Genomic DNA, 95138 nt, shown 5'->3' on the forward strand with positions numbered 1-95138 from the left:
ATCTGAGCCATGATCAAACTCTTCAGTTAAAAAGTTCGACAGTCATAAATGACCATCTAAATCTTGCTCAAGAAAAACATTACGCTAAATGAATTCACATATAGGTTGCTTGTCTTGTTAAGCTTTTGTGCTCAACCTCAACAAGCGCCCACACGCATTACCTGATTAATTGTTAAAGAGCGTGCCACCGATCTCTTGGTGGCTGCTTGAGTACTCGTCTCAAGCGAGGTGCGTATCTTACCGATATTAGACTTAGGGTCAACGCCTATTTTGTTTTTTTTTCACTTTTTTTAAAAAAAGATTAAAACTGATCATTAACTGTACAAAAGCCCCTATTTTTTGCTCATTTTTTACCCAAATTATCGCTAGTATTCAGGGATAAGCACTTTTGGACTCTTTATGTATCAGTTACCTCAGTACTCCCACATTACTTCCTTTTCTAAAGTTGCCATCTTAACCAGTGGCGGAGATTCACCTGGAATGAATCCTGCTATTCGGGCATTGGTTAGAACGGCGACCTCTTTTGGTATTGAGGTGATCGGTATTCATCGTGGATATGCAGGATTGCTGAATGAGGAGTTCGAAACACTTAATTCCAAAAGTGTCAGTGGACTCTGTCATAGAGGGGGAACCTATCTAAAGAGTGCTCGCTGTCTTGAGTTTCATGAACCGGCCACACGACAACGCGCTTTCGATATTCTCTCGAAGCACGGCATCGAAGCATTAATTGTCATTGGGGGTGACGGCTCACTTTCAGGTGCCCATGCACTCTATCAAGAGTTCTCCATTCCCGTTATTGGTCTACCAGGCACCATTGATAATGATATCTATGGTACTGATGACAGTATTGGGTTTGATACCGCTGTAACGACCGCCGTCGAAGGCATCGATAAAATCAGTGATACTGCCTATTCACATGATCGTCACTTCTTAGTTGAGGTAATGGGGCGTAACTACGGCCTGCTTGCCTGTCATGTTGCCATTGCCGCCGGCGCGGAAATGGTCATTGTTCCCGAACACCAGTCTGATATTACCGATATCAGCCAACAGCTGGCACAGCGACGCAAAGAGGGCATTGGCTCCAGTGGCATTATTGTCGTCGCTGAAGCTGGAAAGAGTGGCTGGTCTAATCAACTCTCTGAAGAGATGAGACAGCTAGGTGAAGACCCTAGAGTCTGTGTTTTAGGTCATCTGCAGCGTGGTGGAAAGCCAACAGCGCATGACCGCCTGCTTGCTGCTACGCTGGGTAACTGCGCCATTCATACACTGCTTGAAGGGAAAACGGATGTGATGGTGGGGGTAACAAAAGGTGCAGTGAGCACCACACCCCTAGAAGCCGTCATTACCCAGAAGAAGGGGTTGCCCGTTGAAGTGATGGACCTCATCAACGAGCTACAACACTAAGAATCACTAGCCCCAGCGATCGGCCACAAAGGGGTTGGTGAGTCGCTCATCACCAAAGGTCGATTCAGGACCGTGCCCTGGTATAAAGCGAATATCATCGCCAAGTGGAAACAGCTTCTCCTTGATCGAGCTGATTAACGTAGCATGATCGCCTTGCGGGAAGTCGGTACGACCAATCGAACCCTTAAACAGGACATCGCCCACTTGAGCAATTTTTGCCTTACGATCAACAAACACCACATGCCCTGGGGTATGACCCGGACAGTGAATGACATCCAGTGTGATATTACCAACCATAACGGTGTCACCATCATTGAGCCACTGATCCGGCACAAAGCCCTGCACCTGCTGAAAACCAAACATCTGACTCTGCTGCTCTAACCCTTCGATCCAGAACAGATCAGCTTGCTGGGGGCCAATGATCTTAACATCCATCGATTTTGCTAGGGTGGCCGATGCACCGGCATGATCAATATGGCCGTGAGTCAGTAGAATCTTCGTCAGCGTCACGCCCTCTTCTTCGATTGCAGCCATGATTTTTTGCAGATCACCACCTGGGTCCACAACGGCCGCCTCTTTAGTCTCTGTACACCAGAAGAGAGTGCAGTTCTGTTCAAAAGGGGTGACGGGAATGACACGATAAGCCATAGCTACCTCTGGGATCAGCGCGATGCTGTCATCAATGATTTTAATTTCTGATCTCGGTAATTCGCAGCACCTCTTGGTACCTTGCCGCTGCTACCCTTTTCAAGCCAACGTTTGATGCGTTGCGCATCGGCTAGGTGGGTGCGTTTACCGTAGGAGTCCAATAGGACAATGCCTAGATTACGACCTTTGATGCGTGTTTTAAGAACCAAACACCGGCCTGCATCATCGGTATAACCGGTTTTACTGATCTGAATGGACCAACTCTTTTTATTAACCAAGGTATTGGTATTAAAAAACGCCATGGCCGTGCGTGGCCGTTTAAAGATCACATCACGTTTAGAAGAGGTCGTTACTTTGGAGAGAGTTGGATAGAGACTCACCGCCTCCAGCAGACGCATCAGATCACTTGCAGTAGAGACGTTCTTTTCGGAGAGTCCGGTAGGCTCCTGGAATCTCGTGTTGGTCATACTCAAGCCCTGTGCCGTCCAGTTCATATTATCGATGAACTGCTTAGCACCGCCAGGGTAAGCGTGAGCCAAAGTGGCCGCTGCGCGGTTTTCCGATGACATCAAAGCGATGTGTAGTACATCTGCTCGCGGAAGATTACTTCCAACACGAATGCGAGAGTGAACATTGCGCATCTCCGGTATCTGATTCACTTCAATCGTGATCCGCTCCTTCATCGGAAGGCGGCCATCTAAAGTTACTAATCCTGTCATCAACTTCGTCAACGACGCGATCGGTTGAACGCGATCGGCGTTGCGCTCATAGAGCACCTCTTGCGTGTCTAGGTCTTTGATCATAACACTGACAGAGGCAAGGTCTAGTTTAGCGGGGTCAGGGGCTGCCACAGCCGTCGCGCTAAATAGAACAAAAAATAGGGTAAAAATAGATCGCATGAACCAACAAATCCTAATATCTGTTATTAGGATACCGAAGCTACTGCAAGATTTGTATGCCTTGATATACTATCTCGCAACACTCTATAGAAATGGATCCTAGCGTGAACTCAGCTAACCTTCTTAAACAGATCAGCGATGCCAAAGCCAAGCTGCGTAAATCAGAACAGAAAGTGGCTGATTACGTTCTAGCACAGCCGAATGACATCATTCATATGCGTATTGTTGATCTGGCATCAGAAGCGATGGTCTCTGAGCCAACGGTGGTTCGTTTCTGTCGAGCGCTTCAATACGATGGGTTCCAAGATTTTAAGCTGACCTTAGCGCAAGCGCTGGCCAGTAACTCAACCTTCGAACAGTTCTCAATGAACCATGACGACACCGTTCTAGAGTTTAAGCAGAAGATCTTTGACTCAATGATGGGTAATCTGGTCGAAGCACGAGAGCAGTTAGATGACCGAGCGCTAGAGGAGGCCATTCAGGCGATCGCTTCAGCGCGTCGAGTGGAGTTCTATGGCCTGGGTGCATCTGCGCCGGTCTGTGCCGATGCACAACACAAACTCTACCGCCTTAAGATCTCTGCAGCCGCCTATTCAGATCCTCACATGCAGACCATCTCAGCCGTCACACTTGGCGAAGGGGATGTGGTGGTTGCCATCTCACAAACGGGTACCACCAAGGACCTTCTACACAGTGTCAAGCTTGTTAGAGATACTGGCGCAACCGTTATCACGCTCTGCCCAGCCAACACCCCACTAGCTGAACTGGCAACCATACCGATCTTTATCGACGTAGAAGAGGACAAAGACCTAAGTACTCTGATGTCATCTCGCGTGGTCCACCTTGTTGTCATCGACGTAATAGCTGTTGGAGTTGCGATGCGGTTGGGACCTAATGCCGTCGAGCATCTTAAGACGATCAAACGCAGTCTTAGAAGTCTTCGTCAAAACGATCGTCGCCTGATGATGCGCCGACCTGACTAACGCATTTTACGTTTCACTTTTTCGTAATACTTTTTTACGACAATCGTCGCGGTTGCATTACTGAGACGCTTTCAGTAAAAAGAGATTAGAACAGTGTAGCCATGAGCGATCCGTTCATGGACGTTTGCTTAGGAGGTTGACCTATGCTGATTCGTGAAGAAGAACTAGATCCAGTAAAAACTCAAATTTTTGATCTGCTTGTGGGCTTCGAAGAGGAGAAGACGCAAGAGGAGCAAAAGTGTCAATCACAGCGACTGCTTAATGCTCGCAGAGCCATAGAGCAGCGTCGCGAAGAGCAAGAGCTCTCGACCTATTTCAATGAAGAGAGTTGGTTCGACGAAAAATAGTCGCAACCGCTCACAATAAAAAGAGAGATCGAGGCAGAGCCTATTGGAAATTTGATCTCTCTTTTACGCTTTTTCACCCAGTTCAATCATGCGGTGCACACCCGTTCTTGCCTCTCTTGGCGTCAATCCAAACTGCTTTTTGTAACAACGTGAAAAATAGCTAGTGGATGTAAATCCCGCTTTTTTCGCAACCGTTTGAATCGGAAGACGAGTCGCCTTCAACTGCTGACGTGCAAACTCAAGACGCAAACTCATGTAGTAGTTTGTCGGTGATGAGTTCAGGTGCTGTCTAAACAGTCGCTCCAACTGTCTGGTTGAGAGCCCAACTCGATCGGAGATCTGCTCACAACTTAGAACCGGTTGAATGTGCTCACGCATCAACTCCAGCGCTTGTGTCAGGCGAGGGTGACTGCCGTGTTGGCGAAGCTGCAGCTTCATACGCTGCTTATCATGAGCAGGACGGATGTTGGGGTGAATACAGTGCTCAGCGACTTGGTGGGCTAAAGATTCACCATGGCGAATCGTAATCAGCTGAAGAATCATATCCAAACCCGACAAACCACCAGAACAAGTCATCAGGTTGCCATCAATCTCATAAAGCTCTTCACTGACGTTAAGATCTGGGTAGAGCTCCGTCAGCTGATCACGCTCCTCCCAGTGGACCGTACAGGTTTTACCCTCTAACACACCGGCTTCAGCCAATAACAGAGAGCCCGTCGAGGTTGCACCTAAACTGATACCATTGCGAACCAAATTCTGTAGCCAATCGTTCAAGTAGGTTTCGGACTCTTGTTGAGCACCGATACCGCCAACCACCAACATACGATCAATCGATTCTGTATCGTTCATGCGACGTGTCGGTTGGAAACGCATACCTGTCGAGCAGGTAACGGTCTGATCGGCTGGACCATAAAAGTGCCACTCATAAAGAGTTTGACCACTTAACTGGTTCGCAAGACGCAGCGGATCAATCGTCGCCGCAAAGGAGATGATCGAGAAACCGGGCATTAGGAAAAAGCCGAAGTGTTCTGGTTTCTGCTGCACAATTGACCTACAAGTAATAAAAGTTATTACCCTAGTCTACGCTAGTTGAGAAAAGATAGGTCACAAAAATGAAAATGGGGCCGGACTAGAAGCCCAACCCCACTCATAGTAGTGCTATGAATCAGTGCTTACGAGCCGTTCGCTCGGGGATTAATCCCTCTGGGGCATATCGTAATGCAATCAGAAGCACGATACCGACCGTCATCAGACGCATGTGAGCGGCACTGTCCATCAAGTGCAGACGTAGCCAGTGAGTTGGCTCCATGAAAGAGGTTAGGGTATCCACTAACCAAAGACCAATCGGCTCCGCTTCGATCCAGAAGAACCAGATGAAGAAACCGCCCAAGACTGCACCCCAGTTATTGCCCGAGCCACCAATGATCACCATGACCCAAATGAGGAAGGTGAAACGCAATGGCTGGTAACCAACCGGTGTAAACTGACCATCCAGAGTCGTTAGCATTGCACCAGCAAGGCCAATAACCGCTGAGCCAATCACAAAGATCGTCAGGTGACGTTTAACAACATCCTTACCCATTGCGGCAGCGGCTACTTCGTTGTCACGAATAGCGCGCATCATACGACCCCAAGGTGACTTAAGTGCCGTCTGAGATAAGTACATCAAGATCGCAATGACAACGATAAACAGCCCTGCGTAACATACTTTAACGAATAGAGACGAGGCCTCTGCCACTTCCATACCCCAGTCTGCAGCAAATTGCTGGAACCAAGTTGCCTGTTGTAGATCCACCTCATAAGGAACCGGACGAGGTAGACCGTTGACGTTTTTAACACCGCGTGTCAGCCACTCTTCATTCTTAATGAAGTAGAGAACGATCTCAGAAATACCCAGCGTTGCAATCGCTAGGTAGTCAGAGCGAAGCCCCAAAGCAACTTTACCAATGACGTAAGCCGCACCGGCCGCAAACACCATACCCACAGGCCAAGAGAGGATGATTGGCAGACCTAAGCCACCAAGATATCCAGTCACTGAGGGGTTAACCGCTTCGATTGCTTCAACGGAAGGGAGGAAAAATAGACGCATCAGGGCATAACCCACAGCTATGATGACAAACAGCATCCAATAGCCAGTCTTCTTACTCTTAGCCCCAAACTGTTTCCACGCCAGGATCGACACGAAAATGGTCGCAATTAGAATCAACAGGCCGACTAAAATGCCCTGACCACCCGCAGCACGCGCCTCTTCAACCGGTGGCATAGAGACCAGAACCGCGGCCAAACCACCCAGTGCTGCAAAGCCCATCACACCAACGTTAAAGAGACCGGCATAACCCCACTGCATGTTGACACCCAGTGACATGATGGCACTGATCAAACAGAGGTTAAGAATGGTAAAGGCGACAGACCACCCCTGACCCACACCGACGATGACAAGCAGAAGCGCCATCACCGAGTAGAGAATCGGAGTGCGATATTGATTAAAAAATGTCTGATTCATTACAAGGTCTTCCCACTAAAAATACCGGTAGGTCGCACAATCAGTACGATAACCAAGATGATGAATGAAACCGCAATCTTGTAATCGGTGCCCAACAGCTGAACCAACGAATCAGGTTGGAAACTATCAGGCCCCAAGTAGGTTACGACTTTCTTGTAGGCGAAGGTGACGGCAATCTCTGAGAAGGCGATCACGTAACCACCCGCAATGGCACCCAATGGGTTACCAACCCCACCGACAATCGCTGCGGCAAAGATTGGTAAGAGCAGCTGCATAAAGCTGAATGGTTTAAAGCTCTTATCCAATCCGTATAGAGTACCGGCAATGGTCGCTAGCGCACCCACAAGGATCCAGGTAATCATCACGACACGATCTGGGTTGATACCCGACAGCAGTGCTAGATTTTCGTTGTCTGAAAAAGCACGCATCGATTTGCCGGTACGTGTTTTGTTCAGGAACCAGAACATGGCAGCTACCACAATAATCGCAGTAATAATGGTCACCGCTTGAGTCATCTTAAGAGCCAACCCTTCATCAAGGCCCGTCGCACGTTTGAAATCACGCGCCGAGAAGATGAAACGAGTTCCGTCAAAGAAGATCTGATCGCCAGGACCGATAATGAATCGCACCAGACCACCGATAAAGAACATCAAACCGATTGAGACAATCAGGAAGATCACCGGACTCGCCTTGCGCTGGCGGTGATATTTGTAAACGGTTTTATCAAGGATCAACGAGAGTGCGACAGCACCGGCAATACCCAAAGGTAGCGCCAGCAGGGCTGTTGGCAGCGGTGCAATAGAGACACCCAGCGCCTGTAAACCCCAGGTACCAAAGATGGTGATCATGGTACCAAAAGCCATCATTTCACCGTGTGCGAAGTTGGAGAAACGCAACACACCGTAGACCAGAGTGACACCCAGTGCACCGAGCGCCAACTGACTGCCGTAAGTCAGTGCAGGAACAAGAATAAAGTTAGCCAGAACAATTAGGGCATTAATAAAGTCAGTCATCGATTAACCCCCCAAGAACGAGCGACGAACATCAGGGTTAGCCAACAACGCTTCGCCTGTATCTGTGAATCGGTTAGAGCCTTGCACCAGCACGTAGCCTTTATCGGCAATCTCTAGCGCCTGTTTCGCATTCTGCTCAACCATCAAAATCGCTACACCTGTGCGAGCAATCTCTATGATGCGATCAAATAGCTCATCCATCACAATGGGTGATACACCGGCTGTGGGCTCATCCAGAAGCAGAACCTTAGGTTGCGTCATCATGGCACGACCCACCGCGACTTGCTGGCGCTGACCGCCTGAAAGCTCACCGGCTGGTTGGCGACGCTTCTCTTTCAAAATGGGGAAGAGTTCATAAACCTGTTCAATCGAATCGGAGATATCATCTTCACGTATGAAGGCGCCCATCTCAAGATTCTCTTCAACCGTCATCGAGGTGAATACGTTGTGGGTTTGAGGCACAAACCCCATCCCTTTAACCACACGCTCTTCAGGTTTAAGGTGGGTAATGTCCTCACCATCAAACATCACCTGGCCTTCTCGCAGCGGCAACATGCCAAAGGTAGCCTTCATTGCCGTCGACTTGCCAGCACCGTTAGGGCCAACGATAACCGCGATCTCACCTCGATCCACACCAATGGTGCACTCTTTGAGGATATCCGCAGCACCGTAGCCGCCGGTCATACTCTGACCTATTAAAAAACTCATGTACGCTTACCGCTTATGTTTCAAACCGGTACCGAGGTAAGCCTCGATCACCTGCTCATTGTTCTTAACTTCATCAACCGTACCCTCGGCTAAAACAGTACCTTCCGCCATACAGATAACCGGGTCACAAAGACGCGCTATGAAGTCCATATCATGCTCAATCAGGCAGAATGTGTAACCGCGCTCCTGATTCAGCTTTTTAATCGCATCGCCAATCTTGTAGAGCAGCGTACGGTTTACACCGGCACCGACCTCATCCAAGAAGACAATTTTAGGATCCACCATCATGGTGCGACCCAGTTCCAGAAGCTTCTTCTGGCCACCTGACAGGTTGCCAGCCAGTTCATCTGCAACGTGACCAATCTCTAGAAAATCGATCACCTCGTCCGCTTTCTCACGCACACGCTGCTCGTCAGCACGCACTAGATCTTTGCGGAACCAGGTATTCATTAAGCTTTCGCCAGCTTGATTAGGTGGTACCATCATCAAGTTTTCGCGAACCGTTAATGAAGAGAATTCGTGAGCCAACTGGAAGGTGCGCAATAGACCCTTACCAAACAGCTCATGTGGCTTAAGTCCGGTAATGTCTTCACCATCAAGGGTGATGCGACCTGAAGTGGGCGAGTGGTGGCCTGCGATCACGTTAAACAGCGTCGTTTTACCTGCACCGTTTGGACCGATTAGACCGGTAATTGAGCCCTTCTTAATGTGAAGGGACGCGTCATTCACGGCATGAACACCGCCAAAGCGCTTATGGAGATTTTCTACAACAATCATAATGCTCAAATGTAAAAACGGCTCGAGATTCAGTGAACCCCGAGCCTGTTTTATGCGCTATCGCTTAGCGGTAACGAACAGTTGTGTTCTGCTGGTCTTTAACCAGAATCTCACGGTAGCTACCTGCTGACTCACCGCCGCCGATCAACTCAACCGCAGTCGCACCAACGTAGTCAATCTGACCGCCGTTAGCTAGGATCTCAAGACCTTTCGCTAGCTCACCTGGGTAGATTTTCTCGCCTGGAGCGTTTGCGATTTCAAAGACGTGATCTTTAACGACTTTAGAATCTTTAGTGCCTGCTGCCTGCATCGCTAGAAGCGTCATAGCCGCTGCATCGTAAGAGTAGTCAGAGTATGGGCCAGGTGCCGCACCGGTAGCCGCAGTGAACATCTCTTTGTAAGAGTCTGATCCAGGGCTGTCAGTACCTGGAACCGTACCGATTGAACCGTTTAGATCCGGACCGATTGCAGCTGTTAGGCTGTCACCGATCATCGCATCAGGTAGGAAGAAGTGATCAAATGCACCCGCATCTAGAGATGACTGAATGATGCCTTTACCACCTTGGTCAAGGTAACCAGCAACCACTAGGATGTCACCACCTGCCTGAGCAAGAGCACCCACTTCCGCACCGTAATCGCCTTTGCCATCTTCGTGTGGAGTGTTGATAGTCACTTTACCGCCAGCCGCTTCGAAGTTTGACTGAATGCTGTCCGCTAGGCCTTTACCGTAATCGTTGTTGGTGTAAGTCATTGCGATCGACTTGTAACCTTTCTCCTGAAGCATTTCAGCAATTACTTGACCCTGACGAGCATCAGATGGTGATGCACGGAAGAAGTAACCGTTATCTTCAAGAGTTGAAAGCGCTGGTGAAGTCGCTGAAGGAGAGAACAGAAGAACACCGTTTGGCATCGCTACGTTCTGTAGGATTGAGATCGTTGCACCAGAACAAAGAGCACCCACAATCGCATCCACTTTCTCAGCTGAGATTAGACGCTCAGCGGCTGCAGCGGCAGCAGAAGCATCAACACAGGTTGAGTCAGCACGAACTGGAGTAACCTTAGCACCACCAAGAAGCTTGCCGCTATCAGCAACTTCTTTCATAGCCATCTCTGCACCTGCAGCCATATCAGCAGCAAGTGATTCAGCAGGACCTGTAAAGCCTAGAGCAACACCAAGACGAACTTCGCTTGGCATGTGGCTGCCAGCTTGCGCCGCACCCGCGATCATTGAAGCTGCAGCTACAGCCAATGCTAATTTTTTCATTCTCTTCTCCTTATAATGAAACATCACACCACTTTATCGATTAAGTAGTAGCGATCAGTGTCTGCAGTTTTTCAACTGGCAACGCATTAACACTATCGAATGTTGACCATTCAGACAACAGATTTCAGTTACGTATTGGTCAGACCATCTGATCAATTGATGGTTAATCAATTATAGAACAGACCTGATGGGTGATTTTGCCTATTTATTGAACAGAAACTGGAAAATATTCTTTTTATTCATATTATAAAAATCAATTTTCCTAGAAATTAGAGAAATTTAGGTGATTTGCTAACCATCAAAGACTTGGCCATGCTCTTTAACAGCCTCCATACAGACAAAGGTAGAGGTACTAGAGACATAGGGTAGCTCTGAAATAGTTTCACCCAGAACCTCTCGATAGCTCGCGATATCGCGTGTACGCACTTTAAGGATGTAATCAAAGTCTGCAGCCATCATATGGCACTCCTCTATTTCAGACACAGCGCCAACTGCATCATTAAATGAAGCAAGAGCAGCAGCCCTGGTGTCACTGAGCTTAACCTGCACAAAGGCAATATGATTAGTATCGAGCAGTCCGTAATCCATGATTACGGTATAGCCACGTATCACTCCATTGCTTTCTAGCCGCTTCATTCGAATTTGGCAGGGGGTTTTAGATAATCCCACTCTATCAGCCAACTCAGTGACCGTTATCCGCCCGTTTTGCTCTAAGGTTTTTAATATCGCCAAATCATAATTATCTAAAGACACATTAGTCATATCGCCTACCAATAAAATTATTTAACTATTAGTTATCTAAATTAAAGCAAATAATAAGTTTTAAAGTCTATATATACCTATAAAAATAGACAGAAGCCCTATAAGTCTAAATCTATAATTGCATTATCAATTTAGAGGGGCTAAACATGAACGCTCAAAACACACACATCCAGATACCCTATTGCGACCAATCAGAATTAGATCAACTGCAACAGCTCATCGAGAAAGAGCAACTTCTGCAGTGGGTCACGCCTGACCTCCAGACAGTGGCGAGCAACCTAGTCACTGCGATTCGTAACAATTTTAAGCCGTCTATCCTTGAGCAATTCCTTCGTGCTTATCCTTTAGACACGCAAGAGGGACTATCGTTGATGACTTTGGCTGAGGCCTACCAACGCGTACCGGACAAACAGACGGCTAACGAACTGATTATTGATAAGCTCGCTAACCGCGACTGGTCCGTTAAAACGGCGCAGACCAGTGCACTTGTTCGCGGCGCCAGCATGGGACTGCAACTGGGCAGCGCTAGCCTCAAGATGAAACCCCTTCGCAGCGCAATACTCGCCGCGATGCGAATCGGAGTGGGTGCAGGTATGCGGCTGATGGGTCGTGCCTTCGTCCTAGGTGAAAGCATTAAAAGCGCCCAAGAGCGCGCCGGCAAACTTGAGTTCCAAGGTTACACTTTCTCTTACGATATGCTGGGTGAGGCGGCTTATACTCAGGCCGACGCCGATCGCTATTTCAATTCATACCGCAACGCCCTGCTAGCACTGATCGAGCAGTCGAAATCAACCCAGATCGAAAAGAATCCAGGCATCTCAGTAAAGTTGTCGGCGCTGCATCCGCGTTACGAGCTATTCAATGAGGACGAGGCAGTTACCCAATTAAGTGAGCGCATGCTGTCACTCTGCTCACTTGCTAAGGAGCACAATATTGGCCTCAATATTGATGCTGAAGAGTGCGCACGCCTTGAGATATCGCTCGATATCATTCGCAACCTGATTGAAGCGCCTGAGCTTTCCGGTTGGGATGGTCTGGGTATTGTTGTGCAAGCTTACAACCGCAAAGCTTATTCGGTACTGGATCAACTCTACGCTTGGGCAGATCAGAGCAATCGCAAACTGATGGTGCGTTTGGTTAAAGGTGCCTACTGGGATACCGAAATCAAACTTGCGCAGGAGCAAGGGCTGGACCATTTCCCGGTGTTCACCGCAAAGCATCACACCGATGTCAGCTACCTCGCCTGTGCGCGCAAACTGGTGCGTTACGGCGACCGCATCTACCCACAATTTGCTACTCACAATGCCCAGACAGCAGCCTGTGTACTCAACTGGGCCAAAGAGGCCGGCATTGCATTCGAAATGCAACGTCTTCATGGCATGGGAGAGGCGCTGCATCAAGAGCTCTTGGAGAAGCACCAGACAGGTTGTCGTATCTATGCGCCCGTTGGAACGCATAAAGATCTACTCGCCTACCTCGTGCGTCGTCTGCTTGAAAATGGAGCCAACTCCTCATTTGTTAGCCAGCTTGCTGACGAGGCTATCCCGCCACAGCAGGTCGTTGCGAGTCCGGTGCATCAGAAACTCATCGAGCAAGCGGTAACACCCGGCAGCGCAATATTCACTGATAGGAGTAACTCTCGCGGTTTTGACCTTGGCGAACAGGCAGAAGTCGATGCGCTTTTAGCAAGCCGCTCACTCTTTATGCAGACAATTTGGGGCGAGACAGGTGACGTCCCTGTTGTAGAGCCTTACTCGCAAGAGCTATTGGGGCACTATCAAACGACTGATCTGAGCTCAGTCGATCAGCTGTTCAATCAGGCCAAGGTTGCCCAAACGGCTTGGGCAGACAAGCCACTCAAAGGAAAACTCTTGCGACAGATCGCAGATCTTTATGAACGCGACACTCCTGAGTTACTCGCTCTACTGGCCAGAGAAGCAGGAAAGACTCTTGCTGATGCAATCAATGAAATTCGTGAAGCGGTCGACTTTCTGCGTTATTACGCCGATGAGAGCGACGGACTTGATCAACAAACTGAGGCACGAGGTGTGGCTGTCTGCATCTCACCTTGGAACTTCCCGCTGGCGATCTTTACCGGTCAAATTGCGGCTTCTGTTGGTGCCGGCAATGCGGTGTTGGCTAAACCGGCCGAACAGACCAGTTTAGTCGCTCGCAAAGCGATAGAACTCTGGAAAGAAGCGGGCATGCCAACTGACCTAGTACAACTTGTGTTCGGCACAGGCGCACAACAGGGTAATGCACTGGTCTCACACCCAGACGTGAACGCAGTGATCTTTACCGGCTCGACAGCCACAGCGAAACGTATTGAGAAGGCACTTGCGCATAACGCTGCGCCAGATACTCTGCTGGTCGCTGAAACTGGCGGCCTGAATGCGATGATTGCCGATGCATCTGCGCTACCAGAACAAGTGGTTAAAGCGGTTATGGCATCAGCCTTCCAGAGCGCCGGCCAGCGATGTTCTGCGTTGCGTATGCTCTATGTCCAGCGAGAGGTTTACTCGCAGATCCTCGAGATGATCACCGGCGCTATGGCACTGTTAAAAGTGGGCAATCCAAGCGAACTTAAGTGCGATGTGGGTCCTGTTATTGATGCTGCAGCTGCGCAAGCGTTGAATACTTACATTGAAGAACAACGCTCAAGAATTGTGTATCAAACAAAAACTCCAGAGCTCGAAGGTCATTTTGTGACACCAACCTTGCTTGAAGTTGATGGTATCAATGATTTGGACTTCGAGCGCTTTGGCCCGATTTTACATATTGCTCCATACGATGCGGATCAACTTGATAATGTGGTCAAGGATATTAACGCGCGTGGATATGGCCTAACCTTCGCAGTGCATTCACGCATACAGAGCAGAACTGAGCGGCTATGTGCTGAGCTAAACGTGGGGAACTGCTACATCAACCGCAACCAGATTGGGGCTATAGTCGAGTCTCAGCCTTTTGGCGGGGAAGGTATGTCAGGGACCGGACCTAAAGCGGGTGGGCCAAACTATCTGGTCAATCTGACACAACCGGAGAAAATTGAGAGTCAGTATCAACCTAACCCCTTAGACCTGCTACCAGCAGAACAGGTGAAATCATCATGGCAGACTCTGCGATCTCAATTTAAACCTCTTGCTCGTGAACTTCTAACACAATGCCCTAGTGTTACGGGTGAAGATAATCAGCTATTCACATCAGCTAGAGGTTATTGGTTAGTCGCTGGCGACGAGCAAGCTTGGCAGCAAGCCATTGCAAGTGCATCAACCGGCAACCCAACGCTACTGCTAACCAAAAAGATTCCTGACAGTGACATCATGAAAGATCTACCCATTATCTGTTTGGCCGGCGATCTGGTTCCAGGACTGTTAACTGAGCTTGCAGACTTGGCAGGCGTATCTGTTAGCGCTCACGAAGAGTTTTGTAAGCAGATTCGTATTACTCTCAGTCAAAGGGAGGGGGCGATCATTCCACTTCTCAAATCTAAAGGGCACTCGGTTTACCACCGTAAAGAGCAACATGTTTGCGAAGACACCACCGCTTCAGGGGGAAATGCAGCACTGCTAATGAGTTAATAGTATCGTTAATTCAAGACAGGCAAGGGGGTGATTTGCTATAACTCTTCAGTAGATTATCCCCTAGGTATCAAAGCCCATCATGCAACCATCAACCATCGGTATTCTGTTCTGTTTAGCGTCCATGTTGTCGTTTGCTATTCAGGACATCATCACTAAACACCTGCTAGTAGGGGGTTTGCCCCTAAGTCAGTTGTTACTGGTGCGATACCTGTTTTTTACCCTGTTTGCCGTCATGCTTGCCGGAGGGTTGCGGCAATCTGTTGTGGGACTTAAATCGGCACAGCCGATGCTGCAGCTGGGTCGTGCGGCGCTGTCGATTACCGAGATAATCTTTATTAACCTGTCATTCACGCTGATGTTGGTGGCAAAGGTACACGCGATCGTCGCGCTTTTTCCCCTGATTACGTTGGTTATGGCGCGATTTATCCTGAAAGAGGAACTGACGAGAAGAAGGGTGATAGCGGTTTTGATCGGTCTTACCGGTGCGATGATTATCATTCAGCCGAGCAGTGCCGGTATCTCGATCGAGTTACTGATGCCGCTGAGTGGCGCCATTGCATTAGCCAGTTTCTCGATTCTAACCAAATACCTGAGTGGCAGAGATGGATTCAAAACACACACCCTCTACATGGGGCTAGTAGGTTTGGTGCTGGCGCTGCCATTTGGCCTGTTTCAGTGGATTCAGCCATCGACAGAGCAGAGTGCACTGCTAATCGCATTATCCATTATGAATATTGGCTCCCAGCTTTTTTACATTAAAGCGATGGACTATGCAGATGCGAGCACCCTGCAGCCGTTTAACTACACGCTGCTACTCTTTGCCACTCTGGCTGCATTAATTCTACTGGGCGAGGTACCCACACTGATGACGCTACTTGGCGGCGCCATCATCGTTGTAGGTGGTTTAATCGCCATGGGGCGGTTAGCCCCAAGGTAGTTTGCTACTCTACGGTGACTGATTTCGCTAAGTTGCGGGGTTGGTCGACATCGGTGCCTTTTAGAACAGCTACATGATAAGAGAGTAGCTGAAGAGGAATGGTGTAAACCAGCGGTTCTAACCAGAAATCGACAACGGGCAGTTCAATGACATGAATACCCTCTTCCTCTTGGATAGTACCTTCTTCCGCGAAGACAAATAGCTCACCGCCACGCGCTCGAACTTCTTGAAGATTCGCTTTCAGCTTATCCAGCATGTCGTTACGCGGGGCAACGGCAATGACCGGCATCTCTTTGTCGACCAGAGCCAGTGGACCATGCTTTAGCTCACCGGCAGGGTAGGCTTCAGCATGAATGTAGGAGATCTCTTTGAGCTTAAGTGCGCCTTCCATTGCAACTGGATAGAGCGCGCCTCGACCTAGGAAGAGCGAGTGGTGCTTCTCAGCAAACGCTTCTGACATCTTCTGAATCTGATCATCCAAGCCAATCACTTGCTCAAGTAAACCAGGTAGTTGGCGCAGTGAGTGGATGATGTAGGCCTCTTTCTCATCGGTCAGCCCCTGTCGGCGGGCCAGCGCGACCGTTGTCAGCATCAGAGCAACAAGCTGTGACGTGAACGCTTTAGTAGACGCTACGCCAATCTCTGGACCTGCCTGTGTCATCAGAGAAAGTTGTGATTCACGGACCAGCGAGCTACCAGGAACGTTACAGATAGCTAATGAACCCGCCACTCGAGATTGAATATCACGCAGTGCGGCCAAGGTGTCAGCGGTCTCACCCGATTGAGAAATCGTCAGCAATAGAGTGCCTTCGGGTACAACGGCTTTGCGGTAACGAAACTCAGATGCCACCTCTACCGAACATGGCAAATTAGCTAATTCTTCGATCCAGTAACGCGCCACCATACCGGCATGATAGCTAGTACCACAGGCAAGAATTAAAACCTGCTTAGTGTTATCAAACAGTTCTGCAGCCTCTGCACCAAAGCACTGCTCAAGAAGACGATCTCCGGTTAAACGACCTTCAAGCACATCCGCCATTACAGTCGGCTGCTCATAGATCTCTTTCATCATAAAGTGCTTAAATTCGCCTTTTTCAGCTGCACTTGCTGAGTGCTCGTAACGCGACACTGCTCTCTCAACCGATTGACCTGTCGCATCCCAAACACGAATCTCATCACGAGTCAGGCAGCCAATATCGCCATCTTCAAGAAACATGAAACGGTCTGTAACAGGAAGCAGTGCAAGCTGATCGGATGCGATAAAGTTTTCGCCAATGCCAACACCAACAACCAGCGGACTGCCTTTGCGTGCGGTATAGAGCTGGTCTGGTAGATCCTTGTGTACCACGCCCAAGGCGAATGCACCCTCAAGACGGGCGATGACTTTTGGCAAGGCTGCAAGAAGTGAATCTTCTGATTTAAGAAGCTTAGCAAGTAAGTGAGCGATTACTTCTGTATCAGTCTCAGATGAGAATTGAAAACCATCAGCAAGCAATTCAGCTTTTAGCTCTTCGAAATTTTCGATGATACCGTTATGAACAACAGCAACACTATCTCCTGACATGTGCGGGTGAGCGTTGTGCTCTGCAGGCACACCATGAGTGGCCCAACGCGTATGCGCAATGCCAAGTGTACCTGTGATCGGTGACGCTTCTTGAGCATCCTTAAGAGCCTGTACTTTGCCAATACGGCGTAGACGATTCACAGATTGACCATCATGAATGGCCATGCCCGCTGAGTCATAGCCGCGATACTCCAATCGACTAAGACCCTCTAATAGAATACCGCTGACCTGGCGTTCAGAGACTGCACCTACAATACCGCACATAACGATTAACCTTTCTTTATTGGGCGTTTCCAGCCCGAAATATTTATCTGCTTACCACGTGCAACGGAGAGCTGATCCTCTTCCACTTTACTGGTAATGGTGGAGCCTGCACCGATGGTTGCTCCTGCTCCCACTTGCACGGGTGCGACCAATGAACTGTTTGAACCAATAAATGCACGATCGCCAATCTCGGTCAGGGATTTGTTCACACCGTCGTAATTACAGGTAATGGTGCCAGCACCAACATTTACCTCTTCACCAATCTGTGCATCGCCAATGTAAGAGAGATGGTTCAATTTAGACCCTTGACCAACCAGAGCTTTCTTCGTCTCAACAAAGTTGCCGACTTTCACTCCAGCCGCCAGTTGTGAGCCAGGACGGATACGAGCAAAGGGGCCCAACTGACAAGCATCGGCAATGACAGCACCATCAATGTGGGTGTTCGCAAGAATCTCTACACCATCGCCAATGATCGAATTTTTAACGCTGCAATTAGGCCCAATCACAACGTTTGAGCCAATGCGTACCTCGCCTTCTGCAACAAAGTTAACGTCAATCTGGCTATCTTGCCCTACCGTCAGTTGCCCGCGCACATCGAAGCGTGCAGGATCAGCCAAGGTCACACCAGCATCCATCGCAGCATTGGCCTGCTGCAGTTGATACCAACGCTCTAATTCAGCGAGTTGTCGACGATTATTCACGCCCTGAACTTCGAACTCAGATGTAGGATGAAGTGCCTGAACCGTTACACCCGACTCCGCCGCCATTGCGATCAAATCGGTTAGGTAGTACTCACCCTGTGCATTATCAGAAGAGAGTTGTGGCAGCCATTCGTTTAGATGGTCGGTCGGCATCGCCATAATGCCAGTATTTACCTCAGTGATCGCCAATTGATCTTCATTGGCATCCTTCTGTTCCACAATACCCACAACATCATTAACCGCACTTCGAATAATACGGCCGTATCCCGTCGGATCGTCTAGGTTAACGGTCAGAAGCGACACTTTACCCGTTTGAGCGACCTGTACCATCTGCTCTAACACACGCGCCGGCGTTAACGGCACATCGCCATAAAGCACTAAGGTAACACCGCCAGCACGAAGACCCTCTGAGGCCTGTGCAACAGCATGACCCGTGCCTAGCTGCTCAGCCTGTGTATAAAATTGGCAAGATAGATCGGACAACGCCTCTTTAACCTGATCCGCACCATGGCCAACCACAATATGCATCGCGCTGTTGTTTAACTGACTCGCTTGATCAATGACGTGCTTTACCAGCGATTTTCCTGCCAAAGGGTGAAGGACTTTAGGGAGTTTAGATTTCATACGGCTGCCTTGACCGGCCGCAAGAATGACTACATCTATCGACATTAACGGGTGTTTCCAAAAACAAAATTTATCCACTTGACGATACTTTAACCTAAGCGCACACTGCTGCAAGGTTAAATGTCATAAAAAAATTGACAAATATGGATAATTCGCTGTTTTTAGAGATCGGTCTTAGCGACCGTGACGTCTCAATCTACAAGGCCCTGCTAGCGCTTGGCCCCAGTTCGATTCGTACCATTGCTGAGCGTGCAGGGGTCAATCGCGGCACAACCTATGAAGCACTGAAGCAGATGCAGGCGTTAGGTGTGGTCAGCTATCTGCCAAAAGGTAAGCGCCGCATCTTCACAGCACGTGAGCCTGAAGTGTTGGTAGAACTGGCTGAAGAACGCCGTAAACGCTTAGATCTCGCTGTTGAAGAGTTAAAGCGTCGTATCATACCCGAGCTGCATCAACTCTCGCCTGATTTTAGCGCAGCCAATGTTCAGTGGTATGAGGGTGACGAGGGGATTGAGCAGGTACTCAGAGATATCCTTAACAGTGTTAGCTCAAACCCTGAACCGATCTACTCTGTCTTCTCATCAAAACCGATTCGAAAGCACCTCTACCGCCCTTTCCCAAACTTCACGGCGCAGCGTGTTGCTCGAAAGATCAAGGTACGGGTTATTGCGATTGGGGATGGGGGTGAAAGTGCTGATCTGTCAGAACGTAAATGGATCAAAACCGAGGGGCCAGTAGACGCCGCTTATATAGCGATCTATCCACCAAAAATTGCCATCATCTCTTTAGCGTCTGATAACTACCCAACTGCGGTGGTTATCGATTCAAGTGAAGTAGCAGCAGCACAGCAGATCATATTCGATACACTCTGGCGCCTGCTTTAACGTTTAGGCTTACTAACCATCTTGTACTGGCGAGAGCAGTAGCCGCGATCAATCCCTTCTGGACGCTTTTTAAGATGTTTAGTGTTGCGACCAGAGACCCGTTCACGCCACATACGAAACGAACTGGGCTTCATCTCACGCTGCATCAACTTGATCACTTGTGGCTCTGACAAGCTGTACAACCCCTCAATCGCTTCAAAGGGTGTGCGATCTTCCCAAGCCATCTCAATGACTCGCGAAATCGCCTCTTCTGACAGGCCGGCGTGTGCTAGCTTTTGTGACATCTAAACCTCTGAAAAATAAAGCAGGTGTCGTTGTGTACGCCAGCGTATGTGTTTTAGTTCAGATGAGAGGTAGCTTATGAGTGCAGATGACAGGCTGAATGCCTGTCACTGTGTACTAAACCAGCTACGGAGTGACCGTGACAGGCTTTCAGCCTGTCATCGGCTTTGTCAGCGTCTACCAGAGACTGTAGCGTAACTCCTGAGTCGTGTCAGACTAAAGGTCAGACACGGTGCTTTTTCAAAGCACAAAAAAAGGCAGCCGAAGCTGCCTTTTTTGATCGTGTAGATCTTATTTGCCGAGTTTGCGGCGAATTGCATCGAGGGTACGAAGCTGTGCAGCTGCTTCAGCAAGCTGAGTCGCAGCACGTGAGTATTCGAACTCACCCTGCTTGTCAGCCATTGCTTGTTCAGCATGCTTCTGTGCTTCTACAGCGGTTGCTTCATCAAGGTCACCCGCACGTAGTGCAGTATCAGCCAACACAGTAATCTTGTGTGGTTGAACCTCTAGGAAGCCGCCAGATACGTAGAAGATATCCTCTTCACCGCCCTGCTTGCGAAGCTCGACAGGGCCTGGTTTGATTTCCGACAAAAGCGGAGTGTGACCTGGGTAGATACCCAGCTCACCCAGGCTACCTCTCACAGAGACGAATTCGATAAGGCCAGAGAAGATCTCTTCCTCTGCACTTACGATGTCACAATGAACAGTCATAGCCATTTCAATTACCTCTTCAGGTTCCGCTTAAGGGATTACATGCCTTTGGCTTTTTCGACTGCTTCGTCGATGCCGCCAACCATGTAGAACGCCTGCTCTGGTAGAGAGTCGTATTCACCGTTCAGGATGCCTTTAAAGCCACTGATAGTGTCTTTAAGAGAGACATATTTACCTGGTGCACCAGTGAAGACTTCTGCTACGAAGAATGGCTGAGATAGGAAACGCTGGATCTTACGAGCGCGTGCTACCGTCTGCTTATCTTCTTCAGAAAGTTCGTCCATACCTAGGATCGCGATGATGTCTTTAAGCTCTTTGTAGCGCTGTAGGACACCCTGCACTTCACGTGCAGTCTCGTAGTGCTCAGAACCGATTACTAGCGGATCAAGCTGACGAGAAGTAGAGTCTAGTGGGTCTACCGCTGGGTAGATACCTAGCTCTGCGATCTGACGAGACAGTACGACTGTTGCGTCAAGGTGCGAGAAGGTTGTCGCTGGTGATGGGTCAGTCAAGTCATCCGCTGGTACGTATACCGCCTGGATAGAAGTGATCGAACCAGTCTTAGTCGACGTGATACGCTCCTGAAGTACACCCATCTCTTCTGCAAGAGTTGGCTGGTAACCTACCGCTGAAGGCATACGACCTAGCAGTGCTGATACCTCTGTACCCGCAAGTGTGTAACGGTAGATGTTGTCGACGAATAGAAGTACGTCACGACCTTCGTCACGGAACTTCTCAGCCATTGTAAGACCAGTCAACGCTACACGTAGACGGTTACCTGGTGGCTCGTTCATCTGACCGTAAACCATCGCTACTTTCGACTTGTCGAACTGCTCAACGTTTACTACGCCTGCTTCCTGCATTTCGTGGTAGAAGTCGTTACCCTCACGAGTACGCTCACCTACACCTGCGAATACAGATAGACCAGAGTGCTGAGTTGCGATGTTGTTGATCAACTCCATCATGTTTACGGTTTTACCTACACCGGCACCACCGAACAGACCGATTTTACCACCCTTAGCGAAAGGACAAACAAGGTCGATTACCTTGATGCCTGTCTCAAGCAGTTCGTTAGTCGCTGCTTGGTCTGCGTAAGAAGGTGCTTTACGGTGAATTGGGTAACGCTCCTCTTCACCGATCGGGCCACACTCATCGATTGGGTTACCTAGTACGTCCATGATACGACCTAGGGTCGCTGTACCTACAGGTACAGATACTGGAGCACCAGTGTTTACAACGTCCAGACCACGGCTTGCACCTTCAGTCTGACCCATTGCGATAGTACGTACGACACCGTCACCCAGCTGTTGCTGAACTTCTAGTGTCAGGTTGGTTTTAGTGACGTTTAGTGCGTCATAAACCTTCGGTACATCTTCACGTGGGAATTCCACGTCAACGACTGCACCGATAATCTGAACAATACGTCCGCTACTCATGTTCGGATCCTCTTAACTTATTAGCCTGTTAACTGCTTTAAACAGCAGCAGCACCACTTACGATTTCAGAAATTTCCTGTGTAATCGCTGCCTGACGCGCTTTGTTGTAGATCAACTGAAGCTCGTCGATTAGGTTGCCGGCGTTGTCGGTTGCATTCTTCATTGCCAACATACGCGCTGCCTGTTCACAGGCGTTATTCTCAACAACTGCTTGGTACACCATTGATTCAACGTAACGAGTCAAAAGACCTGTTAGTAGATCACGAGCATCTGGCTCGTAGATGTAATCCCAGTGGTGGTTGAGAGTGTCGTCGTCTTCTTCAGCCTGAAGGGGCAGAAGCTGTTCAATAGTCGGCTTTTGCGTCATGGTGTTAACGAACTCGTTCGATACCACGTATAGACGGTCAAGTTTGCCTTCGTTGAAGCTATCAAGCATCACTTTTACTGAACCGATTAGCGCTTCCAACTCTGGTGCATCGCCTAGGCCGCTTGTTGCTGCCTTAACGTTACCGCCGTAGTTACGGAAGAAGCTAACTGCTTTACCACCAATTGCACAGAAATCGATCTCGACATTCTGTGAATTGAACTCCTTCATTTTGCCAATAGCAGCCTTGAACAAGTTAACGTTCAGGCCACCACAGAGTCCGCGATCAGAACCGACAACAATGAAACCTACTCGTTTCAGGTCGTTGTTCTGCATGTAAAGGTGTTTGTATTCAGGGTTAGCTTTCGCTAAGTGCTGAATCACACCACGGATACTGCGTGCGTATGGACGAGAAGACTCCATGCGATCTTGGGCACGGCGCATCTTAGATGCAGCAACCATTTCCATGGCGCTGGTAATCTTACGTGTGCTACCGATACTCGCGATCTGCGTCTTAATCTCTTTTCCGACTGCCATAAATCCGCCTCTATTCCTTGACTTAGTATCGGCTGAACAGAGTCTGTTCAGCCGTTCTGCTCATAACTCGAGCGCTTACCAAGTCTGGGTAGATTTGAACTTCTCGATGCCAGCTTTGAATCCAGCAGCGATTTCGTCATTGTAATCGCCTGATTCATTCACTTTAGCCATCAGGTCAGCATGCTCCGAGTTGAAGTATGCAACCAATGCAGCTTCGAATGCACCGATTTTGTTCAATTCTACGTCGCTCAGGAAGCCTTCGTTCGCAGCGTACAAGCTCAAGCCCATCTCAGCGACAGACATTGGAGAGTACTGCTTCTGCTTCATCAGTTCTGTAACGCGCTGACCGTGCTCTAGTTGTGCACGAGTCGCTTCGTCAAGGTCTGAAGCAAACTGCGAGAACGCTGCCAATTCACGGTACTGTGCAAGTGCTAGACGTACACCGCCACCCAATTTCTTGATGACTTTAGTCTGAGCCGCACCACCTACACGTGATACTGACAGACCTGCGTTGATCGCAGGACGAATACCTGAGTTAAACATACCAGTTTCAAGGAAGATCTGACCGTCTGTGATCGAGATAACGTTGGTTGGTACGAACGCCGAAACGTCGCCACCCTGAGTCTCGATTACAGGTAGAGCAGTCAATGAACCTGTTTGTCCTTTAACTTCACCTTTAGTGAACTCTTCTACGTAGTCAGCGTTAACACGCGCTGCACGCTCTAGTAGGCGTGAGTGTAGGTAGAATACGTCACCTGGGTATGCTTCACGACCTGGTGGACGACGAAGAAGAAGTGAAATCTGACGGTAAGCCCAAGCTTGTTTAGTTAGGTCATCGTAGATAATCAGTGCGTCTTCACCGCGGTCACGGAAGTACTCACCCATTGCACAGCCTGCGTATGGAGCTAGGAACTGCATTGCTGCAGGATCTGCTGCACCCGCTGCTACAACGATCGTGTGATCCATTGCGCCGTGCTCTTCAAGCTTACGTACTACGTTAGCGATAGTAGACTGTTTCTGGCCCACTGCTACGTAGATACATTTGATACCAGTACCTTTCTGGTTGATGATCGCGTCGATCGCAATTGCCGACTTACCGATCTGACGGTCACCGATGATCAACTCACGCTGACCACGGCCGATTGGTACCATTGCATCGATCGCTTTCAGACCAGTCTGAACTGGCTGGTCAACAGACTGACGAGCGATAACGCCTGGCGCTACCTTCTCTACTGCGTCTGTGATTTTTGCGTCGATAGCACCTTTACCGTCGATTGGGTTACCTAGTGCGTCTACAACGCGACCAAGTAGCTCAGGACCTACTGGTACTTCAAGGATACGGCCAGTACATTTAGCCGTCATGCCTTCTTTAAGACCTTGGTAATCACCAAGAACTACGGCACCGACAGAGTCACGCTCAAGGTTAAGCGCCATACCGTAGACGCCACCAGGGAACTCGATCATTTCGCCGTACATTACGTCAGCTAGACCGTGGATCAGGATGATACCATCGGATACGCTAACGATTGTGCCCTCGTTACGGGCTTCTGAAGACACATCAAGTGACTCGATGCGCTTCTTGAGAATCTCGCTGATCTCAGATGGATTCAGTTGCTGCATTTCTATTCCTCATTCTCAGGAATTCATCGCTTCGGCCAGTTTCGCAAGTCGAGCACGAACCGAACCGTCGATCACAAGGTCGTCTGTACGAACAATTACACCGCCTAGGATAGACTTGTCTACCTGTGCAGTGACTGCTACTTCACGACCCAACTTGGTGCTAAGCGCCTTAGCCAATTTCTGCTGCTGTTCATCAGCAAGATCGAAGGCAGTTGTCAGATCCACTTCAATTGAAGCTTCCTGAGCTGACTTCAGCTTTTTGAACTGTGCAGCGATCTCTGGCAACAGAGCCAAGCGCTGATTTTCTGCCAATAGAGCCATAAAGTTTTGGCCCGCTTGGTCGATGTCGCCTTCTAAAAGGCCATTCAGCGTCCCAGCTTTCTGCTCAGACGTTAGGGCTGGGTTTGCCAGCACCTGGGCTACTGTCGCATCCGCTACACAAGAGGCAGCGATTGACAGCATGTTAGCCCACTGATCGAGGCTGCCCTTGCTAGCTGCATATTCAAATGCAGCTTTTGTGTAGGGCCGAGCGACTGTATTGAGTTCAGCCATCGTAAACCTCGCTTAAAGCTCCGCAGCTAGTTTTTCAACTAACTGTGCGTGTGCTTTCTCGTCAACAGAGGCTTCCAGAATTTTTTCAGCGCCAGCTAGTGCTAGTGCTGCAACCTGTGCACGAAGAGCTTCCTTCGCTTGGTTGATCTCTTGTTCGATTTCCGCTTCAGCAGCAGCTTTAACGCGATTAGCTTCTTCGCGCGCTTGCTCTTTAGCTTCGTCAACAATCTGGTTAGCCCGCTTGTTGGCCTGTTCAATGATGGCAGCTGCTTGCTCTTTAGATTCGCGCAGATTATCTGTCGCTTTCTCTTGAGCTAGCTTCAGATCGCGCTCAGCGCGTTCTGCCGCATCAAGACCATCTGCAATCTTCTTCTTACGTTCAGCCAGTGCACTTGTTAGTGGTGGCCATACGTATTTCATACAAAATACGACGAAGATGAAGAACGCGATAGCCTGACCAATGATGGTGAGATTGATATTCACGCCATTATCCTCGCGGTTGTCTGATTAAAAGTAGTGAAACCCATGGGGTATCTAGTTAAAAAACTACTTGTTAGCCAGCAACAGCGAACAGTACGTATAGACCAAGACCAACACCGATCATAGGAACAGCGTCGACAAGACCCATTACGATGAAGAACTGAGTACGTAGTAGTGGGATCAGTTCTGGCTGACGAGCAGCACCTTCAAGGAATTTGCCACCTAGAACGCCGATACCGACCGCAGCGCCTACAGCGCCTAGACCCATCATCAGTGCACCAGCAATGTACAGCAATGCCATTTCCATCGTTTTTCTCCGATTTAGTTAATTTAAGGTTATTACAGTTAGTAAACTCTTGTTATTCCGCTTAGTGATCTTCGTGGGCCATCGCCAAGTAGACGATTGTTAGGACCATGAAGATAAACGCCTGAAGCGTAATAACTAGAATGTGGAAAATTGCCCATGGAACCGACAGGATCCATTGAGCCCAGAACGGCAGCAGTGCAATCAGGATGAAGATCATCTCACCTGCGTACATGTTACCGAAAAGACGTAGTGCCAATGATACTGGCTTAGCCAGTAGACCAACCACTTCTAGGAAGAGGTTGAATGGCAGCAACCATTTGCCTAAAGGCTGGAAGCTAAGCTCTGCTAGGAACCCGCCAAGACCTTTCTGCTTGATGCTGTAGTAAAGAATAAGTGCAAAGACGCTCAACGCCATACCCGCGGTCGCGTTTACGTCAGTCGTTGGAACCACTTTCATGAAGTGGATACCCATCTCTGCTGCTAGGAATGGAATCCAGTCAACGGGAACCAAGTCCATGGTGTTCATTAGGAAGATCCATACAAAGATGGTCAACGCCAATGGAGCGATGAGTGCATTTTTGTAGTGGAAGATACTCTTCACGTTGTCATCGATGAACTCGATGATGGTTTCTACAAAGTTTTGAGCGCCGCCAGGTACATCACTTGTCGCACTTTTAGCCACCTTACGGAAGAACCACACGAACGCTAGACCAAGAGCAATCGACCAGAACATTGTGTCTACGTTGATCGCCCAGAAGCCCATCTCAGCAGCTTCTTGCGCACTGTGCGCAAAGCCAAGACCGTTAACAGGGTGGTTACCAAAGGTAAGGTTGGTTAAGTGGTGAGCAATATACTCTGAGGAGGTAACTGTTCCAGATGCCATTCTCAGTTTCTCTCTTTATCGAAGGTTAAGAATCCGTTTTAACGCCGAACTGCATGATCAGATTACTGACCTGAAGCAGAATCAACATCGCAAATAAGGAAAAAACACTGATGGGTTTTACCAGCACAAACGCCAGTGAAAAACTGATGGCCATCAATGCCATTTTCCATATTTGACTCGCATACAACTCTGCGAGTGTCCCTTGTGCAGACCCCTGTGTCTGCTTGTTAAAGTGCTTGTTTGCGAAATAGGCGTTAGGAATCAAGTAGATTAAACCACCTATAAGCATTGAGTACGCTGCTACAAAATCAATAAATACAGCGACTGCACTTAGCACTAACAGGATGCCTGACTGATATTTCAAAACGGTGAAATATCGAGCTTTCGCCCTATCAGAACGCTTACCAATGAGGTTTGGATTCATCATCTTTGCCCAAAAGTAGTGCGTTTATCCCAGCTAATGCGGGCGCAATTGTAGGTGAAAAGGGAATAAGCATCAAGTACAGAGTAGTCTAACTATGACTAAGGTCTTGTTCGCTTTAATCGCGAAGTTGTTTAACGATCGCTTTTAGCTCTTTAGCATCATTGTAGCTGATCACAATCTTACCCTGACCCTTTGCGTTTTCGCTCAGCGTCACTTTGGTAGATAGCAGTCGAGTCAGATCTTCAACGATACGCTCATGCTTGCTGGTAAGCTCTGGCTTCGCTTTAGGCTCCGTTGGATTTTGCAAAGTGCGCACCAATAACTCAGTCTGACGAACCGATAGGCCTTTAGCCACAACCTCTCGACCGGCATCGATCTGTAACGCTTCCGTGAGAGGCAGTAGAGCACGTGCATGACCCATCTCAAGGTCTCCATGCTCTAACATACGTTTGACTTCGTCGGTCAGGTTAAGAAGACGCAGAAGGTTGGCAACGGCGGTGCGCGATTTTCCAACGGCATCAGCCACCTCTTGCTGTGACAGTTCAAACTCCTGCTGAAGGCGCTGCAGGGCTATGGCCTCTTCGATCGGGTTTAGGTTTTCACGTTGAATGTTTTCGATGAGTGCCATCGCAATGGCCGCTTCATCAGGAACATCTCGAATGACAACAGGCACACGCTCTAAACCAGCCATCTGGGCTGCACGCCAGCGACGCTCACCCGCGATGATTTCAAAATTATCACCACCGATAGGTCGCACCACAATCGGCTGCATAATGCCTTGCGCTTTAATCGAAGCGGCTAGCTCTTCAAGCGCTTGAGGCTCCATATCACGGCGCGGTTGGTAACGACCACGACTTAGGCGCTCAACCGCCAGTTCAGTGAGTTGCGTAGAGTCACTCGATTGGTCGTTCGCGACAGTCGCTGCAGAACCGGAAAGTAGGGCGTCTAAACCACGACCCAATCCACGACGTTTAGTGCTCATTTCAACTCCTTAAGAAACCGCTTGGGTTTGCTCTTTATCGGTACGGCGAACCAGTTCACCCGCCAGTGCCAGGTATGCAATCGCACCTCGAGAATTTTTATCGTACATGATCGCCGGTAGACCGTGGCTGGGGGCCTCTGCTAAACGGACATTACGTGGAATGACTGTACGGTAAACCTGATCACCAAAATACTCTAGGAGATGATCAGAGACATCCTTGGTCAAACTCATGCGTGGATCGAACATGGTGCGCAAAATACCCTCAATCTTCAGGCGAGGGTTTAGACGTTCATGGATCTTATCGATGGTGCCCACCAGTGCACTGATCCCTTCGAGAGCATAGTATTCACACTGCATAGGTATAATAACCCCGTCAGAGCTAGCCAGTGCATTCACCGTTAGCAAACTCAGCGAAGGTGGGTTATCGATCAGAATAAAATCGTATTGGTCAGCCACAGCATCGAGCGCCATCTTCAGACGAAACTCTCTACGTGTCATCTGCAGAAGTTCAACTTCTGCCGCCGTTAGGTCGCCATTGGCCCCTAAAACATCGTAGCCTACTTCTAAATTGGTGATGATCGACTCTTTGGCGCTCGCTTGATCGGTTAATAGCTCATAGACCGAGAGGGTAAGATCATGCTTATCAACACCAGAGCCCATCGTCGCATTACCCTGAGGATCCAGATCGATGAGCAGAACGCGCTTGTGCATAGCAGCCAGTGATGCCGCTAAGTTCACGCTGGTGGTGGTTTTACCAACCCCACCTTTCTGATTGGTGACCGTTAAAATCTTGGCCAACTTACACTCTCCCAATTTTCAACAGGTGTCGCTCTTCATCAAGACCGGGCACTTGAAGGGGGTAACTCTCGATTAAATGGTACTGATTTGGCAGATCTGCCAACTCCTGATCAGGATAACGGCCTTTCATCGCAAGAAACAGACCCTGATCGGCTAATAGCTCAGCGCTTAACGTTACCATATCTTCGATAGAAGCAAAGGCCCTAGAGGTAACTTGTTGGAAAGTACGACCGGCAAACGCCTCAACCCGACCATGAACCACCTCTAAATTCGATAGATTCAACTCAACTTTTACCTGATGCTGAAACCGAGTTTTTTTACCGTTGCTGTCCAGAGTAACAACTGGCATATCAGGATTAAGAATGGCCATAGGAATTCCAGGTAACCCAGCACCACTACCGACGTCGATAAGGTCGGTTTTTTCTACGTAGGGCGCAATCGCGACACTGTCCAAAATATGTTTTATCAGCATCTGTTTTGGATCGCGTATCGCCGTCAGATTGTAGGTTTTGTTCCATTTCTGTAACAAGGCTAAGTAGGCCAACAGCTGCTCAACCTGTAATTCAGATACAGACAGGTTTAACCGACTTAGACCTGACTCTAAATCGTTTTTTGGATTGTAATCCATTAACTGGCCGCCTTAGCTTGAAGCTGAAGTTTCTTCAAATGAACCAATAACAGCGAGATAGCCGCTGGCGTCATGCCCTGAATCCTTGAAGCCTGAGCAATAGTCACCGGGCGGACATGCTCTAGCTTAGATTTTAATTCGTTTGAGAGACCACCAACGGCATCATAATCGAAGTCCTCAGGCAAAGAGGTATTCTCTTGACGACGCATCTGATCAATCTCTTGCTTCTGACGATCAATATAACCGGCGTACTTGATCGAGATCTCAATCTGCTCTTCAGCCGCCGCCTCAATCTCAACCTCAGAAGGTTTAATGGATTTGATATCGGCATAGCTAAGTTCAGGACGCTTTACCAGATCAGCAAGGTTGTACTCACGTGCCAACGGTGAACTCAGCTTGGGTTCCAATGCAGCCGCTTCTGCTGACTTTGGTTGAATCCAAGTCGATGAGAGCCGTGCCATTTCACAATCAATCTGATCGCGTTTAGTCGAGAAGGCGGTCCAGCGATCATCACCAACGACACCCAGTTTGCGACCTATCTCGGTCAAACGAATATCCGCGTTATCTTCGCGCAACACCAAACGGTATTCAGCACGGGAGGTGAACATACGGTAAGGCTCTGATGTGCCGTGCGTAATCAAATCATCAACCAAGACACCGATGTAGGCTTCGTCACGACGCGGATACCACTGATCCTGATCCAGTGCACGAGCAGCGGCATTCATACCGGCCAACAACCCTTGTGCGCCCGCCTCTTCGTAGCCTGTTGTGCCATTGATTTGACCGGCAAAGTAGAGACCAGAGATCACTTTGGTCTCAAGTGTGTGTTTCAAATCCTGAGGATTGAAATAATCGTATTCGATGGCATAACCCGGACGTGTGATATGAGCGTTTTCAAAACCGCGCATTGAACGGATGACCTCAAGCTGCACATCAAATGGCAAACTGGTTGAGACACCATTTGGGTAGAGCTCGTGCGTGGTTAACCCTTCCGGCTCAACGAAAACCTGGTGGGAGTCTTTGTCCGCAAAGCGGTGAATCTTATCTTCAATGGAAGGGCAGTAACGCGGTCCTATCCCTTCAATAATCCCAGAGTACATCGGCGAGCGATCAAGGTTATTTCGAATAATCTCGTGTGTCCGCTCATTGGTATGCGTGATGTAACAACTGATCTGTTCTGGTTGGTCACTCGCCTGGCCCATAAACGACATGATAGGCGTTGGTGTATCACCAGGTTGTTCTTGCATCACTGAGAAATCGACACTGCGTGCGTCAATTCGTGGCGGTGTACCCGTTTTGAGACGGTCAACGCGAAGAGGATACTCACGTAAACGCTCTGCGAGTCGTAATGAAGGCGGATCACCGGCACGACCACCCTGATAATTTTGCATACCAATGTGAATCAAACCGCCAAGGAAGGTACCTGCTGTTAAGACAACGCTGTTTGCAAAGAAACGAATGCCAGCTTGGGTCACAGCACCGCGAACTTCATCATTTTCTACGATGAGATCATCGACCGCCTGCTGAAAGATATCGAGGTTAGGTTGGTTTTCAAGAATAGAACGGATGGCTGCTTTGTAAAGAATACGATCCGCTTGTGCACGTGTGGCACGCACAGCGGGACCTTTGCGTGCATTAAGCGTTCTAAACTGAATACCGCCCTTATCGGTAGCACGAGCCATCGCACCATCCAGTGCATCAATCTCTTTAACAAGATGACTCTTACCAATACCACCGATGGCCGGGTTACATGACATTTGACCCAGTGTCTCAATATTGTGAGTCAATAGCAGGGTTTTAGCCCCTTTACGTGCTGATGCTAATGCCGCTTCAGTGCCAGCGTGACCGCCACCAATAATCAACACGTCATAACGATCTGGATAATCCACTCTCTACCTCTTAGCTGCCTTTTCAAACCTAGACAGAAATATGGCGCGGATTATACCTAGGGATTGCCATTGAAGAAATGGTTAAAAAATAGCCAACCTGCTGTTTGTAGAGTGAGAGTAGATAAATAAAAAATAAAATAAATATATAAAGAGAGTTTATTATTTTTAATATTATTTAAGTAGGCTGATTTCTGTTATTAACTGATTAAAAATCAATAAAAACAGTAGTTTGTAGAAATTATAACCCGCTTATAAAGCGCGAATAGCTTGAACATTTGTTGTGTGTGAGTTGTGTATAAGTAGGCTAGTTATACACAATTTATTTTATTCACAGTTTAATCGTCCAATTACTCGGGGTTAGGCTGACAGTTTTTCCACAATCGAAGAATTATTACCGCGTTTTGTGAGCTATTCTTTGGATAACTATTGAATATATCCACAACAGATGCTCAGCATTCGCCTTTTATCTGTGAGTAACTCTATTTTTGGATTGTGGAAAACTATTTACCGATACAGAAAGAGCCGAAAATCTTTCCAAGCAGGTCATCCGCTGAAACTTTACCGGTTATTTCACCTAACACCTGCTGTGTCTGCCTCAGATCTTCCGCCAGAAGTTCACCAGCACCTTGGGTATCTAACTGCCAAAGACCGGTGTTTAATAGCTCCTGTGCTTGTTCTAGAGCCTCCATATGGCGTCTACGCGCCATAAAAGCGCCTTCAGCATTGCCTTGATAGCCCATAATGGACTTTAGATGCTCCCGAAGCAGATCAATGCCTTGCTCATCTTTGGCTGAGAGTCTAATCAGTGTGTTTTCACCCTGTTGTTCAAGACTAGTACTCTCGTCTGTTAGGTCGATTTTATTGCGAACTAAGGTGACATGGCTCAGATCACCGTTGAGTTTTTCGACCATCTCAGGCCACAGCGTTTGTGGATCCGTTGTCTCTGAGTGGCTAGCATCCACGAGCATTAAGATACGATCAGCCGTTTTGATCTCCTGCCAAGCGCGATCAATACCGATCTGTTCGACTCGATCAGGTGCATCACGTAAGCCAGCGGTGTCGATAATGTGCAGTGGCATGCCATCAATGTGTATCTGCTCTCTCAAGACATCTCGTGTTGTCCCCTCAATGTCGGTGACAATTGCTGAATCACGCCCCGATAGCGCATTGAGCAGACTCGATTTTCCGGCATTAGGACGGCCAGCAATCACGACAGTCATACCCTCTCTCATTAAACTGCCTTGCTGCGCTTGGCTCTGAACCTGATTGAGTTGCTCAATAATGTTGACCAGATCACCACGCACTTTGCCGTCGCTTAAAAAGTCGATCTCTTCATCAGGGAAGTCGATGGCTGCTTCTACATAGATGCGTAGGTTGGTTAGCTGATCGACCAATTGATCAACTTCACGCGAAAAAGCGCCTTGCAGTGATTTTAACGCACAGCGAGCTGCCTGTTCTGAAGAGCTTTCAATCAGATCAGCAATGGCTTCAGCTTGAGTGAGATCGAGCTTATCGTTTAAAAATGCTCGTTCTGAGAATTCACCTGGTCTAGCCATGCGAGCACCTAGCTCAATGGCGCGGCGAATGATGAGATCGATGACAACGGGACCACCATGACATTGAAGTTCGGCAACATCTTCACCGGTGAAGCTATTGGGTCCAGGAAAAAGCAGGGCGATGCCTTCGTCGATCTGTTGATCAGTTTCATGAAAAGGGGTGTAGTGAGCGTAACGGGGTTTGGCTTTAAACCCGATAAATGCCTCTAAAATTTCAGCAGACTTAGGCCCTGAAAGACGAACAATCCCGACGCCCCCTTGGCCAGTGGCGGTTGCTTGTGCAACGATCGTATCTTTACTGCTGCTGATCATCTGAAGTCTTTCTCCAATCAATAAAAAGGGCTCCGAAGAGCCCTAGTGTGTCGCGTGGGGATTTAAGCTGCAAGTTGCTTATTTAGAATCACCCGCTTCGATCTGTTTGTTGATTACATACTGCTGTGCAATTGATAGGACGTTGTTCACCAACCAGTATAGAACCAGACCCGCTGGGAACCATAGGAAGAAGAAGGTGAAGACGATTGGAAGCATCTTCATGATCTTCGCCTGCATTGGATCTGGAGGCGTTGGGTTCAACAGCTGCTGAATGAACATGGTCGCACCCATCAAGATAGGCATGATGAAGTAAGGGTCCATTTGCGACAGGTCTTGGATGTAACCAATGAATGGCGCGTGACGGATCTCAACCGCTTCCATCAATACCCAGTAAAGTGCGATGAAGATCGGCATCTGAGCAACGATAGGAAGACATCCACCGAGAGGGTTGATCTTCTCTTTCGAGTAGAGCTTCATCATCTCTTGAGACATCTTCTGGCGATCATCACCGTATAGCTCTTTAAGACGAGCCATCTCTGGACCGAACTTGCGCATTTTTGCCATCGATTTGAACGCTTTAGCATTCAAGTGGAATAGGGCAGCTTTCACCAAAATCGTGACACAGATGATGGCAAGACCGTAGTTACCGACGATCGAGTAGAGCCACTTAAGAACCATGTAGATTGGTGAAGCGATGAAGAAGAGAATACCGAAGTCGATCGTAAGATCTAGGTTCGGAGCGATCTTCTCCAGCTGATCAGTATCTTTAGGACCCGCATACAGCGTTGCCGAGATCTGGCCTGTCTGGCCTGGAGCAACAACAGCAGAGGGTGCTAAGAAACCAGCAATGTAGTTACCGTTAAGCTGACGGGCCTGGTAGGTGTACTCCTGACCTGGATTAGGGATCCAAGCACTCATGAAGTAGTGCTGAATCATAGCAACCCAACCGTCTTGGCTCTTCTCGCTGTAACGGCCATCGTCGTCTATATCATCGAAGCTAACTTTGTTGTAGTTGTTCTCTTGAGTTGAGAACACTGGGCCTAAGTAAGACTGCATACCCATATCAGTAGTTTCTGAAGGGTCAGCACTACGATCACGCTTAAGTTGACCGAATAGAGTCGCTTGCCAGTTTGAGTCACTGTTGTTAGCAATCAGGTAGTCCATCGCAATGGCGTTGCTACCGCGTGTGAAGGTGAATCGCTTAGTAATGGCTACGCCGTTATCGACTAGGTTCAGATCTACAGCCAGTGTGTCGGCACTGCCCATGTCGTAGCTAGCTTCAGCGACAGAGTAGAGTGGACGCCCCTCTTTAGACGCATCTGGGCCATTAGGGCCAACTAAGCCTGATTGAGCAACATAGGTACGGTTAGCGTTCTGCTCAAGCAGAACCAAGGGATCTTCGCCTTCCAACGTCGCTTTATGATCGAGCAGTTTGACTTCAATGATGTCACCGCCACGTGGATCGATCAGAATGCCGAACTTATCAGTGGTTACACTGACCAGATCACCTGTTGCTGCAGCCAGTGTGGACGTTGCTGCACCTGCGGTTGGTAGATCAGCTTCAGCTGCTGGCGCTGCGCTTGGCAGGTCGTTACCTGCGGCTGGCTGGTACGCTGAAACTGATTCAGTTTGAGTTTGTTGTGCTGCGACGGGAGTGTTGTAATCAGCATTCCACTGGAGAACCAGCATGTATGAGATTAGACCGAGTGCGCCGAGTAGAATGACTCGCTGTATATCCATGGCGAATTAACCATTACCTTTATTTGAGGTTTGGGCTTTTAAAGCCTGCTTGTTTAAACGTTTCCAACTTTTCGCTATGAGCGCATGTAATTGCTCGTTTTCCAGCTCATCAATACCACGTCGAGATAAAACAACAATGTCGACATTAGGGAGCTGATGCTGGTTAAAACGAAAAGACTCGCGAATGATACGACGAACGCGGTTTCGATTCACGGCTCTGCGAATATTTTTTTTGGAAAAAACGAATCCGATGCGGGGATGATCAGATTGGGAGTGGCGGGCAAGAATCAGTAGATGAGTATCACTGACCTTAAAATCGGCTTTGTCGAATACCCTTTTGAAATCACCGCCAGTTAAAAGTCTTAACTGGCGAGGGTATTCGAACTCAGCCATTTGGCATTCAGCAAGTCCGCTTAATTATGCAGACAAGCTAGCGCGGCCGCGTGAACGACGACGAGCAAGCACTTTACGACCGTTTTTAGTAGCCATACGAGCACGGAAACCGTGGTTGCGCTTACGCTTTAGTACGCTTGGTTGAAATGTTCTTTTCATTGCCTTGTCCTATTACAAGTCATTTATACGTCACAGATGTTGTATGGACATCTGCCTAAAAATCGAGACGCAAAATTCTATAGAAATCGCTAAGCAGTTGCAAACCTTTTGTTTGCTATCCATAAAAAAACCAGCCCGAGAGCTGGTTTTTTATCAGCTAAACGAGCTATTAGCGCATTTTACGCTGCATGTAGCCGTCTAGAGGACCTTCTGAAACAGACATCCACTGGTTCTGGTCTTTCTGGAACGCAGCCATGCTGTCGTAGATGCGTTTGAAGTCTGGGTGTTCAGCAGAAAGCTCTTTGTAAGTTTCCTGTGCAGCTTCCCAAGCAGCATCCATTACGTCTTTCGGGAAGACCTTCATCTTAGTACCACCCGCTAGGATAGTCTTAAGTGCTTCTGGGTTCTTCGCATCGTAGAAGGCAGTTGTCTTAACGTTTGCACGCTCAGCTGCTGCTGCAACAATGTTCTGGTACTCAACTGGTAGAGCGTCGAACTTCTCTTTGTTGATGTAGACAGAAAGGTTTGGAGCCGCTTCCCACCAACCTGGAGTGTAGTAGTACTTAGCAACCTTGTTGAAGCCCATCTTCATGTCATCGAATGGACCAACCCATTCAGCTGCATCGATAGTGCCTTTCTCTAGTGATGGGAAGATATCGCCACCCGGGATAGACTGAGGCACAACGCCTAGCTTCTCGATGATCTTACCGCCCATACCACCGATACGCATCTTTAGACCCTGAAGATCGTCTAGTGATTTAACTTCTTTGTTGTACCAACCACCCATCTGTACACCCGTGTTACCTGATGGGAATGGAACGATGTTCGATTTAGCGAAAAGCTCTTTGATCATTTCGCCGCCACCACCGAAGTTGTACCAAGCTTGGAACTGACGGTAGTTAAGGCCGAAAGGAACGGTTGTATCTAGAGCGAATGCTGGGTTTTTACCGAAGTAGTAGTATGACGCTGTGTGACCTGCTTCGATCGTACCGTCTGATACTGCGTCAAAGATCTGCATAGTGCCTACGATTTCGCCCGCAGGGAATACACGAATCTTGAATTTACCGTTGGTCATCTTCTCTACTTCTTCAGCGAAGTAGACACCGCCCATGTAGAAGCCGATACCTGGAGGTACAGCCGACTGTAGGCGCCAGTTAAGTTCTGGAAGCTCAGCAGCTGAAGCTGCAGTTGCTGCTGAAACGGCTGCTGCTAGTACAGCACCTTTAAACAGATCTCTACGTTTCATGATATTTCCTTGTGTTTGCCTTTTCGGCGTTTATTGTTAGTTAGGACACAGCTAATACTAGCTATAACCAGCCACCATGCAAGAGTATTAATTATTTGCCTGAATCAACCTGCTACTTTGGTCTAACTAATCAGGTGATCTGGTAGGACCAGTTAACCCTTAAATTTCTCTTTGATGGTTCAAACATGGCCATTTAATAGGCTTTTCGATCTGAAATTAAGACTTAAGTCTATATCTATCGTTTGTTCTGGTATGACCAGTTGCAACCTCTTCTTGTACCACACTTGAAAACCGGTCACACTGCGAGGCTATAACAAATAGATCAGAGAGCGTGTTTAAGGAATGAAAGCTTTACTGAAATTCTCAGCGGGCATTGATGCAATCAATGGCTGGGTTGGCAACTACATTAAATGGTTAATTCTTGCAGCGGTATTGGTCAGTGCAGGTAACGCAACAACTCGTTATCTGTTCAGTATCGCGTCTAATGCAATGCTGGAGTTGCAGTGGTACCTGTACGCTGCTGTGTTTACGGCGGCAGCGGGCTATGTGCTTAAACTAAATGAGCACGTACGCATCGATGTGGTGAGTCAGCGCATCTCACCAAGAGCCCGCAACTGGATTGACGTTATTGGTCTGCTCTTCTGTGTGATGCCGGTCAGCCTCTACATCTGCCTACAATCCATTCCCAATCTTTTAGAGACCTATGCTAACCAAGAGGTGAGTCAAAATGCGGGTGGCCTGCTGCGTTGGCCAGTGCGTGCAATGATTCCTCTCGGTTTTGGTTTGTTATTCATCCAAGCATTCAGCGAATTGATTAAGCGCTGGGCTTTTCTAAAAGGCTATATCGAAGATCCGCTGAGTAAAGGTGGTCACGTAAACATGGACGACGAGCAGGAGACGGCGTAAATGGAATTTCTAGCGGATAACATCGCGCCGATTATGTTCGGCACTCTGATCATCTTCCTTCTATCGGGCTTCCCAGTTGCGTTTAGTTTGGCAGCTAACGGCATTCTGTTTGCGATCATTGGTCATGAGCTTGGTCTATTGGATTGGGTGCTGCTTCAGGCAATACCTGAACGTATCTACGGCATTATGCAGAACGACACTTTGCTGGCGATTCCGTTCTTCACCTTCATGGGGATTATCCTGCAACGCTCAGGCATGGCAGAGGACTTGCTTGAATCGGCAGGGCAGTTGTTTGGGCGAGTACCGGGTGGTCTTGGTTATGCTGTCATTCTTGTCGGTGCGCTCCTCGCGGCAACGACGGGTGTTGTGGCAGCATCGGTGATTTCAATGGGCCTTATCTCCTTGCCGGTTATGATGCGATACCGTTATCACTACCCGACAGCGGCGGGTCTTCTGACCAGTGCCGGCTCGCTGGCACAGATCATCCCACCTTCACTGGTGTTGATCGTACTGGCCGATGTGCTTTCACTGTCAGTTAAAGATGCTTACATGGGTGCTATGCTACCGGCGGCAATGGTTGTGAGCTTCTTACTTCTATACATGTTCGCATTGTCGATCTTCAAACCGGCGATGGTTCCACCACTGCCAGCAGAGGCGCGTACTCTTCAGGGCACCAAGCTGATGGTGTCGGTTCTGACCGCGATGCTGCCACCGATCATTTTGATCTTCTTGGTATTGGGAACCATCTTCGTTGGTTGGGCAACACCGACCGAGGGTGGGGCAATGGGTGCTGTGGGGGCTCTATTGCTCTCGATCATCCGTCGTCGTCTGACGCTGGAGGTTATCAAAGGGGCTCTGGACTCAACGGCCAAACTGTCGACCTTCGTCATGTTTATTTTGGTTGGTTCATCTATCTTTGCTCTATCCTTCCGAGCAGTAAACGGTGACCTATGGATTGAGCACCTGTTTAGCTTTATCCCTGGTGGTGAGCTTGGCTTTGTTCTATTTGTCAGCTTATTGGTATTCGTACTCGGCTTCTTTATCGACTTCTTCGAGATAGCATTCATCTTGATGCCACTAATTGGCCCGGTTGCGGCAAACATGGACATCAACATGGTGTGGTTCCTCGTCGTGGTTGGATTGAACATGTCGATGTCGTTCTTAACACCTCCCTTTGGCTTTGCACTCTTCTACCTGCGAAGTGTGGCTCCAAAGAGCGATTACAAGGATGAGATTACCGGTCGTTTGGTACATGGCATGAAGACCATGGAGATCTACCGAGGGGCTATTCCATTCATCCTGATTATGCTGACATCACTGGCGTTGATCATCATCTTCCCAGAGATAGTGACCTACAATCTTGATGCACCTTTGGATGTTGATCTGGATACGATAGAGATCACTATCGATGGTATGGGTGGTGGTGACGACCCATGGGGCGCTGACGCGTCGGACCCATGGGCTGAGTAATACTATCTACGTTGAAAAGGCTGCTTCGGCAGCCTTTTTTGTGCCTGTTATTACGTTGATTGTCAGTTTTTTGTGAATAAGTCTGTTTATAACTTATGAAAAAGCTGTCATTTAGTTGTTAAGTTCTGGAAAAAGTCGGATATAGGTCAAAGGTTGTGAGGGCTTGTAACCTATTGATTTAAAAACCTTGCAGCTATTTATCTGAAAATTCTGTGGATAATTGCACCCATTGGGGATAAGATTCAACCATACTTCTAAAAACCCACTGGGACTCAACAAATGTTTCAAGATCTATGGCAACAATGCCTAGAAACGCTAAAAGATGAACTGCCGTCACAGCAGTACAACACTTGGGTTCGCCCATTGCGTTTGGATCTAGAGACCGAGTCGCACATTGTTCTACTGGCCCCAAACCGTTTCGTAAAGGATTGGGTCGCGGATAAGTTCGTTACCCGCTTTCAAGATGTCGTTGAACGCTTGAGTGGTGAATCTGCGCCACTTATCGAAATAAGCATAGCAGGGTCCGTTGCCTCACCCGTCACTCGTACTCGACCAGAAGTGGCTCGAGCAAAGCCAATGCGTGTTGAGGCTCAAGAGTCCCAAGCTGAATTCACGTCGACCTCTATTGTTGCCCCCTCTACTGATATTATTCAGCCTGAGCTTGAGGTTCAGCCAGAGGTGATGGAGCGAACGGTGCAGGTCGAGGGTGGTTTGCGCCATCAGACCAGTTTAAACCCCAGCTTTACGTTCGAATCCTTTGTTCAAGGTAAATCAAACCAGCTAGCCTCTGCTGCGGCTCAACAGGTGGCCGATAACCCGGGTGGTGGTTACAACCCACTCTTTATTTATGGTGGTGTCGGCTTAGGTAAAACTCACTTGATGCATGCTGTGGGTGCAGAAATGCTTAAGCGTAATCCCAACGCTAAGATTGTCTACCTGCACTCAGAGCGCTTCGTAGCCGATATGGTTAAAGCACTTCAGCTGAATGCGATTAATGACTTTAAGCGCTACTACCGCTCGGTCGATGCACTGTTGATCGATGACATTCAGTTCTTTGCCAACAAGGATCGCTCGCAAGAGGAGTTCTTCCACACCTTTAATGCGCTACTTGAAGGTGGCCAGCAGATGATCTTGACCAGTGATCGCTATCCTAAAGAGATCGGTGGCATGGAAGAGCGCTTGAAGTCTCGTTTTGGTTGGGGTCTAACCGTGGCTATTGAGCCGCCAGAACTTGAGACGCGCGTCGCTATTCTTATGAAAAAGGCGCACGAAGCGCGAATTAAGCTTCCAGATGATGCCGCCTTCTTCCTTGCACAGAAGATTCGTAGTAATGTCCGAGAGTTAGAAGGTGCTTTGAAGCGAGTTATAGCGAACGCTCACTTCACTGGTAGTCCGATCACCACGACCTTTGTCAAAGAGTCGCTGAAGGATCTACTGGCATTACAGGACAAACAGGTTAGTATTGATAACATTCAGCGAGTGGTGTCTGAGTACTATAAGATCCGTGTAGCCGATCTTCACTCAAAACGCCGCAGTCGCTCAGTCGCTCGTCCAAGACAAGTTGCTATGTCTTTGTCTAAGGAGCTTACTAACCACAGCCTACCAGAGATAGGCAACGCATTTGGCGGTCGAGATCACACCACGGTCTTGCACGCGACACGAAAAATTAAAGAGTTGCGTGACAGCAATGCTGAGATCGCAGAAGATTACAAAAACCTGCTTCGTCATTTGACGACCTAACTGACAGACTGAGATAGGAATACGCATGAGATTCGTCATCACTCGTGAGGCTTTGATTAAACCACTACAGCTTGTTGCCGGCGTGGTTGAACGCAGACAGACACTGCCTGTGCTCTCGAACATTCTGATGGTGGCTGAGGGTGATCAACTTTCACTAACCGGTACCGATCTCGAAGTCGAGTTGGTAGGGCGCGTGCAGCTTCAAGAGCCGGCACAACCAGGTTCAGTGACCGTTCCAGCACGCAAGCTGATGGATATCTGTAAATCGCTCTCTGATGACGCTCGTATCGAGATGGAGTTGAGCGGTCAGAAGATGATCATCAAGTCGGGTCGTTCTAAGTTCTCACTAACAACCTTGGCGGCGTCTGAATTCCCGAATGTTGAAGATAGCCCACAAGCCTTCGAGTTAAGCTTGCCACAGTCAGAACTGCGTCAGTTGATCGAAAAGACAGGCTTCTCTATGGCGCAACAGGATGTCCGTTATTACCTAAATGGCATGCTACTGGAAGTAAGTGAAGACTCACTTCGTTCGGTTGCGACCGATGGTCACCGTCTGGCTACTTCGGCTTCTGCAGCGGATGTGCCAGCGGGTGGTGCGCATCAGATCATCGTGCCTCGTAAAGGTATTCTTGAGCTAGCTCGATTACTCCAAGGTGGTGACTCACCGGTTACACTGGTTATTGGTGCATCACACATTCGTGCCAATGTCGGTGACTACACCTTCACGTCGAAGCTGGTTGATGGCAAGTTCCCTGACTACCAACGAGTGATCCCTAAAAACGGTGACAAGGTCGTTCTTGGTGATCGCCAAGAGCTGCGTCAGGTATTCCAGCGTATTGCGATTCTATCGAACGAGAAATATCGAGGTGTGCGTCTGACGCTCAGCGATGGCTACCTTAAAGTGACGGCAAATAACCCAGAGCAGGAAGAGGCAGAAGAGACTGTAGCTGTTGAGTACGAAGGTCCTTCGATCGATATCGGTTTCAACGTTAACTATCTGCTCGATGTACTCTCTATTCTTGGTTCCGATGTGGTTCGTTTCACCTTAGCTGATGCAAACAGCAGTGCGCTGATTCAAGGCTTCGATGATCCAAACTCAACCTACGTCATCATGCCAATGCGCATGTAATTAACGCTTCAATAGAGGCCGTCCCTAGGGCGGCCTTTTCTGTTTATGCGCATCAAGCGACTACAACTCTCTAATCTTCGATCCATTCAATCCCTGGCCTTTGATGCGTCAGCGGATATCAACATCATTCACGGTCAAAACGGCAGCGGCAAAACCAGTATTCTGGAAGGTCTTCACTTCTTGTCTGTGGCCCGCTCATTCAGAACGCACCAGAGCCGATATGTCATCTCTGAGGGCCAACAACAACTGACCTGTTTTGCGAAGATTGAGGGTGAATCTGATTCCGGTGGTCTAGGTGTTGAACGAACCCAGCAGGGCGATGTGCGTGCCCGTTTCAGAGGTGAAGAGATCGACTTAACGGCCCTTGCTGGCTTAGTCCCGATGCAGGTGATCGACTCTGAAAGTTTCACACTTTTAGACGGTTCACCGTCTGTTAGACGACAATTTATCGATTGGGGTGGATTTCACCATTCTACGGGGTTTATTTCCGTCTGGAGAGGCTTTCAAAGAGCGTTAAAACAAAGGAATTCACTGCTAAAACGTGGTAATATTGATCGGTCGTTACGCGAGGTTTGGGATAGAGAATTTATCCTTCACGCAGAACGACTTACAGAGCTTCGAAGCGCTTATGTTGATGCCCTTTTACCGCACTTTACAGGCATTGCTGAGCAGTTGGTTCGAGAGGTCGTTACGGATCTACGTTTTAGCCCGGGTTGGGACAGAGATCAGGATCTACAGACTCTGTTAAATGAGAGTTTTGAACGTGATATGCGTCAGGGATTTACCTCCCTTGGGCCACAGCGTGCTGACCTTAAATTCAAGGTTGGAAGTCGCAGTGCCGCTGAGCACTTATCACGAGGCCAGAAGAAATTGGTCGTTAGTGCACTTAAACTTGCGCAGGGTCAGCTCTACGAGGCTACCCGAGGTCACTCCTGTATCTACTTGATCGATGACCTCCCTGCTGAGTTAGATAAAGAGCACCTGGCAACGTTTTGCTCGTTCTTGAAACAGAGCAACAGCCAAAGTTTTGTAACCTGTGTTGAGCCAAGCTCAATGCTAGAGGTATGGGGCGCAACTACTGACGGTGCCCTATTGAACGTCGATTCAGGTCAGTTAACTGCAAAGCAGACATTTGGAGAGATCTATGAGTGAATCAAACCAAGATTACGATTCGTCCAGTATTAAGGTTCTTAAAGGCCTTGATGCCGTGCGCAAGCGCCCAGGGATGTATATCGGTGATACCGACGACGGTAGTGGTTTGCATCACATGGTGTTCGAGCTGGTCGACAACGGCATTGATGAGGCACTCGCAGGTTTCTGTAGTGAGGTGGGCGTAACCATCCATGCTGACGAGAGTATTACCGTCAGCGATAATGGTCGCGGCATTCCGACGGATATCCACGAAGAGGAGGGTGTCTCTGCGGCCGAGGTTATCATGACGGTCCTCCACGCCGGTGGTAAGTTCGATGACAACACCTATAAAGTCTCAGGTGGTCTTCACGGTGTTGGTGTGTCGGTGGTAAACGCCCTGTCGACTGAGTTGCGTTTGACCATTCGTCGTGCTGGTCAGGTTCACGAGCAGGTTTACAACCACGGTGTACCGGCAGAGCCTCTAAAAGTGATCGGTGAGACGGATACCAGTGGTACGATCGTGCGCTTCTGGCCTAGCCCTGAAACCTTCACCAACATCGAGTTCCAGTACGACATTCTTGCTAAACGCCTTCGTGAACTCTCATTCCTTAACTCAGGCGTTCGTATTCGTCTTAAAGATGAGCGCTCTGGCCGTGAAGAAGTCTTTGAATACGAAGGTGGTCTAGCAGCCTTTGTTGATTTCCTTAACCAGAACAAATCGCCTATTAACAGTATCTTCCACTTCAATGCGATGCATGAAAATGGTGTTGGCGTTGAGGTCTCTCTACAGTGGAATGACTCATTCCAAGAGTCGATTCACTGTTTTGCCAACAACATCCCACAGCGTGATGGTGGTACCCACTTATCGGGCTTCCGCGCCTCCTTGACGCGTGGTTTGAACAGCTACATAGATTCTGAGTCGTTAAACAAAAAAGGCAATGTCAGCACCAGTGGTGATGACAGTCGTGAAGGTCTAACGGCGATCATCTCTGTTAAAGTGCCAGATCCTAAATTCTCTTCACAGACCAAAGATAAGCTGGTTTCGTCTGAAGTTAAGACAGCAGTCGAGCAGTTGATGGCAGAGCACTTCAATAACTACTTGCTAGAGAACCCATCTGAAGCGAAAGCGGTTGTGCAGAAGATGATGGATGCGGCGCGTGCCCGTGAAGCCGCGCGTAAAGCGCGTGAGATGACGCGTCGTAAAGGTGTGTTGGATATCGCTGGTCTACCGGGTAAATTGGCAGACTGCCAAGAGAAAGATCCGGCACTCTCTGAACTCTACTTGGTGGAGGGTGACTCGGCGGGTGGTTCTGCTAAGCAGGGCCGTGATCGTCGAACTCAAGCCATCCTTCCGCTTAAAGGTAAGATTCTTAACGTCGAGAAAGCACGTTTTGACAAGATGCTGACTTCAGCTGAAGTCGGTACTCTGATTACTGCACTAGGGTGTGGTATCGGCCGAGATGAGTTCAACGTTGAAAAACTTCGTTACCACAGCATCATTATCATGACCGATGCGGACGTCGATGGATCTCACATTCGTACCCTTCTATTGACCTTCTTCTTCCGTCAAATGCCAGAGTTGATTGAACGTGGCTACATCTACATTGCTCAGCCGCCTCTGTACAAAGTGAAGAAGGGCAAGCAAGAGCAGTACCTAAAAGATGATGAAGCGATGGATATGTACCTGCTTCAAGGTGCTTTGGAAGGTACTTCACTCTATCCTGCTGAAGATGCGCCTGCTATCACTGGTGCAGCGCTTGAGACGCTATTTGGTCGCTACCGTAAGGTGATGGCAATGATCAACCGTCTCTCGCGAATCTACCCAAGCCAGGCTTTGATGCAGTCACTCTATGTCCCGCGTTTGGCGGCCGATTCGCTGGGTGATAAAGCGACGGTAGAGGGTTGGGCTAAAGAGCTACAAGCTAAGCTAGATTCTATTGTTACGTCGGGTTCAGAAGTCTACACAGTGGATGTTGAGTACGACCAAGAGCACAGCTCTTATGTGCCGGTGGTTAATGTATTGCTTCACGGTATTACGAATGCGTTCCGTTTTGAGGCTGACTTCTTCCGCTCTAAAGATTACGACTTGATCGTTGATCTTGGGGCAGAGCTTTCTGGTCTGTTAGCGGATGGTGCTTACCTTCAGCGTGGCGAACGTCGTATGGATGTGACAGAGTTGGGCGAAGGCATTGAATGGTTGATGGGTCTTGCGCGTCGCGGCAGTAACATTCAACGCTACAAAGGATTGGGCGAGATGAACCCTGATCAGCTTTGGGAAACAACCATGGATCCTGATGCGCGCCGCATGCTTAAAGTGACGATCGAAGATGCTATCTCTGCTGATCAGTTGTTTACCACGTTGATGGGTGATGAGGTTGAGCCTCGTCGTGACTTTATCGAGTCCAACGCACTGAATGTCTCTAACCTAGATGTTTAATGTTTAGTATTTTAGAGAAAGGGCGCCTATAGGCGCCTTTTTAATTTGTTTCACGTGAAACAAACTCCTTGTTTCTATTTCTAAGTTTCAATCTTATTTGATAAAAAGTTTCACGTGAAACATTTGAATCAATCGTCGCTAAATTCACTGTGCATCGCTTGAGTGAATCCGTCCATTGAAAATCTAATAGTAAAATCAGAACTAGACTTCGGTTGATAGTCGATGAACGTATGGCTTTCAAACATGTTTAAAAGTAGCTGGTTGTCATTTGGGATGGTCGGTGTGACAAATTGAAGATCGGCCCGCTTATCGTCACAACTGGCAGTAAAAGAGATAGGTATCTGATTGACGAGTGAGTGATAAATAGAAGGGCTGCTAAGGCAATCACTGACGCTGAGAATGAAGCCGGTTGTTAGAGCTCCATCCGTGTCATCACCAAAATACACCGCATATTTATCAAATTCATTAATGCTTCGGTGGAGATGTGTCGCAGAGAGAGGCTTGTTAAGCATATTAAATGGAATCATTTCGAACCCAATATAACTGTTCAAACCAAGTGCATATTTGATCTCTTCACCATTCGGGTGCTGGTTAAAAATGATAATTCGATCATCCTCATTGGTTATGGGTTTATCTAGGAAAAGTGTGTAAAACACTAAAAGGCCAATAATGAAATAGGCGATGGCGGTGAGTTTGGGATTAACTTTTTGCATCTTGCATCCTTGCAGTCAGTGGTTTGATTCAACACTATGCAAAGTAGTAGAAAAGCAGATATTTACAAATAAAAAACCCGAGCAGTGCTCGGGTTTTTTGATGGCCAATTAAGTTTAGCCAGCCAATTCGGAGATATCGGCGATTCCACCAAATAGCTCTTTAAGTTGTTGCAGCATCGCAAGACGGTTTTGCTTAACGTCAGCGTCATCTGCCATGACACGAACCTCTTCGAAGAAGCGGTCGATTGGCTGACGAAGATCAGCTAGAGCTTGAAGAGCGCCCTGGTAATCGCCTTCACCTGTCATTGATGCAACTGAACTGCTTAAACCCTTGAGTGCTTGAGCAAGCTCTTTTTCAGCCTCATCAGATAGCAGTGCATCGTTGATAGCGGTAGACGGTGTAGAATCTAGTTTCGCAAGGATATTACCAACACGCTTGTTGCCAGCAATCAGTGCTGAGGCCGCTTCAAGTTGTGTAAAGGCCGCAACAGCATGAGCACGACGCACAAAGTCTAATGGTTTGCTTGGGCGAAGACCGTGGATCGACAGGTAGATCTCAGCGCTAATGCCCTCTTCTTCAAACCAGAAACGGAAGCGTTCCAGCATGAATTCAAAGACATTATCAGCAGCACTGTCCAAAGCAGGGAGTGCTTGGTAGTTTGATGCTGCAGTCTGAAGAAGCTCTTTAAGATCAAGATCTAACTCATGTTCAACGATAATACGAAGCACGCCCAATGCTGCACGACGCAGTGCAAATGGATCTTTAGAACCTGTAGGCGGCTGGTTGATCGCAAACAGACCGACTAGTGTGTCCAAGCGATCTGCCAAGGCTACAGCAATGCCCGTTTTAGAGGCAGGTAGATCGTCACCGGCAAACTTTGGCATGTACTGCTCGTAGATCGCCTGTGCAACTTCTTGCTCTTCACCATCGTGCAGTGCGAAGTGGTAACCCATAAGGCCCTGAAGCTCTGTGAACTCATAAACGGTATCTGTTAGCAAGTCACACTTAGCAAGCTGTGAAGCACGAGCGGCAAACGCTTCATTACCACCAATCAGCTTGGCAATGGCAGTGGCCGTTGCTTCAATGCGAGCAGCCTTGTCGGCGACTGTACCAAGCTCGTTTTGGAATACGACACTCTTTAGCTTCTCTAGGCGATCAATAAGAGGCGCCTTCTTGTCCGTCTCAAAGAAGAAAGCAGCATCAGCTAGGCGAGGGCGAATCACCTTCTCGTTGCCTGCAATCACTTGCTGAGGATCTTTAGACTCAATGTTTGAGATCGTAATGAAGTACGGCATCAACTTGTTGTTGCTATCCACAAGGTGGAAGTACTTCTGGTTCTCTTTCATTGAAAGGATTAGGACTTGCTCAGGTACCTCAAGGAAGCGCTCTTCAAAACGTCCAGCCAATGCAACAGGCCATTCGTTCAGTGCACAGACTTCGTCCAGAAGATCTTCATCGATATCAGCAGTTCCGCCAATACGAGCTGCTTCAGCTAGCACTTGTTCACGAATCATTTCGCGACGCTCAGCGAAGCTAGCCACAACTTTACCGGTGTTACGAAGCGTGGCAGCGTATTCACCTGCAGTCATCAGTTCAATGTCGTGTGGGTAGTGGAAGCGGTGGCCACGTGATTTACGGCCTGAAGTAACCTCAAGTAGAGTACAAGGTAGAACCTCATCACCCAGCAGCGCAACGATCCATTTAACAGGGCGGACAAACTCAGTACGGCTAGCCGCCCAACGCATACGCTTAGGAATCGGCAGCCCGCTCAAAGCGGTCTCAAGCATTCCTGGTAGAAGTTCTGCAGCAGGTTTACCAACCTCAGTACCGCGGTAGACGTAGTAGTCACCCTTGTCAGTATTCTCAATGACAAGGTCTTCAAGAGAGACACCGCAGCTGCCAGCAAAACCTTTAGCGGCTTGTTCAGGTGCTTTTGCAGAGGGTCCGCGTTTTTCAATGTTACGATCAGGCTGTTGGCTGTCTAGCTCTTTAACCAATACGGCCAAGCGACGTGGAGCAGCAAATAGCTCTAAAGATGAAAAGTTAAGCTGAGCATCGTTCAGTTGAGCCGTGAGGCTTTTACCCAGTGCGTCTGACAGAGAGAGAAGTGCACCTGGTGGTAGCTCTTCAGTACCCAGTTCAAATAGGAAATCTTGATTACTCATTACTCGGCTCCCTCCAGTGATGCTAGGACTTCTTGGCGAATAGACTCTTCTGCCATTGGGAAACCAAGCTCTTTACGCTTGTTGTAGTAAGCTTCGGCAACACCGCGAGCTAAGGTACGAACACGAAGAATGTAACGTTGACGCTCAGTCGCAGAGATCGCGTGACGCGCATCCAGTAAGTTGAAGGTATGCGATGCCTTCATGACCTGTTCATAAGCCGGTAGCGGTAAGCCGACATCCAGCAGTTTTTGACACTCTTTTTCGTAGTGCTCAAAGTTGCTGAATAGGTGTGGCACATCGGCGTATTCAAAATTGTAAGTCGACTGCTCGACTTCATTTTGGTGGAATACATCGCCGTAGGTTACAACGGTACCGTCCGGTGCCTTAGACCAAATCAGATCGTAAACGCTGTCTACCTCTTGAACGTACATCGCTAGACGCTCTAGACCGTAGGTGATTTCGCCAGTGACCGGGTAACACTCAAGACCGCCAACCTGTTGGAAATAGGTGAACTGAGTGACTTCCATGCCATTCAGCCAGACTTCCCAACCAAGACCCCAAGCACCCAGTGTAGGTGATTCCCAGTTGTCTTCTACAAAGCGTACATCGTGTGTCAAAAGATCAAAGCCTAGACGCTCAAGTGAGCCAAGGTAGAGCTCTTGGAAATTGTCTGGGTGAGGCTTCATCACAACCTGAAATTGGTAGTAGTGTTGAAGACGGTTTGGGTTCTCACCGTAACGGCCATCGGTTGGGCGTCGGCTTGGTTGAACGTAAGCTGAGTTCCAGCTCTCTGGGCCGATAGCACGCAGAGTGGTAGAAGGGTGGAAAGTACCAGCACCCACTTCCATATCCAGTGGCTGAACAATTACACAGCCTTGCTCGGCCCAATACTGTTGTAGGGCAAAGATAAGACCTTGGAAGGTGCATACATCAGGTTTGACAGTGTCGGTCACGACAGAAGTCCTCGGCTAGGATTTTTTGCAAAAAATTAGCCGGGAATTATACAGCATTCCTTAAGAATTTAAGAGGGGCGTAACCCTATCCATTTAATAGGGTTATCGGCGCCAGAAAGCCGGTGTAAGTAAGACTAGTAAGGTAAATACCTCAAGACGTCCAAGCAACATCGCAAAGACCAGAATCCATTTGGCGGTATTCGGTATGTCACCATAGTGTGCCGCAACATCACCAAGGCCTGGGCCAAGGTTGTTGAGCGTAGCGCCCACTGCCGACCATGCCGTTACTTGATCCAGTCCAGTGGCTAGCAGAGCTACCAGCATCACCACAAAGACGATCAAGTAGACCGAGAAAAACCCCCAAACCGCTTCAAGCACTTTATTTGAAATTGGGCGTCTTCCCAACTTCACTGGCATGATTGCGTTCGGGTGAATCAGGCGCACAATTTCACGGTAACCCTGTTTTAGAATCAGCAGTAGACGTATCTGTTTCATGCCACCACCGGTCGATCCTGCACAGCCCCCGGCAAAGGCTGCCAAGAAGAGTAAGAAGGGCAGCATGGCGGGCCAGTGTGCAAAGTCCGCGACGGCAAAGCCGGTCGTCGTTGCAATGGAGACAACCATAAAGACCGCTTTGCGCAGCGCCTCAATCGATTCATAGGTACCAGTAAAGTCGAGCACAAACAGCGTAAACAGCGACAGGCTGATCAGAGAGAAGAGGTAGAACTTGAACTCTGGATCTGAGAAGTAGTGGGCGACACTGTGCTGTCTCCAAGCGGCAAAGTGAAGGCCGAAGTTGATCCCCGAAAGCACCATAAAGAGTACACAAATCATCTCGATCAGTGCGCTGTCATAGAATCCAATACTGGCATCGTGTGTTGAGAACCCGCCAATGGCAACAGTAGAGAAACTGTGGCCAATCGCATCGAACAGCTCCATTCCTGCCGCCCAGTAGCCCAGTGCGCAGGCAATCGTCAGCGTCAGGTAGATGTTCCAAAGCGCTTTGGCAGTTTCGGTGATTCTAGGTGTCAGCTTTGAATCTTTTACCGGGCCAGGTGTTTCAGCGCGGTAGAGCTGCATCCCACCGATGCCCAGCATTGGCAGTATCGCGACGGCTAGTACGATGATACCCATACCACCCAACCACTGCAGCTGCTGTCGATAGTAGAGCAGGGACTTGGGAAGCGTATCCAGTCCAGTAATCACTGTTGCCCCTGTTGTTGTCAGACCAGAAACGGCCTCAAACAGAGCGTCGGTAAAGGTAAAGTTTGTTTCGGCCGAAAAGTAGATAGGTAACGAACCGAAGAAGCCCAGTACCGTCCAGAATAGAACGGTAATTAAGAATCCGTCGCGTGTTCTAAGGTCTTGGCGGACTCGCATGAAGGGGAGCCAGATTAAGAAACCGGTACACAGAGTGACGAAGAAAGCCCCAACAAATGCTTGAATATTGCCATCGTCGTAGATCATCGAGACGAGGGCTGGCGGAAGCTGAGTGATGCTGAATATCATCAACAGCAGGCCAAGTATTCTGAGAATCACTTTGAAGTGCATGGGAGCCTCAGAAGAAGGTTAGGCCGACGGTAAAGAGCTTCTCTACCTCGCCAATTTGACGGTTATCGATAAGGAACAGAATGACGTGGTCGCCATCTTCAACCACGACGTCATCGTGGGCAATCAATACCTGGTTGTCTCTCACAATGGCACCGATGGTCGCACCCGCGGGTAGCGCAATATCCTCAATGGCGCGCCCAACTACTTTAGAGCTTGACGGGTCACCGTGGGCGATCGCTTCAATCGCCTCTGCAGCACCACGGCGCAGTGAGTGAACCGCTGCCACATCGCCGCGACGAACGTGGGCCAGTAGGGCGCCAATAGTGGTCTGTTGTGGTGATATGGCAATGTCGATAACGCCACCCTGGACAAGGTCAACATAGGCCGGGTTGTTGATCAGCGTCATCACCTTTCTGGCGCCTAAACGTTTGGCCAGCATCGATGCCATGATGTTAGCTTCGTCGTCGTTGGTTAGGGCACAGAAGACATCGACATCATCAATGTTCTCTTCGAGAAGCAGTTCCGAATCAGAAGCGCTGCCATGCAGAACAATGGTGCGATTTAGATCGCGTGCCAAGTGGTTGCATCGATCTAGGCTTCGTTCAATCAGTTTGACCTGGAAGTCATCCTCAATCGATTCAGCTAGTCGGAATCCGATGTTGCCACCTCCGGCAATCATGATGCGTTTGTAAGGGTTATCTAATCGGCGCAGTTCGCCCATAACCGAACGTATATCGCCGGCAGCGGCAATAAAGAAGACCTCATCGTCCGCCTCAATGACCGTGTCACCGGTTGGAATAATAGGGCGATCCTGTCTGAAAATGGCTGCCACACGGGTGTCGACATTGGGCATGTGCGCTCTAAGCAGTGCGATCTCACGACCCACCAGCGGGCCACCGTAATAGGCTTTCACGGCAACCAATTGCGCTGCGCCATCGGCAAAATCGAGAACCTGAAGGGCACCTGGGTGATGGATCATCCTAGCAATGTGTTGTGTCACCAAGTGCTCAGGGCTGATCAAAACATCTATTGGGATGCCGGCAACGTTGTTCTCTTTCTGCGTATTGAAGAGCTTACCTTCTGAATAGTTGTAAGCTTGGTCACGAACTCGGGCAATCAACTTTGGTACGCGAAAATGCGACCAAGCGACCTGGCAGGCAACCATGTTGATCTCATCTGAGTTAGTCACTGCGATCAACATGTCGGCATCTTCTACGCCAGCGCTATGCAGAATAGTTGGCAGCGAAGCTTGACCTTCAACCGTACGAATATCTAGGCGGTCTGCAAGTTCTCTGAGTCTTGGGCCATCGACATCAATGACAGTAATATCGTTGGATTCACTGGCGAGATGCTCTGCTAGAGAGCCACCCACCTGTCCTGCACCCAGAATAACAACGTTCATGTAGAGCTTAAGCCTCTTCTATTCGCTTGATGCGGGCGTAGTAGAAGCCATCATGGCCTCCATTTTGTGGAAACAGCTGCCGACCGGCAGGTCTCTCTATGCCCCATTCTGCGACTATTTTGCACTCTTTAGCATCCGAGTGCTCTTTCAAAAATCGTTCGACAACACGCTCGTTCTCTTGTGTGAACACTGAGCAGGTTGCATACAGCAATGTACCACCAGGCTTGAGCATATCCCATAGGTTATTAAGGATCTCAAGTTGAGTGGTTGCAAGACCCAGGAGATCTTCGTTACGACGCAGTACTTTGATGTCAGGATTACGACGAATGACACCGGTAGCACTACAGGGCGCATCCACCAGAATGCGATCGTAAGCGTCACCGCTCCACCAATCCCGTTGAGCGGCATCACCGACAATGACACCCGCACTCTGCTCTAGTCGTTCTAAATTCTCTTCGATGCGCGCGACTCGTCGAGGCTCTAACTCCAGCGCATCGATCTCAATATCATCTTCCAGTTCAAGAAGGTGGCAGAGTTTTCCACCGGGAGCGGTACAGGCATCGAGTATGCGTTCGCCCGCTTTTACACCCAGCAGTTTTGCAGCCAATTGTGCCGCTTCATCCTGAACCGAGACATGCCCCTCAGCAAAGTGTGGAAGCTTATCCACAGAGCAGGGCGTCGTTAGGTAGATGGCATCGCTTGAGAACAATCCAGCACTTGCCTCGATCTCTGCACTGTTCAGTATCTTAAGGTAGGTATCACGATCGCTTTTCGAACGATTGACCCGCAGACACATCGGTGGGCTCTGATCGTTTTCGGTCATTACGCTCTGCCAGTGATCGGGCCAGTTGTGTTTGAGTTTTGCGATCATCCACTCTGGGTGATTCCAGCGACCAGTCTCGGTCTGCTGGATATCAGCTTCTAAACTATCCTTTTCACGCTGGTAACGACGCAGTACGGCGTTCAACAGTTTGGCGGCCCAAGGCTTACCCATCTGCTTAGCGCCTTCAACGGTTTCGTTGATGACAGCATGTTCAGCCGTCGAGAGATGTCTCAATTGGTAGAGCGCGCTCAACAGTAGGGCAAAGACGTCAGTGTCCTCTTCTCTAAAAGGCTTGCGCAGACACTCACGGCTGAGCGCTTCAAGCTGTGGATAGAAACGAAGCGTGCCGTAGCAGATCTCTTGAAACAGAGCGCGGTCACGAGGTTCAACTCGAGAGAGCATGCCTGGCAGTCGGCTAGAGAGTGAACCGTTGTGTTGTAACAGCTGCGATAGAAAAACAGCCACTTGCACCCTTAGGTTAGCGGTATTACTCAAAGTGCATACCCTCTACAAACGGGTGGTTGTTTGAATTGAGTAGTGCCGACGCTTCAGTGGCGCGACCGCCTGGCATCTGAATGGTTTTGATTAGCAAAGAGCCTTCGCCACACCCGATCAGGACACCCTGTTTATCGGCTTTGATCAGAGCGCCAGCATCACCGGCTTCTGATTGTGCTTCCGCTCTCCAGATGCGTACGCTTTTATCATCAAGGATTGTGTAAGCCACTGGCCAAGGAGAGAGGCCGCGAACTTGACGGGCGATCGCGTCTGCCGACTCAGTCCAGTCGATTTTACCTTCAGCTTTCTCAAGCTTATTGGCGTAGTTAGCTAAAGCATCGTCTTGAACTTCTGGCGTTAATTCGCCTGCCAACAGTGCAGGAAGTTGCTCAACCAGCATATTGGAGCCAAGTACTGCTAATCGATCATGCAGTTCGCCGCTGCTCTCCTGTTCATCGATCGGCGTGAACACCTTAGCTAGCATAGGCCCGGTATCCAGCCCAGCTTCCATCTGCATCAGCGTCACACCAGTCTCTTTGTCACCTGCCAGCAGTGCGCGGTGGATCGGAGCAGCACCACGCCAACGCGGCAGAATAGAGGCGTGTACATTAACGCAACCCAGTTTTGGTGTATCCAATACAACCTGCGGCAGTATCAAGCCGTAGGCAACAACAATCATTAAATCAGCGTCGATCGCAGCCAGTTCCGCCTGAGCCGCTTCATCACGCAGTGAGAGTGGTTGAAACACGGGAATATTTGCTTTCAGTGCAATCTGCTTAACGGGGCTCGCTTGTAACTTCCTACCACGGCCCGCTGGTCGATCGGGTTGGGTGTAAACGGCTACCACATCAAAGCCGGAATCGATCAGAGCCTGTAGATGAGAGGCGGCAAAATCTGGGGTTCCGGCAAATATAATTTTAGACAATTCGATATCCTAAAATGAAACAGGCTTGCCAAGGTGAGCGGCAAGCCTGTCTGATCGTTAAGCCTGAGCGGCTTCTAATTTATGTTTCTTCTCAAGTTTTCCGCGGATTCGATCACGTTTTAATCGAGAGATATGGTCAACAAACAGCTTACCATTCAGATGATCCAGCTCGTGCTGAATACAGACCGCTAGCAAACCGTCAGCAATTAACTCATAAGGTTCGCCATCACGACCAATCGCATTCAGCTTAACGCGCTCTGGGCGAACGACGTTTTCGTAGAAGCCAGGGACAGAGAGGCAACCCTCTTGCATCTGTTCAGTCTCGTCGGTTAACACTTCAAAAGAGGGGTTAATTAAAACCAGTGGCTCATTACCCTCTTCGGATATATCGATTACGACGATCTGTTTATGAATATTGACCTGTGTTGCGGCCAGACCAATGCCCGGAGCGTCGTACATGGTTTCAAACATGTCATCGATGATCTTGCGTACCTCATCATCGACCGTCTCAACCGGTTCAGCAATGGTGCGAAGACGCGGGTCTGGGAACTCTAAAATTTTAAGCAGTGCCATACCGTTTAGTGATCTCTCTCAATCGGATAACTAGTAACATTGTTAATATTGTCTATTATACCTATTAGGACTCTGTTTGCATGTGGTACACGTTAAGCAGTGCAATCGAATAGATAAGCGTCAAACGCTGAAGGACAGTATGTTTAAACGGATAAAACAGATCGCTGCCGTTGCATTAGGTATAACCTCTATGCTGGTGCAAGCTGACACCATCAAGTTGGCGCAAGATGCCCCCTCTGAATACACCGTTGTTAAAGGGGATACCCTGTGGGATATATCCGCGCGTTTTCTCAAAAGCCCTTGGCTCTGGCCTAAGGTTTGGGAAGTAAACTCGCAGATCTACAACCCTCATCTGATCTATCCTGGAGATGTCATCTACCTCTACTGGGAAGATGGTGAGCCTCGCCTGGGTCGTAAGCCGGGTACAGTGGTGTTAACGCCTGAGGTCAAAGTCGTGCCACGCGAAGAGGCTATCGCTTCGATCCCTCTGCGTGATGTGCAAGCCTTTCTCAATGATAGCCGAGTGGTTGATAATCAAATGTTAGCGGATGCGCCCTACGTTCTGGGTGGTAAAAACCAACGCATCCTCGCTGCCAATGACGATCGAGTCTATGTTCGAGGTGAATTGTTAGATGACAGTCGTCAGCAATCTCTCTACCGTCCTTTGACCGAGTATGTAGATCAGAACACCGGTGAGTCCTTAGGTTATGAGCTGCATCGCGTCGCTGATGCGCTGGTTCGTGGTTCTGAAGGCGACACTATCAGTGTTGATATTCGCAACAGTACTGAAGAGGTGCGTTTAAAAGATATTCTGATTCCAACCGGTGAAGCGCCACTGGTGACTCGGTTTATGCCGCGCCCTGGTCCAGAGCTCGATAATGTTGAAGTCATCGCCGTATTAAATGGCGTTGCCAACATTGGTCAGTTTAACAGTGTCACAATCAATGCCGGTGAGCGCGAAGGAATCGAGCCAGGCAGTGTCTACGCGATCTACAATCGTGGCGAAGAGATTCGTGACCCTAAAACAGGTGAAAAACTTCAACTACCAGCCGAGCGTGCCGGTGAGTTGATGGTCTACAAAACCTTCGACAAGGTCAGTTATGCACTGGTGATGCGTTCAACCGAAGTGATTCAGGTTGGCGACCCGCTTCGTCAGCCTTAACGTCACAATATTAGACAATCGCTGCACATGGATGTGCAGTGTCAGGAGCAAGGATGCCAGCCGAATCGATCGACTGGGTTGCACTGCGCCTTTTGGCTATGCGACCCGCTTCCAATTTAAAATTCATTCAACACACTGACTGGCCTGATCGGCTAAAAGACTCTAAGTGCTTAATAGAGCAGTTAGAGCTTTTTAACGAAAGTCAGTTCGCTGTCAGGCAGATAAAGTCACTCTACGATCATGCCGAAAAGCATCTAAATGTCATTAAAAACATAGATTGTGACGTTATCTGCTTTGAAGATAGCCGTTATCCCGAATTGCTTAAATCGATCTACGATCCGCCCGTGGTGCTCTTCTCAAAAGGCAATGTGCAAGCATTGAGCGACCCTCAAGTCGCTATGGTGGGTGGGCGAAAATCATCCAGCTTGGCCCGTGCAACCGCACAGCGATTTGCTCAAGAGTTAACCCAATCGGGCGTACATGTCACCAGTGGATTAGCCATAGGCATTGATCACGCAGCTCATCTCGGCGCAATACAAGCCGGCCCCGGTTCAACAATCGCCGTTATGGCAAACGGCCCAGATCTGGTTTATCCACAACGGCATCAACGGCTGGCCCAGCAGATATTGGACTCAGGCGGGCTGTTAGTCACTGAGCAGTTGCCCGGTATCCAGCCCAGGCCCTACCTATTTCCAGAGCGTAATCGCATCATCAGTGGTATGAGTTTGGGAACCTTAGTCGTTGAAGCCACTATTAAGAGTGGATCACTGGTCACAGCTCGTTTGGCGCTGGAGCAGGGGCGGGAGGTATTTGCTATACCTGGTGCGATTACCAACGAACTGGCAAGAGGCTGTCACCATCTTATTAAAGAGGGAGCTCAGTTGGTTGAAACGGTTTCCGAAATATTGGCGTCACTCTATCTACCGCTTACTACAGATCGTGTTGAGACGCCGCCCATTGAGTCTGAGGATCCCATAATCCGTGCACTGCATCAGCAGCCGTTAACTGCCGATCAGCTTGCAGCAAAGCTCAGTATTCCGATTGGGCAGCTTCAACGTCTGCTCGTGGAACTAGAAATCTCAGGAATTATTGGCCGAGAGGGAGCCCGTTACGTCGTTCTTCGGTAGAATAGCGTTTTTTCCAAAGTAAGATTCTGATTATGGTGAATGATTGGAGCATTAAACAGGCCGTAGAAGTGGTCCAGCAGGGTGGCGTAATTGCCTATCCTACAGAGGCGGTTTGGGGGTTAGGTTGTGACCCTTGGAACGAGCATGCCGTGAAACATCTGTTAGCGGTTAAACGCCGCCCTATGCATAAGGGCTTAATATTAGTGGCAGCCAATATTGGACAGGTTGAACCACTGCTGCAGAATCTGACAGCCGAGCAGCGTCAGGTTGTTGAGGCAAGCTGGCCTGGACCCAATACCTGGTTGATACCGGATACCGACGAGATGATCCCTGAGTGGGTTAAAGGCCAGCACAGCTCTGTTGCTGTTCGTGTCTCTGCACATCCCATCGTGCAGGCGCTCTGCAACCGTGCCGATATGCCGTTGGTATCAACCTCGGCTAACCCCTCATCTGCAGTACCTGCAAAGAGTAAGTTGAGAGTAAGTACTTACTTTGGAAATAGAATTAATTATCGTGTTCAGGGCGCATTAGGCGATTCGGATCGACCATCCGTGATTCGTGATGCACTGACTGGACAGACCCTACGAGTTTAGAGACGGAGATTGCGAATGAGCAAACCGAGCGTAGCAGAAGTAAAAGCCTTCTTAATGGATCTTCAGGATCGTATCTGTAATGAACTGGCAGCAGCCGATGGTGGCGCTGAGTTTGTTGAGGACTCTTGGGATCGACCCGAAGGCGGCGGTGGCCGAAGCCGAGTCATTACCAACGGTGCGGTGTTTGAAAAGGGCGGCGTTAACTTTTCGCATGTTCACGGTAATCAGATGCCTGCATCGGCAACTGCGCACCGTCCTGAGCTTCAAGGCCGTAACTTTGAAGCGATGGGTGTCAGCCTTGTGATGCACCCTAAAAATCCTAAAGTGCCGACCTCACATGCCAATGTTCGTTTCTTCATTGCGGAGAAAGAGGGCGAAGAGCCAGTTTGGTGGTTCGGTGGCGGATTTGATTTGACCCCTTACTACGGCAATGAAGAGGATTGTGTTTTTTGGCACCAAGTGGCTAAAGACGCTTGTGACCCTTTTGGTGACGATGTCTACCCTCGCTATAAAAAGTGGTGTGATGACTACTTCTTCTTGAAGCATCGTGGTGAGCCTCGCGGTATCGGCGGCCTCTTCTTTGATGACCTGAATGAGTTGGGTTTTGATCAAAGTTTTGCGCTGATGCAGTCCATTGGTAATGCCTACACTAAAGCCTATGTACCGATTGTCGAGCGCCGTCGTGATGAGCGTTATGGTGAAGCCGAGCGTGATTTCCAATTACACCGTCGCGGCCGTTACGTTGAATTCAACCTAGTGTTTGACCGTGGCACTCTGTTTGGATTGCAGACCGGTGGCCGAACCGAATCGATTCTGATGTCGCTTCCACCGGAAGTGCGCTGGGACTACAACTGGGCGCCTGAACCCGGTACAGAAGAGGCGCGTTTGACTGATTACTACCTGCAATCTAGAGACTGGTTAGGCTTAGAAGCATGATCGATCAGTACCGAGTGACAGGCAATCCGATCAAACATAGCCTGTCACCCAGAATTCATAGCCACTTTGCTCAGACAACGGGTGAGTCTCTGAACTACACCGCTCAGCTGTTAGAGGCGGATACCTTTACGGACACGCTGAGGGTTCAACTGACCTCTGGAGAGATCAAGGGCTCTAATGTGACCCTGCCGTTTAAAGAGCTGGCTTGGCAGCTTGCACAGGAGCGCACGGCGCGCGCAGAGACAGCCGGTGCAGCCAATACTCTCTGGTTAAATGAGCAGGGCGAAATTTGTGCTGATAACACCGACGGCATTGGTCTGTTAACTGATCTAAAGAACAACTTGGGTTTGGAATTAGCCGGCAAACGCGTCTTGATACTGGGTGCAGGTGGTGCTGTGCGTGGTGTCATTCAGCCGATGTTAGAAGCTCAGGTTGCTAGCGTTGTGATAGCGAATCGCACGGTATCAAAAGCTCAGGTTATTGCCGATGTCTTTGCGGGCGCTCCCGTTTCTGCTTGCGGCTATGATGACATTACAGGGCCTGCTTTCGATCTGATCGTCAATGGCACCTCGGCCAGTATTGGTGGTGAGTTGCCCCCTGTGCCTGCTGAAGCGATCGATGCCAATAGTTGTGGTTATGACATGATGTATGGTGCTGAACAAACACCATTTTGTGCCTGGTGCGAACAGCATGGAGCACGTGCCATAGACGGTCTGGGTATGTTGGTAGAACAAGCGGCGGAGTCCTTCGCAATTTGGCGAGGGGTGAAACCCGAAACAGCCGAGATACTTAATCAGCTCAGATCCGAACTGCAACACAAATAGCATTGACTTAGAGGGGGGAGCGCTTCAGTCTAAGGGTATCAATTCGCTGTATTGGATGCCCCGCATGGAAAAGCTAGCCCCGCTCTCAGTCGATCAACTCTACCGTACCTGCGATACCGATCTTCTCCCGTTTAAAACTACCGATAACCTAGAGGGCTTCGCTGGCTTCTTTGGTCAAGATCGTGCGCTTGAAGCGATGGAGTTTGGGGTAGGCATGAACCGCCCCGGCTACAATCTGTTTGTGATGGGTAACCCGCACACAGGGCGATTCTCTTTTGCGATGGAGAATCTGCGTGAGGCAGCCAAAAGCCAATCCAAGCCATACGATTGGTGTTACCTGAAGAACATCCAAGACACCCGTCATCCACAAGCGCTGCGCCTCCCAGCCGGTAAAGCCGTTAAGTTGCAGCACGATCTTAGTAAGCTTCTTAACCGTGTCGTCACTGAGCTGCCTGCTGCCTTTGAAAGTCCCGCCTATCAGCGTGAAAAATCGAAGATTGAACGTGACTTCAACCGTCTCTATGACAAAGCAGTAGAGACGGTCGAGAAGCAGGGGCGTGAATACTCCATCGCCGTTTATCGTGATGCGGGCACGATTGGATTTACGCCCGTAGCGGAAGGGCAAGCCATCGATGAGGCGGTCTTTTCGGCGCTTCCGGAAGAGATCCGTGACGCCTTTTCAACACACATATCCGAACTGGAAGAGCTGCTTAATGAGCAACTGACAGAGATGCCACGCTGGCGCCGTGAGGCCGCTGAAGCACTGCGTTACCTCGATCGTGACACCGCTCGTCACGCAATTAAACCCCTGTTTGAAGAGGTGCGAGGTGAATATTCAAACCTGAAGGGGGTGAACAGCTACCTTGAAGATGTAGAGCGTGATCTGATTCGTAACGCCGGTGAGATGATTGCGGAGGGGATTTTTGAGAACAAATCCGAGACGGCTCGTCGCGAATTCATGAACGAGAACTACGGTCTTAATCTGCTCGTTGATAATGAGAAGACCAAAGGTGCGCCAGTGGTCTATGAGGCGCACCCAAGTTATGAAAATCTGTTTGGACGCATTGAGTACAACAGTGAAATGGGTGCTATGATCACCAACTACCGTCTGATTCGTCCGGGTGCACTGCATCGAGCCAATGGTGGTTACTTGATCATTGAAGCGGAAAAACTCTTTGAGCAACCCTTTGTCTATGGCGCCTTGAAGCGAGCGTTAAAAGCGCATGCGATTCGCATCGAAAACCCAGTCAGTGAGTATGCCGGTATCAGCACCGTAACGCTCTCACCTGAGGAGATCGATCTGGATGTGAAGATCGTCCTCATTGGCGCCCGTAACATCTACTACCTCTTACAAGAGCTCGATCATGACTTCGAAAAGATGTTCCGTGTTGTGGTCGATTTTGAAGAGGATGTCGAGCGCACACCGGCGACCATTCGCCAGTACGCCCGTCTAATGAGCACGCTGGCCAAAGAGGAGAAGCTAGCACCGTTAACTCGTGAAGCGGTAGCGCGACTGGTTGAGCACTCCTCTAGACTGGCGGGTGATCAAGATCTTCTATCGGCGCATATCGGTGAATTAGTCGATCTACTCTGTGAAGCGGACTACCGTCGCGCCAAATCGAATGACAAATACATCGATGCGGCACACGTCGACGCGGCACTGTCGTCCAAAGAGCGTCGAACCGGGCGCCTCTCTGAAAAGATCCAAGAGGGTATTACCAACGAGACTGTTCTGATCGACACGGATGGTGAAGCAATCGGTAAATCCAATGGTTTGACGGTACTGCAGGTTGGTGATGTTAGCTTTGGTTCGCCGGCACGCATTACCGCAACGGTTCACCCCGGTAGTCGTGGCATCGTCGATATTGAGCGTGAAGTCACGCTCGGCCAACCGATTCACTCAAAGGGTGTGTTAATTCTGTCCGGTTACTTGGGTCACCGTTACGCTAAAGAGTTCCCGTTAGCGATCTCGGCCAGCATAGCGATGGAGCAATCCTACGGTTATGTGGACGGTGATAGTGCCTCAATGGCGGAGATCTGTACCCTGATCTCAGCGTTAACGCACATACCGATCAAACAGCAGTTCGCGATGACCGGATCCATCAACCAATACGGTGAAGTTCAGGCGATTGGTGGTGTTAACGAGAAGATTGAAGGTTTCTATCACCTCTGTGAGTCTCGCGGTTTAACCGGTCGACAGGGTGTGATTATTCCCAAAGCGAACGTCCGCAACTTGATGCTGAAACAGGAAGTGGTGGATGCCGTGAAAGAGGGGCTCTTCTCAATCTACTCTGTCGCAACCGTTGATGAAGCACTCGAGCTGCTAATGGGTCGCAGCGCTGGCAAAGAGAAAGCCGACGGCGTATTCACCCAACGCTCTATTGGTGCTGAAGTGGTTAAACGCTTGCGTGAGTTGTCTAAAGCGAAGGCTTAGTCTCTGCCGTTTCTTAGAGTGGGGTCAGACCACAGGTCAGACCCCTGTTGGAGTCTTCTCGCAGAGGAGACGATGAGATATCGCCTCATTTCGCTTCGCTCAATAAAGCTCCAGCAAATTTTTAATTTGCCCAATCCTCGGCCAGATGCTCATTCTTCAGCTTCACATAGTTGGCAGCAGAGTAGCTGAAGTAGCTCATCTCTTTTTCGGTCAGGTCGCGAACTGCTTTGGCAGGGCGGCCCATGTAGAGCTTGCCACTCTCTAGACGCTTACCTGGCGGTACAAGCGCGCCGGCACCGACAACGACATCATCTTCAACGATTGCGCCATCCATTACCGTCGCTGACATACCAATCAGGACACGGTTGCCTATGGTGCAGCCGTGCAGCATCGCCATGTGACCGATGGTCACTTCATCGCCAATAATCAACGGATAGCCGTCAGGATTATAGCTGCTGGCATGAGTGATGTGCAGGATTGCCCCATCCTGAACATTGGTGCGAGCGCCGATACGAATATGGTTCATATCGCCACGGATCGCTGTCAGCGGCCAAACGGATGCGTCATCACCCAGCACCACATCCCCAATGACAACCGCACTGGGGTCAACAAAGACCTTATCACCTAGGGTTGGGGTGATACCTTTAAAAGGACGTAGTTTCATATCGCATTCCTTGAATAACTGATCCGCTCACCCCATTGTATAGTAAAGCGTATAGAGTTTTTGATCTCGGAGAGACCGATGAGTAACCCACTGTTAGAACCATCTTCACTGCCACAATTCAGTACCATCAAACCTGAGCATGTTGTTCCCGCCGTCGATGAGCTATTGCAGCGTAACCGTGAGCGTATTGCAAAGATGACTGAACAACCACTGATGGATTGGCAGAGTTTAGTGGGTGAACTGGAACAGCTAAATGATGAATTAGCTCAAGCCTGGTCTCCGGTCTCTCATCTCAACGCCGTGGCGAATACCGATGAGATGCGCGAAGCGTACAACGCCTGCCTACCTAAACTCTCTGAATACTTTACTGAGCTTGGCCAGAATAAAAAGCTCTATGAAGCTTACGAACAATTTAGTCAAAGTGCGGCCTTCTCTGAACTTTCAGATGCCCAAAAGAAAGTGATTACTAACTCACTTCGTGACTTCCGTCTAGCGGGTATTGGTCTGCCAGAAGAGAAACAAAAACGTTACGCCGAGCTGCAACTAAAACTCTCTGAGTTGACCACTAAATTCTCTGAGAACGTCTTGGATGCAACGCAGGGTTGGACCAAGCATGTTACCGATGAGACCGAGTTAGCTGGGTTGCCCGATCATGTCCTTGAAGCGGCTAAGCAGGCGGCTGAAAGTGAACAGTTAGAGGGCTGGGTGCTAACACTCGACTTCCCTGTTTATCATGCCGTGATGCTGCAGGCTGATAATCGTCAGCTGCGTGAAGAGTTCTATACGGCCTATGCGACTCGTGCTTCTGATCAGGGGCCAAAAGCGGGTGAGTGGGATAACACCGATCTCATTGAGCAGATCCTGACCCTGCGCCTTGAGTTGGCGAAGTTGCTTGGGTTTACCAATTACGCGGAATATTCACTGGCCACTAAAATGGCTCAATCTACCGATCAGGTGGTGAACTTCCTTGAGGACTTAGCAGCTAAAAGCCGTCCTCAAGCCGCTAAAGAGTTAGAAGAGCTGACCGCTTTTGCTCAATCAGAAGAGGGTATGAGCGATCTGCAAGCTTGGGATATCACCTACTATGCAGAGAAGCTGAAACAGCAACGCTTCAACATTTCCCAGCAAGAGCTGCGTCCCTACTTCCCACTCCCTAAAGTGTTGGATGGGCTGTTCGCAGTAACCGAGCGCCTCTTTGGTGTCAGCGTTACTGAACTGAAAGAGTTTGATACCTACCATGACGATGTTCGACTGTTTGAGTTGAAGCGTGATGGTCAGGTACTCGCAAACTGTTACCTAGATCCATTTGCTCGTGCCGGTAAACGTGGTGGTGCATGGATGGATGACTGTCGTGTTCGCCGTAACATCAATGGTGATATTCAACTGCCCGTGGCGTATCTAGTCTGTAACTTCACGGCGCCGTTAGAGGGCCAGCCTGCGCTACTAACCCATGATGAAGTAACGACACTGTTCCACGAGTTTGGCCACGGTCTGCATCACATGCTGACGCAAATGGAACATGCCGATATCAGTGGAATTAATGGCGTGGCCTGGGATGCTGTCGAACTGCCCAGTCAGTTCATGGAGAACTGGTGTTGGGAGCCAGAAGCTCTGGCACTGATCTCAGGCCACCATGAGACAGGTGAGCCTCTGCCAGAAGATATGCTGAATCGCATGCTCTCGGCTAAGCATTTCCAATCGGGCATGTTAATGGTGCGTCAGCTTGAGTTTTCACTGTTCGATTTCATCCTACACCGTGATTTTGAGCCTGGCCAAACGTCAGTACAGTCTGTTTTGAACAGTGTTCGTGAACAGGTGGCAGTATTGAACCCACCTGCATTCAACCGCTTTCAGCACAGCTTTAGCCACATCTTCGCAGGCGGCTATGCGGCCGGCTATTACAGCTATAAATGGGCTGAAGTTCTATCGGCCGACGCTTTCTCTCGTTTCGAAGAGGAGGGTATCTTTAATCAGGAGACTGGTGCATCCTTCAGAACCGAAATTCTTGAGAAGGGCGGTTCTAAAGAGCCAATGGAGTTATTTGTCGCGTTCCGTGGCCGTGAACCTGAAGTGGATGCTTTGCTTCGCCACTCAGGTATTGCCGCTTAATTCAGCGAAGGAGCTGCTATGAAACCAGTTAAACGCTTTGTCGCCGGTGTGGTCTGTCCACGCTGTGCCGCTATGGATAGTACACGAATGTATCGCGACGAAGAGCGTGAGTATCGTGAATGTGTTAAATGTGGGTTCGAAGACAGCATGCGCCTTGATGGCCGTCCAGAACCCAAAGAGCTAGAGACCCGAGTCTCTAAAGAGGGTGTGGACCCGCTAAAGAATACACCAGCAACCGAAGTTGAAGCTCAGCCACTGCAGTTCTTTACCAACCCTAATTTGCAGAAAAAGGATCACTGACGTGAGCCAAGATGCTGATATCTGTGGCTGGGCACGCCAGTCCGAGATAGAGCATCGTTACCACGACGAAGAGTGGGGTTTGTTGCGAACCGATGACCGAACACTGTTTGAGTTTATGGTTCTAGAGTCCGCTCAAGCAGGATTAAGCTGGCGCACTGTATTAAATAAACGGCAAGGCTACCGTCACCACTATCGTAATTTTGAACCCGAGCTCGTGGCTCAGTTTGGGGAGAAAGAGATAGAGGCGATGCTGGCTGATGCCAGAGTCATTCGTAATCGCGCCAAAATCGAAGCCTCTATTAATAATGCCAAGCAATTTTTGGCTATTTCGACGGAGTTCGGTGGTTTTGCGAAATACTTGTGGTCGTTTATGGAGAGTAAAGTGATCGTGAACAGACCCAAAACGCTAGCCGATATACCTGCAGAAACCGATCTCTCAAAGCAGATTGCGAAAGACCTTAAAAAACGCGGCATCCGTTTCTTCGGCTCAACCATCGTCTACGCCTACCTTCAGGCTACCGGCTTCGTCAACGATCACCTAGAGACCTGCCCCGCCTACCAGCGCTGCATCGATCATCTGTAGGAACGAATTGCCGCAGGCAAACCGTGACGCAGAGATAGTCGTGTCAGGCTGAAAGCCAGACACGGGGACTTTGTGGCGGGTCTTGTTGCAACGGTGTCTGGCCTTCAGCCTGACACCACCTTCAAATGTTATTTAGGATTGGATTACGCCTTAAACCAAACCCCACGCTGGTTATAGCGGTGGAAAATCCAGAACCCCATCAATGCTCTGACCAAAAATGCCGCGGTGAATGATAACCATAGGCCGGTATTACCTAGATCTTGTGTTAGCCACCAGAGGGGTAAAAACGTGCCAAACACAGTGACGACCATGATCTGCAGCATCGCTTTAGATTGAGTCGTGCCGACAAGAACACCATCTTGGAAATAGCTCCATACAGCGATCAATGGAAGCACCCAGATAAAGATCAAATAGTCCTGTGCGACATCCAATACCGATTCAATGTCGGTCATCAGGCTCAGAATAGAGTGCCCACCCAACATAAACGTGAGTGTAAGCCCCAGCGCAAACAACAAGGACCAGAGAGCTGAACTCTTCATGGCGCGGTAGAAGTTGTATCGATCCTTGGCACCCGCATAGCGACCACAGATCGCCTCAGCAGCGTGGGCGAATCCATCGAGAGCGTGCGAGATCAGCATCAAGAAGTTCAACAGGAGAGCATTAGCCGACAGTATATCCGTTCCAAGTCGCGCACCTTGTGAGGTGAAGAAAGCAAACATAAAGAGCAGTGACGCGGTCCGAACAAATAGGTACTTATTCACGGTAAAAATCGCGCGATAGGCTGACAGTTGACGAAGTGAGTTTGGCAAAATTGCACCATCAATCAGGTTTAGATGGCGCTTCATCAGCAGTAACCCAAGAACCACACCGGTGTATTCAGCTATCAGTGTTGCACTGGCTACACCCTCTGCGCCCCAGCCGAAACCGAGCACAAACAGCAGATCTAACACCAGATTTGTCAGGTTGACGACGGTCATAATGATCAGGGGTGAGCGTGTATCTTGATTACCGACAAACCAGCCCACTAAGACGTAGTTGAACAGCGCCGCTGGAGCACCGTAGATTCGAATATCGGCATAGCTTCGAGCGGTGTCGTGGACATCGGAATCGGCACCCATCCACTCTAAACCCAAAGTGAGTATGGGGATTTGTGCGAGCCACATAAGGCTGCCGAGACCCAGTGCGATCAGGGTTGCTTGCGCTAAAAAGGTCCTATTTGCATTGCCATCTTGGCGTCCCACAGCCTGTGCAATCAGCCCAGTGGTTCCCATTCGTAAGAATCCAAACGCCCAGTAGATGGTGGTAAACAGTGTGGCTCCAATTGCCACCGCCCCTAAATGCTTCGGATCATCCAAATGGCCGACAACGGCGCTATCGACAAGACCCAAAAGGGGAACAGTGATGTTGGATAGCAGCATCGGCCAGGCCAGCGCCCAAACACGCTGATGCATGCTCCAATCATTCAGTTGAATCATGCCCGTGCCCGGGGTGCGAAGAAGATCAATAAGAAGATCACCAGTGCGCAGACAACGACACTCGGGCCCGCTGGAGTGTCCGCAAACCAAGAGAGCGCAATGCCTCCAACAACCGCGATAGACCCAAGCATACTGGCAAAGATAGCCATCTGTTCAGGCGTGGCAGACATACGCCGCGCCGCTGCAGCCGGCATGATCAATAGAGAGGTAATGAGCAGCACACCAACCAGTTTCATCGCACCGGCAATCACCATGGCGATTAACAACATTAGGGCGAGTCTATAGCGAGCAACCTGTATCCCCTCTACTTGGGCCAGCTCCTCGTTAATCGTAATGGCGAGTAGTGGTTTCCAAAGCCAGTAGATCGCGGCTAAGACGGCTATGCCTCCCAACAGAATCCACTTAAGGTCTTCGGGAGTTATCGCTAATAGATCCCCAAACAGGTAGGCCTGAAGGTCTATGCGAACGTTATCCAGTAGTGATATGGCGACCAGACCCAGTGATAGCGCACTGTGCGCCATAATCCCCAACAACGTATCGGTGGCTATCCAGTGTTGGCGCTGCATTGCGACTAAACCAAGCGCCAGCGCTACACAGCAGAGCACGACGGCTAAGCTCAGGTTGATATCAAACAGAATGCCCAGTGCGATGCCGAGTAGAGCTGAGTGAGCCAAGGTGTCACCGAAGTAGGCCATACGGCGCCACACAACAAATGCACCTAAAGGGCCCGCAACGATGGCGACTGATAGGCCGGCAATCAGCGCATAGATGATGAAATCAAGCATGATCACCTCCACAGCAGTCACCTTCAACGACGTTACCATGCATATCATGGCTATGGTTGTGATGGTGATTATAGAGCGCTAGTGTTGACGCGTGAGAAGCGCCAAACAACTCTATGTAGGCAGGGTCTGCGCTGACGGCTTCTGGATGTCCCGAGCAGCAGACATGTTTGTTCAGACAGACGACGTGATCGGTCGATGACATAACCAGATGCAGATCGTGTGAAATCATTAACACACCGCACTTTCGTTCTTTACGGATATCCGTGATCAGCCGATAGAGTTCGGTTTGACCATTAATATCGACACCTTGAACCGGCTCATCCAGCACCAATAGATCGGGGTTTCTTAACAGGGCCCTTGCGAGAAGAGTTCTCTGCATCTCACCGCCGGAAAGATCGTGAATCGAATAATCGATTAGGTGTTCAGCACCCACCGAAGCGAGTGCGGCCTCGATCTCATTTTGGTTATAGCCATGTGGAATCTGCAAAAAGCGTTTAACGGTTAAAGGTAGTGTCCGGTCGATCTGAATTTTTTGCGGCATATACCCGATGCGCAGGCCCGGTTTCGTCCAAACAGTGCCTTCGGTCGGTTTCACCAGTCCAAGTAACACCTTTACCAGTGATGACTTACCCGCGCCGTTGGGTCCGATCAGTGTGGTGATGCAGTCGTTATGCAGTGGCAGGTTCACATTGTTGAGCACCGATTTATTACCAAAGCGCAAACTGACCCCGTCCAATCTGGCCAGATCTGGATTACTCATGATTCACTCCCACGACAATCACTGCAAAGACCTAACAGCTCGATATTCTCTTCCTCAAGCTGAAAGCCGTGCGTATTAGCGACTCGATTAAAGCTCTCTTGAAGCTCACTGGTCTCAATTTCGGCTGCGGTTTTACACTCTCTGCAGATCATAAATGCCGATGGATGTGGGTGTTCTGGATTTGAGCATCCAACAAAAGCGTTGAGTGATCCGATTTTGTGAATGAGCCCCAGCTGATGCAAAAAATCCAATGCCCGATAGACCGTCGGTGGCGCTGAGTTAAAGCCCGCGTCAGCCAGCGCGGGTAACAACTCATAGGCACCCAGTGGCTTATGGGAGCTCCAGACGAGTCGTAACACTAACTCGCGAATAGGAGTCAGACGCTGGCCACTCTCTTGGCAGATCGCCTTGGCGTTATCTAACGCACCACTGACGCAGTGATCGTGGTTGTGGTCTGAATTGAATGCGTCGTTGATTTCAAGCATGCTTTATCTCAATTATTGTTATATTATAACAATACATTTTCTGGTTTATAGGCATTGTACCCAATGACACACAAATTTACCGCTTCTGTTGCTACCTCTCTCTTACTAGCATCCACTCAAGCTCAAGCCGATACTGTGATGGCCAGTGTTAAACCGCTGAGCCTTATTACTGCCGAACTCTTAGTCAATGTTGCCGAGGTTGATACTCTTCTGCGAGACGGTGCCTCCCCGCATGACTTTGCCCTGCGTCCCTCCGATCGTAAGCGACTGAACAATACAGATTTATTGATTTGGGTCGGCCCTGACATAGAACCCTATCTAGAGAAAGTAATCGATGCTTCTAAGGTTGAGCATTTAGCGATGCTTGATGAGCATGCAGAGCATGGTGAAGATGATCATAGAGATCCTGATCATGAAGAGGAGCATCATCACGATGAACACGAAGGCCATGAACATGAAGAGGAACATCACGATGCTCATGATGAGCATGAAGGTCATGATCATGCCGGTCTGCACCCTTGGCTAGATATCGAGACCGTTGAGCACTTTGCGGAAGAGCTGTCGGTTGAACTTCAGCACCACTTTCCTGCTAAAGCCTCACAAATCAAAGAGAACGAGACCGCTTTCTTAGCGTCACTGAAACAGTTCGAAAGCCAAGCAAAAGAGCAATTAGAGCCCGTTCACCAAAAGGGCTTTCTGGTTTTCCATGACGCCTACGATGGCTTTGTGAATCACTTTGATCTTAACCAGGTTGGCTACTTCACAGTCAGCCCCGAACTTAAGCCAGGTGCCAAACATTTAGCCGAACTTCGTGAGACGTTGGAGCATAGTGGCGTTTCATGTGTCTTTAAAGAGCCACAGTATCGACCTGCTTTGATCGACTCGATTACACGAGGATTTGAAGTTCATGTCGGTGAACTGGACCCGTTGGCCTCCGATGTTGCTCTCGCGCAAGGAGCATACGTCAACTTCATGCAGGGCTTGGTCGATGAGTTCACGGAGTGTTTAGCTAAACGCTGATTTAATCTGCATACCCTGAACCAAACGCTTTAAAAGGCATCTTCAAACCGAGCTCAGGAACCTGCTGACCAATCCAGGCAGGAAAGGTATTACTGTTAGGGCCGGGAAAGAGAGTGTATTCGTTAGCCCAAGGGTAGCGTTTGGCTGCTTCGTCAATTTTAGGAATTAAGTGTTCTGCTTCAGCGCCGCGAATGTCCAAAATGAGCTCTGGTTTAGAGTTATACCAGTAGCGATCAGGGATATCCTGTTTGATTTGTAGGGCAGGTAATCCGCGTCCGGTGCGCCAACCGACAACGTCGTAAACGGTGTAGTGTTGTGCATTTTTCTGCTTGGTAGAGATCCATGTATGCACTGCAAAGTAGCCACGCACACCGAACAGATCTGCACCGTATACTTGGATAACTGCCTCAGGGTGCTCACTGGGTAGCGGTGCGATTTCAGCACTATCGCGTTTGGCGGTTCGCCAATCTTGAGTACTACAACCAGCTAAAAAAGCCGCTATTAGAAGCGTCGCTAATGGTTTAACCATAAGTTTTAATGAGGTTTGGTCGTGTTTGGTTTTTGCATGGCCCAAGGTTTTCCATTACAGGTTTTACGGTTTGGGCAGTTAGGTAGACAGCCGCGGCAGGGAAGTGGTGCATTGTTGCTCATAAAAATCTCCTTTCAGACATCTACGCCCAACAAAGCAAATCAGGTCATTCACTATCGACTGCGCAGCCTAAAATCTGTGATTCCCAGTCATCATCAAGACGCGCTGCAATCATCTCAATGCGACTCTCGTCACACACATCGATTGCGAGCTCTTTTAGGGATCCATCCGCTAGGTTATAGCCAAATAGCCCCTCATTGGTGATAAACACCGCTTTCATTCGCTCAACCTCTAAGCCCGATAAGAAGAGATAGAGTTTGGAGCGATCAAACTGGTATCGCTGATCAAATCGCCACCCAACACTTAAGAACCCATCGCCTTGGTTTTCTGCTTTAAGAAAGCCAATTTCAGGGAGAGGCTGTTCGCTTGCCAGAACTGATTGGTGCGAATGGTGATGGTGTGCATGAGCAGCCTTAGCATGGGTGCTGCCAGACAGCAGGCTAGGGTCGAGCTGACCCTGTTCGGTAAACGCGAGTGGTTTGCTTGGGGAAAAATGCTCGTCTATATACTGTGATAGACGCTCTTTATCTCCCTCATCGTAAAGATCTTGTTTATTACCAATAACGACATCGGCAATCGCAATTTGCTGATTAAAGGTCTCATGCGTTGTATAGCGTTCATCTTTAAGCTGGCGCGCATCAACCAGTGTGATGATCTTTTGAATTGAAAGAACGTCCTGATAGTGCTCATTGGAGAGAACTTCTAGCACCTCTTTAGGGTGGCCCAAGCCAGTGGGTTCAATCAGAAGGCGATCGGGCTTAGCTTTTGCGAGCAACATGTTCAGAGCGATCTGCATCGGCAACCCTGCTGCACAACACATACAACCGCCAGGTACTTCCCCTATGAATACTCCCTGCTCTTCTGAGTATTGGCCTTGCATCAAGCTACCATCGATACCGATCTCGCCAAACTCATTAACCAAGATGGCCCAGCGTTCATTTTTTGGTTTGTTCTGCAGTAAGTGAACAATGGCAGAGGTTTTACCGGCTCCTAGAAACCCTGTAATGATATTGGTGGGGACAGCTTTAATCGTAGTGTTATCGTTTAGCATCGAATAAATCATCTATTGATGGTGTGACTGAGGATATTAATACCAAACCTATTGAATGTCTGTTGCGTAGAGAAGACAAACTTGGGAGATTAGAGATGTTTGGTTTATTTAAGAAAGATCCATTAAAGAAGTTAAAAAAAGAGTATGCAGAGCTAACAGAGCAGGCGATGCAGTTGCAGCGCAATGGGGATATTGCGGGTTACTCACAGTTAACGAGCAAAGCTGAGGCTACCTACAAGAAGATTCAAGAACTTGAGAGTCAGTAGTGGGTTTACCTATTGTGAAAGCTGGCTCAACTCTTCAGTTTTAAGCAGTGTTTCAAAAGCAGGCTTGGCGAATAAGAAACCTTGCTGGTAGTAGATTCCTAGTTCCTGCAATGTCTGCTTCTCTTCAACGGTTTCGACACCTTCCGCAATGATCTGAATACCAAGATCATCACACATCGTTTTCACAGACTTAATGATTGCAAAACGTGTCTTTGAGTGGTCAATTTCATGGATCAGCTGGATATCGAGCTTGATCAGATCAGGCTTAAATTCCGTCAGCATATTTAAACCTGAGTACCCAGAACCAAAATCGTCCATAGCGGTCTTAAAGTCCTGCTCCTTATAAAACTCAATCGTTCGTTTCAGGTGAGCAATATCGTCGACACGCTCAGTTTCGCTGAACTCAAAAATCAACCTTTTGGGATCAATCGAATAGACTTTTGCCGCTTCGAGTGTGGTGCGAATACACAGCTCAGCCTTATAGATAGCCCTGGGCATGAAGTTGATACTGAGGAGCGACTCATCGTCAAAACGCGACGCAATCTCAATGGCTTTAACGCGACAAGTCTGGTCAAAGCGATAGAGGTTCTGTTCATTGACCTGTTCAAAGACTGATCCGGCCCCCTCGCCGTTAAGCCCCCTTGCCAGTGCCTCTTGGGCAAAAATCGTCTGATGGCGGAGATCAACAATGGGTTGGAAGGCCATAGTGAAATCAAAGCCCAACACCTCACCATTTAGGCACTGCTTACAGCCCAATTTTGAGTAGTCGATCGGTGTTATGACTTTGTCACTTACCATGTTGCATACCTAATCTGAGATTAGTTTCAGCATAGTTCAGTCTGTTAATGCCTTCAAATAAAAACCTTATTAACCACTAATTTGTTGGTAGATGGTTCGTGTATCAACAACAGCGTTGTGCTTTGCGGCCATTAGATAAAGCCCCGCCATTTTACGGTGTAAAAACAGTACATCGGCTGGTGGGGTATGCCACGCATCTGGGTCTTTACTAACACTCATACCAATCTCATGGATGCGCTTAGCAATATCACTCTGACCAAAATCATAAGGCGTTGTTGACCTGAGGGGTTCAGAAGCAATGGTAAAGATATCGATAACCGCCGCTTTGTTTGCCACATCGGTACCATTTTTGAAAAAACTAAGCACTTCTAAAGCCGCTTCAAGGCCTGCACGGTTTTGCTCAATGGCCTGATCTATGGCCTGTTTGTAGCGATCTACAAACTGAGGATCGAACTGCCTTACCGCGCCAAAATCGAAAAGAATCAGTTTGCCAGTGTCTGGGCAAACATGAAAATTTGCGGGGTTGGGGTCTGTCTGCATTAAGTTCATCTGCAGGAGTTCGGTAAAGAATAGCTCCAGCATCAACCCCATAATACGGCTGGCATCCTCTGGGTGATCTTTTAGCCACTCTTCAATGCCCACGCCCTCTATAAAGCTCATCGTCATGATGTTAGTTTCAGAAAGCTCGGCGAAGTAAGTTGGCATTATTAGATCGCAATTGATGCTAAAGTTGCTGATCTTGCCGGCGAAATCTGTCAAATGCCGTGATTCTGCGCAGTAATCAGCCTCTAAGTGAAGCTGGTGCCTTGCTTCATCAACCAATTCATCTATATCCAGCCCTCTGGGCAGTAAACCGCTTAGCCTGAGCAGTGAAATGACGTTATCGATGTCGCTGTCGATGCTCTGTGCCACACCAGGGTATTGGATTTTAATTGCTAACTCATTGTTATCCAGTGTCCGTGCTTTGTGGACCTGCCCAATAGAAGCGGCGGCAATGGGGTCGAACGAAAAGTAGTTAAACCGATCCATCCAATCACTGCCCCAGCTCGACTCAAGCGTATGTATGAGCTGAGTTTTAGGCATGATGACGCCTTGTGACTGTAACCTAGCTAGGACAGCGGCCAATTCAGGGGGTAGTAGGGTACCGGCATCCATTGAGAGTAGCTGACCTAATTTCATTGCTGCGCCACGCATACGGGCTAGCTTATCGGCTACATCACTCATGTTCTTAGGTGTTAAAACCAGCTCGTTTAAAGAGGGTGCTTCACCTTTTATCCAGCGTTTAGAGCCTTCTGTTAAGACGTTTCCTGCAAGTTTTGTAGCTAATCCGCCCATGCTTAATAGGCGTGATGCTCTGCTTTTGGGGACGGGGGAGGCAGTGGTTAAGGTTTTCTCATTCATGAAGTGGCGTACGTGAACGATAAACCTTCAGATCGAAACCTTTAATCAGGTTTGAGTAACGGTGGCCTAGAACGGCCACCAAGATGATTTAAGACGGTCGCGACAACCTTGCAGCTGACTGCCATACATTCGCGCATTGGCATCGACCTTTTTAGCAACACCAATTAACCAGGCTTTTTTATTGAAGGTCTGTTTCTTCCAGCCGCCGTGGCCTTCGTGATATGCAAGGTATTGGTTGTAGGCGTCCCATTTAGAGATACCCAAAGTGCGTTGTGAGATGCCGGCGTACCAACCCATAAAGTCGACAGCGTCGGCATAGTTCTCTCGGCTTGCCCAGAATCGGCCCGTTTTACTTTTGTACCAATCCCAAGTGGAGTCCTTTGCTTGTGCATACCCGTAAGCTGAAGAGATCCGCCACCACATTGGCACCCCTAAAAAGGTATCTCGTGGCGGTGCTGCATCGTGCTTAAAGCTCGACTCCTGGCGCATAATCGCCAACTGAACCTGCATCGGAAGCCCCCACTTCTCTTCCGCCGCCATCGACGCTTTGTACCAGTCAGGCTTCTCATTAAAAATGTAACAGGCGTTCTCAACATTGCGCGGAGGCGAGGTTGCGCAGCCAGCTAGCAACAGCACAGAAAACAGAGCAATAAAACGTGTCATAACAACTCTTAATTTAAACATTTGACTAGGAGAGGCTAGCACATCTTGGTTTTGCTAGCAGCGGTAATGCCGTGATGCGGCCTTTCTAATCTGTAAATGGGTGACTCATTGTTTTATAGGAATTTGCGACTACGCTTAAATTATTAGCAAATTGGAGATTGTTATGATCATTCGCACAGTTTTAGCCTCGCTTCTCTCTATCTCACTATTGGCGACATCCCCATTGGCGGTTGCAGAAAAAGGAAAAGAAAAGCCAGAACATCACCAAGAGAAAGCCAAGAAAAACAAATCGCAAAAAGCAGGCGTGGCCAAGCAGGAGGCTGTTGATCAGCTTGTTAAGGAGTTAGGGCTAAAAAATCGCGGCCAGCTTCATAGGCTATTGGGCGGATTAAACTCAACTGATATCACCACCATCACAGCCAGTGATATTCCAACAAGCAAACTCAAGCAAAGAGTCATGGATGGTGATAAATCTGAAGAGACAGTTGACCAAATTCGAAAACTAAACAGAGCGGCTATTACCTTGTTGGCTAAAGAGCCAGCAACATCAGAAGAGATTGCGCAATCAGTGGCTGACGTTCTTGAGTTGTTGAAAAATTAAATTGAGTCTTTGATATGCGGTATTGGAAGCGAAAACCGCATTAACTGGGTTAATTCTAGAGTGATTCTTTGCGGATGGGTTTATGGTAATACAAGCATTTTGTACTAGTCTTAATGATACCGGTAGTACGACTTCATAGATGAAAGGATTCCAGCATGACCACACAAATAGATAGTATTCCTACCCACGAGCGTAAAGTGTTCCTTGAACAGCATCCTGAGATGTTTAAAGCAGCGCCTTTTAGCTTCCTGCTAGCCTTAATTCTGGTTCCGATTGGCATCGGTTTGGTTATTTTTCTGATCTGGTGGTTAAAGGTAAAAACGACAAAGCTGGTTATCACCGATCAAGAGGTTGAATTCCACTGGGGCATTTTGAATCGAGATATGGTCGAAGTGAATCACGCCGCGCACCCATCTGTTGCGATAAAGCAGTCATTACTGCAAAGAATATTTGGTAATGGTGACATCACCATCACACGAGCAGGCGATGACGCAGATCTTGTGATCAAAGGATATGATGACCCAAATGAGATAAAGCGCATGATTGACGCTTGCGCACCACAATGAATGAGATTCTTGAGATCGGCAAAGAGGTTTACCATAGAACACAAACAAAAAGCCCAGTCGTTTGACTAGGCTTTAAAGATGGTGCCTCGAGGCGATTACGAACAGAGATCCTGTAAAGTCTTATATAGTATTAATAACAATAACTTATAGTAATTTTGCGTCTTCTAGCGTCCTGTAAGATTCATTGAAATACCGTATCAAAAACGGTATCGTTTACGGTATCAGACGGTACAGGACAACAAAAGTGAAGCGTGTTTTATCAGATGCAAAGGTCAAGAACCTAAAGCCCCAGGAGAAGGGGTATAAGGTCACTGATGGGGGCGGCTTGTATGTCTACGTTACCAAGACCGGAACAAAGTCCTTTCGTTATGACGCAAAAATAGACGGTAGCCGGAAGACAATCACCTTTGGTACCTATCCTGCCATGTCACTCGCAGAAGCTAGAGAAGAGCATGAGAAAGCACATGCGCTAGTTGCTAAGGGCATTAATCCAAAAGACGCTACACCGGATAAAAATTGCTTCAGCTATTACTCACATGAGCAAATGAAGACTCTAGATCTAAGGGGGTCTACCTATTCTAAGCGTATAGGTCGAATGGAGAAGTATCTCTTCCCTGTCTTAGATAAAAAAGACGCTACTCAAATCACAGCCCAGGATCTGAGTCAGTTACTTAAACCCATCGCTGAATCTGGTAAACGTGAGACAGCCCAACGTTTAGCGATTTACTGCCGTCAGACATTTGATTACATGATCGGTCTACAGTTAATTGAAAACAATCCAGCTGATACTGTTAGACGCACACTGCCGAAAGTTAAGGAAACTAGGAACTTTGCCCACTTAACAAAAGTAGAGGATGTGGCGCTATTCCTGAAGGCGATCGATACCCATACTGGAGACTACGCTGTTAAGAAGGGACTACAATTTATGTCCCTAGTTTTCTTGCGCCCTCACAACATCAGGTTCTTGAGATGGAAGTATGTCGACTTTGCGAACAAGCTAATTACATTTCCACCAGAAGAGATGAAGACTGATCGAGAGCATAAGGTTCCATTGTCTAAGCAGGCGATTAGTATCCTAAAGGATATGCAAAAGCTCACAGGCAGGTTTGAGTATGTGTTCATGAGCTCCATAAGCATTAATAACAATAAACAGCCGATGACGGAGAACACCTTAAACGTAGCAATCACTAGGTTGATCAACCCTAATACTGGCGAGCAGTTTGGAAGAGGGTTCATGACTTCGCATGGCATAAGGCATACCGCCAGCACGCAACTCAACGAGCTAGGTTACAATCCTGATGTAATTGAAATGCAACTTGCTCACGCTCCCAAGGATAGGATTAGGGCTGTTTATAACAAAGCAGAGTACATGCCTGAGCGAACAAAGATGATGCAGGAATGGGCCGATTATTTGGATAAGTTAAAGAATGACTAAATCACTTAGAGACCTTATCAACCTTAGCGAAGCAGCATCCACAATTAAGCTGGATGTATCAGATCTTCTATTTAATGCATTGGAGGGCAAACTGGACCTTTTCACTATCTCCACGTCAGAACGCACCCTAGATCTTTTTCCATGTAAAAAAGAGTGGGTTGATGAGGAGGGGTTCTTTATTGATACCTACGATCGTGAAAACCGCCAGCATTTTGAGTTAGAAATTGGACAGGTTTTAGCACTGAACAAGTCAGCAATTAAAGGGCTTATAGTTAATCAGAAATTTTTAGAAGTGGAGCTGCTTCGTAATCTTGGCGATGATCTAACTGACACAGAGTTCGATCACTGGAGAACAGCAGAAGAGCTATACGATCATCATAAGTGGGTCGATGGTAAACCTAGTTACAAAGAGGTTGAGCTAGACAATATCTTCATGCTCAAGTCTGAAGTTAACTCCTCGAAGCAACTATCCACCTCTCCTGTAAACAATGCGCTAGCTTCCAATACTTCTCTAAAAGTTATTGGTTTACTAATGCATCATCTGGCTAAAAGTCCCAAATACGCTTCAGGCACAAGCCCTAATAAAAGCCAGATTAAAGAGCTGCTATTAGAGCTAGCCGTTGAGCTGGACGTTAACAATTACGGCTTAAGCAAAGTCGATGAACGCCTGTTAGCTGAAGCCATGAAGTATCTGGAGACTCAGAAGAACTAATTAGGAATTTCCCCACCTGGGGAATCCTCTTCCCCCACCTGTGAGGGAGCAAACCCTCTAAAAATTTGTAATGCACCTACGCCGAATGACGGCGCAACTTAAACAGGAAAAGGTGCATATCATGCCTAAACTACTAAAGCTTAAAGACGTAATCGCCACTACCGGCTTATCACGTTCATACATCTACGCTCTTGCTCAACAAGGTGCATTCCCAAAACCAATCAAACTAAGCGAGCGCTCAAGCGCATGGATTCAATCAGAACTAGAAGAGTGGATTGACTCTCGTATCGCCCTTCGTGATCAGGAGGCAGCGTAATGAACTCTCTAAACACAACTAGCATCCTAGAAGTAGCTCCAACAACTGGAGTAAACACTGACCAGATCACTGAAAAGCTTCTTGACGGGGAACACAACATAATCATTGCCGAGCTACTTGTAGCAAAGCATAAGGACAACATTCTGTTTGATACCACTCGCAAGGAGTGGAAAGTTTTCCAGAACGGGGTATGGCATGAAGCTGAGGATGCAGCAAACCTAGTTTGGGATTTCTACTACCAAATCATTCTGGACATTTTCCACGGTGAATACCCAGAGATTGAGGCAGGTGAGCCTACTTGGCTTAAGAGCCAAATGAACCAAAGCAAGGTGAATGCTGTATTGAAGGTCGTCCAGATCAGAACAGCAAAGGGTGTGAAAAAGCTTAACGCGAATCATAACCTTATTGGCATACAAGACTCTGTATACGACATTGAAGCAGGCTCAACTCGACCAGCAGTAGCAAGCGATCTAGTCATGAAGTCATTGGGCACAACCTACGATTCAGATGCTACATGCCCGCTATGGGAGAGCTTCTTAGACACATCGATGCAGAGTGATCAGGATATGATCAAGTACCTTCAACGTCTTGTTGGTTACTTCCTAACCGCTAGCACAAAAGAACAGGAGATCTACTACTTCTATGGAACAGGCGCTAACGGCAAATCAACCTTTATTGACCTAGTAAAAACACTTCTAGGCACCTACGGCGTTAAAGCTTCATCTGATAGTTTCATGCAGAAGAAAAGCAGTGCACCAAACCTAGGCGCACACGCAAGTCTTGCAACGCTAGCAGGTGCACGACTAGCTATTACAGATGAAACAAACGACAACGAAACCTTCAATGCACAGATGCTGAAATCCATCTCTGGTGATGATGAGATTACTGGCAGGTTCCTTCGTGGCAATCCAATCACGTTTAAATCAACAGCGAAGATTGTTATGTACGGGAATGATAAGCCATACGGCAACATCAATGATGAGGGCTTCTGGCGCCGATTCCGGTTTATTGAGTTCGGGCATGTAGTGCCTGATTCACAAAAGGATAAAAACCTCCTTGTGAAGCTCAAAGACGAACTACCAGGTATCCTTAACTGGGCGCTTGCTGGACTTGCTGACTGGCGTAAAAACGGTATTCAGACCCCTAAAAAGGTACTTGATGAGCGTGACAACTACAGACGTGACCTGGATTCTGTTTCTGAATTCCTTCAAGAAAACACCAAGTCAGTACCTGGCCAGAAGCTAACAACCAAACAGCTTTTTGAATATTACCAACAATGGTGTGAGACCAACCTTAAACACCCAGAAACCAAACAAGGCTTTAGCAAACGCATTGCTTGGTACTTCGATACCCATATGAAAGGCCAGGTGAGCCCATACAGATCTAACAAAGATCGCGGTTACCAGGGCATTCAATTCGATGATCAATACCGCTTGATCGAATAAGAGTGACACGAGTGACGGCAAATTCCAGTTAACTTTTTTGCGAAACAGAAGCTGGAAATTGCTGTCACCCCACCCATTAGACAACACCTTCTAGATATCGAACCCTTATATATTATTTAAATAATATGTAAAAATACTTACAAAACAGATACTTAATACAGTTTTGATCTATGAAAATTATCGTTTTTTAGGATCGAAATCTATTGAAATTATAGGAATTTATTTATGACCAGCATGATTGAACTTGATCAGAAACTAGGGGATCTAAACTCAAACGAACACTACGAGATCCTAGTAAACAAAAAGAAAAATGAAAAGGTGCCACCCTTCCTAGTTATAGGAAATGGCAAAACAACGAAGGACTTTCCTGAAGATGTAGCCATTGATGCCATTAGAGTTTTAAGCAAACTATCACCAACACAGATTGGCCTGATAGCGGAGCTTAAAGACATCCTAGTGAACCAAACTATTAGGAACCACTATACTAAACGGAGAGTGGATAATCCCAATCTGATCATTCTAGATAAAAACAAAGATAACGAGCTGCACAAGAGCATCAGAACTAGGATGAGTGATAACAAAAATGGAACCAAACTTCAGGAACTAAGAGTACTGAAGCAACCCAAGCCAGGCACTTACATGCTGAACCCTTACATGTTCATACCACCTTATGAATTTAAAAGGATTGCAGAGATCTGGAAGGAAATGCCAACTAAATCATAACCCTCACACACCTAGTGGTCAGATTTACCCCGTGTCGTTGCGTCGGAACTAGAAGCACCCGAGCGAAGCGAAGTGCTTCGATGTTCCGTAAGCAAAAGACTAAGGGGTGAAGATGACGAAGCCTCGGCAGAGGCTGAGAACGCTCTTATGGCTATGCCATCTATCCTGAAGAAATCAAAAACATCTCCTAGGTCCTGTTCATAAAACTAGGGAGTAAGTATCTGATGCCGAACAAGCACTATTTCTAATGGTGATTGTGAAGGTATCCAGCAAGCGAAGCGCGGTAGGTGTCTATGATTTTCTACAAGCATAAGGATGAACACACAAATCCATCTTGTTATACTTGGTAGAATTTTTAGGAATTCGATAACATGAAACAAACTCCTATCTTGTTGGCACTTGCAATCGCTTCAGCTTCACGTGCTGTAGAAGCATCCGATGATTATGTTGACCTAGGTTATGCTGGTCACTCATCGAAATTTTATAATCAGACCTACCATCTAAAGCTATCAAAAGAGCTTACGGATACTGTTGTTGGGACTTTGGAATACAACACAACTTATGCTGATTGGCGAGATCCAGGCGAGCATGAAGAGTTTACAACCCATTCTTTTCTCTTTGATATCTACAAGCTATTCCCGCTTAACGACCACGCAGAAGCGTTTATTGGCGCAGGTTATAACAGCTCATTTTCTAAATTTAATTGTATATCGGGATGTGCGAACTCTAGTTACACAAATCAAAAACCTGAAGGGACCGCTTTAGAAGGGACTGTAGGACTTCGCTATGTTGCAGAGAACGGTTTTGCAATCTCAGGACAGTACACCGCTATTAATGATCTGAATGGCACATTCTGGACAAGCGATTCATCTTATGAATTTGATCTGTCATATCCAGTCCTTGACGATGTGAAGGTTGGTTTGCGTCAGCGAAACTACAAGGCAACTGGCGGTGACCTGGACTTCACTGCGGTGTACTTCAGATATTCATATTGAGTCGAAGGAAGCTAATAAAATGATCAAAACACTTTTCTTAGTCTTTGCACTAACTTCACTCAATGCTAAAGCAGAGGCTGTTAACGATGCTCGATATAATTTCCTTGAGGTTGGCTACTCGCAAATAGACGCTGGTAAGGTGGGTTCCGAGGATCGTGTTTGGTACGGACCTCATCTAAAAATTTCAAAGTCTGTGTCGGATCAAGTTTATCTTCAAGGGTATGTTTATTCCGTTGCTGCGGATGAGACAACCTCAGAATACAGTCAGGTATCTTATGAAGCATCGATACAGTCTAGATTTGAGATAAGTGGAAGCAGTGATCTGCACTACGGTATCGGGTACATGGACTACACACTAGATGCTAGAAATAAATCTAGTGGCAGTAAGGCCTCTATTCATGGTAGACATTTAATTTACAAGTTGGGTGTAAATCATGAATTTTCTGACGGGTGGGTAGCAGACCTAGAATTCCAACATTTTCCAGAAATTTCTGATGTTGGCTTTGATTACAATCACACCTCGATTCAAGTAACAAAAACAATAAGTGAGACAATTTCTGCTGGAGTGAGTTTCGGTCAGATTGACCCAATAAACGTAGATGGTATTGATCGTAATACTACTGCTTCGGCATTTGTTCGTTATACATGGAAATGATTCAAAGTAAGAAATAACCCAGCCGTAGCCTTCGCAGCTGGGTTTTTTCGTTACAATAACTCATACTTCGCTAACGAGTAAGAATCCTTTCTAGATACGAAGATGTGATCAAGCAGCTGAATGCCAAGCAACGCCAGCGCATCTCTGACTTTACCTGTTAACTCCCTGTCTTCATCCCTAGGTACTACATCACCCTCTATATGGTTCTGACACAGCACTACAGCCCCAGCATTGAGTTCTAGAGCCTTGCGAGCAATAACCCTAAGCTTAATGCTAGATACGCTCACAGGGCCTCTAAAGAGCCTCTGGAAGCTGATCATCCTGTACTGGTTATTCATGAACATAGCACATAGCCATTCGTCCTTATCACATGCCAGCCTAATTCTAAGATACTTCTGCATCTCTACAGGTAATGCCAGGCCATTCTCCTGGCTGAGCTTGTTCTGGATGACGTTAAGCGCAGCATTGATTACCTGCTGTTCTTGGTTTGTATATTTACTCATGGGCTTATCCCCTAGTTGTTAGATTCCACCCACAAGAATCGAACTTCGGGAAATGAGCCCCTCGGATAAATACAACTAGGGGGGGGATGTGTGATCAATAAGTTGTGTAAGTAAGTAATACCTTCTCACCAAACGCGAGCAATTTGCCGTCTAGCGGTTCTGGTTGGCATTGAATGGGAGCTAGGGCGTTAATGTCACTTCAAAATTATAAAAGTGTAAACGCGCAATTGCGCACTTTGTCGAGTATCAGAAGTTCTCTAAGTAGCATAGACATGGGGCCGAATCCATAAGCGACTATTTTTTGTCAAATTTAGATCAGAGCTGGGGGGAGCGTCAAAGTTTTGGCGATTAAGGGAGCGGCAAGGGGCTGCCGTTACCCTTTACTGTTTCGAAATTACTTATTCAGGAAGAAGCCCCCACTGGTATTTTCCCAAGGACCACCTGAGAAGTTCATCGTCAAACGGCGATCGATCTCACCGGCGTATAGCAGATACGTGTAACCATCGATATCAACACCCGGCGCCATAACTAAACCTTCACCGCGGACCTTATACTTAACCGGTTGGACTGCGTTAGGCGCTAGCATAAAGTTGATTCCCTGCAGTGCGTTTTGGAAGCGATCGAACTCATTGCCATTTGCTAGCTCGATACGGTAGAGATCATCGTGCACGTATGAATCAGTCACGCTGACATACCAAGGAGCCGATACCTGTGTCCCGCTCATCGGCATCTGCCCCTCGATCAGTAGATTGATACCCATATCGGTATTTTCCAACTCGATATCGTCGATATCCATAAAGTCTTCAACAGTGGCAATAATCTGATCAAGCTCAGCGCGCTGTTCAGCGTCTAGCTCCGACATCAAAGAGAACTCAGCTTCAAAAGAGATAGTTGACAGCTCGCCTTGCCCCACGGCTCTTATCTCATCTGTCTTGAGGGTCACTTCGAGCTTATCGGCGTTACAGCCGGCTAACACACCCAGCAGTGTAAGCAGAGAGAGGGGTTTTATAACGTATTTCATGTGGTCTCCGTTTTTATTATTGTGAATGCTTACGGGGCCTAACACGAAATGGACTTACCAAAAGGAGAAGTTACACCGCATTCCAGGCTTAAGCTGAGCGCTGGAGCAGTAGCGTAGTTAGCGACACGGAGCTACGCCACTTCATAAGCGCGAAGTATAAGAGATGATGACACTCCGTTAGGAGTGGCAAACGTCGATTGAGGGGTGCCTAGTTCAGCGGCTGTTACCGGCACATAGGCGTCATATTCAACGGACGGAGAGATGGCGGTTAAGCGCACATTTCAGCCGTTACAGGTTTGTGATGATTTCTCTATAGCAGACGGAAGGCATCCAAACCGTAGATCTGCCGGAGTCGGCACAAAGAAGACGTCCAACCTTCATAAACCTCAACAGTTTTTTGAGTCAAGGTCCTTGACCTGTGAGTTAGACACAGGCTTATAGTCAAAATATAAACACTCTGATTAGTTTTAGACGAATCGATAAAGGAGATGATTATGTTTTATCGACAACTTACTTTTCTAGTTTCATTTGCGACTGCCAGTAGGAACTTATATGCAGACGGTCTTAATGGATTAAATCAATTCGATCATTCGATGATAGGGAGTATGGGGATGTTTGGCTGGTTTGGAATGTTGCTATTTTGGGGAGTCCTATTTTTTGTTGCTGTTTTGATTGTTCGATCGCTTCTACCTGGTAATTCTAAGCAAAAAAACAGCTCTGCAATGGAACTTCTAAATGAGCGATTTGCCCGAGGTGAAATTGATGAAGAGGAGTTCGCTAAGCGCAAACTCTTACTAAGTGACTCAGAGTCTCAGTAAGTGAGGCAACATGGATACACACAATACCGGGATAAATGAAGCGTTTCTTGTAAAACGAAATCTAAAGCTGACTGGGCTAACGGAACAGAAAATTGAGGTATTTACTCCAGAAATCCGAGTGATTAGAGGAATCGATACCGTCGAGTTTGACGCAACACGAGAGAGGATAAGAGTGTCATATGATGCATCCGTTACAAGTATAGATTCAATCCTAAAGATTCTTAAACAATACAGCGTCGAACCTAACAATGGCTGGTGGAACCAATTAAAACTGGGCTGGGATCGACAAATCGATCAGAACGTCAGCGACAACGCAAAGCACGTCCCTCATTGCTGTAGTAAGCCCCCACCAGGACATTAACCGAGATATAAAAAGGAGTCTTCCATGCAGGTAAATGAAGTTGCAAAGCTACTCTCTATCACGCCCGATACAGTTAGGTTTTACACGCGCTCCGGTCTCCTGAAACCTCAGATCAATCCAGACAATGGGTACAAACATTTCAGTCCATCGGACATCAACCGGCTCAAGTTCATCTTGGCAGCGCGTAGCCTGGGATTCAGTATCGATGATGTTAGAGAGATATTCGCGCGGACGGATCATCAGCATTCGGCCTGTGGTTTGGTTAGGGACATTATCAACCAGCGCCTGGAAGAGACTGAAGCCAGATTCCGTGACATGGTCGCTCTGAGAAACCGCATGATTGCTGCCGCTAAAACCTGGAACGAGATGGAAGACCAGTGTCCAACCAACGAGTCGATTTGCCACCTCATTGAAACTTTTACAGAGGATGAAGCTCATGAACAGCATTAAGGTCGCGAAGCATCCAATTATTCTGGATATTCAAGGCGCTAGTTGCGCCGGATGCGTCGCCAAAATCGAAAAGTCTTTGAAAGCAGTACCCGGTGTGACTTCGGCTGAGATGAATTTTGCTGATCGCACCGCGACTATCGAAGGCGACGTAGCGTCCGACACCCTGATAGATGCGGTAACTCAGGCAGGTTACGGTGCAAAAGAATCTGAAAACGAGTCGGAAGCTGACAGTCTGGCGGAGAAAGAAGCCGCTGACGCGCAGTACTACCGGCAGCTGATGCGCAATGTAGTGGTCTCCCTGAGCATCGGTGTGCCGCTGATGATCTATGGGCTGTTCATCGGTGAAATGTCTGTCACTACCGGTACGGAGAGACTTGTCTGGGGCATTATTGGCCTGGTTACACTGGCGACAATGGTGCTCGCCGGTCGCGGCTTCTATATCGGTGCCTGGAAGGCGTTTCGTACCCACTCAGCCAATATGGATACCTTGATCGCACTCGGAACGGGAGCCGCCTGGCTCTACTCCTTTGCTGTAGTAACTGCACCCTCGCTTTTCCCCGAAATGGCACGACACATCTACTTCGAAGCGACAACGATGATCATTGGTCTGATCAATCTGGGTCTGGCACTGGAAGTTAAAGCGCGGGGACGTACCTCGGAAGCGATCAAGCGGTTGATCGGCCTGCAACCCAAAACAGCCCGTGTCCTCCGTGGTGATGAAGAGGTAGATATCCCTATCGATGATGTTGTTATGGGCGACAAGCTACGCGTTCGCCCAGGCGAAAAGATTGCAGTCGATGGCCGCGTTGTCGAGGGACACTCCTCCATTGATGAATCGATGCTGACTGGTGAACCTGTTCCTGTCGTCAAAGAGATCGGTGATGAAATCATCGCCGGCACGCTAAACAAGAGTGGATCGCTACTCTATGAAGCGACGCGTGTGGGCAAGAACACAGCGCTGTCGCAGATTATCGCTTCAGTTAAAAAAGCGCAGAACTCCAAACCACCGATTGGACGCCTTGCCGATAAGATCAGCGAGTACTTTGTACCCGCGATTATGATCATCGCGATTGTCAGCGCGCTGATCTGGGCCAACTTTGGACCCGAACCCACCATTGCCTTCGCGATTATCTCAGCGACAACCGTACTGATTATTGCCTGTCCCTGTGCGCTTGGGCTGGCAACACCGATGTCCGTCATGGTTGGGATGGGTAAAGCGGCTGAGGCGGGTGTACTGATTCGCAACGGGGAAGCACTGCAAACCGCCTCTCAGATCACGGCGATGGTTCTTGATAAAACCGGCACTATCACTGAAGGCAAGCCGGCTGTGACCGATATTTTACCGGTAGCGGATCTCGACAAAGCAGGTCTGTTAGCACTGGTCGCCAGCCTTGAGACTGGATCAGAGCATCCACTGGCAGAAGCGATTGTCGAAGCGGCAAAAGCACAAAACCTGAGCCTGGAGAAAGTCACAGATTTTCACGCGCACTCCGGTCAGGGCGTCTCTGGCAAAGTAAATGGGAAGACGGTGTTACTGGGTAACGCTTCATTTATGAAGCAGAACGAGATCGACGTCAGTGCTCAGGTCGATGAAGCCCAGCGCCTTGCCAGTCAGGCAAAAACGCCGATGTTTATCGCAGTCGACAATCAGTTCGCGGGGATTGTTGCCGTTGCTGATCCGATCAAATCTGATTCCGAACTAGCCATTAAGCGCCTGCAAGCTCAGGGGATGAGGGTCATTATGCTTACCGGGGATAACAGTGCCACGGCTAAAGCTGTAGCCGCCCAAGTGGGTATCGATGAATATCATTCCGAAGTCATGCCTGAGGATAAGCTCGCCCATATTGAGTCGCTTCAGATGGCAGGTGAGATTGTCGGCATGACGGGGGATGGCATCAATGATGCGCCGGCATTAGCTAAGGCCAATGTTGGCTTCGCCATCGGCACCGGGACGGATATTGCGATCGAGAGTGCAGATATCACCCTAATGCGTGGTTCGCTGCACGGACTGGCCGATGCCGTTGCGGTCAGCAAGGCTACGCTAACGAACATCAAACAGAACCTGGTTGGCGCGTTCATCTACAACGTTGCGGGCATACCCATCGCTGCCGGTCTGTTATACCCAGTCTTTGGCGTACTACTCAGTCCGATTGTTGCCGGTGGTGCGATGGCCTTTTCGTCACTAACGGTCGTCACCAATGCCAATCGATTGCGCCTGTTTAAAGCGCAGCAGCATTAATTTTTGGGCGCTAGAGCGCTGAGGAGGAATAACCGATGATACTCATCAACCTAGCTGGCCTGGTATTAATCGGACTGATTGTCTGGTGGTTCTGGCTATACAAGCCTGTCGCCTCGGTTGCGTCAGCGAAGCAGACCATCAAAGTCGCTGACGGTGTGTACACACCCGCACATATCAAGATACCGGCAGGCAAACCCACAACGCTCAATTTTTTGCGTGAAGATAAAGCCCCCTGCTCTGAAATGCTGCTGGTCCCCGGTCTCGGCATCAGCGTCTCGCTACCCATAAACAAGGTAAAAGCGATCCAGATTCCGGCGAGCCCTGCGGGCAGTTATGCGTTTCATTGCCAGATGCAGATGTACCGGGGCGACATTACGGTCGAATAGATCGAGTCTTCAAAACATCTTAATTTCCATAGACCTAGCTTGGATGGATTATGAATAATGGAACAAAATTAGGCATTGCAGCTGGCGTAGTTGTTCTGAGTACAGCCCTTGCCTTCGTTTCGACGAACAGTGCTCAGGGCAAAATTGCCTACACTGATGCCAAAGCCGTGAGTGCAGGTAAAACGATTTATCAAAACGAGTGTGCCAGTTGCCACGGCGCCGATCTGAAGGGAGAGACAGATTGGCAGAAGCGTGACGAGAACGACTACCTTCCAGCACCACCGCACGACGAAACGGGACACACCTGGCATCACGATGATGCGCTTCTGTTCCAGTTAACCAAAGAGGGTGTTCAGTCGATCGCTGGCGCGGATTATAAGTCAAAGATGCCAGCTTTCGTCGGAAAGCTGACCGATGACCAAATCTGGTCGGTTTTGGCGTATATCAAAGCCCAGTGGCCTCAGGAGATAGCACAACGGCACACCGAGATTTTCAAAGATAAATGATCGTCTGAGCTATCACGGACGCATCAGTGAACTGGTCCCACTAAGGTGGTCAAAACTGTTGTTATTGCAAAAATTGATGCCCCGATGATCTTCTCCAGAAAGATAGAACGCTTCAATACACCCGCATCCTGCGTGTGTTTAAGCCGGGGTACCAACACCAATTTATGAAGCGCGGCCAGCGACAGAATTACCCCTACCAGAGCGACTTTAACCAAGAGTAAAATGCCATAATCGCTGGTAAAAAGATTCGACCAACCGGTCAACTGGTAGCTCATATACACGCCACCAGCAAGCAGCACCAAGACAGCCGTTACCGCTAGCTGACCGAAACGATCTAGTAAACTGTAGGCTTCACTAAATTCCAGGTGATGACAGGCCAACCAGAGTGGAAAGAGCGAACCCATCCACCAGGCGGTTAAAACAACATGGATTGTTAGAACACTTTGAAATAACAGTGGCTGTTCAACTGCGTGCCCTGCCTCACTGAACGACAGCGCCATAAGCCCCATACCGGCCAGCACAAAGAGCCCCTCAATCAATCCGAGCTCAATACGTTGCTCACGGTTCCCACTGCGAACTAATGCTAGAAACAGAAGACCTCCAAGAATCATTAGCAAACCGATGCTTCTTAGAAACAGTGCTTCACCCAGCGGCGACTCCCACATAAATCCGATCATATCGGGATCGAACATCCCGCTTAACCCTTCGTCATAGGCCTCGCCCACCCGGACCAGAAAATGCAGAATCGCGGCACTGACCGCCAACAGTGTCGCTATCAGGGAATAACGCATCAACGCCGGTTTGAGCAAAATCTGCTGCTGCATCAGCCATAGACTGGCTGTACCACCAATCGCAGCCGCAGCGCCGATATAAAGTAACCAGCGCGTACCAACAACAAGACCGTCCCAAACAATCAATTCCATACGTTAACTCCCTTTACTAGCTTTCTTATGGCTACCCTACTTTGTAGAGTTACTCCTGCTTAAATCCAAAATCTCCCTTCATCATATGCCCATCCTCACCCATGGCCTTCCATTGAACGGTATAACTACCGGGTTGTAGTGCTTGAAACATCGACTCAAAGTGAGTCCCTGCTTCCGTCGAACGCGCAAAGTTAACCGGTACGGAGTTCTCATTTGAGTCGAGTACTTTGATACTGATCAGCTTCGTAGGATTCTTGAAGGTCAGCTCTACACGATCTGTCGGCGCCGACATTGACGCGCCATTGGCCGGAAAGGTTTCATGCATAACGCCATGCGCGAATAGGTTGGTAGACAGCACCATAGCTGAGCTTAAAAGCAATAATTTCAATCGTTTCATCTCTGTTCTCCTGATTTAGTTTGGATGTACCCGCCAATTACATATTGTGTGCCCGACGCTCCACGCCATTTTGAACCTGAACCTCGCGTATAAATTCGATCACAGCCATGGTTTCTGCAAATCCAATTTTCTCCTGAGCAGGCATATCTCCGTATGGCCAATGATGCGCTCGGACACCGTGCTTGATTGCATTCACTATCGCCTGATTGGAGTGGTGTCCGGGATTATAGATATCATGAATGAGTGGCGGCCCCTTCTGTGAGCCTGAACCGTTCTCCCCGTGACAGGCTGCACAGGTACCGTTAAAGACTTTCTGCCCAAATTCAGCACGGCCCGAAAGTTCCCCGACGGTCACGTTAACATGCCCGTCGCGATGGTCCGCATTGGCCATCGCGCTCACGCCTAATGCGGCGGTGAAAAAAAGATTCTTGAATAGCTGTTTAGTGTTCATGTTAATTTTTCTCTTATTTATTTCCTAAGTTGTTGTATGAAATTATCCGACGGTGCCTAAAACCGGGAACGCATCCATCATCCAAACCGCAAAGAGCGTCAACCGCCCGGTAACCATGGCAATCCCCATAATCACCATTGTGATACCGGCACCAACGTAAAGATGACGACTGAATCGCGCTAAGCGAGCCATCCGCTTTTTAAAGGTACCCATAAACATCGCAACCAGCAGAAACGGTATAGCGAGCCCAAGCGCATAAAAGGTCAGAAGAATCACGGCACCCTGAGGATCAGCGTTTAAAGAACTCAGGGTGAGAATGACTGCCAATATTGGGCCAATGCATGGAGTCCAACCCAACGCGAACGAGATTCCCAATATAAAGGCTGTCGTTGGGTTTGCTGAGCGGATCGCAGGATGGAGTCGAATATCACGGTACAACCAGCTCAGCTTTAGGACTCCTGTCATGAAAAGCCCAAATACGATAACCAAACTACCTCCGACGAGATTGGCTTCGTATCGATACTCAGTGAGCAGCTGTCCCAGAAAACTGGTACTGGCACCTAATGACACAAATACGATAGAGAAGCCCATTACAAAAAACAGGCTAAGCACCATATGAGGCCAGTGATGCTCGGCGTGGCTTTTGTCGCCAGAACCTGCAACAAATGAGAGGTAGCCGGGCACGAGCGGCAGCGTACAGGGTGATAGGAAGGATATAATTCCGCCGGTAAAGGCGGCCAGCAAGCCTAATTGGGTGAGGTTTTCCATTATATCTACCTCAACCAATCACTTTTATCCAGCTAACCATGCCCGCCGCCTGATGCTCTATCATGTGACAATGAAGCAGCCAGCTACCGGGCTTACCCGCAATAAAGCGAATTCGGGCTGATTCACCGCTATCCATCAGCAGCGTGTCATGCCACAAATCAGGGTTGTATCGCGCTAGATCAGCCTTGAAATGGTGCCCGTGCAGATGCATGCCATGTGCCCAACCGGTGTTGTTTATAATCTCTATTTCAACCAACTCACCCGATCGCGCCTCAATTAAGGGATCAAGCGGTCGGTTTGCCACACCGTTGAATGCCCATATCTGCCTGTGCTGAATAAGCTCCTGCATGCTCATCTGCTGCCCGTTATAGACAGCCTGAGTCATTGAGCCCATGGCTCCGCCAGTCATGTCGAGCACCAACTTATGATCCGGTATCTGATCGGGGGATATCTCTTCTATAGGGTTAGCCGGTAAGGGGTCGGGAGACTGCACTCGTTCCGATTCATGCAAACCCTCTACCTGAAGATAGGCCATCTCGATGGGGGCTCTGTCCGTGGGCATCGTCACAGATAGCTGGCCTTCTGCGTCCCTCGGAATATCCAGAATAAGATCGTATCGCTCGGCCGGAGCCATCACCACCGTCTCTGTAACTTGCATCAAGTTTGCAAGCGGCTGTCCGTCTTTGGCTAGGATCCAAGCAGGAACTTCCGGCAGATCGACAGCAAAGATGCGCGCATTTGCGGTGTTCAGTAGCCGTAAACGCACGCGTGATCCTGCTTTTACGGTAAAGCTTGGCTGTACCTCTTTATTGATCGTCAGAAAGTTGCCTAGCCGACCACCGTGCGCCCACTCATGAAGACTCCCAAGACTCTCCGTATCCAGTTGCCCTTCATTGTTCAAGCGCCAGTCATCGATAACCATTAGGATATCCTGATCGGTATCTGAGGCGATCTTCTCTTCTACGACTAAGGGAAGGTAAAGCCCCCGAGCCAGCTGTTCGTATGTTTTATGATGTGAGTGCGCCCAGAAGGTTCCGGCATCTTCGGGCGTAAAGCGATAGGTAAACGTGCCGCCGGGTGGAATAGGCTCCTGGGTCAAGCCACTCACACCGTCCATCGCATTTTCAATTCGTAATCCGTGCCAATGAAGGGTCGTGGGCTCGGGGAGTTGATTGACCACCTCAATCTCCACCGGTTCCCCTTGTCTAAGGGTTAATAGGGAGTCGCTTAGCCCCCAGAGTTCGACTGGAATCTCTGATTCAGGAATCCAATTCCGCTGTTCGGGCCTTAACTCCAACCGAAAGCGACGCACCTCTCCGACTGACGGAAGCGCTGCCAGAACGGGTTGAGTAAAAACAGTCATGGCCGCAAGGCGTACAAAGTCTCTGCGATTCAGCTTCATCAGCGAGCCTCTTTCATCTGAGCGAGTATTTGTTCCAGATTTTGCAGAGGCTGTGCGCCACTGACCGGAATCACATTACCGTTACGATTATCCCGCAAGAAATTACCCGGAGTTCCGCTCACGCCAGACGCCACGCCGTTCTGATAGTCTGCTTCAACTTTATCTTTGAATCGCCTTTCAGTTATGCAAGCAATAAAAGCGCCACGATCCAGCCCTATCTCTTCAGCCAGTGGAACCAGGTTCTCTATAGGGAAACCTTTCCCGTTGGAGGTAGTTCGTTCATAGATAAGGTCTGAGAACTGCCAAAACGCATCAGATCCGCCCACCGCCGCCGCACATTCAGACGCTTCAGCCTGAGCTTGAGCGCCCGGGTTATGGAAATCGAGCGGAAAATGTCGGTATACCCAGTTTACGTCAGGATGCTTCTCGATAAACTCAATCGCGGTAGTATGAAATCGTTTACAGAAAGGACACTCGTAATCGGAGTACTCAATCAGCGTAAAGTCCGCATCCTCACGTCCGCGAATGTGATCCTTAGCAGGATCTACAGCTGCCAGATTCTTGGCTGCTTGCTCCAACGCCTGACGTTCGCGATCGGCTCTCGCCTCATTCTGTTTAGCAATGTAGCGATTGATCGATGCTTCAACTTCTCTGTCAAAGTCATCGCTTTTTAGATATTCGCTGATGCGCTGATCAACTATACGTTCAATTTCATCGCTGTTATCGATTGCGTAAACGGGGGTAATCGCAACGCTTACTATTACTGCCAGGCTACAGCGCACACGGCTTAAAGTCCGGTCCATGAATATTCTCCGAAAAAATAGAAAATTGCCGATACAAGTCGACAGAAACTACATTAAAGATAGATAAGTTTCAGAGTTATGAGCGCGGTGGCGGGACAGTAATCATGTAATGCCCAGTAAGTGTCGCAGGCACTGAGGTTTGGAAGGACGGCACATCAGCTAAGCTGATTCGCGAATCGACGGGGAGTAGAGTTGTAGCAAACAGGCTGGTACAGACGGAGGAGCACCTCGGCGATTGTTGATTACAACAGCCATGCTGCGCAGCGTGATGACTCATATGAACAGATGACGACATCTTCTCAGTCATTTCTGCACCAGACACATCAGCTGTGCTCAGCGAGGCAAATCCCAGCAGCAAAAATGACAGCAGTGTGGAAATAAGGAGCTTCATCACTAACGTAAGTAAACATCTGGCTAAAACGAATTTCACGAATTTTAAAGCTATTAGTCTGACTGGGAACTGAACCGCTGAACTTATGAGATACCAACGGGTTCAACTTGTCGTAGTCACCGAAAAAACGTCTGCTTAACCGATACATTAGATAATGCTAACGGTCCGAATAGGGCCAAAACTAGGCATTTACTAGGTTCCAGCAAATGGCTCAGGAGGGTCGTGAATTGCCACTCAGCCCTAATTTAAAGCGGACGGATTTAGCATCTCTAGGTATTTGATTATCCATCCGTTCACTACCCAAGCGCCTAGTTACAAGAACTCCCAGACATGAACTTATCTGTACGTTCATGTACGTCAAAACACGTTCTGTGTATGGGCTTGTATGTAAAGGTTCCTGGATGGGAACGTGAGAACTAGGTGTATGGTCGTGTACGCAAATCAGAAGGGCTAGTTTTGGTGTATGCACCAGTAACAATGAGAGGCTGTTACCGGCACATAGCAGTCGTTTACAGCTGCGAATTAAATCAGAATCTAGCCAATTAAAACATTGGCAAGCCCCGAATCGCCTTAGATGCTTGAAAGTTGATCAAGTAACACCTTATATGAT

The 95138-nt window shown here is 48.5% G+C and carries 93 protein-coding genes; 37 read left to right on the forward strand and 56 right to left on the reverse strand.

What is annotated here, in order from left to right; translation table 11 throughout:
* Positions 1–399 precede the first annotated feature (399 nt).
* The gene (gene pfkA / locus XMA127_RS11010) at positions 400–1404 is read left to right on the forward strand and encodes a 6-phosphofructokinase (protein ID WP_173482135.1); all 1005 of its coding nucleotides are present in this window, start codon (positions 400–402) and stop codon (positions 1402–1404) included.
* Positions 1405–1410: 6 nt separating this feature from the next.
* Here the strand turns inward: pfkA and XMA127_RS11015 are convergent, their stop codons facing one another.
* Together XMA127_RS11015 and pbpG are read right to left on the reverse strand one after the other, a co-directional pair.
* A complete protein-coding gene (locus XMA127_RS11015; protein WP_173482136.1) occupies positions 1411–2052 on the reverse strand; it encodes an MBL fold metallo-hydrolase in 642 nt (213 codons plus the stop codon).
* Positions 2053–2066: 14 nt separating this feature from the next.
* A complete protein-coding gene (gene pbpG, locus XMA127_RS11020) occupies positions 2067–2951 on the reverse strand; it encodes a D-alanyl-D-alanine endopeptidase (protein ID WP_173482137.1) in 885 nt (294 codons plus the stop codon).
* A gap of 104 nt (positions 2952–3055) precedes the next feature.
* On the opposite strand from pbpG, the gene XMA127_RS11025 reads away from it, so the two are divergent.
* Both XMA127_RS11025 and XMA127_RS11030 read left to right on the forward strand, forming a co-directional pair.
* Entirely contained in the window at positions 3056–3934 is an 879-nt protein-coding gene (locus XMA127_RS11025) for an SIS domain-containing protein (protein WP_173484683.1), read from the forward strand.
* A 143-nt stretch (positions 3935–4077) separates the two neighbouring features.
* Positions 4078–4281, forward strand: coding sequence for a PA3496 family putative envelope integrity protein (locus tag XMA127_RS11030; protein ID WP_173482139.1), 204 nt, complete (start codon positions 4078–4080; stop codon positions 4279–4281).
* Between the two features lie 63 nt (positions 4282–4344).
* On the opposite strand, the gene XMA127_RS11035 is transcribed toward XMA127_RS11030, so the two are convergent.
* The 7 genes from XMA127_RS11035 to XMA127_RS11065 form a co-directional block, all read right to left on the reverse strand.
* On the reverse strand, positions 4345–5325 hold the full coding sequence (locus tag XMA127_RS11035) for a GlxA family transcriptional regulator (RefSeq protein WP_371731475.1): 981 nt from the start codon (positions 5323–5325) through the stop codon (positions 4345–4347).
* 121 nt (positions 5326–5446) lie between these two features.
* Positions 5447–6784, reverse strand: coding sequence for a branched-chain amino acid ABC transporter permease (locus tag XMA127_RS11040; protein ID WP_173484682.1), 1338 nt, complete (start codon positions 6782–6784; stop codon positions 5447–5449).
* Complete coding sequence (locus XMA127_RS11045) at positions 6784–7797, reverse strand: branched-chain amino acid ABC transporter permease (protein WP_173482141.1); 1014 nt, start codon at positions 7795–7797, stop codon at positions 6784–6786. Before XMA127_RS11045 ends, XMA127_RS11040 begins: the two co-directional genes overlap by 1 nt.
* Positions 7798–7800: 3 nt before the next feature.
* On the reverse strand, positions 7801–8505 hold the full coding sequence (locus XMA127_RS11050; protein ID WP_173482142.1) for an ABC transporter ATP-binding protein: 705 nt from the start codon (positions 8503–8505) through the stop codon (positions 7801–7803).
* A 6-nt stretch (positions 8506–8511) separates the two neighbouring features.
* Entirely contained in the window at positions 8512–9282 is a 771-nt protein-coding gene (locus XMA127_RS11055) for an ABC transporter ATP-binding protein (RefSeq protein ID WP_173482143.1), read from the reverse strand.
* A gap of 64 nt (positions 9283–9346) precedes the next feature.
* Positions 9347–10546, reverse strand: coding sequence for an ABC transporter substrate-binding protein (locus tag XMA127_RS11060; RefSeq protein ID WP_173482144.1), 1200 nt, complete (start codon positions 10544–10546; stop codon positions 9347–9349).
* A 291-nt stretch (positions 10547–10837) separates the two neighbouring features.
* Positions 10838–11308 carry an Lrp/AsnC ligand binding domain-containing protein gene (locus tag XMA127_RS11065; RefSeq protein ID WP_173482145.1) on the reverse strand — a complete coding sequence of 157 codons (471 nt, stop codon included), beginning with the start codon at positions 11306–11308 and terminating at the stop codon, positions 10838–10840.
* Between the two features lie 146 nt (positions 11309–11454).
* On the opposite strand from XMA127_RS11065, the gene putA reads away from it, so the two are divergent.
* Together putA and XMA127_RS11075 are read left to right on the forward strand one after the other, a co-directional pair.
* Entirely contained in the window at positions 11455–14886 is a 3432-nt protein-coding gene (putA, locus tag XMA127_RS11070) for a bifunctional proline dehydrogenase/L-glutamate gamma-semialdehyde dehydrogenase PutA (protein ID WP_173482146.1), read from the forward strand.
* 82 nt (positions 14887–14968) lie between these two features.
* Positions 14969–15826 carry a DMT family transporter gene (locus XMA127_RS11075; RefSeq protein ID WP_173482147.1) on the forward strand — a complete coding sequence of 286 codons (858 nt, stop codon included), beginning with the start codon at positions 14969–14971 and terminating at the stop codon, positions 15824–15826.
* A 4-nt stretch (positions 15827–15830) separates the two neighbouring features.
* On the opposite strand, the gene glmS is transcribed toward XMA127_RS11075, so the two are convergent.
* Both glmS and glmU read right to left on the reverse strand, forming a co-directional pair.
* The gene (glmS, locus tag XMA127_RS11080; RefSeq protein WP_173484681.1) at positions 15831–17654 is read right to left on the reverse strand and encodes a glutamine--fructose-6-phosphate transaminase (isomerizing); all 1824 of its coding nucleotides are present in this window, start codon (positions 17652–17654) and stop codon (positions 15831–15833) included.
* Between the two features lie 5 nt (positions 17655–17659).
* Positions 17660–19024, reverse strand: a complete 1365-nt coding sequence (gene glmU / locus XMA127_RS11085; RefSeq protein ID WP_173484680.1) for a bifunctional UDP-N-acetylglucosamine diphosphorylase/glucosamine-1-phosphate N-acetyltransferase GlmU — start codon at positions 19022–19024, stop codon at positions 17660–17662.
* A gap of 98 nt (positions 19025–19122) precedes the next feature.
* Between glmU and XMA127_RS11090 the strand changes: the two genes are divergently transcribed.
* Positions 19123–19863 (forward strand): TrmB family transcriptional regulator, encoded by a 741-nt coding sequence (locus XMA127_RS11090; protein WP_173484679.1) that lies wholly within the window; start codon positions 19123–19125, stop codon positions 19861–19863.
* On the opposite strand, the gene XMA127_RS11095 is transcribed toward XMA127_RS11090, so the two are convergent.
* The 19 genes from XMA127_RS11095 to XMA127_RS11185 all read right to left on the reverse strand — a co-directional run bounded on the left by XMA127_RS11095 (position 19860) and on the right by XMA127_RS11185 (position 37162).
* Positions 19860–20147 carry a TIGR03643 family protein gene (locus XMA127_RS11095; protein ID WP_173482151.1) on the reverse strand — a complete coding sequence of 96 codons (288 nt, stop codon included), beginning with the start codon at positions 20145–20147 and terminating at the stop codon, positions 19860–19862. The two genes, XMA127_RS11090 and XMA127_RS11095, sit on opposite strands and share 4 nt — an antisense overlap.
* Before the next feature lie 289 nt (positions 20148–20436).
* The gene (locus XMA127_RS11100) at positions 20437–20862 is read right to left on the reverse strand and encodes a F0F1 ATP synthase subunit epsilon (RefSeq protein ID WP_173482152.1); all 426 of its coding nucleotides are present in this window, start codon (positions 20860–20862) and stop codon (positions 20437–20439) included.
* A gap of 32 nt (positions 20863–20894) precedes the next feature.
* Positions 20895–22292: a F0F1 ATP synthase subunit beta gene (gene atpD, locus XMA127_RS11105; RefSeq protein ID WP_173482153.1), complete on the reverse strand. Its 1398-nt coding sequence runs from the start codon at positions 22290–22292 to the stop codon at positions 20895–20897.
* Positions 22293–22329: 37 nt separating this feature from the next.
* The gene (gene atpG / locus XMA127_RS11110; protein WP_173482154.1) at positions 22330–23193 is read right to left on the reverse strand and encodes a F0F1 ATP synthase subunit gamma; all 864 of its coding nucleotides are present in this window, start codon (positions 23191–23193) and stop codon (positions 22330–22332) included.
* A gap of 75 nt (positions 23194–23268) precedes the next feature.
* On the reverse strand, positions 23269–24813 hold the full coding sequence (gene atpA, locus XMA127_RS11115; protein ID WP_173482155.1) for a F0F1 ATP synthase subunit alpha: 1545 nt from the start codon (positions 24811–24813) through the stop codon (positions 23269–23271).
* 15 nt (positions 24814–24828) lie between these two features.
* Complete coding sequence (locus XMA127_RS11120) at positions 24829–25365, reverse strand: F0F1 ATP synthase subunit delta (RefSeq protein WP_173482156.1); 537 nt, start codon at positions 25363–25365, stop codon at positions 24829–24831.
* A 12-nt stretch (positions 25366–25377) separates the two neighbouring features.
* Positions 25378–25848 carry a F0F1 ATP synthase subunit B gene (locus XMA127_RS11125; RefSeq protein ID WP_173482157.1) on the reverse strand — a complete coding sequence of 157 codons (471 nt, stop codon included), beginning with the start codon at positions 25846–25848 and terminating at the stop codon, positions 25378–25380.
* Positions 25849–25918: 70 nt separating this feature from the next.
* Positions 25919–26152 (reverse strand): F0F1 ATP synthase subunit C, encoded by a 234-nt coding sequence (atpE, locus tag XMA127_RS11130; RefSeq protein WP_169451839.1) that lies wholly within the window; start codon positions 26150–26152, stop codon positions 25919–25921.
* Positions 26153–26213: 61 nt separating this feature from the next.
* Positions 26214–27035: a F0F1 ATP synthase subunit A gene (gene atpB, locus XMA127_RS11135; protein WP_173482158.1), complete on the reverse strand. Its 822-nt coding sequence runs from the start codon at positions 27033–27035 to the stop codon at positions 26214–26216.
* A gap of 25 nt (positions 27036–27060) precedes the next feature.
* Entirely contained in the window at positions 27061–27462 is a 402-nt protein-coding gene (locus tag XMA127_RS11140; protein ID WP_173482159.1) for an ATP synthase subunit I, read from the reverse strand.
* Between the two features lie 112 nt (positions 27463–27574).
* The gene (locus tag XMA127_RS11145; RefSeq protein WP_173482160.1) at positions 27575–28441 is read right to left on the reverse strand and encodes a ParB/RepB/Spo0J family partition protein; all 867 of its coding nucleotides are present in this window, start codon (positions 28439–28441) and stop codon (positions 27575–27577) included.
* 9 nt (positions 28442–28450) lie between these two features.
* Positions 28451–29239 carry a ParA family protein gene (locus XMA127_RS11150; protein WP_173482161.1) on the reverse strand — a complete coding sequence of 263 codons (789 nt, stop codon included), beginning with the start codon at positions 29237–29239 and terminating at the stop codon, positions 28451–28453.
* A gap of 1 nt (position 29240) precedes the next feature.
* Complete coding sequence (gene rsmG / locus XMA127_RS11155) at positions 29241–29867, reverse strand: 16S rRNA (guanine(527)-N(7))-methyltransferase RsmG (RefSeq protein WP_173482162.1); 627 nt, start codon at positions 29865–29867, stop codon at positions 29241–29243.
* Positions 29867–31756, reverse strand: a complete 1890-nt coding sequence (gene mnmG, locus XMA127_RS11160) for a tRNA uridine-5-carboxymethylaminomethyl(34) synthesis enzyme MnmG (RefSeq protein WP_173482163.1) — start codon at positions 31754–31756, stop codon at positions 29867–29869. The genes rsmG and mnmG overlap by 1 nt, the downstream gene beginning before the upstream one ends.
* Positions 31757–32256: 500 nt before the next feature.
* Positions 32257–33624 carry a tRNA uridine-5-carboxymethylaminomethyl(34) synthesis GTPase MnmE gene (gene mnmE, locus XMA127_RS11165; RefSeq protein ID WP_173482164.1) on the reverse strand — a complete coding sequence of 456 codons (1368 nt, stop codon included), beginning with the start codon at positions 33622–33624 and terminating at the stop codon, positions 32257–32259.
* A gap of 78 nt (positions 33625–33702) precedes the next feature.
* A complete protein-coding gene (yidC, locus tag XMA127_RS11170) occupies positions 33703–35364 on the reverse strand; it encodes a membrane protein insertase YidC (RefSeq protein ID WP_173482165.1) in 1662 nt (553 codons plus the stop codon).
* Positions 35365–35370: 6 nt separating this feature from the next.
* Positions 35371–35757, reverse strand: coding sequence for a ribonuclease P protein component (rnpA, locus tag XMA127_RS11175; RefSeq protein ID WP_173482166.1), 387 nt, complete (start codon positions 35755–35757; stop codon positions 35371–35373).
* Positions 35758–35781: 24 nt separating this feature from the next.
* Positions 35782–35916 (reverse strand): 50S ribosomal protein L34, encoded by a 135-nt coding sequence (gene rpmH / locus XMA127_RS11180; RefSeq protein WP_173482167.1) that lies wholly within the window; start codon positions 35914–35916, stop codon positions 35782–35784.
* 169 nt (positions 35917–36085) lie between these two features.
* Positions 36086–37162: a TRAP transporter substrate-binding protein gene (locus tag XMA127_RS11185; RefSeq protein ID WP_173482168.1), complete on the reverse strand. Its 1077-nt coding sequence runs from the start codon at positions 37160–37162 to the stop codon at positions 36086–36088.
* Between the two features lie 342 nt (positions 37163–37504).
* Between XMA127_RS11185 and XMA127_RS11190 the strand changes: the two genes are divergently transcribed.
* The 6 genes from XMA127_RS11190 (at position 37505) to gyrB (ending at position 45975) form a co-directional block, all read left to right on the forward strand.
* Positions 37505–38068: a TRAP transporter small permease subunit gene (locus XMA127_RS11190; protein ID WP_173482169.1), complete on the forward strand. Its 564-nt coding sequence runs from the start codon at positions 37505–37507 to the stop codon at positions 38066–38068.
* Positions 38069–39538 carry a TRAP transporter large permease subunit gene (locus tag XMA127_RS11195; protein WP_173482170.1) on the forward strand — a complete coding sequence of 490 codons (1470 nt, stop codon included), beginning with the start codon at positions 38069–38071 and terminating at the stop codon, positions 39536–39538.
* 279 nt (positions 39539–39817) lie between these two features.
* Positions 39818–41278 (forward strand): chromosomal replication initiator protein DnaA, encoded by a 1461-nt coding sequence (gene dnaA, locus XMA127_RS11200; RefSeq protein WP_173482171.1) that lies wholly within the window; start codon positions 39818–39820, stop codon positions 41276–41278.
* A gap of 25 nt (positions 41279–41303) precedes the next feature.
* Positions 41304–42407, forward strand: coding sequence for a DNA polymerase III subunit beta (gene dnaN, locus XMA127_RS11205; protein WP_173482172.1), 1104 nt, complete (start codon positions 41304–41306; stop codon positions 42405–42407).
* A gap of 45 nt (positions 42408–42452) precedes the next feature.
* Entirely contained in the window at positions 42453–43559 is a 1107-nt protein-coding gene (gene recF, locus XMA127_RS11210) for a DNA replication/repair protein RecF (RefSeq protein WP_173483711.1), read from the forward strand.
* Positions 43552–45975 carry a DNA topoisomerase (ATP-hydrolyzing) subunit B gene (gene gyrB / locus XMA127_RS11215; protein ID WP_173482174.1) on the forward strand — a complete coding sequence of 808 codons (2424 nt, stop codon included), beginning with the start codon at positions 43552–43554 and terminating at the stop codon, positions 45973–45975. Before recF ends, gyrB begins: the two co-directional genes overlap by 8 nt.
* A 128-nt stretch (positions 45976–46103) precedes the next feature.
* On the opposite strand, the gene XMA127_RS11220 is transcribed toward gyrB, so the two are convergent.
* The 8 genes from XMA127_RS11220 to def form a co-directional block, all read right to left on the reverse strand.
* Positions 46104–46688 carry a hypothetical protein gene (locus XMA127_RS11220; RefSeq protein WP_173482175.1) on the reverse strand — a complete coding sequence of 195 codons (585 nt, stop codon included), beginning with the start codon at positions 46686–46688 and terminating at the stop codon, positions 46104–46106.
* A 114-nt stretch (positions 46689–46802) separates the two neighbouring features.
* Positions 46803–48854 (reverse strand): glycine--tRNA ligase subunit beta, encoded by a 2052-nt coding sequence (gene glyS, locus XMA127_RS11225; RefSeq protein WP_173482176.1) that lies wholly within the window; start codon positions 48852–48854, stop codon positions 46803–46805.
* Positions 48854–49807, reverse strand: coding sequence for a glycine--tRNA ligase subunit alpha (gene glyQ, locus XMA127_RS11230; RefSeq protein ID WP_173499205.1), 954 nt, complete (start codon positions 49805–49807; stop codon positions 48854–48856). The genes glyS and glyQ overlap by 1 nt, the downstream gene beginning before the upstream one ends.
* 102 nt (positions 49808–49909) lie before the next feature.
* Entirely contained in the window at positions 49910–51358 is a 1449-nt protein-coding gene (locus XMA127_RS11235; protein ID WP_173483713.1) for a TrkH family potassium uptake protein, read from the reverse strand.
* A 7-nt stretch (positions 51359–51365) separates the two neighbouring features.
* Entirely contained in the window at positions 51366–52760 is a 1395-nt protein-coding gene (gene trkA / locus XMA127_RS11240) for a Trk system potassium transporter TrkA (protein ID WP_173484674.1), read from the reverse strand.
* A gap of 7 nt (positions 52761–52767) precedes the next feature.
* Positions 52768–54048, reverse strand: coding sequence for a 16S rRNA (cytosine(967)-C(5))-methyltransferase RsmB (rsmB, locus tag XMA127_RS11245; protein ID WP_371731536.1), 1281 nt, complete (start codon positions 54046–54048; stop codon positions 52768–52770).
* 22 nt (positions 54049–54070) lie between these two features.
* Entirely contained in the window at positions 54071–55003 is a 933-nt protein-coding gene (gene fmt, locus XMA127_RS11250) for a methionyl-tRNA formyltransferase (protein WP_217362117.1), read from the reverse strand.
* 57 nt (positions 55004–55060) lie between these two features.
* Complete coding sequence (def, locus tag XMA127_RS11255) at positions 55061–55576, reverse strand: peptide deformylase (protein WP_173482181.1); 516 nt, start codon at positions 55574–55576, stop codon at positions 55061–55063.
* An 82-nt stretch (positions 55577–55658) separates the two neighbouring features.
* Between def and XMA127_RS11260 the strand changes: the two genes are divergently transcribed.
* The 6 genes from XMA127_RS11260 (at position 55659) to XMA127_RS11285 (ending at position 62652) form a co-directional block, all read left to right on the forward strand.
* The gene (locus XMA127_RS11260) at positions 55659–56738 is read left to right on the forward strand and encodes a LysM peptidoglycan-binding domain-containing protein (RefSeq protein WP_371731539.1); all 1080 of its coding nucleotides are present in this window, start codon (positions 55659–55661) and stop codon (positions 56736–56738) included.
* A gap of 53 nt (positions 56739–56791) precedes the next feature.
* A complete protein-coding gene (gene dprA, locus XMA127_RS11265) occupies positions 56792–57865 on the forward strand; it encodes a DNA-processing protein DprA (RefSeq protein ID WP_173482182.1) in 1074 nt (357 codons plus the stop codon).
* A 32-nt stretch (positions 57866–57897) separates the two neighbouring features.
* Positions 57898–58458 (forward strand): L-threonylcarbamoyladenylate synthase, encoded by a 561-nt coding sequence (locus XMA127_RS11270; protein ID WP_173482183.1) that lies wholly within the window; start codon positions 57898–57900, stop codon positions 58456–58458.
* A 15-nt stretch (positions 58459–58473) separates the two neighbouring features.
* Complete coding sequence (gene hemF, locus XMA127_RS11275) at positions 58474–59394, forward strand: oxygen-dependent coproporphyrinogen oxidase (protein WP_173494541.1); 921 nt, start codon at positions 58474–58476, stop codon at positions 59392–59394.
* Entirely contained in the window at positions 59391–60218 is an 828-nt protein-coding gene (gene aroE, locus XMA127_RS11280; protein ID WP_173482185.1) for a shikimate dehydrogenase, read from the forward strand. Before hemF ends, aroE begins: the two co-directional genes overlap by 4 nt.
* 64 nt (positions 60219–60282) lie before the next feature.
* Positions 60283–62652 (forward strand): Lon protease family protein, encoded by a 2370-nt coding sequence (locus tag XMA127_RS11285; protein ID WP_173483717.1) that lies wholly within the window; start codon positions 60283–60285, stop codon positions 62650–62652.
* A gap of 121 nt (positions 62653–62773) precedes the next feature.
* Here the strand turns inward: XMA127_RS11285 and XMA127_RS11290 are convergent, their stop codons facing one another.
* Positions 62774–63316, reverse strand: a complete 543-nt coding sequence (locus XMA127_RS11290) for a gamma carbonic anhydrase family protein (protein ID WP_173483718.1) — start codon at positions 63314–63316, stop codon at positions 62774–62776.
* Between the two features lie 78 nt (positions 63317–63394).
* Between XMA127_RS11290 and prlC the strand changes: the two genes are divergently transcribed.
* From prlC to XMA127_RS11305, 3 genes are read left to right on the forward strand one after another with little or no spacing between them, the layout of a single operon-like run.
* Positions 63395–65425, forward strand: a complete 2031-nt coding sequence (gene prlC / locus XMA127_RS11295; protein WP_173499207.1) for an oligopeptidase A — start codon at positions 63395–63397, stop codon at positions 65423–65425.
* Positions 65426–65443: 18 nt separating this feature from the next.
* The gene (locus XMA127_RS11300) at positions 65444–65725 is read left to right on the forward strand and encodes a YheV family putative zinc ribbon protein (protein WP_173482188.1); all 282 of its coding nucleotides are present in this window, start codon (positions 65444–65446) and stop codon (positions 65723–65725) included.
* Between the two features lies 1 nt (position 65726).
* Positions 65727–66308 (forward strand): DNA-3-methyladenine glycosylase I, encoded by a 582-nt coding sequence (locus XMA127_RS11305; RefSeq protein ID WP_173499208.1) that lies wholly within the window; start codon positions 65727–65729, stop codon positions 66306–66308.
* A gap of 143 nt (positions 66309–66451) precedes the next feature.
* Here the strand turns inward: XMA127_RS11305 and XMA127_RS11310 are convergent, their stop codons facing one another.
* The 4 genes from XMA127_RS11310 to XMA127_RS11325 are packed head-to-tail and all read right to left on the reverse strand — an operon-like array spanning position 66452 to position 69813.
* Positions 66452–67783, reverse strand: coding sequence for an MATE family efflux transporter (locus XMA127_RS11310; RefSeq protein WP_173495364.1), 1332 nt, complete (start codon positions 67781–67783; stop codon positions 66452–66454).
* On the reverse strand, positions 67780–68568 hold the full coding sequence (znuB, locus tag XMA127_RS11315) for a zinc ABC transporter permease subunit ZnuB (protein ID WP_173483721.1): 789 nt from the start codon (positions 68566–68568) through the stop codon (positions 67780–67782). The genes XMA127_RS11310 and znuB overlap by 4 nt, the downstream gene beginning before the upstream one ends.
* Complete coding sequence (gene znuC / locus XMA127_RS11320) at positions 68561–69328, reverse strand: zinc ABC transporter ATP-binding protein ZnuC (RefSeq protein ID WP_173499209.1); 768 nt, start codon at positions 69326–69328, stop codon at positions 68561–68563. The genes znuB and znuC overlap by 8 nt, the downstream gene beginning before the upstream one ends.
* The gene (locus XMA127_RS11325) at positions 69325–69813 is read right to left on the reverse strand and encodes a Fur family transcriptional regulator (RefSeq protein ID WP_173483723.1); all 489 of its coding nucleotides are present in this window, start codon (positions 69811–69813) and stop codon (positions 69325–69327) included. Before XMA127_RS11325 ends, znuC begins: the two co-directional genes overlap by 4 nt.
* Positions 69814–69876: 63 nt before the next feature.
* Between XMA127_RS11325 and znuA the strand changes: the two genes are divergently transcribed.
* On the forward strand, positions 69877–70833 hold the full coding sequence (gene znuA, locus XMA127_RS11330) for a zinc ABC transporter substrate-binding protein ZnuA (RefSeq protein WP_173483724.1): 957 nt from the start codon (positions 69877–69879) through the stop codon (positions 70831–70833).
* A gap of 1 nt (position 70834) precedes the next feature.
* Here znuA and XMA127_RS11335 read toward each other — a convergent pair whose 3' ends face one another.
* The gene (locus XMA127_RS11335) at positions 70835–71362 is read right to left on the reverse strand and encodes a DUF3750 domain-containing protein (RefSeq protein WP_173483747.1); all 528 of its coding nucleotides are present in this window, start codon (positions 71360–71362) and stop codon (positions 70835–70837) included.
* A 166-nt stretch (positions 71363–71528) separates the two neighbouring features.
* Positions 71529–72533, reverse strand: coding sequence for a GTP-binding protein (locus XMA127_RS11340; RefSeq protein ID WP_173499210.1), 1005 nt, complete (start codon positions 72531–72533; stop codon positions 71529–71531).
* 95 nt (positions 72534–72628) lie between these two features.
* Here XMA127_RS11340 and XMA127_RS11345 point away from each other — a divergent pair, with 95 nt between their 5' ends.
* Positions 72629–72799, forward strand: a complete 171-nt coding sequence (locus XMA127_RS11345) for a DUF6435 family protein (protein ID WP_173484668.1) — start codon at positions 72629–72631, stop codon at positions 72797–72799.
* A gap of 9 nt (positions 72800–72808) precedes the next feature.
* Here XMA127_RS11345 and XMA127_RS11350 read toward each other — a convergent pair whose 3' ends face one another.
* The 3 genes from XMA127_RS11350 to XMA127_RS11360 all read right to left on the reverse strand — a co-directional run bounded on the left by XMA127_RS11350 (position 72809) and on the right by XMA127_RS11360 (position 75661).
* The gene (locus XMA127_RS11350) at positions 72809–73597 is read right to left on the reverse strand and encodes an EAL domain-containing protein (RefSeq protein WP_173489238.1); all 789 of its coding nucleotides are present in this window, start codon (positions 73595–73597) and stop codon (positions 72809–72811) included.
* Between the two features lie 69 nt (positions 73598–73666).
* A complete protein-coding gene (locus XMA127_RS11355) occupies positions 73667–74998 on the reverse strand; it encodes an AarF/ABC1/UbiB kinase family protein (RefSeq protein ID WP_173499211.1) in 1332 nt (443 codons plus the stop codon).
* A 66-nt stretch (positions 74999–75064) separates the two neighbouring features.
* On the reverse strand, positions 75065–75661 hold the full coding sequence (locus XMA127_RS11360; protein WP_173482202.1) for a transglycosylase SLT domain-containing protein: 597 nt from the start codon (positions 75659–75661) through the stop codon (positions 75065–75067).
* A 223-nt stretch (positions 75662–75884) separates the two neighbouring features.
* On the opposite strand from XMA127_RS11360, the gene XMA127_RS11365 reads away from it, so the two are divergent.
* The 9 genes from XMA127_RS11365 to XMA127_RS11405 all read left to right on the forward strand — a co-directional run bounded on the left by XMA127_RS11365 (position 75885) and on the right by XMA127_RS11405 (position 83109).
* The gene (locus tag XMA127_RS11365; protein WP_173489236.1) at positions 75885–76262 is read left to right on the forward strand and encodes a hypothetical protein; all 378 of its coding nucleotides are present in this window, start codon (positions 75885–75887) and stop codon (positions 76260–76262) included.
* Positions 76263–76417: 155 nt separating this feature from the next.
* On the forward strand, positions 76418–76828 hold the full coding sequence (locus tag XMA127_RS11370; protein WP_173489235.1) for a PH domain-containing protein: 411 nt from the start codon (positions 76418–76420) through the stop codon (positions 76826–76828).
* 244 nt (positions 76829–77072) lie between these two features.
* The gene (locus tag XMA127_RS11375; RefSeq protein WP_173499212.1) at positions 77073–78263 is read left to right on the forward strand and encodes an integrase arm-type DNA-binding domain-containing protein; all 1191 of its coding nucleotides are present in this window, start codon (positions 77073–77075) and stop codon (positions 78261–78263) included.
* Positions 78256–78975, forward strand: coding sequence for a hypothetical protein (locus XMA127_RS11380; protein ID WP_173499213.1), 720 nt, complete (start codon positions 78256–78258; stop codon positions 78973–78975). Before XMA127_RS11375 ends, XMA127_RS11380 begins: the two co-directional genes overlap by 8 nt.
* A 121-nt stretch (positions 78976–79096) precedes the next feature.
* Positions 79097–79291, forward strand: coding sequence for an AlpA family transcriptional regulator (locus tag XMA127_RS11385; protein ID WP_173499214.1), 195 nt, complete (start codon positions 79097–79099; stop codon positions 79289–79291).
* Positions 79291–80736 (forward strand): phage/plasmid primase, P4 family, encoded by a 1446-nt coding sequence (locus tag XMA127_RS11390; RefSeq protein ID WP_173499215.1) that lies wholly within the window; start codon positions 79291–79293, stop codon positions 80734–80736. The genes XMA127_RS11385 and XMA127_RS11390 overlap by 1 nt, the downstream gene beginning before the upstream one ends.
* A 225-nt stretch (positions 80737–80961) precedes the next feature.
* A complete protein-coding gene (locus tag XMA127_RS11395) occupies positions 80962–81459 on the forward strand; it encodes a hypothetical protein (RefSeq protein WP_173499216.1) in 498 nt (165 codons plus the stop codon).
* Between the two features lie 371 nt (positions 81460–81830).
* Complete coding sequence (locus tag XMA127_RS11400; RefSeq protein WP_173499217.1) at positions 81831–82454, forward strand: hypothetical protein; 624 nt, start codon at positions 81831–81833, stop codon at positions 82452–82454.
* A gap of 19 nt (positions 82455–82473) precedes the next feature.
* Positions 82474–83109: a hypothetical protein gene (locus XMA127_RS11405; RefSeq protein ID WP_173499218.1), complete on the forward strand. Its 636-nt coding sequence runs from the start codon at positions 82474–82476 to the stop codon at positions 83107–83109.
* A gap of 50 nt (positions 83110–83159) precedes the next feature.
* Here the strand turns inward: XMA127_RS11405 and XMA127_RS11410 are convergent, their stop codons facing one another.
* Complete coding sequence (locus tag XMA127_RS11410; protein ID WP_173499219.1) at positions 83160–83612, reverse strand: JAB domain-containing protein; 453 nt, start codon at positions 83610–83612, stop codon at positions 83160–83162.
* A 394-nt stretch (positions 83613–84006) separates the two neighbouring features.
* Positions 84007–84633: a hypothetical protein gene (locus tag XMA127_RS11415; RefSeq protein ID WP_173495112.1), complete on the reverse strand. Its 627-nt coding sequence runs from the start codon at positions 84631–84633 to the stop codon at positions 84007–84009.
* A 494-nt stretch (positions 84634–85127) separates the two neighbouring features.
* On the opposite strand from XMA127_RS11415, the gene XMA127_RS11420 reads away from it, so the two are divergent.
* The 5 genes from XMA127_RS11420 to XMA127_RS11440 all read left to right on the forward strand — a co-directional run bounded on the left by XMA127_RS11420 (position 85128) and on the right by XMA127_RS11440 (position 89393).
* Positions 85128–85451, forward strand: a complete 324-nt coding sequence (locus XMA127_RS11420) for an SHOCT domain-containing protein (RefSeq protein WP_217362119.1) — start codon at positions 85128–85130, stop codon at positions 85449–85451.
* Positions 85452–85836: 385 nt separating this feature from the next.
* On the forward strand, positions 85837–86262 hold the full coding sequence (locus tag XMA127_RS11995) for a MerR family transcriptional regulator (protein ID WP_173495111.1): 426 nt from the start codon (positions 85837–85839) through the stop codon (positions 86260–86262).
* Complete coding sequence (locus XMA127_RS11430) at positions 86249–88501, forward strand: heavy metal translocating P-type ATPase (protein WP_217362120.1); 2253 nt, start codon at positions 86249–86251, stop codon at positions 88499–88501. The genes XMA127_RS11995 and XMA127_RS11430 overlap by 14 nt, the downstream gene beginning before the upstream one ends.
* A 35-nt stretch (positions 88502–88536) precedes the next feature.
* On the forward strand, positions 88537–88887 hold the full coding sequence (locus tag XMA127_RS11435; RefSeq protein ID WP_173495109.1) for a cupredoxin domain-containing protein: 351 nt from the start codon (positions 88537–88539) through the stop codon (positions 88885–88887).
* A 50-nt stretch (positions 88888–88937) separates the two neighbouring features.
* A complete protein-coding gene (locus XMA127_RS11440) occupies positions 88938–89393 on the forward strand; it encodes a cytochrome c (protein ID WP_173495108.1) in 456 nt (151 codons plus the stop codon).
* A gap of 23 nt (positions 89394–89416) precedes the next feature.
* Here XMA127_RS11440 and XMA127_RS11445 read toward each other — a convergent pair whose 3' ends face one another.
* The 6 genes from XMA127_RS11445 to XMA127_RS11470 all read right to left on the reverse strand — a co-directional run bounded on the left by XMA127_RS11445 (position 89417) and on the right by XMA127_RS11470 (position 94137).
* Entirely contained in the window at positions 89417–90316 is a 900-nt protein-coding gene (locus tag XMA127_RS11445; protein ID WP_173495107.1) for a copper resistance D family protein, read from the reverse strand.
* A gap of 49 nt (positions 90317–90365) precedes the next feature.
* The gene (locus XMA127_RS11450; RefSeq protein WP_217362121.1) at positions 90366–90713 is read right to left on the reverse strand and encodes a copper resistance CopC family protein; all 348 of its coding nucleotides are present in this window, start codon (positions 90711–90713) and stop codon (positions 90366–90368) included.
* 37 nt (positions 90714–90750) lie between these two features.
* Positions 90751–91104: a cytochrome c gene (locus XMA127_RS11455; protein ID WP_173484145.1), complete on the reverse strand. Its 354-nt coding sequence runs from the start codon at positions 91102–91104 to the stop codon at positions 90751–90753.
* A 102-nt stretch (positions 91105–91206) separates the two neighbouring features.
* Complete coding sequence (locus XMA127_RS11460) at positions 91207–91932, reverse strand: cytochrome c biogenesis CcdA family protein (protein WP_173484146.1); 726 nt, start codon at positions 91930–91932, stop codon at positions 91207–91209.
* Between the two features lie 10 nt (positions 91933–91942).
* Positions 91943–93334: a multicopper oxidase family protein gene (locus XMA127_RS11465; RefSeq protein WP_254443918.1), complete on the reverse strand. Its 1392-nt coding sequence runs from the start codon at positions 93332–93334 to the stop codon at positions 91943–91945.
* Complete coding sequence (locus tag XMA127_RS11470) at positions 93334–94137, reverse strand: DsbA family protein (RefSeq protein ID WP_173495106.1); 804 nt, start codon at positions 94135–94137, stop codon at positions 93334–93336. Before XMA127_RS11470 ends, XMA127_RS11465 begins: the two co-directional genes overlap by 1 nt.
* Positions 94138–95138 lie beyond the last annotated feature (1001 nt).

Source organism: Marinobacterium sp. xm-a-127 (assembly GCF_013283425.1).
Classification (GTDB): Bacteria; Pseudomonadota; Gammaproteobacteria; order Pseudomonadales; family Balneatricaceae; genus Marinobacterium_E.

Excerpts from the sequence above, each read along its gene's own strand:
- XMA127_RS11050 (WP_173482142.1), bottom strand. The coding sequence starts at position 8,505 with ATGAGTTTTTTAATAGGTCAGAGTATGACCGGCGGCTACGGTGCTGCG.
- gyrB (WP_173482174.1), top strand. The coding sequence starts at position 43,552 with ATGAGTGAATCAAACCAAGATTACGATTCGTCCAGTATTAAGGTTCTT.
- dnaN (WP_173482172.1), top strand. The coding sequence starts at position 41,304 with ATGAGATTCGTCATCACTCGTGAGGCTTTGATTAAACCACTACAGCTT.
- glyS (WP_173482176.1), bottom strand. The coding sequence starts at position 48,854 with ATGAGTAATCAAGATTTCCTATTTGAACTGGGTACTGAAGAGCTACCA.
- XMA127_RS11310 (WP_173495364.1), bottom strand. The coding sequence starts at position 67,783 with ATGATTCAACTGAATGATTGGAGCATGCATCAGCGTGTTTGGGCGCTG.
- XMA127_RS11285 (WP_173483717.1), top strand. The coding sequence starts at position 60,283 with ATGGAAAAGCTAGCCCCGCTCTCAGTCGATCAACTCTACCGTACCTGC.
- XMA127_RS11325 (WP_173483723.1), bottom strand. The coding sequence starts at position 69,813 with ATGCTTGAAATCAACGACGCATTCAATTCAGACCACAACCACGATCAC.
- glmU (WP_173484680.1), bottom strand. The coding sequence starts at position 19,024 with ATGTCGATAGATGTAGTCATTCTTGCGGCCGGTCAAGGCAGCCGTATG.
- XMA127_RS11235 (WP_173483713.1), bottom strand. The coding sequence starts at position 51,358 with ATGCACTTCAAAGTGATTCTCAGAATACTTGGCCTGCTGTTGATGATA.
- XMA127_RS11095 (WP_173482151.1), bottom strand. The coding sequence starts at position 20,147 with ATGTCACAAAAGCTAGCACACGCCGGCCTGTCAGAAGAGGCGATTTCG.
- XMA127_RS11300 (WP_173482188.1), top strand. The coding sequence starts at position 65,444 with ATGAAACCAGTTAAACGCTTTGTCGCCGGTGTGGTCTGTCCACGCTGT.
- znuA (WP_173483724.1), top strand. The coding sequence starts at position 69,877 with ATGACACACAAATTTACCGCTTCTGTTGCTACCTCTCTCTTACTAGCA.
- XMA127_RS11470 (WP_173495106.1), bottom strand. The coding sequence starts at position 94,137 with ATGGACCGGACTTTAAGCCGTGTGCGCTGTAGCCTGGCAGTAATAGTA.
- XMA127_RS11435 (WP_173495109.1), top strand. The coding sequence starts at position 88,537 with ATGATACTCATCAACCTAGCTGGCCTGGTATTAATCGGACTGATTGTC.
- prlC (WP_173499207.1), top strand. The coding sequence starts at position 63,395 with ATGAGTAACCCACTGTTAGAACCATCTTCACTGCCACAATTCAGTACC.
- glmS (WP_173484681.1), bottom strand. The coding sequence starts at position 17,654 with ATGTGCGGTATTGTAGGTGCAGTCTCTGAACGCCAGGTCAGCGGTATT.
- XMA127_RS11015 (WP_173482136.1), bottom strand. The coding sequence starts at position 2,052 with ATGGCTTATCGTGTCATTCCCGTCACCCCTTTTGAACAGAACTGCACT.
- XMA127_RS11440 (WP_173495108.1), top strand. The coding sequence starts at position 88,938 with ATGAATAATGGAACAAAATTAGGCATTGCAGCTGGCGTAGTTGTTCTG.
- XMA127_RS11045 (WP_173482141.1), bottom strand. The coding sequence starts at position 7,797 with ATGACTGACTTTATTAATGCCCTAATTGTTCTGGCTAACTTTATTCTT.
- XMA127_RS11040 (WP_173484682.1), bottom strand. The coding sequence starts at position 6,784 with ATGAATCAGACATTTTTTAATCAATATCGCACTCCGATTCTCTACTCG.
- XMA127_RS11195 (WP_173482170.1), top strand. The coding sequence starts at position 38,069 with ATGGAATTTCTAGCGGATAACATCGCGCCGATTATGTTCGGCACTCTG.
- znuB (WP_173483721.1), bottom strand. The coding sequence starts at position 68,568 with ATGCTTGATTTCATCATCTATGCGCTGATTGCCGGCCTATCAGTCGCC.
- znuC (WP_173499209.1), bottom strand. The coding sequence starts at position 69,328 with ATGAGTAATCCAGATCTGGCCAGATTGGACGGGGTCAGTTTGCGCTTT.
- XMA127_RS11410 (WP_173499219.1), bottom strand. The coding sequence starts at position 83,612 with ATGAGTAAATATACAAACCAAGAACAGCAGGTAATCAATGCTGCGCTT.
- XMA127_RS11355 (WP_173499211.1), bottom strand. The coding sequence starts at position 74,998 with ATGAATGAGAAAACCTTAACCACTGCCTCCCCCGTCCCCAAAAGCAGA.
- pbpG (WP_173482137.1), bottom strand. The coding sequence starts at position 2,951 with ATGCGATCTATTTTTACCCTATTTTTTGTTCTATTTAGCGCGACGGCT.
- atpD (WP_173482153.1), bottom strand. The coding sequence starts at position 22,292 with ATGAGTAGCGGACGTATTGTTCAGATTATCGGTGCAGTCGTTGACGTG.
- XMA127_RS11455 (WP_173484145.1), bottom strand. The coding sequence starts at position 91,104 with ATGGCCAATGCGGACCATCGCGACGGGCATGTTAACGTGACCGTCGGG.
- mnmE (WP_173482164.1), bottom strand. The coding sequence starts at position 33,624 with ATGATCAGCAGCAGTAAAGATACGATCGTTGCACAAGCAACCGCCACT.
- XMA127_RS11350 (WP_173489238.1), bottom strand. The coding sequence starts at position 73,597 with ATGGTAAGTGACAAAGTCATAACACCGATCGACTACTCAAAATTGGGC.
- XMA127_RS11370 (WP_173489235.1), top strand. The coding sequence starts at position 76,418 with ATGACCACACAAATAGATAGTATTCCTACCCACGAGCGTAAAGTGTTC.
- XMA127_RS11185 (WP_173482168.1), bottom strand. The coding sequence starts at position 37,162 with ATGAAACGTAGAGATCTGTTTAAAGGTGCTGTACTAGCAGCAGCCGTT.
- XMA127_RS11390 (WP_173499215.1), top strand. The coding sequence starts at position 79,291 with ATGAACTCTCTAAACACAACTAGCATCCTAGAAGTAGCTCCAACAACT.
- rsmG (WP_173482162.1), bottom strand. The coding sequence starts at position 29,867 with ATGGATTACAATCCAAAAAACGATTTAGAGTCAGGTCTAAGTCGGTTA.
- XMA127_RS11430 (WP_217362120.1), top strand. The coding sequence starts at position 86,249 with ATGAACAGCATTAAGGTCGCGAAGCATCCAATTATTCTGGATATTCAA.
- XMA127_RS11290 (WP_173483718.1), bottom strand. The coding sequence starts at position 63,316 with ATGAAACTACGTCCTTTTAAAGGTATCACCCCAACCCTAGGTGATAAG.
- XMA127_RS11140 (WP_173482159.1), bottom strand. The coding sequence starts at position 27,462 with ATGATGAATCCAAACCTCATTGGTAAGCGTTCTGATAGGGCGAAAGCT.
- XMA127_RS11030 (WP_173482139.1), top strand. The coding sequence starts at position 4,078 with ATGCTGATTCGTGAAGAAGAACTAGATCCAGTAAAAACTCAAATTTTT.
- XMA127_RS11360 (WP_173482202.1), bottom strand. The coding sequence starts at position 75,661 with ATGACACGTTTTATTGCTCTGTTTTCTGTGCTGTTGCTAGCTGGCTGC.
- yidC (WP_173482165.1), bottom strand. The coding sequence starts at position 35,364 with ATGGATATACAGCGAGTCATTCTACTCGGCGCACTCGGTCTAATCTCA.
- XMA127_RS11450 (WP_217362121.1), bottom strand. The coding sequence starts at position 90,713 with ATGAAACGATTGAAATTATTGCTTTTAAGCTCAGCTATGGTGCTGTCT.
- putA (WP_173482146.1), top strand. The coding sequence starts at position 11,455 with ATGAACGCTCAAAACACACACATCCAGATACCCTATTGCGACCAATCA.
- aroE (WP_173482185.1), top strand. The coding sequence starts at position 59,391 with ATGATCGATCAGTACCGAGTGACAGGCAATCCGATCAAACATAGCCTG.
- XMA127_RS11345 (WP_173484668.1), top strand. The coding sequence starts at position 72,629 with ATGTTTGGTTTATTTAAGAAAGATCCATTAAAGAAGTTAAAAAAAGAG.
- hemF (WP_173494541.1), top strand. The coding sequence starts at position 58,474 with ATGAGCAAACCGAGCGTAGCAGAAGTAAAAGCCTTCTTAATGGATCTT.
- XMA127_RS11445 (WP_173495107.1), bottom strand. The coding sequence starts at position 90,316 with ATGGAATTGATTGTTTGGGACGGTCTTGTTGTTGGTACGCGCTGGTTA.
- XMA127_RS11060 (WP_173482144.1), bottom strand. The coding sequence starts at position 10,546 with ATGAAAAAATTAGCATTGGCTGTAGCTGCAGCTTCAATGATCGCGGGT.
- XMA127_RS11420 (WP_217362119.1), top strand. The coding sequence starts at position 85,128 with ATGTTTTATCGACAACTTACTTTTCTAGTTTCATTTGCGACTGCCAGT.
- atpA (WP_173482155.1), bottom strand. The coding sequence starts at position 24,813 with ATGCAGCAACTGAATCCATCTGAGATCAGCGAGATTCTCAAGAAGCGC.
- XMA127_RS11335 (WP_173483747.1), bottom strand. The coding sequence starts at position 71,362 with ATGGTTAAACCATTAGCGACGCTTCTAATAGCGGCTTTTTTAGCTGGT.
- trkA (WP_173484674.1), bottom strand. The coding sequence starts at position 52,760 with ATGAACGTTGTTATTCTGGGTGCAGGACAGGTGGGTGGCTCTCTAGCA.
- XMA127_RS11385 (WP_173499214.1), top strand. The coding sequence starts at position 79,097 with ATGCCTAAACTACTAAAGCTTAAAGACGTAATCGCCACTACCGGCTTA.
- recF (WP_173483711.1), top strand. The coding sequence starts at position 42,453 with ATGCGCATCAAGCGACTACAACTCTCTAATCTTCGATCCATTCAATCC.
- atpE (WP_169451839.1), bottom strand. The coding sequence starts at position 26,152 with ATGGAAATGGCATTGCTGTACATTGCTGGTGCACTGATGATGGGTCTA.
- rnpA (WP_173482166.1), bottom strand. The coding sequence starts at position 35,757 with ATGGCTGAGTTCGAATACCCTCGCCAGTTAAGACTTTTAACTGGCGGT.
- XMA127_RS11340 (WP_173499210.1), bottom strand. The coding sequence starts at position 72,533 with ATGCTAAACGATAACACTACGATTAAAGCTGTCCCCACCAATATCATT.
- XMA127_RS11120 (WP_173482156.1), bottom strand. The coding sequence starts at position 25,365 with ATGGCTGAACTCAATACAGTCGCTCGGCCCTACACAAAAGCTGCATTT.
- rpmH (WP_173482167.1), bottom strand. The coding sequence starts at position 35,916 with ATGAAAAGAACATTTCAACCAAGCGTACTAAAGCGTAAGCGCAACCAC.
- XMA127_RS11065 (WP_173482145.1), bottom strand. The coding sequence starts at position 11,308 with ATGACTAATGTGTCTTTAGATAATTATGATTTGGCGATATTAAAAACC.
- XMA127_RS11145 (WP_173482160.1), bottom strand. The coding sequence starts at position 28,441 with ATGAGCACTAAACGTCGTGGATTGGGTCGTGGTTTAGACGCCCTACTT.
- XMA127_RS11465 (WP_254443918.1), bottom strand. The coding sequence starts at position 93,334 with ATGAAGCTGAATCGCAGAGACTTTGTACGCCTTGCGGCCATGACTGTT.
- XMA127_RS11400 (WP_173499217.1), top strand. The coding sequence starts at position 81,831 with ATGAAACAAACTCCTATCTTGTTGGCACTTGCAATCGCTTCAGCTTCA.
- XMA127_RS11270 (WP_173482183.1), top strand. The coding sequence starts at position 57,898 with ATGGTGAATGATTGGAGCATTAAACAGGCCGTAGAAGTGGTCCAGCAG.
- atpG (WP_173482154.1), bottom strand. The coding sequence starts at position 23,193 with ATGGCAGTCGGAAAAGAGATTAAGACGCAGATCGCGAGTATCGGTAGC.
- dprA (WP_173482182.1), top strand. The coding sequence starts at position 56,792 with ATGCCAGCCGAATCGATCGACTGGGTTGCACTGCGCCTTTTGGCTATG.
- atpB (WP_173482158.1), bottom strand. The coding sequence starts at position 27,035 with ATGGCATCTGGAACAGTTACCTCCTCAGAGTATATTGCTCACCACTTA.
- XMA127_RS11415 (WP_173495112.1), bottom strand. The coding sequence starts at position 84,633 with ATGAAATACGTTATAAAACCCCTCTCTCTGCTTACACTGCTGGGTGTG.
- XMA127_RS11220 (WP_173482175.1), bottom strand. The coding sequence starts at position 46,688 with ATGCAAAAAGTTAATCCCAAACTCACCGCCATCGCCTATTTCATTATT.
- XMA127_RS11380 (WP_173499213.1), top strand. The coding sequence starts at position 78,256 with ATGACTAAATCACTTAGAGACCTTATCAACCTTAGCGAAGCAGCATCC.
- XMA127_RS11190 (WP_173482169.1), top strand. The coding sequence starts at position 37,505 with ATGAAAGCTTTACTGAAATTCTCAGCGGGCATTGATGCAATCAATGGC.
- XMA127_RS11100 (WP_173482152.1), bottom strand. The coding sequence starts at position 20,862 with ATGGCTATGACTGTTCATTGTGACATCGTAAGTGCAGAGGAAGAGATC.
- pfkA (WP_173482135.1), top strand. The coding sequence starts at position 400 with ATGTATCAGTTACCTCAGTACTCCCACATTACTTCCTTTTCTAAAGTT.
- XMA127_RS11395 (WP_173499216.1), top strand. The coding sequence starts at position 80,962 with ATGACCAGCATGATTGAACTTGATCAGAAACTAGGGGATCTAAACTCA.
- XMA127_RS11405 (WP_173499218.1), top strand. The coding sequence starts at position 82,474 with ATGATCAAAACACTTTTCTTAGTCTTTGCACTAACTTCACTCAATGCT.
- dnaA (WP_173482171.1), top strand. The coding sequence starts at position 39,818 with ATGTTTCAAGATCTATGGCAACAATGCCTAGAAACGCTAAAAGATGAA.
- XMA127_RS11055 (WP_173482143.1), bottom strand. The coding sequence starts at position 9,282 with ATGATTGTTGTAGAAAATCTCCATAAGCGCTTTGGCGGTGTTCATGCC.
- XMA127_RS11090 (WP_173484679.1), top strand. The coding sequence starts at position 19,123 with ATGGATAATTCGCTGTTTTTAGAGATCGGTCTTAGCGACCGTGACGTC.
- XMA127_RS11075 (WP_173482147.1), top strand. The coding sequence starts at position 14,969 with ATGCAACCATCAACCATCGGTATTCTGTTCTGTTTAGCGTCCATGTTG.
- def (WP_173482181.1), bottom strand. The coding sequence starts at position 55,576 with ATGGCACTGCTTAAAATTTTAGAGTTCCCAGACCCGCGTCTTCGCACC.
- XMA127_RS11995 (WP_173495111.1), top strand. The coding sequence starts at position 85,837 with ATGCAGGTAAATGAAGTTGCAAAGCTACTCTCTATCACGCCCGATACA.
- XMA127_RS11460 (WP_173484146.1), bottom strand. The coding sequence starts at position 91,932 with ATGGAAAACCTCACCCAATTAGGCTTGCTGGCCGCCTTTACCGGCGGA.